This window comes from Rhodoferax sp. OV413, assembly GCF_900104385.1.
Taxonomy (GTDB): Bacteria; Pseudomonadota; Gammaproteobacteria; order Burkholderiales; family Burkholderiaceae_C; genus Rhodoferax_B.
On record NZ_FNJA01000002.1, the window covers coordinates 1 to 111779 of the forward strand.

Genomic DNA, 111779 nt, shown 5'->3' on the forward strand with positions numbered 1-111779 from the left:
GAAATGGCTCGTCACAAGGAACTCAGCGCCAATACCGGCATTGCGGTGTACTTCTGTGATCCCCACAGCCCTTGGCAACGGGGTACCAACGAGAACACGAATGGGCTGGTGCGCCAGTATCTGCCCAAGGGTATGGATCTGTCTGAAGTGACCCAGGAGCAACTCGATGCGATTGCCGATGAGATCAACAACCGCCCCCGTAAAACCTTGAATGCGCACTCGCCCATCGAGGCCTATCGCGATTTCTTGCTCAAACACCATCCACCGCACGCTACTATCCAATGACCCTTGTGTTGCACTTGGACTTGAATCCGCCCAGATCCAGATTGCGCAAGAAGCTATGAATAAAAGAGCAAGCATGCACCCCCTCAGCCCCACCGAGATCACCCAGTTGCCCACCACCTTGCCGGCCTGGCAATTCAGCGATGCGCGCGGCGGCCTGGTCCGGCGCGAGTTCGTGTTCGCCGACTTCGCCCAGGCTTTCGGCTTCATGGCCCAGCTGGCCCTGGTCGCGGAGAAACGCAACCACCACCCCGAATGGTCGAACGTCTACAACCGGGTCGCCATCACGCTGACCACCCACGACGTACCGGGCTTGTCGAACCAGGACATCGCGTTGGCACAGCAGGCCGATGCCCTCTACACCGCCTTGAACACCCTCAACACCTAGGCAGAACAGCATGCAAAACACCGCCCCCACTAGCAGCAAACACGGCCTCGCCGCCGGCGACGCCAGCCAACCCGAGCGCCCCGACTGGACCATAGACCAGGGCTGGGAGCGCTACAGCGCCGAAGAGCACGGCATCTGGAAAACCCTGTTCGAGCGCCAGAGCAAGCTGCTGCCCGGCCGCGCCTGTGATGCCTTCGTGCAGGGCATGGCCCAGCTGCCGATTGGTGCCGACCAGATCCCCGACTTCCGCCGGCTGTCCGACACCTTGATGCAGCGCACCGGCTGGCAGGTGGTGGCGGTGCCGGGCCTGGTGCCCGACGACGTGTTTTTTGAACATCTGGCGAACCGCCGCTTCCCGGCCGGCCAGTTCATCCGCCAGCGGCACCAGCTCGACTACCTGGAGGAGCCGGATGTGTTCCACGACGTGTTTGGCCACGTACCCATGCTGATGAACCCGGCGATTGCGGACTACATCCAAGCCTATGGCGTGGGCGGGCTGCGCGCGCAGAAGCTGGGCGTGTTGGACAAGCTGGCGCGGGTCTACTGGTACACGGTGGAGTTCGGCCTGGTGCAACAGAAAGACGGGCTGCGCATTTACGGCGCGGGCATCGCCTCGTCGGCCTCGGAGAGCGTGTTCGCGCTGGATGACCCGTCGCCGAATCGCCTGCGCTTCGACCTGGAACGGGTGATGCGCACCGAATACCGGATCGACGATTTCCAGGAAAGCTATTTCGTCATCAGCGACCTGGACGAGCTGCTGGCGCTGGCGCAGATCGACTTTGCCGCCAGCTACGCCCGGGTGCAAGGCCAGCCGGATTACACGCCCGGCACCGTGCTGCCCTGCGACCAGGTGTTCAGCCGCGGCACGGGCCGATACCACGACAGCAAACGCGTAGAAGCCGCGGCATAAGCGCCCAGTGCCAGCACGTGGTGCTGACCGGGCCGGATGGCAGCAACGGATTTGCGCGCAGAATGCTACTTAAACCATAGCTTCTCGCGCTTATTCTGTCTGCGCTGGAAGCCATTTTTATCTAAAAACAATGGAATCCCCATGGCCGACAAAGCTCCACCCCGCACCCCATCCACGCCGCGGTTCGGGCGTCTTCTGGTGGTCTGCGTGCTGGCGGTGCTGTTCTGCGGTTTGCTGGTCTGGCTGATGGGCGACCGGTTTGCGGAATGCTGCGACCTGTCGTGGCTGGACCGCTTGAGCCATTGACGCAGGCGAAGAGCCCGGGGTCAGGAGGGCATGAATCCGATGCCGCGGCTCTCGCGCACCTCGGGCTTGATGCGGTGCTCGGCCTCCAGCTGCTCCATGAACTCGTCGGCAGCCAGCGCGGCATCCAGTATCTCGGCCTGGCGCTTCACCGCGGCGAAGTCGCCGGGGCATAGCTGGTCGAGCCGGGCCAGCCGGGTTTTCAGCACGTCGGTCCAGCGGCTGGCATCGCCGCCCAGCGCTTCCACCAGGAACATGGTTTCGCGCTGCGTGCGCAGCAGCGGCTTGAACTGGATCTTGAAGGTAAAGCGGCGCAGCGCCGCCTGGTCGATGCGGTCCAGCAGATTGGTGGTGCAAACGAAGATGCCGCGGTAGCGCTCCATGCCTTGCAGCATCTCGTTGACCTCGGTGACCTCATAAGTGCGTTGGGCGCCGCGCCGGTCTTGCAGAAAGCTGTCGGCCTCGTCCAGCAGCAGCACGGCTTTCTCGGCCTCGGCCTCCTTGAACATGGCGGCCATCTTTTGCTCGGTCTCGCCCACGTATTTGCTCATCAGGTCGCTGGCCTGCTTGATGATCAGCGGCTTGGCCAGCGCCTGGGCAATGTGCTCGGCCAGCGCGGTTTTGCCGGTGCCGGGCGCGCCATAAAAGCACAGCGTGCCATGGCCACGCGCCTGCAGCGCCTGGACGATGCGCGGGATTTCAAACCGGCTCTCCACGTTCAGCATGTCCAGGCTGTAGGTGGTGGACGAGGGGCGCACCGCATGGTCGGCCGCGCCATTGCCCAAGGCCTTGTCGGCGTTCTTCAGTTGGCGGTCGATCAGGCCTTCGAGCGTCGCGTCGGCGGCCGGCGCCACCAGGCCGGCAAAGCGCACCGCGGTGCGGATCTGCGCGGGGGTCAGGCCTTTGCGTTCGGTGAGCTTGGCCACGAAGGCATCGGACACGGCCAGGCCTTCCAGCGTCTTGCGCACCAGGCCTTCGCGGGCACCGGGCGGAGGCGACTTCAACTCCAGGTGGTAGGCGAAGCGGCGGCGGAACGCCGGGTCGATCTGCTCGATGCGGTTGGTCACCCACAGCGTGGGCACGCTGTTCGATTCGAGGATCTGGTTCACCCAGGCCTTGCCGCTGACCGAGGCGCTGCCGGGCGCTGTCACCTGTTCGGCGCGGGCCATCAGCTGCGCGGCCTCGGAGCTGATCGGCGGGAACACGTCTTCCACCTCGTCGAACAGCAGCGCGGCCTGCACGCTGCCCTTGAGAAACACCTGGGCGATCTGCAGCGAGCGGTAGCGGTCCCGGCCGCTGAGCGAATTGCCGTCGCGGTCGGCGTATTCCACCTCGAACAGATCCAGCCCGGCGGCCTGGGCTACGACACGGGCCAGCTCGGTCTTGCCAGTACCGGGGGGGCCGTAGAGCAACACGTTGACGCCCGGCTCCTTGCGCGCCACGGCGTTGCGCAGCAGGCTGACCAGCACCTGGGCATCGTCCAGCACATAGGTGAAGTCGGTCAACGCCAGCGCGCTCTTGGTGGCCGGGCGGGTGAACACGGCCATTAGCTCGCTCTGGTCGCGGTATTCGCGCATCAGCACCGGTGGCAGCTTTTCGCTGACCTTCATCAGGTCGGCCAGGTCGGTGATGTTGTGCTCGGAGATCAGGTTTTCGACCAGGCCGATGCGCTCCAGCCGGGAGCCGGCGCGCAAGGCTTCGCCGACCTCGGCCGGGCTGACGCCGGCGACTTCGGCAATCGCCGCATAGGCCTCGGGTGCGTTGTTCACCTTGACCTCGACCAGGATGGTGCGCAGGTCGCGCTGGTAGCGGGCCAGGGTGCCGTAGAGCAGCAGCGCACGCTCGGCCTTGTTCAGCTGCAGCAGGCCGGACAACGCGTCGATGTTCTTCTCGACCAGGGTGGATTGTTTTTTGAGCGCGTGGGTCAGCCATTCGCCCGTGACGGCCAAGGCAGATAGCAGGTCTTTGGGCTGGTCCTTGGCGTATTCGTCCAGGTAAAAGAACAGCGTGCCTTCTTCGTACGGGCCGCGCCAGATGCCGTGGCGTTCCAGAAACTCGGTGGTGCCCAGGGCCGTGTGGCCGCGCCAGAATTCGTTGTCCTTGCAGCGCCGGGACAGGAATTCACGCAGGCGCAGAAGCACCGGCTGCGGCCACACCAGGTGCCTGCCGGCCATGGCCAGCAGGCTGTTCAGGTCGCGCCGTACATTGAACTTGGGGCCTTGACGGGCCACCAGGGTCAGCACAAAGTGCGAACACATCAGATCCAGCACCGGCGCAGCCTTCAGCCCCGGCGATGGGATCAGCGGTGCGTGGGCGGAATCGGAAACCAAGCGCTTCACCATGGAAAGGCTCCTAGCAACGAAATGCTTCGTTAGCGGACCATAACGCAGCGCATAGGGCATGGGAAGACTTTGCCATTGAAATTTGCCAGAACGCGAACAACTGCCGTTTGCCGATTTAGCACTTCTAGCATTTGCAAGTCCGCTTAGAATTGCGCCGACCCCAGACTAAGGAATATCTATGAGCACTCCCCACGCCGATGACCATGGCACGCCAGACCGCGCACCTGCCGATGCTGTCGAATCCATCGTGCCGATGATCCCTATCGTGCTGCCTATCGTGGGCGGTGTGCTGATTTTCCTGCTGGCCTTTATCGCCGTCTCCATGGCATAAGCCATGGCCTAAGGGCCGCCAGCGCTGACCCCGCATGGGTTGGTTGCTATAGTTTGTAGTGCGCCAGACCCCTTTGTAGGGCTGGCGCGGGGTGTTACGCAACGTAAGACCTGGTTTTCGTCTACCTCCCCCCTCGTGTGCGTTTTTGCAGCTACTGGTCCAGTTGCATTGGTTGCTATTGTTTTAATAGCTCTCTGCGCAATCGTTGTCTGCGCTCGTGGCCATTTTCATTGCCAATTTTGAGGTACTGCGGCGCCGTTCATTTTGCACATAAAGTCATGCAACGTTTGCATAGATTTTGCATGTAATCGCTTCGTAACTGGCTGCGGGCTCCCTAAAATCGAGGTCCCAGCCGACCTGTGGTGCTTGTCACCGCCCGCCGACTGAGTAGCAAAGCCGTTTTCTGAAAAGGCCGCTCTCAGCACATACCGCGTGGAGCCCTCTTTTGAAAAGACGATTTTCAACTTAGGAGCTCCCCCCATGAACGCACGCACCCTCGAGGGCCTGGCCCACGCCACCCCTGCCTACGTCAAACACACCCCGCTGGTCGCCTGGGTCGCGGACATGGCGGCGCTGACCCAGCCCGACGCCATTTACTGGTGCGACGGCAGCGAAGAAGAATACGCACGCCTGTGCCAACAGCTGGTGGATGCCGGCACCTTCAAGCGCCTGAACCCCGAGCTGCGCCCCAACTCCTTCCTGGCCTGCAGCGACCCCAGCGACGTGGCCCGCGTCGAAGACCGCACCTACATCTGCTCGGCGCAAAAAGAAAACGCCGGCCCCACCAACAACTGGATGGAACCCGCGGAAATGCGCGCCACGCTGAACCCGTTGTTCGCCGGTTGCATGCGCGGCCGCACCATGTATGTGGTGCCGTTTAGCATGGGCCCGCTGGGCAGCCCGATCGCCCACATCGGCGTGGAACTGTCTGACAGCCCCTATGTCGCCGTCAACATGCGCACCATGACCCGCATGGGCCGGGCCGTGATCGACCTGCTGGGTACCGACGGTGCTTTCGTGCCCTGCGTGCACACCGTGGGCGCGCCGCTTGCAGAAGGCCAGGCCGACGTGAAATGGCCGTGCAACAAGACCAAGTACATCGTGCATTTCCCGGAAACCCGCGAAATCTGGTCGTATGGCTCGGGCTACGGTGGCAATGCGCTGCTGGGCAAGAAGTGCTTTGCGCTGCGCATCGCATCCAACATGGGCCGCGACCAGGGCTGGCTGGCTGAGCACATGCTGATCCTGGGCGTGACCAACCCCGAAGGCAAGAAGTACCACGTGGCAGCCGCTTTCCCCAGCGCCTGTGGCAAGACCAATTTCTCCATGCTGGTGCCACCCGCCGGCTTCCACGGCTGGAAGGTCACCACCATCGGTGACGACATCGCCTGGATCAAGCCCGGCGCCGACGGCCGCCTGTACGCCATCAACCCCGAAGCCGGCTACTTCGGCGTGGCCCCTGGCACCAACTACCACACCAATCCCAACTGCATGGCCAGCCTGGACAAGAACGTGATCTTCACCAACGTCGCGCTGACCGACGACGGCGACGTGTGGTGGGAAGGCATGGAAAAAGACACCGGCAGCCTGCCCGCGCACCTGATCGACTGGCAAGGCAACGACTGGACGCCGGAAATCGCCAAAGCCACCGGCGCCAAGGCCGCGCACCCGAACTCGCGCTTCACCGTGGCCGCCACCAACAACCCCGCACTGGACGAAGCCTGGGACGATGCCGCCGGTGTGGCCATTGACGCCTTCATCTTCGGTGGCCGCCGCTCGACCACCGTGCCGCTGGTGACCGAAGCCCGCAACTGGACCGAAGGCGTCTACATGGCCGCCACCATGGGTTCGGAAACCACCGCCGCCGCCGCCGGCCAGATGGGCGTGGTGCGCCGCGACCCGTTCGCCATGCTGCCCTTCATGGGCTACAACATGAGCGACTACTTCCAGCACTGGCTGAACATGGGCGACAAGATTGCGGCATCGGGCGCCAAGCAACCTGCGATCTTCTGCACCAACTGGTTCCGCAAGGGCGCCGACGGCCAGTTCGTCTGGCCCGGTTACGGCGAAAACATGCGCGTGCTGAAGTGGATGATCGACCGCATCGAAGGCCAGGCCGCCGGCCAGGAAAACATCTTCGGCGTCAGCCCCACCTACGGCGAACTCAACTGGACCGGCCTGGACTTCACGCAAGCCCAGTTCGACACCGTGACCAGCATCGACAAAGCCGCCTGGCAACAGGAGCTGGTGCTGCACACCGAGCTGTTCACCCAGTTGGCCCACCACCTGCCGCAAGCCCTGGTCGACACCAAGGCCGCGATCGAAAAGCGTCTGAACGCCTAAGTTGAAGGCCTGAAACGACACAGCCCCGGCTATCTTGCGATAGCCGGGGCTGTGTGCTTTTAAAAGCTTGCCGGTTTAGCGGAAAGCGCTCATGCGGTAGTTGGCAGCATTCAGCGCCTTGGCATCCATGGCGTCAAAAGTGCGCAGCATCGCAGCGGCAATGCGGTTCGACTGGGGTGCCTTTTCAGCGGTTGCGGCGACTTCAGCCACTTCGCGGCGGCCCATGGCGACTTGCAGGTCGGCCATGATGCGCGGGTCGCTCAGGGCGGTAGCCCACAGGCGCTGGTCGGCACGGGCACGGGCCTGGCGCAGCGACCAGGCATCCAAGGCCGACACCACACGCACAGCCGTGCGGCGGGCGCTACCAGCAAACAAGGCAATGGCGGCGAAGCCGACAGCCCAGACAGCCACCCAAGCGGCCAGCAGATGGCCTTCAGCCCAGGTATCGACCAACTGGTCGGCTACGACCACCAGAGCCGACACCACAGCTGCCAGCAGCATGGTCGACAAACCCTTGGTGGAGTCAAAATTCTTGTACAGACTGCGTGCTGCGCCGACGACCGATTCAGCGCGGGCTACACCCGGGTGTACGGTGGGGAAGCTAGGTTGAATAAAACTGGTCATGGTAATTTCCTTTGTAACGAGCGTCCTGGACGGGATCGCCGTAGACGCAAACGAATATTAGGGTTAATACTAGTGCCGTTCTACTTTATCTTTGTGATGATCTTCATTCACAACAGTGATGTATCTCGGAAACTGGACCATGCCTATGGCGCGATGGTTGGTAAGCCCCAGCGCAACTGGTTGCCTCAATTTATTCAGTAAAAAATGGCATTTACGCATATTGCATCTGCACTAGCAGCTATATAAACAATAGCAATTTATGCATACACTTTTGGTGTTCCAAGGCGGTTCACAACCTATGGAAGTTAGCCGTCCAAATGCCAGCAGATGCAAATTTAGAGAGCTGTCTCTGTGTTTGAATAAAACAACAGGTTTCCATTGTTTCTTTGCCAAAGCTTGCGCGACCTGCCGTGAACCCACCCAACTTCCGCACCTTTGACCTGAACCTGCTGCGCGTATTTGACGAAGTCATGGCCGAGCGCAGCCTGACGCGGGCTGCGCACAACCTGTCGCTAACCCAGCCGGCGGTCAGCAACGCACTACGGCGCCTGCGCGAAAGCCTGGACGACGAGCTGGTGCGGCGCAATGGCCAAAGCATGGAACCCACGCCGCAGGCGCTGGCCCTGTGGCCCACGGTGCGCGAAGCCCTGCGCCAACTGCAGACGGCGCTGGCGCCCAGCACCTTCGAGCCGGCCGAAGCCGACGACAGCTTTGTGCTGGCCATGGCCGACGCCACCGCGGCCGAGCTGATGCCCGGCCTGGTGCGGCTGCTGGAAACCGAGGCCCCGGGGGTGTCGCTGCATGTGCTGCCGCTGGCCTCGCGCGACCCACGCAAGCTGCTGGAGGACGAGAGCCTGGATCTGGCGGTGGGTTTCTTCCCGGCGGTGCTGGCCGATCTGGCCGCCCGCGCGCAGGTGGGTAAGGGCATTCCGTATGCGCACCAGCGCCTGTACGACGGCCACTATGTGTGTGCGATGCGCAGCGGCCATCCACTGGCCCAAGGCACGCTGAGCCTCGACCAGTTCTGCGCGGCGCGCCATCTGCTGGTCAGCTTTGCGGGCCGCTCATTCGGGTTTATCGACGAGGCGCTGGCCTTGATCCAGCGCAAGCGCCGGGTGGTCTTGACCGTGAACCAGTTTTTTACCGCCGGCTATATCGCCTCGCAAACCGATCTGCTGACGGTGTTACCCCAGCATTTCGCCCGGGTAGCGGGTAGCGTCAATGGTCTGGTGCAGCAGGCGCTGCCGTTCGAGGTACCGGCCGTGCATGTGGATGCACTCTGGCACCGGCGCATGGAATCCAGCCCCGCACACCAATGGTTGCGCCAAGCGGTGGCGCGGGTGGCCGACCAGGCCTACGCGCCGCAGGCGCTTTAGCGCGCGCAGCTCAGCGAAGCCAGGGCCGCGGCACGCAGTTCGGCCGAGTGGTGGGGGTCGCGGCCGGCACGGGCGTAGGCGATTTCCATCAGGTCATGGGCAACGCTGGGGCTGTCCATGGCGGTTTGGGCCACGGAAGCAAAGCGCTGGGTAATGCGCGAAGTCGTGCGGAAAAGAAAGAACTGAACAAACAAGCTAAACATGGAAACATCACCGTATCAGCGGTGAAAAGTAGGGATGGGGTAAGAATAAGGGTTTTCCCTAGGATTTCAAGCCGTATTCCATGCAGGTATTGCATAACCTGCTGCAGCCCTCGATCCAGCCGTCGGCCGCGCCAGCGTAGACTGGGCGCCGCCATGAAGATCCAACTCCTTTCCGACCTGCACCTGGAAGTGCACCCGCAGTTTGTGCCCACCCCTGCCACCGGCGCCGACGTGCTGGTGCTGGCCGGCGACATCGGCTCCTACCAGGCCGGCTCGCAGCTGCTGGACCTGGAGGATGCCGATTTCGGCCTGGCCCGCTTTTCCCCGCTGCCGCAGTACGCGGGCTGGCCCACGCCCGTGCTGTTTGTGCCCGGCAACCACGAATACGACGGCCTGGACTTCGACACCGCCCATATCCGGCTGCGCGCCACCTGCGAGCGGCTCGGCCTGCAGTGGCTGGAGCGCGAAAGCCTGGTGCTGCAAGGCGTGCGCTTCCTGGGCACCACTCTGTGGAGCGACTTTGATGCGCTCGGCCCTGACCATACCGACACCGAGGCCACCTTGGGGCAGCAGCTGAAAGCCCGCGACAAGGCCTTTCGCGCGGCCAACTACTATTTGAAAAAGAACAGCGCCACCCGCCAGGGCGAACCCATGCTGGCCGACGCCATTCGCGAACAGGCGCTGGTTTGCCAGCAATGGCTGCGCAGCGCGCTGGCCGCGCCGTTTGACGGGCCGACCGTAGTGGTGACTCACTTTGCGCCCAGCCTGCACAGCGCCGACCCGCGCTATGGCCGCACCCCGGGCACGGCCGGCTTCTGCAATGCGTTGGACGCGCTGCTGCCGCAAGCCCGGCTGTGGCTGCACGGCCATCTGCATGCGCCCAGCGACTACGTGCACCACGGCTGCCGGGTGGTGGCGAATCCGCGCGGCTATGCGCGCAAGAACGAGCAGCACGCCTTTCTGCCCAGTTACTGCATAGAGCTATCGAATTAAGAGCAGCTTGCGCTTATCCAATATGCGCTAGCGGCCATTTAGACCCTCAAAGCAGGTGCCCAGCACCCAGTCGATGATCTGGCTGTCGCTGTGCTGGCCGCTGGCCTGCAGGAAGCCCAGCACCGGGTCGCAGGCGCGCGCATACAAGGTGTAGAGCACCGCAATCGCCGGGAACTGCGGGCTGATCTGGCCGGCCTTTTGCGCCGCCTGGATCCAGCCGCCCAACTGGTCGCTGACCTGCACCAGCGCTTCCAGATAGGCCTGGTTGCCCATCAGATTCGCCCGCAGGCTGGAGTTCTGGCTGGGCAGCGACGGCATTTCGCCGGCCAGCTGCACCTCCATGGCCCAGCGCACCATGGCTTTCAGCTTGGCCAGCGGCGTATCGGTAGGCGGCAGGGTCAGCAGGAACGCCTGGGTGCGGTGCAGCACACGCACCATGGCGGCGGCGGCCAGGTCTTCCTTGCTGGGGAAATGCTTGTACAGGCTGGCCTTGGCAATGCCCACGCCGGCCGCCACTTCGTCCACCGTCATCGCCTCGAAGCCCTTCTCGGCCAGCAGGCGGTTCACGGTTTGCACGATGGCCTCTTCCCGCGCCTGCAGCATCTGCTGCTTGAAAGAGACTTTGGGCGATTTGGGCGTGAGGGCGGGTTTCATGCCGCGATTTTAGCCCCACGCGTTCTTGGAACGATGTAGGTGGCTATTTCGCTACCGGGCGGTCACAAAACGCAGGCCAAGTCTTGGTGCACCTAGACCCTGCCCTCTAAATGCCATGGATATTATTTTATCCATTATGGACCATTAATTTTACAGTACCAAAATCGATAAAAACCCCATATATCGGTATTTATGTTTCGATATATATATCCTATGTACCAAACGGGTTGAGTTGTGTAAAGCAAGGTAATCAAGCTGGTTTTCACACGGCTTATTAATCCTGTAACTCATAGTTACGTGGCAGAATTTATTTACCCATTCAACTACCAAAAGGGATATTCATGAAAGTCAACAATTCGACTGCCGCCACCGGCAATACCGCATTGGCTGCTGCAACCACTGCCAAAAAATCGGCAGTGGGCGCATTTGAAAAAAATTCCAAAGATTTTGGTCCCATTGCCGCTTCGGCGATTGGATTGGGTAAGGCTGCAGTACAAAACAGCAGCACCCTCAGCAAAGTAGTCAATAGCGTTGAAAGCAGCGTCAAGGAAGCGGCGAATAACACCGTAGCCCTGGCCAATGAGAGCACCGAAGGGCTGAAGTCGGCTTACAACAAGGTGTCCAGCGGCGTCAGCTCGGCCGCCAGCGGCATCGGCAGCGCGGCCAGCGCGATTGCCGGCTACGCCGATGCAGGGCTGTCGGCCGGTGTGCAAGCGGTGAGCGCCCTGGCCTGAATCCGGCCTGTTCACAGCGCATAAAGCCATGGTTATTCTCCCGAAACTTTATCGCCTGCTGTGGATTGGCGCCTTGTGCGGAATACAAACGGCGTGCTCCATATTTACACCGGTTCCGTTGATGGAATTGGTCAAAGCCTCGGGTATTGCCGCCAGCACCGTGATTGCGGTCGGCCCCAGCAAAGCCACGGATACGGTCTACCATATCCACCCGACATTCAATAAATTGTGTATCGAGCTGAATCCGCATTCGCAGGCGGTAGAAATACTGCCGGCCTTGCAATCAGAATTACGCTTACACCAGATTGAAAGCCGAATCTACGAGGCGGGTACGGGGGGCAATAACTGTGAAATATGGCTGCATTATGTGGCCTATATTGAATGGGCGATTCCACCCTTCACCAATGAATATAAGACCTACCTCACCACCGCCAACCTGACCTTGCGCAACGCGGACGGCAAGGTGTTATCGCGCAGCAGCTACTCCCTGGACCCGGTGTACGGCATGGGCAAGTGGTCGTCGATGCGCAGCAAGATCGCCCCCGCTGTGACGGCCATCGTCACCGGTTTTGAGAATTGACTGGCGCCGCCGGTGCCCCCGCCACGCAGACAATCCGCAAAGGACTCCCATGCAACACGCTCTCCAACACACCCTGGCCCGCTGCCTGGTCGCGCTTCTGCTACCCGTGGCAGCGCTCATTTCGGGCTGCGCCAGCTCGGACAGCATCATCCCGCCGCCGGTGCGCGCCAATCCGCTGCCGCAGCCCATGGATGTAGAACCGGCCGTGACCGGCGCGATCTTCCGCAAGCACATGACCAGCGGCTCGCTGTTTTCCGACCGCCGCCGGCCGCACAAGATCGGTGACGCGCTAAAGATCGACATTGCCGAAAACCTCAGCGCCAGCAGCGAGCTGAGCACCGACACCAGCCGGGCCACCACGCTGGCCTCCAAAGGCCCGGGCTCCAACTCGAATTCGCTGGGCGGCATCCTCAAGGGCATCATGAACATCGATGCCAGCGCCTCGGGCAGCGATACCTACAAGGGTTCGGGCAATACCGAGAGCAGCAACAAGTTCTCGGGCCGCCTGGCCGCCGCGGTGATCAATGTGCAGTCCAACGGCTACCTGGTGGTGGCCGGCGAGCGCAGCATTGCGTTCAACAGCGGCATCAGCACCCTGCGCTTCTCGGGCGTGGTGAATCCGCTGGACATCACCAACGGCAACGTGGTGGCCTCCAGCGATGTGGTCGATGCACGGCTGGAGCTGGTGGGCCGCGGCGATGTATCGGACGCCGCATCGCGTTCCTGGATCCAGAAGATCCTGGCCAAAAGCTTGTCTTTTTGGTGATGTGCTGAGAGCCTAGACGATAGGTTCCAGCAGAGCGGCAGTCGCGGCCTCGGTCAAGGCCGCGCTCAAGGTGTCCAGCACCTCGGACTGCAGGTTCCAGCAGTGCCAGTAGAGCTGGATCGGCAGCGCCTGGCTGGGCGCCAGGTTCACCAGTTCACCTTGCGCGATCAGCCCGCGCACCAGCAGCTCGGGCAATACGCTGGCCCCCCAGCCGGCCCGCACCGCGCGCACCTGGCCTTCGGAGCTGGGCACAAACACCTGGCGCAAGGCCACGCGCTTCAGGCCGAACACCTGGTTGACGAACTCGCGCTGCATATCGTCCTTGCGGTTGAAGGCGACGAACGGCACATTGCGGAAGTTGTGCGCGGTCAGCCCGTGCGGCAGGTGCTGGCGCGCGTAGTCGGCCTGGGCCACGGCCACGTAGCGCATCGCCCCCAGCGGTACCACCTTGCAGCCGCGCAAGGCCTGCTTCAGCGTCGTCACACAGCCCATCACCTGGCCTTCGCGCAGCCATTCCTGGGTGAAATCCTGGTCGTCGGTAATGATCTCCAGTGGCAGGCCCTGGGCCACCACGGCCTGTAACGCACCCATCGCCCAGGTGGCGATGCTGTCGGCGTTGATGGCGATCGACACCCGTTCCTCGTCGCGCGCGCCGCCCATGGCGCTGGGCGCCAGCTCCTGCATGTCGCGCTCCAGGTCGGCGCGCAACAGGCGCAGCTGCTTGGTGTGCTTGATCAGCAGATGGCCGGCCGCCGTCGGCTTGAGCGGGCGGCTGCGCACCACCAGCACCGTGCCGGCCTGCGCCTCCAGCGAGCGCAGGCGCTGCGACACCGCCGACTGGGTGATGTTCAGCCGCTGGGCGGCCCGCTCGAAACCGCCCTCTTCTACGATGGCGGCCAGGCATTCGAGGGCGTCAGGATCAAGTGTGCTCATGCGCGGAATTTAACCGGTGTTGCGCAGCCCGCTAAAACCGTTGCTATAACGCGCCAGCGTCAGGCCATCCATGCTGATCTCGGTGGGCCGGTTGGACAACAGATCGGCCATGACCCGGCCGGTGCCGGCGGCCATGGTCCAGCCCAGCGTGCCGTGGCCGGTGGAGATTTGCAGGTTCGGATACGGTGTGCCGCCGAGCACCGGTGTGCCGTCGGGCGTCATCGGGCGCAAACCAGTCCAGAACTCGGCTCTGGAGGTGTCTCCACCCTTGGGGAACAGGTCGGTTACCACGTGGTTCAGGGTGGCGCGGCGCTCTTCGCGCAGCTGCAGGTTGTAGCCGCCCAGCTCGGCCGTGCCGCCGACGCGGATGCGGTCGCCCAGGCGCGTCACGGCGACCTTGTGGGTTTCGTCCATGACTGTGGATTCGGGTGCGCAGGCCGCGTCGGTGATCGGCACGGTGATCGAATAGCCCTTGACCGGGTACACCGGCAGGTTGAAGCCCAGCGGCTTGAGCAGAATCGGCGAATAGCTGCCCAGCGCCACCAGGTAGCTGTCTGCCTGCAGCAGGCCGGCGCTGGTGTGCACGCCGGTGATCTTGGCGCCGTCGGCCGCAATCCGGTCGATCTGCACGCCGTAGCGGAACTGCACGCCCAGGGCCTCGGCCATCTTGGCCAGCGCATTGGTGAACTTGAAGCAGTCGCCGGTTTCGTCGCCCGGCAGGCGCAGCGCGCCGACGAACTTTTCCTTCACTAGCTTCAGCGCCGGCTCGTATTGCAGGTAGGCCTCGCGGTCCAGCACCTGGAACGGCACGCCGTACTGCTGCAGGATCTCGATGTCCTTGGCCGTGCCGTCCAGCTGCTTCTGGGTGCGGAACAGCTGCAGCGTGCCCTGGCTGCGCTCGTCGTAGCTAATGCCGGTGTCGGCGCGCAGCTGTTTCAGGCAGTCGCGGCTGTACTCGGCCAGCCGCACCATGCGCGCCTTGTTGATCTGGTAGCGGGCCTCGGTGCAGTTGCGCAGCATCTGCGCACCCCAGCGCCACATGGCCGGGTCGAGCAGCGGGCGGATCACCAGCGGGCTGTGGTGCATCAGCATCCACTGGATCGCCTTCAGCGGCACACCCGGGCCGGCCCAGGGCGACGAGTAGCCGGGCGACACCTCGCCCGCATTGCCGTAGCTGGTCTCCAGCGCGGGGCCGGGTTGGCGGTCCACCACGGTTACCTGGTGGCCGGCTTTGGCCAGGTAGTACGCGGTACAGGTGCCAATCACCCCACTGCCCAGGATCAGAACTTTCATGCGGCGCTCGCTTTTGTGAAAAGTGGTAACAAGCCGCAATATAAGTTGGTCTAATTTTTTAAGCCATAGTCCATTAGAAGATCTAATTCTGAATTAGACCGGGTTTTCACCCATGTCGGCAAACAAGGCCAGCAGCCGCTGGCGCAGCCACACATTGCCGGGGTCGGTCTCGAAACGCCGGCTCCAGTACAGCGATACGGTGAAGTCGCGCACCGGCATATCGGGCTCGGCGATGGCATAGCCGCCAGCCGCCACAAAGCCACGCGCAATGTTCAGCGGCATCAGCACGGCCAGGTCGCTCTCGCGCACAATGGACGGCAGCGCCAGAAAATGCGCAGCCGTCAGCCGCACCTGGCCGTCGAGCTTGAGCAACTGCAGGATGCGCAGGGTTTGCGCATGCGAGCGCACGGCCACAAAGTCCAGCTGGCGCAAGTCCGCCAGCGCCAGGGTCTGGCCGGGCTGCTGTCGCGCCAGCAGCGGGTGGCCGGCGCGCAGCAGGATGCTGTAGCGGTCTTGCAGCACCTGGGCGCGCTGGGTGTTCTGGGTGTTGGCCACCGAGGGCAGGAAGCCGAGCGCGAAGTCGATGGCGCCGCTGTCCAGCGCCGGGGCGATCTGGTCGTGCGGCCAGGGGCTGGACTCCAGCCGCACACCCGGCGCGCGCTGGTGCAAGTCAGCCATCAGCGGCGGCAGAAAGCGCGCCTCGCCGATGTCGCTGAGGTGCAGGCGGAAGGTCTTGCCGGACGCCGCCGGGTCGAACTGGCTGGCCTCGCCCAGGGCCTGCTCCAGCGTGGCCAACGCTTGCTGCACCGCCACCGCCAGCCGCTCGGAACGCGGCGTGGGCGCGACACCGCCGGGGGCCCGCACAAACAACGCATCGCCCAGCAGCAGGCGCAGCCGCGTCAGCCCCTGGCTGGCCGCCGGCTGGGTCAGGCCCAGGCGCTCGGCCGCGCGGCTGACGTTGCGCGTGCTGTAGATGGCGTCGAAGACCCGCAGCAGGTTCAGGTCGATGTCGTTGATATGCATGAATCTAATACTTCTTAGTCAGATCATTGTATGGACGAATGATCGCCTGCAACCGAAGATCCAGGCCATCCCAGGAGACCTCTGCATGCACCCCACCCCACCCACCGTCACCGTGCGCGAAGCCGTGCTGGACCTGCTGCGCGCCTTTGGCATGACCACCATCTTCGGCAACCCCGGCTCCACCGAGCTGCCGCTGTTCCTGGATTTCCCCAGCGACTTCCGCTACATCCTGGGCCTGCAGGAATCGGTGGTGGTCGGCATGGCCGACGGCTACGCCCAGGCCACGCACAACGCCGCGTTTGTGAACCTGCACTCGGCCGCCGGCGTAGGCCACGCCATGGGGAATATCTTCACCGCGCACAAGAACCGCACGCCCATGGTCATTACCGCCGGCCAGCAGGCGCGCGCCATCCTGCCGTTCGACCCGTTTCTGTTCTCCAACCAGGCTACCGAGCTGCCCAAGCCCTACGTCAAATGGAGCGTGGAACCAGCCCGCGCCGAAGACGTGCCGCTGGCCATCGCCCGCGCCTACTACATCGCCATGCAGCAGCCGCAAGGCCCGGTGCTGGTGTCCATCCCGGCCGACGACTGGCAGCGCCAGTGTGAACCGGTGCTGCCGCGCGTGGTCAGCCAGGCCATGCGCCCTGACCCGCAGGTGCTGGGCCAGATCGGCGATGTGCTGGACCAGGCCCAGCGCCCGGCCATCGTGGTCGGCGCCGCGGTGGACCGCGACCAGGCCTGGGACGCGGTGCTGCAGCTGGCCGAGCGCCACAACGCCGCCGTCTGGGTGGCGCCCATGTCGGGCCGCTGCAGCTTCCCCGAAGACCATCGCTTGTTCGCCGGTTTCCTGCCCGCGATGCGCGAAAAAATTGTCGCCCTGCTGGGCGGCCACGACCTGGTGTTCGCCCTCGGCGCCCCCGCCTTCACCTACCACGTGGAAGGCGCAGGCCCGCACCTACCGGCCGGCGCCACGCTGGTGCAGCTGATCGACGATCCACAAATCGCCGCCTGGGCGCCCACCGGCACCTCGGCCGTCGGCAGCATCCGCCTGGGTGTGCAGGATTTGCTGGCCCGGCCCGTGCCGACCAGCCTGGCCCAGCGCGCCCTGCCCTCGCCGCGCCAGCCGCGCCCGCGCGCCGAGCCCAGCCCGCAGATGAGCGTCGCCTATGTGCTGCAAACCCTGGCCGGGCTGCGCGCGCCCGAGTCCATCGTGGTCGAGGAAGCCCCGAGTGCCCGCTCCGTCATGCACGGCTATTTGCCCATCACCCAGAGCGGCACCTTCTACACCATGTGCAGCGGCGGACTCGGCCATAGCATGCCGGCCGCCGTGGGCGTGGCCCTGGCCCAGCCGGAGAAAAAAGTGATTGCACTGATGGGCGACGGCTCCAGCCTGTATTCGATCCAGGCACTGTGGAGCGCGGCCCAGCTCAAGCTGCCCATCACCTTCATCATCTTGAAGAACCGCCGCTACGCCGCGCTGCAGGAATTCGCGCCGACCTTCGGCTTTAAACCCGGCGAGACCCTGCAGGGCACGGACCTGCCGGAGATCGACTTCACCGCGCTGGCCCGCGGCCAGGGCTGCGATGCAGTGACGGTAAGCGACCCCGCGCAGCTGGCCGGCGTGCTGCGCGAGGCTTTGGCCTCACCCCGGCCCATACTGGTGGAAGTGGACGTGGCCTGATCCATTGATTTATAAGAAAAAGGCCTGTAGCGCAGGATCTACCTGCGCAAGCAGCTACGGTATTCATAGCAAACAACCCTAGGAGACAACTATGCCCAGCATTTCCTTACTCATCAACGGCGAGTCCCGCGGCGCCAGCACCGGCGCAACCTTCGAGCGCCGCAACCCGCTGGACGGCAGCGTCGCCACCAGCGCGCCCGCCGCCTCGGTGCAGGACGCGATGGCCGCCGTCGAAGCGGCAGCAGCAGCCTTCCCCGCCTGGTCGGCTACCGGCCCAGGCCAACGCCGCGCGCTACTGACCAAGGCCGCTGCCGCACTCGAAGCCAAGGCCCCGGCCTTCATCGCCGCCATGGCCGCCGAGACCGGCGCCTCCGCCATGTGGGCCGGCTTCAACGTGCACCTGGCCGCCGGTACCCTGCTGGAAGCCGCATCGCTGACCACGCAGATCAGCGGCGAGGTGATTCCATCCGACGTGCCGGGCAGCCTGTCCATGGGCGTGCGCCAGGCCGCCGGCGTGGTGCTGGGCATGGCGCCGTGGAACGCGCCGGTGATCCTGGGCGTGCGCGCCGTCGCCGTGCCGCTGGCCTGCGGCAACACCGTGGTGCTGAAGGGCTCGGAACTCTGCCCCGCCACCCACGGCCTGATCATCGAAGCCCTGCAAGAGGCCGGCCTGCCGCCGGGCGTGGTGAACTTCATCACCAACGCGCCGGCCGATGCGGCGGCGGTGGTCGAAGCCATGGTGGCCCACCCGGCGGTGCGCCGCGTCAACTTCACCGGCTCCACCCATGTGGGCAAGATCATTGCCGGCGTCTGCGCCAAGTACCTGAAGCCGGTGGTGCTGGAGCTGGGCGGCAAGGCCCCGCTGCTGGTGCTGGACGATGCCGATCTGGACGCGGCCGTCAACGCTGCGGCCTTCGGCGCCTTCGCCAATTCGGGCCAGATCTGCATGTCGACCGAGCGCATCATCGTGGACGAAAAAATCGCCGATGCCTTCGTGGCCCAGCTCGCCACCAAGGCCGCCGGCCTGCCGCTAGGCGACCCGCGCAAAGGCCCAGTGGTACTCGGCTCGGTGGTCGACATGAGCACCGTGCAGCGCTGCAACGCGCTGATCGACGACGCGCTGGCCAAAGGTGCGAAGCTGCTGTGCGGCGGCAAGGCCGACAACACCTTGATGCCCGCGACGCTGCTCGACCATGTGACGCCGGCGATGAAGATCTACAGCGAGGAATCCTTTGGCCCGGTGAAAGCCATCGTCCGCGTCAGCGGCGTCGACGCCGCCGTGGCCTGCGCGAATGACAACGCCTACGGCCTGTCCAGCGCGGTGTTCGGTCGCGACATTGCGCGTGCGCTGCAGGTCGCCGGGCGCATCCAGTCCGGCATCTGCCACGTCAACGGCCCGACGGTGCACGACGAACCGCAGATGCCGTTCGGCGGCGTCAAGGGCAGCGGCATCGGCAGCTTTGGCGGCGCCGCCGGCATCGCGGCATTCACCGACCTGCGCTGGGTCACCGTGCAGACCACGCCGCGGCACTACCCGTTCTGAGCCCAGCCTCCGACACAAAGAGACAGACATGAAAATGAAACGCTTTTCCGCCCTGGCGCTGTGCGCCACCCTGCTCGCCGCCGTCAACTTCCACGCCACGGCGCAGCCTGCCGGCTACCCGGCGAAGCCCGTGCGCTGGGTGATCGCCACCGCCGCCGGCGGCGGCTCGGATGTGATGGCACGCATGATCGGCCTGCAAATGGCCTCGCAGATGGGCCAGTCGGTGGTCATTGACAACCGCCCCGGTGGCGCCTCGTTGATCGCGTCGGAAAACGTGGCGCGTTCGCCCGCCGACGGCTACACCGTGTACAGCGCCGACAACGGCACGCTGATCTTCAACACCGTGCTGTTCAAGAAGCTGCCCTACGACCCGCAGCGCGACTTCGCGCCCGTAGGCCTCACGGCGCGCTTCCCGCTGGTGCTGGCTACGCACCCCGCGTCGGGTTTCCAGACGGCCAAAGAAGCAGTGGAGGCGATCCGCAAAGCACCCGGCAAGTACAGCTATGCGTCGTCCGGCATGGGTAGCCCGCACCACCTGGCGATGGAGATGCTGAAGGAGCGCGCCGGCCTGGACATCAACCACGCGCCCTACAAGGGCGGCGCACCGGCGATGCAGGACGTGGTCAGCGGCCAGTTGCCGTTCATCGTGATCGACCTCGCCACGGCCAACCCGATGATCAAGGCCGGCCGGCTCAAGGTGCTGGCCGCGTTCTCGCGTCAGCGCATGGCCAGCCTGCCCGACACACCGACGCTGATCGAGCTCGGCTATACCGACATCGAGGCCGCGGCCTGGCAGGGCATGGTGGTGGCCTCCGCCACACCGCCCGAGGTGGTGGAACGGCTGGGCAAGGAGCTGCGCCAGGCCATCGAGACACCGGCCGTCAAGACCAAGATGATCGAGCTGGGCGTGGAGCCCACGCCGTCCGACGCGGCCGCGATGCGCCAGCACTGGAACAAGGAAGCCCAGTACTGGCCCAAGCTGATCCGCGAGCGCCAGATCACGCTGGACTGAAGCCCTGCATGACCACCACGGCACCACCCCCATGCAGTTGAACACGCACGACTACCGGCGCGCGGCGAAGCGCCAGCTGCCGCGCTTCGTCTTCGAATATATCGATGGCGGTGCGGAAGACGAAGGCTGCCTGCGGCGCAATGCCGACGACCTGGCGCAAGTGCAGCTGCTGCCCACCGTGCTGCGCGACACCAGTGCCATCGACACCTCGGTCCAGCTCTTCGGCCAGCGCTGGCAGGCGCCCTTCGCGGTGGCGCCCATCGGCCTGTGCGGCCTGGTGCGCCCCGGCGGTGACCAGATGATGGCGCAGGCCGCCGCAGCCGCGGGCGTGCCGCACATTTTGTCCACCGCATCGAATACGCGGCTGGAAGACCTGCACCCCGGCGGTGCCTCAGCGCTGCAGTGGCTCCAGCTCTACGTGATGTCGGAGCGCAGCATCGCCGAACAGATCGTGCGGCGCGCCAGGCAGGCCGGCTTTGGCGCCCTGGTGCTCACCGTGGACGTGCCCGTAAGCGGAACCCGCGAGCGCGATGCACGCAACCACTTCAAGCTGCCATTCAAACCCACCCCCGCCATTGCATGGGACATGCTGCGCCACCCAGCCTGGTTATGGCGGCTTGCGCATGGCGGAGCCCCCAGCTTTGTGAATATGTCGGAAGACAACACCCCCGGCTCGGCCCAGGTGCAGGCCGCGTTGCTGGCGCGCGAGATGGACCGTCGCCTCGACTGGGACAGCCTGCGCTGGCTACGCCGACTGTGGGACGGCCCGCTGCTGCTGAAAGGCCTGCTGCACCCGGCGGACGCCACCCGCGCGCTGGCCCACGGCGTGGATGCGGTCATCGTGTCCAACCACGGCGGCCGCCAGCTCGACCTGGCGCCTTCGGGCATTGCCGCGCTGCCGCGCATCGTCGATGCGGTCGGCGGCCGCATGCCGGTCCTGGTCGACGGCGGTTTTCGGCGCGGCGGCGACGTAGCAAAAGCGCTGGCGCTGGGCGCGCAGGCCGTGCTGCTGGGCCGCCCGCCGGTCTATGGCCTGGCCTGCGATGGGCAGCAAGGCGTTGCCGCTGTGTTGGCGCTGCTGCGCCAGGAGCTGGAACGCACCATGGTCCTGCTGGGCGCGGCCCGCGTGGGCGACATCGACCGCCACCATGTGATGGACCCCCACTAACTTTCATGTACTTGGGGGCAGAGCACCCCGATCAAACGGAGACAAACAAGATGACAAAATTTATAAAAAATTGGCCTCTGGCGCAGATTACACCAGCGCTAGCAGCTATCACTTTAGGAGTGGCCGCCTTGCTGCCACTGGCGGCGCTGGCCCAGGCCTGGCCGGCCAAGCCGATCAAGGTGGTCGTCAACTTCCCGCCCGGCGGCGCAGCCGACCAGATTGCCCGCGCCATCAGCGTGCCGCTGCAGGAGGCGCTGGGCCAGCCGGTGGTGGTGGACAACCGCGCGGGCGCGGGCGGCAACATCGGCGGCGAGGCCGTGGCCAAGGCCACGCCCGACGGCTACACCCTGCTGCTGACATCGGGCGGCCTGGTGTCGATCAACCCGTCCATCTACCCGAAGATGAGTTTCAACCCGGCCAAGGACATCGTGCCGGTGGCCGCCGCCGCGCGGGTGCTGGTGTTCCTGGAGGTCAAGCCCAGCCTGCCGGTGAAGGACGTGAAGGAGTTCATCGCCTACGCCAAGGCGAATCCCGGCAAGCTGACCTACGGCTCGCCCGGTAACGGCTCGTCGCCACACCTGGCGGGCGAGATGTTCAAGGACATGACGCAGAGCTTCTCGGTGCACGTGCCCTACCGCGGCGCAGCGCCCGCGATGCAGGATTTGCTGGGCGGCCAGGTGGACTTTATGTTCGACCCCGGCATCGGCCTGAACCAGGTGCGCGCGGGCAAGCTGAAACTGCTGGCCGTCGGCAGCCCGCACCGCTCACCGCTGTTCCCCGATGTGCCGACGCTGAACGAAGTTGGCCTGAAAGGCTTCGACGCCGACACCATCTTCGGCTTCTACGCCCCCGCCGGCCTGCCCGCGGAGATCCTGGCGCGGCTGAATACCGAGATCAACAAGATCCTGGCCACGCAGGCGGTGAAGGACCGGATTGCCGGGCTGGGTGGCGAGGTGGCGCCGATGACGCCCGCGGCCTTTGGGGCCAAGGCGCACGAGGACACGGCACGGTTTGGCAAGCTGATCAAGGATCGGCATATCCTGGGCGACTAAGCACGCAGCCGCCCAGCGCTCAGGCGGCCTCGCCTTCGGGGCCCAGCACGACCAGCTGGAAGGTATCGCGACCAGCGGCCTTGGCCGCATACAAGGCATGGTCGGCGGTGGACACCAGGCGGTGCGCGCTGTGGATCACCGTGGTTTTCGCCTGGTAGGCGATCCCCACGCTGGTGGTGACCTTGAGCTTCTGCGGCCCCAAGAACAGAGGTGACCGCACCTGTTCCACGATTTTTTGCGACACGCCACGGGACTCGGCTTCGCCATCCAGGTGCTCCAGCACGATCACAAATTCGTCTCCGCCCAACCGGGCCACCATATCGGTGGCGCGCACGCCCGCCACCAGACGATCGGCAAACTCCTTGAGCACCTTGTCGCCCGCGCCATGGCCCAGCGTGTCGTTGATGGATTTGAAGAAATCCACATCCAGGAACATCAGGGCAATGGCAGCCCCGGTGCGGGCTGCGCGGGCCAGCACTTCGGGCATTCTCTCGTTGAACTGGCGGCGGTTGGGCAGACCGGTCAACACGTCGACGCGGGCCATATCCTGCAGCGCCTGTTCGATTTCCTTGAACGCAGTGACATCGTTGCTGAGCGTGAAGATGCCGTGGACGATGCCATCGGTCCACACGTCCGGGATATAGGACACCCGCAGATGGCGGCGCTGGCCCTGCATCATGGACTCCACATCAAACTCGACCCGCTCGCCCTGCAAGGCCCGGTGCAGGTAGTCGCGGCGCTGCGCGTACAGCACCGGGCCCACCACTTCGGCTACCTGGCGGTTGATCGCCCAATCCAGGTTCACGCCCAGCCAGTCATGGAAGGTTTCGTTCAGGTAGCGGAAGCGCTCCTCGGTGTCGATGTAGGTAATGACAACCGGCAGATTGTCGGTAACCGCGCGCAGTTGGCGTTCGCTGGCCTGTAGACGCGCCCGCGCCTGGTGCTGCTCGGTACGGTCGCGCACCATGCCGAACACGCCCTTCACCACACCCTGCGCATCCCGATCGGGTACGTAATGCACGAACATATGGGTGGGCGAGTTAGGTAGCGAGCTCCTGAGTTCAAAAGAAACGTCCTTGCCGGCCAAGGCCTGGTCCAGGTGGGGTTTGACCTGCTTGAAGGCGGTTGGGCCAAACACCTCGGTCACCGTCTTGCCTACGGTGCCGCCTTCGCCCAGAGAAAACCAAGCCTGGTATTTGTCGTTGGTGAAGGTGTAGCGGTAATCGGTGTCGATGTGCGAGATCAGAATCGGCAGGTTGTTGGCGATCAGGCGCAGGCGTTGCTCGCTGTACTCCAGCGCTTGTTCGATCTTCTTGCGTTCCGAGATGTCGTAGTTGGTGCCCAGCACCCGCACGGCCTTGCCTTGCGCATCATCGATCACCATCGCCCTGGCATTGACGTGGCGTACTTCGCCATCGTCTTGCAGCACGCGAAAATCAAAGTCCATGGACGCGTGAGCGGCTATCGCCCAATCGAACGCGCGGGTGCAGGCGTCCAGATCGGCGGGGTGCAGTTTGCGCGACCAATCCTCCAAAGTGCCACCGAAAGTCGCGCGGTTACCTCCAAAAATGCTGAACATGGTGTCGCTCCACTCCAGCCGTCCGGTGGCAAGGTCGAGCTCCCATATTCCGATGCCATTCGCACTGGTTGCCAAGGACAGACGCTCCTGGTTCACGCGCAATGCGGCGGACAAGGCATTTTTTTCCGTCACATCCTGGATCACGGCCAATGAATGGGCCGGTTGCCCCTCGGAATTCCGCTGCAGCACCGCGGACAGCAGAACATCGATGACGCTGCCGTCCTTGCGTACCATCTGGTAGGGGATGTCATCGCAGCGGCCGGACTGCAGAAAATGCGGGATGACCACCGAGCGCGCGTACTCCCGTGACGCTGGCGTCAAAAAATCGGCGGATGAGACGCCCACCACCTCTTCCCGCGCATAGCCCAGGTTGGCCAGCCAAGCGTCGCTGACAAACAGGATGCGGCCTTGCGGATCTATGGAATGCAGCATGGCCGGGGTGGCTTCGTACAAAGCCCGGAAGTTGTTCTGGCTGGCCAGCAGCGCGCGTTCCGTGCGCTTGCGGTCGGTAATGTCGCGGCCCACCGAATGCAGCGCAATGACCTTGCCGTTCGCATCGCCCATCGCGCGGTTCGTCCAGGCGACCCAGCACTCGTTGCCCGCAACAGAGTACATGCGGTTTTCGCCGTGTGCGGTACCGGGTTCGCGGCACAGGGCCTTGAGATGGGAGGCAACGGCATCCCGGTCGTTGGCCTCCACATACTCCAGCAAGTTGTGCCCCTGCATGGATGCAGGGGTCAATCCAAAATGCTTGGCATAGGCCTGGTTGACGAAGGTCAGCTCCCCCGTGGGCAGAGCCAGCGAGACCAGGTCGCTTTGGTCTTCCACAATCGCGTGGTAGATGGCGGCCTGGGTGCTGGCTTCCTGCGCTTGCTGGACAGCCAAGGCATTGAGGCGGTCTCGCTCCAACGCGCCCTGGCGCATATCCAGCGCCTGTGCCGCCACCAACGCCAGATCGGTCAAGGCGGCGCGCTGGTAGTCGGTCAGCACGCGCGCCTGCCGGTCAATCACACACAGGGTCCCAATGCTTTCACCGCCGGGCATCACGATGGGCGCCCCGGCATAAAAACGGATGTGGGGTTGACCGGTCACCAGGGGGTTGGTGCTGAAGCGGGGGTCCTGCATCGCATCGGGCACCTCCATCAACTCGGGGCGCAGGATGGCATGGGCACAGAAAGCCACTTCACGGGGCGTCTGCGTGGTCCCTTGCAGACCGATGTTGGACTTGAACCACTGCCGATCGGAATCCACCAAACTCAGCAGCGCAATCGGCATACCGCAGACCGATGACGCCATGCGCGCGATGGCATCGAATATCGGCTCCGCTTCGGTATCCAGAACCTGTAGCGACCGCAGCCGGCGCAACCTCTCGTCTTCGTCCAGGGGGATAGGCGCAGCGTAAGTCATCTGTTCGATCATGTTCTGAGAACTGAACCAAATGCGCCGAATCTTAGAGCACTGGGAACAGCCTCCCGTTTACTCAACGCGGCGAGATCAACAAGATTGTGGACACGCAAGCAGTGAAGGACCGGATCGCCGGGTTGGGTGGTGAAGTGGCGCCGATGGCGCCCGCGAGGTTTGGGGGGAATGCGCATGGGGATGCGGCGTGGGTTGGGAAGTTGATCAAGGAATAGCGGAATTGGGGGATTGAGGTCAGGTTATCGCTACTTTTAATGAAGCAATCTATCCAAATGAGGTCTACTTAAATATCGATCATTGCAGTTAAAGTCGTCGCGTCATATCGCAGCCCTTTGCGATATGCATCACTTTATGCCCCGAGGAGAACCACATAGCATGCAAGAAAGAATGGAGGAAGATCGAATCCGAACCCTCAATCGGGATGAGCATGTGAGGTTCTCAAGTCGTGAACGCGAGCTAAACGAATATCGGGAGCTGCTGGAAATGCAGCAGCGGGAATTCGATTCCTACCGCAAGCGCGCTCAGGAAGAACAGCTCGCACGAGAGACAGAGTTCCAGAAGGAACAACAAGACCGCGAGAAGATGTTCGCTCAACGTGAAAAACAACTCACGATGCGACACCGCGATTTCGAAGAACGTCTGATGCAACGCCAAGTGGAGGTTGAACATCTGCGTGATCGTTTGCAAACCGAGGTAGCAGAGCGTGAGCTGAAGGTTCAGCAAACACTCGTCGAACTCGCGCTCGAAAAAGAGCGATACAACGAGGAAAGCAGGAGGAAGATCGAGCGCACATCGAAAGATTACGTTGCTGATGCACTTGAGACGCTAGATGTAAAAGAAGCTCAGTTCCACACAACGTCGAAGATATGGAGTGGGGTCGGGGCTGCATCACTTGCATTAGCCATTGCTTTTTTCGCATATCTCACGTTGTCTACAGCAATTTCAATTCCCAGCCCAATAACTTGGGAGTTCTTAGCGTTCGCTGTCTTCAAAGGTTTAGTTGCGGTAGCTCTGCTTGCGGGTCTTTCCAAGTATGCATTTCTTCTCGGAAATTCATACATGCAAGAGGCGTTGAAGAATGCCGATCGCCGGCATGCAATCAACTTTGGCAAGTTTTACTTGGAATCGTACGGGGCGGCTGCCGAATGGTCTCAAGTTAAGGAGGCCTTCGAGCACTGGAACATCACAGGTACAAATGCATTCAAAAGAGCCGAAGAATCTGTGCCAGATATCGGTACGCTCGAAAAGGCTATCGCGCTGTTGGAGCGTGCTGGCAAAGCATTGCCAAAACTGAAAGGCGACGGCAGTGGCATCTAACCTCTGCAGAACCAGATGAACATCACTCCCACCCCCCTCTCCGCCGCGCTCGCAGGCCTGTTCTCGGCCCTCCTACTGCCCGTCCTCTGGTCCCACTTCGGTGGTTCAGGCTCGGCGGACAGCATCGGCTTGGTCGTAGGTTTCCTGCTCGTCGTCGCGCTGCCCGCACACGCCTTTGTGCTGGGCTTTGGCCGCAGCCAGGTGACCAACCCCAGAACCCTGGACACGGCCTTGCTCAAGCGCATAGCTGCCTGGCTGGTGGCGGTGGCGGCAACCGTGGCGGTGGCAGAGTTCTTGAAGGCGCAGTGAGTTCAGCCCGCCGCTAGCGTCAGGCGGTCTTCCCGCTAGGCAGGCTGTTCACCGACAGCCGGTGCGCGAGCTGCTGTTCGCGGAACGTCTGGGTAACGAAATCCACGAAGGCGCGGGTCTTGGCGGGCAGCAGTTTCTGGCTGGCGAAGTACAGCGAGATGGGGCCGACATCGCAATACCAATCGGGTAGCAGCCGCACCAGCGCACCGCTTTGCAGATGCGGCAGCGCGTGCGGTATAGACACCAGGCCGACGCCCAGGCCCAGCAGCGCCGCGGGGCAGATCGCGTCCGGCCCGTTGACCAGCAGCGCGGGCTTGTGGCCGATCACCATTTCGACGCCGGCGCTGTTGCGCATCACATGGGTACGCAAGCGGCCGCTCAGGGGCGAGCGCATCACGATGCTGGCCAGGTCGGCCAAGCCGGCCGGGTCGGTGGGCCGGGGCTTGCCTTGCAGAAAAGCCGGCGAGGCCACGGTAATGCAGTGCATGCGCGCCAGTTCGCGTGCCACCATGCCGGGCGGCAGGTCGAAGCCCCCGCCAAAGGCCACATCGAAACCGCCGGCGATCAGGTCCAGCGGGCGGTTGTCGAAAGACCAGTCGGGCGTCACCGCCGGGTAGCGGGCGAGGAAGGCCGGCATCAACGGCAGCAGGTAGTCCATGCCGAAGCCGGGCGCGGAGTTCAGCTTGAGCACCCCGGCCGGCTGGCCGGCGTTCACCGTGACGTCGGCAATCGCGCCCTGGATGCTGTCCAGGCCGCCCTGCACCGACTGCAGGAAGCGCTCGCCGGCTTCGCTCAGCGTCAGGCCGCGCGTGCTGCGCTGGAACAGGCGCACGCCCAGGTTGCGCTCCAGCTGGGCGACGTTGCGGCTCACCGCCGCTGGCGTCAGCGCCAGCCGGCGCGCGGCCGACGAGAAGCTGCCAGTCTCGGCGCTGCGCACAAACGACTCCAGATTGGCCAGGGTTTCCATCGCTTACCTTCAACAAATGCTTGAAACTGATTCTGCCTGATTGCAACTAGCGCTAGAAGCCGCCCTTGCCTAAAGTTCGGTCCATCAACACAACGCAGTCTCTGCACCGAAAGGAAACACCATGACCATCTCCATCATCGGCGCCGGCGCCATCGGCTCGGCCATCGCCCGTCATCTGGCCCGCAACGGCATCGCGGCCAGCATCGCCAACAGCCGCGACCCGCAATCGCTCAAGGCGCTGACCGACGAACTGGGGCCGCACATCCAAGCCGTGACCGTGCAAGAAGCCGCCCAGGCCGACCTGGTGTTCCTGGCGGTCAATTGGGACCGGGTGTCCGCCGCGCTGAAGGACCTGGGCCCGTGGAACGGCCGCATCCTGGTGGATGCCAACAACGCTGTGCAAGTGCCCTCGTACCAGCCGGTCGACCTGGGCGGCCGCGCTTCCAGCGAAGCGGTAGCGCAGTGGGCGCCGGGTGCCCGTGTGGTCAAGGCCTTCAACCACCTGATCGCCGCCGCGCTGGGTGCAGACCCGAAAGTCGATGGCGGCCGCCGCGTGCTGTTTCTGTCCGGCCCCGATGCCGATGCGAAGCAGACCGTCAGCGATCTGATCACGCGTCTGGGCTATGCACCCGTGGACCTGGGTGGTGTGGAACAAGGCCGGCTGGTGCAGTTCCCCGGCGGCCCGCTGGCGCTGCTGGATCTGGTAAAGCTGGGCTGATTGCCGGGCGCTTGCACAGGCTGGGGCGCCAGCCTGACTACACTGCCCCCGATGCGCCAGCCCCCTCCTTCGCACCCCGCGCGAGACCTTCTTACGTCCTACTTCTGGAGCGGCGATGCCCTGCGCAGCCGCAGCGTGGGGGGTGTTGTGCTGTCCGGCAGGGTGGACGTACCCGCGCCCCCTGCCAGGCTGGTGGCAGATTGGGACAAGGATATAGCGGAGCGCCTGGGCCTGGAGCCCGGAGACGTGGAGGCCCTGCCTTTGCCGCGCGCGCGTACCCGCTGGCCGGACTACAAACTCTGTGTGCAGGCGGTGGCCGACTGGACGCGCGGGTTGGGTCTGCAAGAGGTGCTGGCATCCTCAGACGTCGCTCTGATGGCCTGCCGCGGCGCGCGCTACCACCATGACGGCGCGCAATACGGCAGCGCAGCGTTTTGCAATCTGTTTTTGAGCGAAGACCGGGGGTTGGACCTGCACTTTCCCGCTACCGGCCTGCGCATGCCTTTGGCCAGGGGGACGGTGGTGGTGTTCGATACCGGCCAGCCGCATGCCGTGATTGAACGCCGCAGCGCCGGCTTCGATGCGGCCGACTTCCCACCTGACCGGGATTGCAGCCTGGTCTTTCTGACCTGGGAGCTGCCTATCGAGAATGCCGACGTAGCACGCGCGCTGGGGGTCGCATTTGACATCGATCCTGCAACCGCGGCGCAACTGGATGAAGAACAGGTCTGGCGGAATGGCGCACCGGCCAGCGTGTGCCCGGATTCCGGCCGGTGGCGCCAGACGGGCTAACGCCAGCCCGCGCGCCCCGGTTTTAATCGACGCTGACCTTGGCAGCGCTGACCAGCTTGGCGAAGCGCTCGGTGTCGTCCTTGATCTGGCGCGCCATCTGCTCGGAGCTGTTGCCCACGGGCTCGGCGCCGATATCGTCCATCTTCTTGCGGAAGTCGGGGCTGTGGATGATCTTCACCATCTCGGTGTTCAGGCGCAGCACCACGTCCTTGGGCGTGGCGGCCGGCACCAGCACGCCGAACCAGGTGCCCAGGTCAAACCCTTTCAAACCGGCTTCGTCCAGCGTGGGCACGTCGGGCAAGGCGCTGGAGCGCTTGGCGGTGGTCACAGCCAGCGCGCGCAGCTTGCCGCCCTTGATGTGCTGCAGCACCGGGGTGATGGTGTCGAAGGACATGGTGATCTGGCCGCCCAGCAGGTCGGTGGTCAGCGGGCCGCTGCCCTTGTAGGGCACGTGCAGCAGCTGCACGCCGGCCATGCCTTCGACCTGCGCGCCGATCAGGTGCTGCACCGTGCCGTTGCCGTTCGAGCCGAAGGTCAGCTTGCCGGGCTCGGCCTTGGCCAGGGCCAGCAGCTCCTTCACCGATTTGGCCGGTAGCTGCGGGTTGACGGTCAGCACATTCGGCACCAGGGCGACGGTGGTGATGGGGGCGAAGTCTTTCTGGAAGTCGTAGGGCAGCTTTTTGTAGACGCTGGTGGCGATGGTGTGGTGCACCGCACCCATCAGCAGGATGTGGCCGTCCGCCTTGGACTTGGCCACGTAGTCGGCGCCCAGCGTGGCGCCGGCGCCGGGCTTGTTTTCCACGATCACCGGCTGGCCCAGGCTTTTGGACAGCTCCTGGCCCAGGGCGCGGGCCAGCACGTCGGTGGTGCCGCCGGCTGGGAAGGGCACGACCAGGCTGATCGGCCGACTAGGGTAGTTCTGGGCCAGGGCACTGAGGCTGTGCAAAGCAACGGCAGCGGCGATCCAACGGATTCTTGTAGGCATTTTTGTCTCCTCGGGTGGATCGGCGGCTAGGCTTGCAAGAAGGCGCAGACGGCTTGCGTCACCTGGGCCGTGGTGGCCTGGCCACCCAGGTCGCGGGTGTGCAGCGCCGGGTCGGCGGTGACCTTCTCGATGGCGGCCATCAGACGCTTGGCAGCGGCCGGCTCGCCCAGGTGTTCGAGCAGCATCACGCAGCTCCAGAAGGTGCCGACCGGGTTCGCCAGGCCCTTGCCCATGATGTCGAAGGCCGAGCCGTGGATGGGCTCGAACATGCTGGGGTAGCGGCGCTCGGGGTCGATGTTGCCGGTGGGCGCAATGCCCAGGCTGCCGGCCAGCGCAGCGGCCAGGTCGCTGAGGATGTCGGCATGCAGATTGGTGGCGACGATGGTGTCCAGCGTGGCCGGGCGGTTCACCATGCGGGCGGTAGCGGCGTCGACCAGTTCCTTGTCCCAGGTGACGTCGGGGAACTCGGCGGCGATCTGCACCGCGATCTCGTCCCACATCACCATGGCGTGGCGTTGGGCGTTGCTCTTGGTGACCACGGTCAGCAGCTTGCGGGGCCGGCTCTGGGCCAGCTTGAAGGCGTAGCGCAGGATGCGTTCGACGCCGACGCGGGTCATGATGGACACATCGGTGGCGGCCTCAATCGGGTGGCCCTGGTGCACACGGCCGCCCACGCCCGAGTATTCGCCTTCGGAGTTCTCGCGCACGATGACCCAGTCCAGGTCTTTCGGGCCGCAGCGCTTGAGCGGGCCGTCGATGCCGGGCAGGATGCGCGTGGGCCGCACATTGGCGTACTGGTCGAAGCCCTGGCAGATCTTCAGGCGCAGGCCCCACAGGGTGATGTGGTCGGGGATGTGCGGGTCGCCGGCCGAGCCGAACAGGATCGCGTCCTTGTCGCGCAGCGCGTCCAGGCCGTCGGCGGGCATCATCACGCCGTACTGGCGGTAGTAGTCGCCGCCCCAGTCGAAGCTTTCGAACGCGAACTGGAAGCTGTTGCCGGCGGCGGCCAGGGCCTGCAGCACGGTCTGGCCGGCGGGCACGACTTCTTTGCCGATGCCGTCGCCGGGAATGCTGGCGATTTTGTAAGTCTTCATGGGGAGTCTCCTAAGGGGTTGCGGTGGTGCTGATTCTTCCGGCCCTACAGGGAAAAATTCACTGCTAAAGTGAAAGTATCTTTAACTCTGGGTTAACGCTGCCATGGCCAACGCCACCGACCTGCAGTTCTTCTCGACCCTGGCCGGCAAGGCCAGCCTGAGCGCGGCGGCGCGCGAAATGGGCATCAGCACGGCGGCGGTCAGCAAGCACCTGGCGCAGATGGAGACGCGCCTGGGCGTGGCGCTGGTGACGCGCAGCACCCGGCGCATGGGCCTGACGCCCGAGGGGGAAACCTATCTGGGCCACGCGCGCCGCATCCTGGCCGACATGGACGACCTGGACCAGCTGATAGGCACGGCCCGCGTCGCACCCAAGGGCTTGCTGCGCGTCAACGCCACGCTGGGCTTTGGCCGGCGCCAGGTGGCGCCGGTGATCTCGCGCTTTGTGCGCGCCTATCCCGAGGTCGAGGTGCAGCTGCAGCTGTCGGTGCATCCGCCGCCACTGACCGACGACAGCTTCGACGTCTGCATACGCTTCGGCGCGCCGCCGGATGCGCGGGTGATTGCCCGGCGCCTGGCCGCCAACCAGCGCGTGCTGTGCGCCGCCCCGGCCTACCTGGCCCAGCACGGCACGCCCAAGACGCCGCACGAGCTGGCCCGGCACAACTGCATAGGCATCCGCCAGGGCGACGAGGCCTACGGCGTGTGGCGCATCTTCAGCGGCCGCGGTAGCAAGCAGAAGACCGAGACCCTGAAGGCCCGCGGCAACCTCAGCACCAACGACGGCGAGATCGCGGTGCAATGGGCGCTGGACGGCCACGGCATCGTGCTGCGCGCCGTATGGGACGTGGCGCACCACCTGGACAGCGGCCGCCTGGTGCAGGTGCTGGCCCACTGCCAGACGCCCGAGGCCGACATCTACGCGGTGATCCCCAAGCAGCACCAGATGTCGGTGCGGGTGCGCAGCTTTGTGGACTTTCTTAGCGCGGCGCTTACGCAGGAAGTTGCGCGCAACCCCTAGCCCGCGCCATCAGAGCCCGTGCGCGGCCCGCAGGCATTCCTGCAGCACCCGCGTGGCCCGTGACGGCTCGGGCGTGCGGCGGGTGATGCCCAGAAACTGGCAGGCGTAATGGAACAGCGCGGGCTGCACCGCGCGCATCTGGCCTTTTTGCACAAAGCCCTCGGCATAGTGGTCGGGCAGGAAACCCAGGTAGTGGCCGCTCAGGATCAGCGTGGCGATGGATTCCTGGTCGAAGCCCGTGGCCTTGCGTGGCAGGCGCTCGCGCTGGCTGATTTCCATGTTCGGCGAGTGCTGGCCCAGCCCGGCAAACGGGTAGCGGCGCAGATCGTCCCAGCCCATGGCCTGCATGTCCTGCCCGAACAGCACATGCTGCGCGCCGCAATACAGCAGCATGGTTTCGCCAAACAGCGCGTCGTAGGCCAGGCTGTCGGCGTTGCGGTGGCCAGGGATGATGCCCAGCTGGAACTGGCCGTCCAGCACCCCGCGCTCGATGGCGTGGATGGTGGCCACGTGCAGGCACAGGCGCACATCCGGCGCCTGCTGCGCAAACTGGGCAATCGCCGCATGGATGCGGGCCTGCGGGTTGCTGGCGGTCTTGTCGAATACGGCCAGGTGCAGCTCGCCGCCCATGCGCTGGTGCAGCGCATCCACGCTGGCGCGGAAGGCGTCGGCCCCGGCCAGCAGGCGCAGGGTCTCGGTGTAGATCTGCTGGCCTTCGGGGGTCAAGGCAAAGCCGCTGCGGCCGCGGCGGCACAAGGTCAGGCCGAGCCGGGTTTCCAGGTCTTTGACGTGGCGGCTGACGGTGGAGGTGCCGATGTTCAACTCCAGCTCGGCGGCAGCCATGCCGCCGCACTCGACCACGCTTTTGAATACCCGCAGCAGGCGGATGTCCATATCGGTCAGCTGACCGAGCACAGCTTTGTTCTTTACTTGCATATTCTGCTAACTACAGAGTGGTATTTAACTCTTTATGAGAGTAACAGGGGCGGCAAGAATGCGGAATTCTTTTTCTACTTGGAGCGCGCCATGGACATGACCGATAGCCAGCAACTCAGCCCCCGCCCCCGTACCGACGCCGCCTGGCTGGACGCGCACTGGATGCCTTACTCGGGCAACCGCAACTTCAAGGCCGACCCGCGCATCATCACCGGCGCCAAGGGCAGCTACTACACCGATATCGACGGCCGCCAGATCCTGGACGGACTCTCCGGCCTGTGGTGTTGCGGCCTGGGCCATGGCCGCGCCGATATCACGGCAGCCGCCACCCGCCAGCTGGCCACGCTGGACTATTCGCCGGCCTTCCAGTTTGCGCACCCGCTATCGTTCGAGCTGGCCAACAAGCTCAAAGAATTGACGCCCGACGGCCTGGACCACGTGTTCTTCACCGGCTCCGGCTCGGAAGCCGCCGACACCTCGCTGAAGATGGCGCGCGCCTACTGGCGCACCAAGGGCCAAGCCAGCAAGACCCGCCTGATTGGCCGCGAAAAGGGCTACCACGGCGTGAACTTCGGCGGCATCTCGGTAGGCGGCATAGGCGCGAATCGCAAGATGTTTGGCGAAGCCCTGCAGGCCGACCATCTGCCGCACACCCAGCTGAAGAGCAACGCCTTCTCGCGCGGCATGCCGAAGACCGGCGCCGAGCTGGCCGACGGGCTGCTGGACCTGATTGCGCTGCACGACGCGTCAAACATCGCCGCCGTCATCGTCGAACCCATGTCGGGCTCGGCCGGCGTGGTGGTGCCGCCGGTGGGCTACTTGCAACGCCTGCGCGAAATCTGCACCGCGCACAACATCCTGCTGATTTTTGACGAAGTGATCACCGGCTTTGGCCGCATGGGCGCGATGACCGGTGCCGAAGCCTTTGGCGTCACGCCCGACATCATGAACGTGGCCAAGCAGATCACCAACGGCGCCCAGCCCATGGGGGCGGTGCTGGTCAAGAAGGACATCTACGACACCTTCATGGCAGCCGGCGGCCCCGACTACATGCTGGAGTTTGCCCACGGCTACACCTACTCGGCCCACCCCGTGGCCTGCGCGGTCGGCCTGGCCACGCTGGACATCCTGGTGCAAGAAAACATGGTGCAGCGCGTGCAAGCCATTGCCCCGCATTTCGAGAACGCAGTGCACAGCCTGAAGGGCGCCAAGCATGTGACCGACATCCGCAACTACGGCCTGGCCGCCGGCATCACCATCGCCGCCGTGCCCGGCGAGCCGGCGCGCCGCCCGTATGAGATCGCCATGGCGATGTGGAAGAAGGGCTTTTACGTGCGCTACGGCGGCGACACCATCCAGATGGCACCGCCCTTCGTCATCACCCCGGCCGAGATCGACAGCATGGTGAACGCGCTGGGCGAGACGCTGAACGCGCAAGCCTAGCCCAATCAGCACCCGCCAGCAGCTATCGAAAACATAGCTGCTGGCGCTGGTGTTCTGTACGCTAGAAGCCTAAGAGGCTAAGAATCGGGGTCAAGGGGTCACCACCAGCTCCTTCACCCGCTCCTGCCGCACCACATACAGCCCGCAGCCAATCACGATGGCGCCGCCCAGCAAGGTATTGCTGTCGGGGAAGCTGTTCCACAGCAGCGCGTCCAGCGCGATACCCCAGGCCAGCGAGGTGTACTCGAACGGCGCCACCACCGAAGCCTGGCCGTGGCGAAACGCGTGGGTGATCGCCAACTGACCAACAAATCCGCTGACCGCAATCACCCCTAACACCGGCGCGTGTGCGGCCTGCACTGGCACCCAATGCGGCCAGGCCAGCGCGCCCGCGCCAAAGGCCAGGCCGCTGGTGCCCCAGAACACCAGGCTGGCGGCCGAATCGGTGCGGCTGGCGATGCGCCCGGTCAGCGCCGACACGGCGTAGCACAGGGCCGACACCAAAATCGCCAGCGCACCCAGCGACAAGAACATGCCCTGGTCGGGCCGCAGCGCCACCACCACGCCGCACAGGCCGCCGCCCAGCGCCAGCCAGTGGCTGGGCCGCACCTTTTCCTTCAGCACCGGAATCGACAGCACGGTGATCAGCAGCGGAGCGATGAAGAAGATGGTGTAGGCCTCGGCCAGGCCCAGGGTCTGCAGCCCGTAGACAAACGAGCTCAGCATGGTCACGCCGATCACCATGCGCAACGCATGCAGCGGCCAGCGCACCCTGAACACATTGCCCAGCTCCTTGCGCCACAGCACGTACATCAGCACCAGCGGCAGCGCCACACCGCCTCGCATCGCCGCCACCTGCAGCGGGGGGTAGCTGGCGGTGAGCGATTTCATGGCCGCATCCATCATCGAAAAAGCCCCCACGGCGATCACCATGGCGATGATGCCGCGCAGGTTTTCCGAAGCTGTCGGTCTGAGAGCGGTAGCAGCAGGCACGTAGATGTCTCCGTAAGCAAGCCCGCACGGCGATGGGGCTCTTGGTTTATGCTGGCAGTTTTGCGTACTACGCAAGCGCCACTGCATTGAAAGTGGCGCCAACACAGGGCACACGGGTATGTCTATCTGGAAGAAACCGATCTCGGTCGAAGCACTCAGCACCATGGCACTGGGCACGGCGATAGCCCACCTGGGGATCGAATTTCTGGAAGTAGGCGACGACTTTATCAGCGCCCGCGTTCCCGTGGATACACGCACCTGTCAACCCTACGGACTGCTGCACGGCGGCGTCAGCGTGGTGCTGGCCGAGACCCTGGGTTCCTGCGGCGCGATGTACGCCTCGCCCGAAGGCCACAAGGCCGTGGGCCTGGACATTAACGCCAACCACCTGCGCGGCGTGACCAGCGGCTGGGTCACCGGCACGGCCCGGCCGGTGCACATAGGGCGCACTACCCAGGTCTGGCAAATCGACCTGGTGGACGACGCCGGCAAGATGGTCTGCGCATCCCGCATCACCATGGCGATTCTGAGCTAAGCCCGGCGTGCCGCTTCGTTCGTTTTAGTGTTTTAGGCCGCTGGCGCTTATTCCATCTGCGCTAGCCGCTATTGAAAATATAGCTACTCGCTGCTGCGCGCCAAACGCTCGCTTTTCCAGTACACGTCGTCCCCACCGTCCATCCGGTTCAGCACCCGGGCCAACACGAACAGCAAATCGCTCAAGCGGTTCAGGTACTGCCGGGGCGTGTCCTTCAGGCTTTCCAGCTGCTCCAGCGCGACCACGGTACGCTCGGCTCGGCGCGCTACGGTGCGGCAGACGTGGGCTTGCGAGGCGGCGCGGCTGCCGGCGGGCAGGATGAATTCGGCCAGCCGCGGCAGCGCAGCGTTGTGCTCGGCCAGCGCCTGGTCCAAAGCCAATACCGCCTCGGGTTTCAGCAACTCGAAGCCGGGAATCGACAGCTCGCCGCCCAAGTTGAACAGCTGGTGCTGCACCTCCACCAGCAGCGTGCGCACGCCCTCGGGCAGCGGCTCGCACAGCAGCAGGCCGATGTGGCTGTTCAACTCGTCCACGTCGCCCATGGCCTGCACGCGCAGGCTGTCCTTGCGGACCCGGGTGTTGTCGCCCAGGCCGGTGGTGCCGTCGTCGCCGGTGCGGGTGGCAATTTGCGTCAGGCGATTGGCCATGGCGGCCTCCTTGTGTGAATAGAGCGAGAATTGTGCGGTATCCACGCCCTCTACCGGAGTCTGCCCATGAACGCCCCCACCGCCCCCCAGCACCTGCTGCCAACCATCGCCATCCGCACCATGCCCGCTGCCCTGGTCGAGGCGCTGCAGGCCCGCTTTGGCGCGCAGTTCTCGGTAGCGATGGCGGTGCGCGAGCACCATGGCCGCGATGAATCCTCGTTCTCGGTGCCACCGCCGGCCGCCGTGGTGTTTGCCGAGAGCACGGCCGACGTGGCCGACGCGCTGAAGCTGGCCAGCGAATACGCGGTGCCGGTGATTCCCTTCGGCGTCGGCTCCTCACTGGAAGGCCATTTGCTGGCGGTGCAAGGCGGCATCAGCCTGGACGTGAGCCGCATGAACGCCATCCTCAGCGTGAATGCCGACGACCTGACGGTCACCGTGCAGCCCGGCGTGACACGCAAACAGCTGAACGAAGCTATCAAGGACACCGGCCTGTTCTTCCCCATCGACCCCGGCGCCGACGCGTCGATTGGCGGCATGTGCGCGACCCGCGCCAGCGGCACCAACGCCGTGCGCTACGGCACCATGCGCGAGAACGTGCTGGCGCTGGAAGTCGTGACCGCCAGCGGCGAAGTCATCCACACCGGCACCCGGGCCAAGAAGTCCAGCGCCGGCTACGACCTGACACGGCTGATGGTCGGCAGCGAAGGCACCTTGGGCGTGATCACCGCCGCCACCGTCAAGGTCTATCCGCTGCCCGAGGCCATCTCGGCCGCCATCTGCTCGTTCCCCAGCATCGAGGCCGCGGTGCGCTCCACCATCCAGGTGATCCAGCTGGGCGTGCCGATTGCGCGCGTCGAGCTGATCGACGCGAACACCGTGCGCATGGTCAACAGCTACGCCAAGCTGGGCCTGCGCGAGGAACCGCTGCTGCTGATGGAGTTCCACGGCTCGCCCACCGGCGTGAAGGAACAGGCCGAGCTGGTGCAGGAAATCGCCACCGACCACGGCGGCCAGGCCTTTGAATGGGCCAGCACCCCCGAGGAGCGCACGCGCTTGTGGACGGCCCGGCACAACGCCTATTTCGCCGCCGTGCAGTCGCGCCCGGGCTGCAAGGTGATCTCCACCGACACCTGCGTGCCGATCTCGCGCCTGGCGGATTGCCTGCTCGATTCGGTCACCGAGGCCGACGCCTCCGGCATCCCCTACTTCCTGGTCGGCCATGTGGGCGACGGCAACTTCCACTTCGGCTACCTGATCGACCCCGATAACGCTGAAGAACGCGAGAAGGCCGAACAGCTGAACCACGCCCTGGTCAGCCGCGCGCTGGCGCTGGAAGGCACTTGCACCGGCGAACACGGCGTAGGCCTGCACAAGATGGACTTTCTGGTCGCCGAGACCGGCGCCGGCGCGGTGGCCATAATGCGCGCCATCAAGCAGGCGCTGGACCCGCAGAACATCCTGAACCCGGGCAAGATTTTCAAGATTTAAACGTTTGAGGGCTCTGGCGCATATTCCACCTGCGCGGGTTGCTCTCAAATTAGGAGCAAATTCAACCTAGGGCAGACTGGCACTGCACAGGCCTTGCCCGGGCGCCAGCGCCCATTTCTCCAGCCAGATCCCCAGCTGCTGCGCACCGGCGTCGCCGGCCGCAACGTGGCGGGTGCACAGCGGCGCGCTGCGGCCGGCCGCGCGTTCGGCAAAGCGCAGGTAGGCGGCGGCCGGCACCTGGGCATCGGCGTCGCCCCAGAGCTGCAGGATGGGCCATTCCAGGTCGATCAAGGGCCGGGCGGTATGCCAGCGCCACAGGTCGCGCCAGTAGCGCAGGCTGCGGCCCTGGACCTCGCTGCTGTCGGGCGCATCTGAACGCTGGGCCTCATCCAACGCCTGCCAGGCCGCCAGCTGGCCGCTGCGCTGGGCTTGCAGCACACCGGCTTCCAGCGGGTCCAGCCCCGAGCCTTGCAGCAACACCAGGCCGGCCAGGCGCTGCACCTCGGCGGCCAGGCCGGGCAGCAGGTTGATGCCTTCGGCCACCCCCACCAGCAGCTGCGGTACGGGGGCGCTGCCGGCCTGGGCCAGCGCGTCGGCACGCAGGGCCGCGCGGGCGCTCTCCTGCCAGCGCGACAGGCTGTCACGCTGGGTGAAGCCGGGCGTGCAGCTGCCAGGTCCGGCCTGCGGGTCGACACCGGGCTTGTGCAGCACCAGCAGTTGGGCATGCGGCAGACTGGCCAGGCTACGCGCCAGCGGCGGCGCCAGGCCCATGCAGCCGTCGCCGGCGAGCACGATCACCCGGTAGCGCAATGGTTGCGAGGGCTCGCGCTGCAGTACCGGCACCGGATTGGCCGGCGACAGGCCGGGTAGCGTGGAAGATGAAAAAAGGGGCTGCGCCTGCGCGCAGCCCCCGATACAGGCCAGCACCGCCAGCGCGGTGCGTGAGGCTTGCAACCAGCCCATGGACGTGGGAGTTACTTCGCCAGTTCCTGGATGGTCGCAGCGTCCAGACGGCCGGTCTGGCTGATGCGGCGGTCCTTCTGGAAGGCGTTCAGCGCGGCCACGGTCTTGCGGCCCATGGAGCCGTCGGCCACACCGGCGTCGTAGCCGAGCTTGTTCAGGCGTTCTTGTGCCGACTTGAGCGACATGCTGGCTGCAGCAGCACCGGGTGCCGAGGTCTGCGAAGGTGCGGCACCGCCGTCCACGCCCAGCTTGCCGCCGCCGCCCAGACCCTGGCCTTGTACGGTTTGGGCGCGATAGTTGCGCACGGCGCGGACCATGCCGTTGTAGGCGTCCATGAAGGCCGCAGCAATCACCTTGCCCTGGGGCGTGCTGTTGTAGGCGCCCGCGGCACCGCCGCCCGAGCCGCCAAACAAGGCGCCCATGCCACCCCAATCGGTCTTGGAGGCGCTGCCTTCGGAGGCCGCGACCTGCACGCTGGAGCGGTTGTCGATCATGGTCAGCATGACGCTGGCTTCGCGCGTGGCGGTAGAGCCGGCCACTGCACCCAGCACCCGGCCGGCATTGCCGAACAGGCCGCCGATGGAGGCTGCTGCGCCGCCGGTGTTCTGGTTGAAGATGACTTCGGGCGACAGGCCGTAGTCGGACGACACCACTTGGCCCTTGCCGAAGTTGCTGCCCTGGCGCATTTCGCCAGAGTTCATCAGCGCGCGCTCGCGGCTCATGGCGTTCATGCCGGCAGCGCTACGCTCCACCACGATGAAGCAGTTGGACTGCTGGATCATCAGGCGCAGCAGGTTGGCGGTAGGCGGCAAACGGTATTCGTTGCGCAGGATGGTGTACCAGCCGGCTTGTTCGTTTTCGATCAGCGACACCGTGCCCAGGGCCGACGGGCATTTTTCGAGCTGCGAATTTTCATTCGCGCTGGTGGCTCCACCCGCGCTGCCGGTGGCTACGGTCTTGGCTTCGGAGCTGCCCATTTTCATGTCGGTGGTTTCGCAACCAGCCAGGAGGGCGACTACGCAAGCCGCTACGAGTGAAGTTTTTAGGATGTGCATGGTAATTTTTGAAACCAAATGAGTGCAAGAGTTTACAAAAATATAAACCGAATACAACGCATCCGCGGCAGAAATCTACTGCTTATGGAGTAAGCGGCATGCGGTACAGCCACACCGGTCGGCCGTCCGGGGCCTCCAGCCGGCCGGTGGCCAGCACACCCGGCACCTCGAACTCCAGACTCACCAGCCAGCTGCCCGGCGCCATCTGCGCCCGGGCTTTGGCCAGCGCGCGCGGCATGCTTTCGGGCCGCTGGAACAGGTAGACCAGCGCATAGGGGCTCCAGTCCGCGCGCCAGATGTCGCCCTGGCATACCCGAGCCCAGGGGCAACGCAGCGCGCAGGCAGCACGCAGGGGCCAGCTCCATTCGAGTCCGTGCAGCTCGGCCTGCGGGTAGGCCTGGCGCAGCGCCTGCAGGCCATGGCCCAGCCCACAGCCTGCGTCCAGCACCCGCGCGCCCTGCGCCAGGGGCACGACGGCGGCCAGGCCCTGCAAGGCCTGGGCGGGGGTCGGGAACAGGGGCGCATCACGCCAGGCGTTCAAGGGGTAGACCAGTAAGAACAAGGCCAGCGGCAGCAGCCAGGCCCAGGCCGGCAGCGCCAGCGTGCCAGACAAGGCCAGCGACAGCGGAAAGCCCGCGGCGATCAGCCCGCGCCGCCACCAGGTCGCGCCCCACAGGCTGCAGGCCGCGCCGCAGGCGGTCGCCAGCAGCAAGGCCGCAATGCCCGGCAGGCCGAGCTGCAACAGCAGCACAAACACCGCCCAGGCGCCGCCCCAGGCCAGCAGCGCCGGTAGCGGCCACGGCAGAGGCCATGGCATGCGCGGCATGGGCTTAGCGGGCGGCGCCGCGGCTGAGTTTGTCGATCAGGCCGTTGAGCTCGTCGAGCGAGCCGAACTGCACCGTCAGCTCGCCCATTTCCTCGATCTTGCCGTGGCGCTTGACGCGCTTCTTGATGCTGATTTCTACGTCCGCCATCAGCAGGTCGGAGAGCTCTTCTTCGACCCGTTTCAGGTCGCGCGACTTCTCTTTTTGCAGCTTGGGCGAAGGGGTCAGCGAGAACTCGGCGCTGAGCTTCTTGACCAGGCCCTCGGCCTCACGCACCGACATCTTCTTGGCGGCGATCTGGCTGGCGGCTGTGATCTGCGAAGCCTTGTCCAGCGCCAGCAGGGCCCGCGCATGGCCCATGTCCAGGTCGCCGGCCATCAGCATGGTTTGCACCGGTTCGGCCAGGTTCAGCAGGCGCAGCAGGTTGCTGGCGGCGCTGCGCGAGCGGCCCACGGCCTGGGCGGCCAGCTCGTGGGTCAGGCCGAATTCCTTTACCAGGCGCTGCAGGCCCTGGGCTTCTTCCAGCGGGTTCAGGTCTTCGCGCTGGATGTTTTCGATCAGCGCCATGGCGGCGGCGGACTCGTCCGGCACATCGCGCACCAGCACCGGCACCCGGTCCAGACCGGCCAGGCGGGCCGCACGGAAACGCCGTTCGCCGGCGATGATTTCGTACTTGCCGGCGTTGTCGCCGCTGGTCAGGCGCCGCACCAGGATTGGCTGCATGATGCCCTGGACCTTGATGCTCTCGGCCAGCTCGTACAGCGCGCCCTCATCCATGCGGGTGCGCGGCTGGTATTGGCCGGCCACCAGCTCGGTCAGCAGCAGCTCGGTGGGCAGGCCAGGCTCTTGCGGTACAGGGTCTTGTACCTTGGGGCCGAGCAAGGCGTCCAGGCCCATGCCCAGGCCTTTGCGTTTAGGGGTTGCCATATCTATGTGCTTTCTATTTTTGATTCAGTAACAGCGCCCTGCCCTGCGGCCAGTCGCCGAGGCCGGATTCGGCATTGATGTGGCCGCGCTCGCCGATGTTGTGCAAGGCCGCACCCCAGTGGTTGGCCAGCTTCGCAGCTGCCTCGAAGCTGCAATACGGGTCGTCGGTGGACGCCACCAGGGCTGCCGAGAACGGCAGGGCCTGCAGCACCGGCTGGGCCCAGCGGTGCAGCTGGGGCGGGTAGTCGGGCTGGGCCGTGTCGGGCGGTGCCACCAGCAAGGCGCCCTGCACTTTGCCGAGGCTGCCCGACACCGCGGCCCAGGCCGCCACCAGGTGGCAGCCCAGGCTGTGCGCCGCCAGCAGAACCGAGCCATCCTGCTGTTGCACCACCTCTTCGAGGCGGGTGATCCAGTCGCCCCGCAGCGGCTGCATCCAGTCGTGCTGCTCAACCCGCAGGTCGCCAAACTGGGTTTCCCACAAAGTTTGCCAATGGCTGGGGCCGGAGTTTTGCCAGCCGGGGAGCAACAATACGCGTACAGATGTCATTTGCTATTGATTTAGTAGCTACTTGCGCAGGTAGTACATGCGCCAACGGCCTATTTGTTACATGGATTTGATGCGCAAGACCATTTCTTCGGCGAAATCAACGTAGGCCACGCTGCCCTTGGCGGAAGGGTCGAACACCACGCCCGGCAGGCCGTAGCTGGGCGCTTCGGCCAGGCGCACATTGCGCGGGATCACAGTGTTGAACACCTTGTCGGCAAAGTGCGCCTTCAGCTGGTCGCTGACCTGCTGCTGCAAGGTGATGCGCGGGTCGAACATCACGCGCAGCAGGCCGATGATCTGCAGGTCCTTGTTCAGGTTGGCATGCACCTGCTTGATGGTGTTGACCAGATCGGTCAGGCCTTCGAGCGCAAAGTATTCGCACTGCATGGGCACGATCACACCGTTGGCGGCGCACAGGCCGTTCAGGGTCAGCATCGACAGGCTGGGCGGGCAGTCGATCAGCACAAAGTCGTAGTCCTGCGCCACGGCCTCGATGGCGGCACGCAGACGCTTTTCGCGCCGCTCCATCGCCACCAGCTCCACCTCGGCACCGCTGAGTTCGCGGCTGGAGCCGAGCACGTCGTAGCCGCATTTTTCCGACTTGACCCGCGCCTCGGCGATGCTGGCCGACTCCAGCAGCACGTCGTACACCGTCAGCTCCAGGGTCCGCTTGTCCACACCCGAACCCATGGTGGCATTGCCTTGCGGGTCCAGGTCAATCATCAGCACCCGCTGCCCGACCTTGGCCAGGCCCGCCGCCAGATTCACCGTGGTGGTGGTCTTGCCGACACCGCCCTTTTGGTTCGCTACACAGAATACTTTGGCCATGGATGCTTTCGACACAGATTATTTAGACAGAGCCAGCTTGACGCCAAAGCCAATCAGAAACACACCCGCCAGCTTGTTCAGCGCACGGGACACGACCGGGTTCGCACGCATGCGCTCGGCCAGAAAATGGGTCAACAGCGTGGCGATCAGGCCATACACAAATGTCAGCGCGGCAATCGTCAAGGCCATCACCGCAAAGGTCAGCAGGCCCCGGTGCTGCACAGGGTCGACGAACAGCGGGAAGAAAGCCATGTAGAAGACGATGGCCTTGGGGTTCAGCAGGGTGATCATCAAGGCCTGGCGCAGGAAGTGGGACGGCTTGATGTTCAGAATCGGCGCGTCGCCGGCCTTGGCCAGCAGCATCTTGAAACCCAGATAGGCCAGGTAGGCCGCACCCACCCACTGCACCGCCGCGAAGGCCACCGGGTAGCTGGCCAGCAAGGCCGCCACGCCAGCCACCGCGGTCCACATCAGCACCTGGTCACCGAGGATCACGCCCAGCGTCGCGGCCAGGCCGCCGCGGATTCCGCCCTTACTGGTGGAGGTGATCAAGGCCAGATTACCGGGCCCGGGGATCATCAAGAAAACGATGATGGCAGCGACAAATGCGCCGTAATTTGCAATGCCAAACATGGAAAACTCCTCGCGTGTGAGGAGCCGAGTTTACGCGACGGCGTTTTTAATCTTCATCCAGATGATGCAGCGTTCGGCATCCAGGCCGGGCACAGTTAACTGTTCCACGTGAAACACTGCCACTGTGGTGGGCAAAACTGCCAGTTCGGCGTCCGGGTGCTTGCCCTTCATGGCCAGCCAGACACCCTGCTCTGCCAGGCTGGACACCGACCAGGTCGTGAAGTCCAGCAGCGAAGCGAAAGCCCGTGAGCTCACCACCTCGAACTTTTCCTTCAGGTTTTCCACCCGCGCATGCACACCGCGCAGATTGCGCAGCTTCAGCTCCAGCGCCACCTGCTGCACAAACGCGGCTTTCTTGCCCACCGTGTCGACGCAGCTCACATGCAGGTCTGGGCAGCAGATGGCGAACACCACGCCGGGCAGGCCGCCGCCCGAGCCCACGTCCAGCAAGCGGGCACCCGGCGCCAAAGTCGCCAGATGCTTTTGCAACGGCGGCACCGCGGCCAGGCTGTCGATCAGATGGTGGGTCAGCGCTTCGTCCGGGTCGCGCACTGCCGTTAGGTTGTAGACCTTGTTCCACTTCAGGATCAGGTCCAGATAACGCAGCAGGGTTTGCAGTTGCTCGGCCGACAAGGCAAGGCCGAGTTGTTCGGCAGCCTGGGTCAGGGTTTGCAGACGGTCGCTCACAGAACAGCCTCTTCTACCGTCGGACGGTCTTTCCAGCCCATTTTCTTCAAGTGCACCAGCAGCAGCGAGATCGCCGCCGGCGTCACGCCGGTCATGCGCGAAGCCAGGCCCAGGGTTTCCGGGCGGTGTTTATGCAAGGTCTGGCGTACCTCGAAACTCAGCGCGGTGACGGCCAGGTAGTCCAGGTCGGCCGGAATCTTCAGATGCTCGTAGTGCGCAGCGCGGTCGATCTCGGACTTCTGGCGCTCAATGTAGCCCGAGTATTTGGCGTTGATGTCCACCTGCTCCAGCACCGCGGCAACGAAATCGGTCTCGGCTGTTTCACGTGGAACAGCGGCAGAAAATTCTTCTACCGCAAACTTGCCATCGGCCAAGGTCATCAGCTGGCCATAGCTCACGTCGGGCCGGCGCAGCAATTCGGCCAGGCTGTATTCGTGTTCGATGGCCTTGCCCAAGACGCGTTCGGATTCGGCCGCCGCCAGGTTCTTCGGGCTGACCCAGAGGCCACGCAGGCGCTCTGTTTCACGTGAAACAGCATCGCGCTTGCGGTTGAACGACTCCCAGCGCGCATCGTCCACCAGGCCCATGTTGCGGCCGGCTTCCGTGAGGCGCATGTCGGCGTTGTCCTCGCGCAGCTGCAGGCGGAACTCGGCGCGGCTGGTGAACATGCGGTAGGGCTCGGTCACGCCCTTGGTGATCAGGTCGTCGACAAGTACGCCCAGGTAAGCCTGGTCGCGGCCCGGCAGCCAGGATGCTTCGCCCCGACATTGCAGCGCAGCGTTGATGCCGGCGAACAGGCCTTGTGCCGCAGCTTCTTCGTAGCCAGTGGTGCCGTTGATCTGACCGGCGAAAAACAGGCCGCCAATAGCCCGGGTTTCAAAGCTGCTTTTCAGTGCGCGCGGGTCGAAGTAGTCGTATTCAATCGCGTAGCCGGGGCGCAGGATGTGGGCGTTTTCCAGCCCGACCATGGAGCGCACCAGGTCGTACTGCACGTCGAACGGCAAGCTGGTGGAGATGCCGTTGGGGTAGACCTCGTGGGTGGTCAGGCCTTCAGGCTCCAGGAAAATCTGGTGACTCTCTTTGTCTGCAAAGCGGTTGATCTTGTCTTCCACACTCGGGCAGTAGCGCGGGCCTACGCCCTCGATCTTGCCGGTGAACATCGGGCTGCGGTCGAAGCCGGAGCGGATGATCTCGTGGGTGCGCGCATTCGTATGCGTAATCCAGCACGGCATTTGCGCCGGGTGCATGGAGCGCTTGCCCATGAAGCTGAACACCGGAATCTGGTCGCCGACGCCGCCCGGCATGCCGTCGCCGGGCTGTTCGGCCAGTTTGCTGTAATCAATGCTACGGCCGTCGATACGCGGTGGCGTGCCGGTTTTCAGGCGGGCTTGCGGCAGCTTCAGTTCCTTGAGCCGTGCGCTCAGGCTGACCGCCGGCGGATCACCGGCGCGGCCGGCGGCGTAGTTGTTCAGGCCGACGTGGATCTTGCCGTCCAGGAAGGTGCCGGCCGTCAGCACCACGGTGCGGCTGCGGAACTGGATGCCGACCTGGGTGACGGCGCCGACCACGCGATCGCCTTCTATCATCAGGTCGTCCACCGCCTGCTGGAACAACCACAGGTTGGGCTGGTTCTCCAGCATGCGGCGGATCGCGGCTTTGTACAACACCCGGTCGGCCTGGGCACGGGTGGCACGCACGGCCGGGCCCTTGCTGGAATTGAGAATGCGGAACTGGATGCCGCCCTCGTCGGTGGCCAAGGCCATCGCGCCGCCGAGTGCGTCCACCTCTTTCACCAGATGGCCCTTGCCGATGCCGCCAATCGACGGGTTGCAGCTCATCTGGCCCAGGGTCTCGATGTTGTGCGTCAGCAGCAGAGTTTTGCTGCCCATGCGCGCAGCGGCCAGCGCGGCCTCGGTGCCGGCATGGCCACCGCCAACCACGATCACATCAAATTCCTGGGGGTACAACATACACATTCCTATCGGTTCAAGCGCCCAGTTCTCCATGCACGGGCGCGTCGGCGCAGAGTGCCCCGGATGGGGCGGCGTACAGACTAGAAGCTGGGGGGTTGTATATTTTAGTGGGCCGGGCCGTTTCTGGCCCCCGGCGTCCGATTCCCCATTCCCCTTCCGGTCCCATGCACATCCTCGCCCTGTCCGGCAGCCTGCGCGCTGCCTCCATCAACAGCGCCCTGCTGCGCGCCGCCGCCCGCCTGGCTGAACCGGATGTGCAGGTTCACGTCAGCCATTGTGTGGGCCAACTGCCGCTGTTCAACCCCGATCTGGACCCGGCCCAGCAGCCTACCGTCTGCGCCCTGTACGCCGAGGTGCAAGCCGCCGATGCGCTGCTGCTCGCCAGCCCGGAATACGCCCACGGCATCAGCGGCGCGATGAAGAATGCGCTGGACTGGCTGGTCAGCTTCGAACCCTTTGTGGCCAAGCCGGTGGCCGTGCTAAATGCCTCGCCACGCGCCCACCTGGCCGATGCCGCGCTGCGCGAGATACTGAAAACCATGTCGGCCGAGATTGTCGAAGCGGCGTCCATCAGCATTCCTTTACTGGGCGCGCAGCTCAGCGAAGACGGCATGCTGGCCGATCCAGCCGTTTCGCAGGCCATCCGGGGCGCCCTGGATGCCCTGCAGCAAGCCGTCCCATCCCACCCTTCCCTGCAAGATCCCGCATTCCCGCTGGACTGATACCACTTCCCTCTTCTACCGTGCTCACTCTCAAACTATTGCTGGTTCCTACATTTCTGCTGCTGGTCACGCTGGCCGGTAAACGCTGGGGGCCGGCGATTGCCGGCTGGCTGGCCGGGCTACCGGTGGTCGCCGGCCCCATCCTGTTCTTCCTGGCCATAGAACATGGCATCCCGTTCACCGCCCGCGCGGCCACCGCGGCGCTGTCGGCGGTACTGGCATCGGTGGCCTTCAGCCTGGCCTATGCGCATGCGGCGCAACGCCTGCCCTGGCAAGCGTCCATGGCCCTGGGTTTAGTGGGTTGGACCGCAACCGCGCTGTGCCTGTCGGCCTATCCGTTGACGCAGGCCATGGCCCTGCTGGCGGCATTGCTCGCCCTGCTGACGGCACCGCGCTGCTTTCCGCGCAGCACAGCCCCCGTACGCGCCCGTCCGCTCGGTGCGGTGGAACTGGGCCTGCGCATGCTGGCCGGTGCTTTTTTGACCGTGGCCGTCACGCTGAGCGCCGCCTACGTAGGCCCGGGCTGGAGCGGTTTGCTGGCGGTGTTTCCGGTCCTGGGTACGGTCCTGGCGGTGTTTTCGCACCGCAGCCAGGGGCCGGCCTTTACCGCCACCTTGCTGAAGGCGATGGTCACGGGGCAGTATGCGGCCGTGGCGTTCTGCTTTACGCTGTCTGTCGCCTTGCCGCGCCTGCCCATGGCGTGGGCATTCGGCACCGCGGTGATGGCCGCCATCACAGTGCAGATCTCCTCCAAACGCGCGCTTATGCGCCAACCCTGACCTACCACCCCATGACTATCGAAATCCCCAAAGACGCGCGCAAAGAAGCCATTGCCTCCATCGAGCGCTACTTCCAGGAAAACATGGAAGAGAAAATCGGCAACATCGCGGCTGGCGCTTTGCTCGGCTTCTTCCTCGAAGAAATCGGCCCGCTGGTCTACAACCAGGGCGTGGCCGATGTGCAGGAGCGGCTGCAGGCACGCATCATGGAAGTCGACATCGAAGTCCATGAAGACCCGTTCACCTACTGGCGCAAGTACGAACGGGCGGGCAAAGGCCGGGCCAAATAATCCCCGCAGACTTCAAGGTAATTTGCTATTTATTTAATAGCTGTCTGCGCAGCTTCTATCTGCGCTAGCGCCTTGTTTTGTATAAATTTTTCACCCCTTTCCACGGTCGGCTCGCCGCGCCAGCGACAATCCGGCCGATACCGCTGCATGGTGCGGCGGCCCTCTAGTAAAGACCCAGCTCCATGGCCTCTAGCCTGCTCGCCCTGATCGACGACATCGCCTCCATCCTGGACGACGTGACCCTGCTCACCAAGGTGGCGGCCAAGAAGACCAGCGGCGTGCTGGGCGACGACCTGGCGCTGAACGCCCAGCAGGTCAGCGGCGTGAAGGCCGAGCGCGAGCTGCCGGTGGTCTGGGCGGTGTGCAAGGGCTCGCTGCGCAACAAGCTGATCCTGGTGCCGGCCGCATTGGCCATCAGCGCCTACGCACCCTGGGCGGTGACGCCGCTGTTGATGGTCGGCGGCGCCTTTCTGTGCTTCGAGGGCTTCGAGAAACTGGCGCACAAATACCTGCACAGCCCGGACCAGGACGCCGCGGAGCACGCGGCCCGGGTAGCAGCCGTGGCCAACCCGGCAGTAGACCTGGTGGCGCTGGAAAAAGACAAGATCAAAGGCGCGGTGCGCACCGACTTCATCCTGTCGGCCGAGATCATTGCCATCACCCTGGGCACGGTACAGGACAGCGGCTTCAGCACCCAACTCACCGTGCTCAGCAGCATCGCGCTGATCATGACGGTCGGCGTCTACGGCCTGGTGGCGGGCATCGTCAAGCTGGACGACGCCGGCCTGTACCTGAGCCAGCAGGCCAGCGCCTTCCAGCGCAGCCTGGGCCGCGGCATTCTGGTGTTTGCGCCGTGGATGATGAAGACCTTGTCCGTCGTCGGCACGGCTGCCATGTTCCTGGTCGGCGGCGGCATCCTGACGCACGGCTGGCCGGCCCTGCATCATCTGGTGGAAGCGCTCACGCAAAAGGCCGCGGACGTGGCCGGCATCGGCCCGCTGCTGCACACCCTGGCGCCGCTGCTGCTGGACGGCATCACCGGCGTGCTGGCGGGCGCCGCGGTGCTGGCCGTGGTGAGCTTGGTCAAGCGGGTGCTGCCCGCCAAGGCGGCTGCCTGAGCACTATGCATTTCATAGCGGCTGGCGCTGGTTCTATCTGCGTCAGCGGCCTTTTTCTTCTGAATTAAACCGGGTTTTGTCACACAACTGTCACCGTACTGCAAGAGACTTGTCGCTTTGCTCACAGGCACTTGCTGCATCATGGACATCAGCTACGGCTCCGACAAGAACGGCCTTTTGTGCGGCTACCGGTTTGAAAACGGCGCGCCCGGCCAGCCCGTCGACCTGGCCGAAGCCACCGCCTGGCTGCGCAACGGCCAGGCCAAGGCCGCGGGAGATTTTGTCTGGCTGCACTTCAACCTCAGCGACGCGGCGGCCGAGGCCTGCATCCGCAAGCACCTGGACGTGGTGCCCGAGTTCTTCGAAGCCCTGCACGAAGGCTCACGCTCCACCCGCATCGAGGACGCGCACGACACGCTGATCGCGGTGGTCAACGACGTGGCCTACGAGTTCGCCTTCGACCCGGCCGAGATCGCCAGCCTGTGGCTCAACGTCGGCCCGCACATGGCCATCAGCGCGCGCTCGCACCCGCTGCGCTCCATCGACCGGATGCGCGCCGCGGTAAAGACCGGCAAGCCCCTGCCCTCTTCCGTGGCCTTTTTGAACACCTTGCTGCAAGAACAAGGCGACGTGCTGGTGCGCATCGTGCGCGACGCCACGGTGCAGGTGGACGTGATCGAAGACAAGTTCCTGGTCGGCCGGCTGCAGAACCGGCGCGCCGACCTGGGCAAGCTGCGCCGCGTGCTGGTGCGGCTGCAGCGCCTGCTGGCGCCCGAGCCGGGGGCGCTGTTCCGCCTGCTGCGGCTGCCGCCACCCTGGATCAGCGAACACGACCTGGAAGAGCTGCGCCAGGCCACGGAAGAGTTCTCGCTGACCATCCGCGACATGTCGGAGCTGAAGGAGCGCATCAAGCTGCTGCAGGAAGAAATCGCCGCCCAGGTCAGCGAGCAGACCAACCGCAGCGTCTTCACCCTGACCATGGTGACCGTGCTGGCCCTGCCGATCAACATCGTCGCCGGTTTGCTGGGCATGAACGTGGGCGGCATCCCGCTGGCCGAGTACCCGCATGGCTTCATGGCCATCGTCTCGATGGTGGCGGTATTTACCGCACTGGCCGCCTGGTACCTGTACCGGCGCAAAGACTGAAACTCTATTTTTGATAGCGGCTGGCGCTTATGCCACCTGCGCTGGCTAGGTATTTGACACCAGGTTTTTGCGGTAGACGGCCAGGCCGAAATCGTAGGCACCGTTGCTGTTGCTGTTGCTGTTGCCGTTGCTGGTCTGGCTGCTGGTGCTGCCCAGCCCCAGCGACGCCAGCATCGCCTGCTGGGTTTTCAGGATGCTCGACTGCTGGGTCAGCGACGACAGCGCCAACCCCAGCGAGCCCTCGGCCCCCAGCGCCTGGGTGGTCACCGCATACACCTGCTGGCCCAGCGTGGCTAGGCTGGCCAGCGCGGCGGTCGGGTCGGCCTTGTAGCTGGTGTCGAAGGTATTCCGGTCCAGCGCCAGCTTGCCGTCCAGGCCCAGGCTGAAACCCAGGTTCTTCAGCGCATCGGTCATGGGCACATTGGTGCTCAGCGCGGCCACCAAGTCCTTTCCGGCGCGGCTGGCGTTCTGGGTGGCGGCCGTGGCCTTGGCAGCTACGACCGCGCTGTTGAAGGCCGAGGCCACATTGCGCACCGCGGTCTGCAACGCCGCAGCCGTGGAGCTGCCGGCCGTGGCCGCACCGTCCAGCGCGCGCGCCGCCACCTGGGTGTCGTACAGCGCGGATTTGAGCTTGCCAAACGAAGATAGCTGCGCGGTGGTGGTGTCGACCTGCGCCTGGATGCGCTTTTCAGCGCGCTGAAAGCCCGGCTGCGCCGACAGGCCGGCATTGGCCGCACTACTCGACGTAACGCGGCTGCGGCTGCCCAGGTACAGGGCCACCGATTGGGCTTTGACGAAGTCGTTGATGTTCATGATGTTGCCGCAAGGCGGCACTTCGGTGAAACCAAGTCCAGTCTAGTCCTAAAGCCCCGCCGTGGATAGACGGCAAATCGGGTGGCAGGTTTCACGTGAAACCACCCGCCACCGCCTCAGGGACGGCGAAAGGCCATTTTCTGCGTCGCCCAGTAGCCGGAATCCAGCGGATTCAAGCGCACCTCGCCGCCACTCGACGGCGCATGCACAAACCGGCCCTCGCCCACGTAGATGCCCGCATGGGTGCCACGGCCGAATACCACCAGGTCGCCAGAGCGCAGCTCCTCACGCGGCACGGCCTGGCCGGCGCTCTGCAACTGGGCCACGGTGCGCGGCAGCTTCAAGCCGGCGCGGTTTTGGTACACGTAGCCGATCAGGCCGCTGCAGTCAAAACCCGCATCCGGCGTATTACCGCCATAGCGGTACGGCGTGCCGACCAGGCTCAGCGCGTAGATGGTGATGTCGGTCGCCTGTTCGGGCGACAGGCGTGACGGCACGGTACTGATCGCAGACGGTTCGGGCGCTCTGGGCGCAGTGGAACAACCGCCCAGCAGCAAAGCGGCAGCGGCCGAGAAAACACAAAAGCTTTTTTGGATATGCATACCGGCCTGACTGTAATGGCCGGTAGGAACCCCCACGCTGCGGATCAGTTCCACTTCCAGACCACCCAGGCCGTCAGTGCTGCGCCCACCAGCCACAGCAACCAGGTTTGCGCCACGGCGTAGGGGTAGAGCATCAAGCCCAGGCCCGCAAATGTCAGGTCGCGCCGGGAGGCCTTACGACCCTGCCGGAACGCAGCAAAACCCACCAGACCAAAAATGATGGCACCCAGGATGTAGGCCGGGCTGGGCAAGGTCAGGCCCATGGATTGCAGCGCATTCAGATCGTTCATGCGGCATGGTAAACCGCTGGTGTTAAGCCTGGATCTGCACCGGCGCCCCGCTGCGCGCACTGGCGTACAGCGCGTCCAGTATCTCCATCACCACCAGACCTTGCTCTCCACCGGCGGGGTGTGGTTGGCCAGTCAGAATCGCCTCGGCATAGTCGAACATGGCCGACGGGGCCAGCTTGGTCGGCGGGCACAGGTGCATATCCACCGGCGCGCCATTCACTTCGGTAAACACATGGGCGTCGAAGGTGTAGCCGCCATTGAGGTTCTTTTGCAGCAAACCGGCCTGGGTGCCGAGCAGCCGGGTCTCCATCAGCTCCTCCTCCTGGATATTCGCGGCCCAGGAGGCCTCCAGCACCAGCGTGGCGCCGTTTTCGAAGCGGATGAAGCCAGCAGCCAGGTCTTCCACGTCAAAGGTCTTGCCGGCCTTCTCCGCCAAGGGGCTGGCGATGGCGTTGTAGCTGCTGCCCATCACCCAGGTCGGTTGCGGGTAGCCCATCAGCCACAGCGCCAGGTCCAGGCGGTGCACGCCCAGGTCGATCAGCGGCCCGCCGCCGGCCAGCGCCTTGGTGCCAAACCAGCCGCCAAAACCCGGCATACCGCGGCGGCGGTGCCAGACGCTGCGGCCGAAATAGAAGTCGCCAAACAGGCCCGCATCGACCTGGGTTTTCAAGGCCCGGGATGCGGCGCTGAAGCGGTACGAGAAGTTGATCATCAGCCGCTTGCCCGCATCCTTGGCGGCTTCCAGCATCTCGCGGCCTTCGTCCGCGTCCATAGCCATGGGCTTTTCGCACAGCACATGGCAGCCGGCAGCCAGGGCCGCCAGGGTCAGCTGTTTGTGGAATTTGTTCGGAGTGCAAACGCTGACCACATCCAGTTGCTCCGCAGCCAGCATGGCCTCGGCGCTGGCGTAGCGGCCGGCAACCGCAAACTCATCGCCCACCAGCTCCAGGCGCGCCGCGTCGGGATCGGCCAGGGCCACCACTTCCACCTGCGGATGCTCTTGCCAGCCCTGGATGTGGGCCCGGCCCATGCCCAGGCCGATCACGCCTACGCGCAGTTTTTTCGCTTCGCTCATACCAGGTCCGCCTGGGTTTGGGTAATGCCGACATTGGCAAAACCGGGCTTGAGGCTGATCGGTTCCAAGGGCGCGGCGTTCGGGCACACGTCGACGATTTGCACCCGCGGTGCGGCCCACTGCACAGCATTGGCAATCACCCGCTGCACATTCTTGTCGTGGTAGGTCGGGTAGGCCTCGTGGCCGGGGCGGAAGTAGAAGATGCGGCCATGGCCGCGCTCCCAGCAGCAGCCAGAGCGGAACACCTCGCCGCCCTCGAACCAGGAGATGAACACAGTGCTGTCGGGCTGCGGAATGTCGAAGCGCTCGCCGTACATTTCTTCGTTCGGCAGCTCGAAATATTCGCCCAGGCCAGCGGCGATGGGGTGCGAAGGCTCGACCACCCAGAGACGCTCTTTCTCGTGCGCTTCGCGCCATTTGAGCGAGCAATTGGTGCCCATCATGCGGCGGAAAATTTTGGAGAAATGGCCGGAGTGCAGCACGATCAGGCCCATGCCTTCGAGCACGCGCTTCTGCACGCGGTCGACGATCGCGTCATCCACCAGGTTGTGCACCTTGTGGCCCCACCAGACCAGCACGTCGCAGTTGGCCAGGCGCTCTTCGCTCAGGCCGTGCTCCAGCTCGTCCAGCGTGGCGGTGCCCACGTCCAGCGGCAAGGCGCCGGGGTTCAGGCCCGGCGTGGTTTGCAAGGCCTGGGCGATGGTGGTGTGCAAGCCCTCGGGGTAGATGGCTGCGACCATGGCGTTTTCGCGTTCATGGCGGTATTCGTTCCAGACAATGACAGAAATCCGGGTTTTCACTGAGAGTCTCCTTGGGGGTCGGATATAGGCTTGCTAGCCCTGATGGATCGAAACTTTAAGCCGCAGACCGCGGTGTACCAAGCGCAATATCTGCCAAAAATCCGCAATCAATAGCAAAAAACATGGATGTCCGATTACAAGCTAGCTCCTGCCTGCAAGCCACCCCCTCGGCACCTGCCGGCGGCCCGAATGCCATGGCCATGCGTGGGCATCTGGCGGACTTTTTGCAACGCGCTATGGCCGGCAGCCTGGTCGTGCACCTGCCCAGCGGGGCGCCGGTAGCGCGTGGCGAAGGCCACTTCCACGTCGGCCCCGAGCTGTTTCTGCAGACCAGCGGTTGGACCGACTTCCGCTTCCCGCACGGCACGCAAACCCTGGGTCCGGGCGAGGCCTTGCTGATGCCGCCCCAGCTGCTGCACTGTGAAAGCGTGCGCGCCGCGCCAGGGCAAAACTTTGCCAACCTGGTGGTCTATGCCGAAGCCCATGCGCTGACCTGCCACCTGGCCTATGAACAAAACGTTGGCCAGCCCGGCATACAGCACCTGGAAATGCGCCAACACCCGCAGGCCCGGCATATCCACGACTGGCTGGCCGATGCGGCCCGGCTCGGCCAGAGCGACGCACCGGCCTGGGCCACCACCCAGATCACGCAGGTGCGCGCCCTGCTGGCCGCCGCCACCGCCGGCGTGTTGCAAGCCCTGGCCGCTACCGACCCGCAGGCCGCGCCCGAATCCGGCTGGGTGACCAAGCTGCGGGTGCTGGTGCAGAACCAGCTCGGCGACCAGGACCTGAGCGTGCGCGGCCTGGCCAGCCAATGCGGCTGCACCGCCGACTACCTGTCGCACCTGTTCCGCCAGCAAACCCAGGAAGCGCTGGTGGCCTACATCAACCGCATGCGCATGGCCCGCGCCGCCCGGCTGTTGACCGAGAGCGCGCTGGCAGTCAAAGAAGTCGCCTGGGCCTGCGGCTTTGCCAACGCCAGCTATTTCATCCACACCTTCCGCGCCCAGCATGGGCAAACACCCAAGGCCTACCGCGAAGCCCGGGCTGTGGTGAAATCTGTGCCATGAAAACCCTCATCTTCGCGGGTAGCACCCGCCAACAGTCGTACAACCGCCAACTGGCCCACGCCGCGGCACAGCTGGCGACCGCCGCCGGGGCCCGGGTCAGCCATATCGAACTGGCCGACTTCGACATCCCCATGTACAACGCCGACCTGGAAGCCAAGGGCACGCCGCCCGATGTGCTGCGCCTGAAACAGCTGATGTTCGAGCACCCAGCCTGGATCATCTGCGCGCCCGAGTACAACGGCAGCTATACCGCGCTGCTGAAGAACACCATCGACTGGGCCTCCAGCCCGGTGAAATCCGACCCGGTATGGAAGGACGGCTTTCGCCCGTTCAGCGGCAAGGTGGTCGGCCTGCTGAGTGCCTCGCCCGGCGGCCTGGGCGGCCTGCGCTCGCTCAGCCATCTCACGCCCTTGATGATGAACCTGCAATGCTGGGTGGCGCCCAAGCAATTCGCCCTGGCCCGCGCCTTCGAAGCCTTTGCCGAAGATGGCAGCCTGAAACAGGACGCGCACCGCGCCGGCGTGCAGGCCGTGGTTGACCAGGTGCTCTGGGCGGCGCAGAAACTACATGCCTGATGGGCCGCTGGCGCTTATTCCACCAGCGCCGGCAGCTCTTAAATAAATAGCAAAATTATGGAATGCCGTTCCGGCTGCGGCGCCTGCTGCATCGCGCCCAGCATCAGTTCACCCATCCCCGGCATGCCGGTGGTGAATGGCGTCAGCAAACCCGCGGGTGTGCGCTGCGTGCAGCTGGATGCGGCCAACCTGTGCCGCATTTTTGGCCAGCCCGAACGCCCAGCGGTCTGCGGCCAGCTGCAGCCGGCTCTGGACATGTGCGGCAGCCATAACGAGCACGCGATGCACTACCTGACCCAGCTGGAAATCGCTACGAGACCTAGCACAGCGCCGGCTTAGGCGCATCTAACAAGGCTTTTTATTTGGGTTTACCCTGCATTTTTTGACAGGAAACCCGCATGACTTCTTTGTTTGACCCGGTACAAGCCGGCAGCCTGCAACTGGCTAACCGCATCGTGATGGCCCCGCTGACGCGCAACCGCTCGCCCAACGCCATCCCTACCCCCTTGGTGGCCGAGTACTACGCGCAGCGCGCCAGCGCCGGCCTGCTGATCACCGAAGCCACCGCCATCAGCCCGCAAGGCCAAGGCTATGCCGACGTGCCCGGCCTGTACGGCACCGAGCAGCTAGACGGCTGGAAGCGCGTCACCAGTGCAGTGCACGCAGCCGGCGGCAAGATCGTGGTGCAGATGTGGCATGTGGGCCGCATCTCGCATGTAGACCTGCAGCCCGACGGCCAGGCACCGGTCGCGCCCTCGGCCATCACCGCCAAAAGCAAAACTTATCTGATCAAGGACGGCCAAGGCCAGTTCGCCGAAACCTCGTACCCGCGGGCCCTGCTGGCCGAGGAGCTGCCCGGCATCGTGGAAAGCTACCGCCACGCGGCCCGCAACGCCATCGAGGCCGGTTTTGACGGCGTGGAAGTACACGCGGCCAACGGCTATCTGCTCGACCAGTTCCTCAAGCTTGGCGCCAACCACCGCACCGACGACTTTGGCGGCAGCATAGAAAACCGCGCCCGTCTGCTGCTGGAAGTGATGCGCGCCGTGGCCGGCGAGATCGGCGGCGGCCGCACCGCCCTGCGCATCTCGCCCGTAACCCCGGCCAACGACATCCACGACCCCGATCCGCAGCCGCTGTTCGAGTACGTGGTGCGCTCCCTGGCGCCGCTGGGCCTGGCCTATGTGCATGTGGTGGAAGGAGCAACCGGCGGCCCGCGGGTGCTGGAAGACCGGCCGTTTGACTACCCTGCCCTGAAAGCCGCCTACCGCGACGCGGGCGGCCAGGCAGCCTGGATGGTCAACAACGGCCTGACCAAGGCCCTGGCCGAGCAGGCCGTGCGCCATGGCGACGATCTGGTGGCCTTTGGCAAGCCTTTCATCAGTAACCCGGACCTGGTGCGCCGTCTGCGCGAAGACGCGCCCCTGAACCCGCCTGACCAAGCCACCTTCTATGGCGGCGGTGCCAAAGGCTATACCGACTACCCGGCCCTGGCCGCATAACCGGGCTGGACCAACCCCGATGGCACTTTACGCAAAATTTGCAATAAAGCAGCCAAATCGGGGTTTTGCGCAGTCATAAGCTGCGCTGACAGCTATTAAAAGTATAGCAATAAGCCACTGAACCGGAGTTTTACACATCCCTTTCTGGTTGGCGGACTTTTTGCATTGGCTATTCTTCTAATGTAGTTATTAATACATAGTAGTAGTAGTAAGCATCGCGCCCGTCTGTGGGTAAGCCCGTTTTATGCTTTGCAATCAAGGGCTTACATTGTGTTGTGGCCTGTGTGTGACCTTGACTTTCTGGTGTCACGCAAATATGAACAACTTTGCGGCGCGTGCATCTCCTGTGGATAACTACCCGGTTGTTCCGAAACTATCCACAGCTTTTTAAACATAGGACAGATATGGCTACGGCTCTCAAGATTGATTTTGTTTCGGACGTTTCCTGCCCCTGGTGCGTGGTCGGCCTGAAGTCGCTGGAACAAGCCCTGGCGCGGGTCGCCGACGACAGCATCCAGGCTGAGCTGCATTTCCAACCCTTCGAGCTGAACCCGCAGATGGCCGCCGAAGGCGAGGACACCACCGAGCACCTGGCGCGCAAATACGGCTCCACCCCCGAACAGGCGGCACGCAACCGCGAAGCCATCCGCCAGCGCGGCGCAGAAGTGGGTTTCACCTTCAATATGGACAAGCGAGACCGCATCTACAACACCTTCGATGCGCACCGCCTGCTGCACTGGGCGGAACTCGAAGGCCAGCAGCATGCGCTGAAGCAGGCCTTGTTCGACGCCTACTTCACCCAGGGCCAGAACCCGAGCTCCCACACCTTGCTGGTGCAGGTTGCCCAACAAGTGGGCCTGGACCCGGCACGCGCGCAGGCGATCCTGGAATCCGGCGAATTTGCCGACGAGGTGCGCGAGCGCGAGCAGTTCTACACCAGCCACGGCATCCATTCGGTGCCGGCGGTCATCATCAACGACCGGCATCTGATCTCCGGCGGCCAGCCGCCCGAGGTGTTCGAGCAAGCTTTAAGGCAAATAGCTGCCGCCGAATAGGCGGAATCGACCCGGCGCACCAAGCCAGCGCTGGCAAATGCGCTGGCTTTTTACTTTGTGCACATTGACGGTGCATTTTTGTACGCAATCTACGGTTTGCATTGGATGCAGAGCTGGCACGGCCTATGCATAGGCCATGGCCATGCAAGCCACCATCCCCACCTCTTCGCCCTCGGCCATCGAAATCGTCGCGCTGACCAAGCGCTATGGATCGGGTAAGCCGGCAGTCGACAGCATCAACCTGCGTATCGCCAGTGGCAGCTACTGCTGTCTGCTGGGGCCGTCGGGTTGCGGCAAGAGCACCACCTTGCGCATGGTGGCGGGGCATGAATCGGTGAGCAGCGGCGACATCCTGCTGGAAAACCGCAACATCACCGACCTGCCGGCGGCCGAGCGCGGCACGGCCATGATGTTCCAGAGCTTTGCGCTGTTCCCGCACCTGTCTGCACTCGACAACGTGGCCTTCAGCCTGAAGATGAAGGGCATGGACAAGGCCGAGCGCCACGCCAAGGCCAAGGATTTGCTGGAGCGCGTGGCCATGGGCCATTTGGCCGACCGCACGCCGGGCGAGCTGTCCGGCGGCCAGCAGCAGCGCGTAGCTTTGGCCCGGGCTTTGATTACCCAGCCCAAGGTGCTGTTGCTGGACGAACCTTTGTCGGCGCTAGACCCCTTCCTGCGCATCCAGATGCGCGCCGAGCTGCGCCGCTGGCAGAAAGAGCTGGGCCTGACCTTTATCCACGTGACCCATTCGCAGGAAGAGGCCATGGCCCTGGCCGACACCATGGTGGTGATGAACCACGGCCTGATCGAACAGGTCGGCAGCCCGCACGAAATCTACAACCGCCCCGCCAGCGAATTCGTGGCGCGCTTCATGGGCGGCCACAACGTGCTGGATACCGCGGCCGGCAAGATTGGTGTGCGCACGGACCACATGCAGATCATCCCCGCCGAGGCCGCCCTGCCCGATGGCGCGCACAACATCCGTGCGGTGGTCAGCGATGTGGAATACCAGGGCACCTACGTGCTGCTGGGCCTGCAAAAACCCGGTGTGGCGCAAACCGCCAGCAGCACCGCCGAATTTTCCGTCATGGTGTCCGAGGCGCAGTTTGCGGCCCGGCCCTACCAGGTGTCTGAGGCCGTGCAGCTGGCCTGGGCCGCCGAAGCGGCACATCCGCTCGGTCCGGTTTCCGTTCCCGTCGCTGCTTAAAAAATTTTCCCCTACCGCAACCCCCTAGGAGTTTTCACCATGTCTGACGCACTTCCTGAATCCACCAACGCCTTGCAGGCGACGATGCAGCGCCGCTCGCTGCTCAAAGGCACGGCCGGCATTCTGGCCACCGGCATCTTCCCGGCAGTGCACTCGGCCGAACCCATCGTGTTGCGCTACCTGGGCACTGCGGTGAACCAGGACAAAGCGATTGCCGAAAAATTCAAGGCCGATACCGGCATCACCATCCAGTACGTGGCCGTGACCACCGACGACGTGACCAAGCGCGCCGTCACCGCACCGAACAGCTTCGACCTGATCGACACCGAATACTTCTCGCTGAAGAAGATCGTGCCCACCGGCAACCTGAAGGGCATCGACGTCAAGCGCATCAAGAACGCCGACAAGATCACCACCTTGTTCACCACTGGCATGGTCAACGGCAAGCCCGTGGGCGACCAGGGCACGGCGCCCAAGAAAGTGATCTTCCTGGAAGGCGAAAAGTCGAAGAAATTCTCGGCCACGCCGACCCAGTTCATGTCCCTGATCCCCACCGTGTACAACGCCGACACGCTGGGCATCCGCCCCGACCTGATCAAGCGCCCGATCAGCTCCTGGGCCGAGCTGCTGAACCCCGAATTCAAGGGCAAGGCCGCGATCCTGAACATTCCGTCCATCGGAATCATGGACGCGGCCATGGTGGTCGAAGCCATGGGCATCTACAAGTACCCCGACAAGGGCAATATGACCAAGAAGGAAATTGATCTGACCATCAAGACCCTGATTGAAGCCAAGAAGCAAGGCCAGTTCCGCGCGCTGTGGAAGGACTTCAACGAGTCGGTCAATCTGATGGCCTCCGGCGAAGTGGTGATCCAGTCGATGTGGTCGCCCGCCGTCACCGCCGTGCGCACCAAGGGCATTGCCTGCAACTTCCAGCCGCTGAAAGAAGGCTACCGCGCCTGGGCTGCCGGCTTCGGCCTGCCCGCCACCCTGAAGGGCAAGACCCTGGACGGCGCCTACGAGTTCATCAACTGGTTCCTCGACGGCTGGGCCGGCGCCTACCTGAACCGCCAAGGCTATTACAGCGCCGTGCTGGAAACCGCCAAGGCCAAGATGGAGCCCTACGAATGGGCGTACTGGATGGAAGGCAAGTCCGCCACCCAGGACATCAAGAGCCCGAACGGCGACCTGCTGGCCAAGGTCGGCCAGATCCGCGACGGCGGCAGCTACGAGTCCCGCATGGGCGGCATCGCCTGCTGGAACGCGCTGATGGACGAGAACAACTACATGGTCCAGAAGTGGAATGAATTCGTCGCAGCATAAATAGGCTCACCCCCAGGCTTGCCCACTGCGTGTGGCAGCGCCAACCCCCTTGCAGGGGGCGATACCAGCGGCACGGCAAAGCCGGTTCCGCGGTATCCCACGAGGGGGCGTTGCTGCGCTCGCCTCGTTTGGGGGCATTCCTTTCACTTCCCTGGTGATGTGAAAGGAATGCCGGAAATTTAAATGAAATCGGGTTCTAGCGCATATTTCACCTGCGCTGGCAGCTACGATTTTGATAGTAACGTGGACACATACCCATGAGCACACCTAGCGCCCCACTCCCTTCGCCGACGCCCGCGCCGGGCCGCAGCCTGTCTGCCTGGTGGCAGGCTACGCCGTTGACGGCGGTGTTTGCGGTGTTCTTTCTGGTGCCGCTGGCGCTGATCATCATGGTCAGCTTCTGGGACTTCAACGAGTACGAGCTGCTGCCCGGCTTCACCTTCAAGAACTACATCTCCATCTTCGACGGCTGCGGCAATACCGTCGAGATGTGCACCACGCTGAAGACCTATTTGTCGACCTTCAAGTTCTGCCTGATGGTCTGGCTGATTACCCTGGTGCTGGGCTTTGCGGTGTCGTACTTTCTGGCCTTCCACATCCGCTCGTCGGGCATGCAGACGCTGCTGTTTGTGCTGTGCACGATTCCGTTCTGGACCTCGAACGTGATCCGCATGATCTCCTGGGTGCCGCTGCTGGGCCGCAATGGGCTGGTGAACCAGGGGCTGGTGGGCGCGGGCATCGTGGACCAGCCGATAGAGTGGCTGCTGTTCTCCGACTTCTCGGTGACCCTGGCCTTTGTGCACCTCTACACCATGTTCATGATCGTGCCCATCTTCAACTCGATGATGCGCATAGACCGCAGCCTGCTGGAAGCCGCCAACGACAGTGGCGCCACCGGCTGGCAAACCCTGTGGAACGTGGTGGTGCCGCTGTGCCGCACTGGCATCATCATCGGCTCGATCTTCGTCATCACCATCGTGATGGGCGACTTCGTCACCGTCGGCGTGATGGGCGGCCAGCAGATCGCGTCCATCGGCAAGATCATTCAGGTGCAGACCTCGTACCTGCAGTTCCCACTGGCCGCCGCCAACGCGGTGATCCTGCTGGCCATCGTCTTGATGATCATCTGGGCGCTAACCCGCTTGGTCGACATCCGCAAGGAGCTCTAAAAATGTCTGAAAAACGCGCTCCCGGCTTCCTGCCCCTGGCCATCGTCTTCGCCCTGTTCGTGCTGTTCATGTACGGGCCGATGCTCGTCATCTTCATCCTCAGCTTCCAAGGCCCAGAAGGCGGCCTGACCTTTCCGCTGCGCGGGGTCTCGTTGCACTGGTTCTACAAGCTCGCCGAAGGCCTGGGCGTGGTGGACATTGGCGCGGCACTGCGCCGATCGCTGGCCCTGGGCCTGGCGGTGATGGCCTGCACCGTGGTGTTCTCGGTGCTCGCTGGCCTGGCCTTCCGCAAGAAGCTGGCGGGCGGCAATACGCTGTTTTTCATCGTCATCGCCAGCCTGATCATGCCGTCCATCATCGTCTCGCTGGGCATAGGACTGGAGTTCCGTTTGCTCGATGGCGGCATCAAATGGGCGCTTGAATTCCTGGGCATGCAAGACACCTTGGACGGCTACGGCACCGCGCTCGGTCTGTTCACCTCGGCCCTGGGAGCGCACCTGACCTGGACCCTGCCCTTCGGCCTGCTGATCATGTTTGCCATCTTCAACCGCTTCAACCCGGCCTATGAAGAAGCCGCGCGCGACCTGGGTGCCACGCCCTGGCAGAGCTTCCGGCATGTGGTGTTGCCGTTGATCGCGCCCTCGGTGGTCGGCATCGGCATGTTCGGCTTCACGCTCAGCTGGGACGAAATCGCCCGCACCTCGCAGGCGATTGGCGACGTCAACACCTTGCCGCTAGAGCTGCAAGGCCTGACCACCACCGTCACCACGCCGTCGATCTACGCGGTCGGCACGGTGACCACCGTGGTGTCCTTCATCGTGATGGGCATTACCTTGCTACTCGTAAAATTCTTGGGACGCAAACAAAAAGGCCGTTCATAGTGTCCACCGCTCCCGTTCCCGCGCTCAGCGATACCGAGATTTACGAGCGCATCGTCTCCGCCATCCTGGACCACCGGCTGCAGCCCGGCACCAAGCTGGTCGAAGACAAGCTGGGCGCGGCCTTTGGCGTATCGCGCACCCGCATCCGGCCGGTGCTGGTGCGCCTGGCGAATGAGCAAATCGTGACCATGACGCCGAACCGCGGCGCCTGGGTGGCCCAGCCCACCGCGCAGGAAGCCCGTGAAGTCTTTGAAGCCCGCCGCCTGGTCGAACCACCGCTGTTGGAGCGTTTCATGGCCGTGGCCACGGCAGAAGACATCGCCGCCCTGGCCCGCTTTATTACCGAAGAAGAAGGCGCGCGGGCCAGCGGCGACACGCGGCATGCGATCCGCATGTCGGGCGACTTCCACCTGGCGATTGCCGAGCGCGCCGGCCAGCAAACCCTGGGCCGCATTCTGCGCGAGCTGGTATCGCGTACCTCGCTGATCCTGATGACCTGGGGCCCGGTAGCCTTGTCGGCCTCCAGCGCCCGGGCCGGCGCCTGCGGCTGCCTGGAACACCGCGCGGTGCTGGACGCGATCCGCCTGCGCGACGTGGAAGCCGCCACCCGGCTGATGCGCGAGCACCTGAGCCACCTCGAAGCCCAGCTGCAGTTCGAACCCGCTGCCGCCACCAGCCCGGACCTGGTCGAACTGTTCGGCCAGGTCGCTTAAAAAATGTGGCACACCCCCAGGCTTGCCCACTGCGTGTGGCAGCGCCAACCCCCTTGCAGGGGGCCATACCAGCAGCCCGGCGGAGCCGGTTCTGCGGTATGTTGCGCTCAACTCAGCTTGTCTATTTGCATAGTGCGGCATCCAACATCGTTTGACTTTTAGCCGTCGTTTTATGCGCCACTTATTGGTCATCAACCCCAACACCAGCGACAGCGTAACCGCGCTGTTGCGCACCCACATGCTGCAGGCCAGCGCGCCCGATGTGGCGGTGCACACCACCACCGCCCGCTTTGGCGCACGCTACATTTCCAGCGAGGCCAGCTACGCCATCGCTGCCCATGCCACGCTGGACGCCTGGGCCGCCTGGCAGGCCGAAGGCGGCCCCGCGCCCGACGCAGTGCTGATCGGCTGCTTTGGCGACCCCGGCCTGTTGGCGCTGCGCGAATGCAGCCCGGCGCCCGTGACCGGCCTGGCCGAAGCCGCATTTTTCGAAGCCGCCCAGCATGGTCGGTTTGCCGTGGTTACTGGCGGCGCGGCCTGGAAGCCCATGCTGCAGCGCCTGGCGCAGAGCCTGGGCTATGCCGACAGCTTGGTGCATATCCACACCGTGGAAGCCACCGGCGCCGAGCTGGCCGCCGACCCGGTGGCGGCCCTGGCCCTGCTGGCCACTGCCTGCCGCACGGTGGCCGAGCAGTACGACGTGCAAGCCGTGATCCTCGGCGGTGCCGGCCTGGCCGGCATGGCTGCGCAGCTGCAAAGCCAGGTGCCTGTGCCGGTGATCGACAGCGTGCTGGCCGGCATCCGCCAGGCCCAGGCGGCCCCGGCAGCGGGCGCCGGCCCGGCCGCGTTGGACGGCGCCTGGACCGGCCTGTCGCCCGAGCTGATGGCGTTGGCGACCCGCTAAAGCGTCCCGGGGCGCGCTTGCCGATACCATGGGCGTATCGCACACCTCTGCGCTTACGGCGCCGCTTCCATGACCTCTTCCTCTCCCCTGCCGCCGGTTTCTTCCGGCACCCCCGCCGCGCAGCCGCAGCCCTGGTCACAGCTGGAGAACAAAACCTTCTTCCTGCTGCTGGCGGGCGTGACTCTGGCGTTTGGCTGGATTCTGTGGCCGTTCTACGGCGCGGTCTTCTGGGGCGTGGTGATGGCCATCTTGTTTGCGCCGCTGTTCCGCTGGCTGCTGAAGCCGCTGAAGCAACGCCGCACACTGGCCGCGCTGTGCACGCTGCTGGTAATCCTGGTCATCGTGATTTTGCCGATGTCCTTGATCGCCGCCATGCTGGTCAAGGAGGGCAACGGCCTATACCTGCGCATGCAGTCGGGCGAGCTGAACTTCGGCGCCTACTTCGGCAAGATCGTGGCGGCCCTGCCCCACTGGGTGTCCAACCTGCTGGACCGCTTCGGCCTGGGCAATCTGGGCGATCTGCAGGAAAAGCTCAGCAGCGTACTGGCCGAGGCCAGCCAGACCCTGGCCACCCAGGCATTCAGCATCGGGCAGAACACCCTGGACTTCGTGGTCAGCTTTTTCATCATGCTGTACCTGATGTTCTTTCTGCTGCGGGACGGCGCCAGCCTGCTGCGCCGCATGCGCGACGCGATTCCGCTGGACAGCGAAACCAAGCGCCAGCTGTTCGGCAAATTCACTACCGTGGTCCGTGCCACCGTCAAGGGCAATGTGCTGGTAGCCGTGGTGCAGGGCCTGCTGGGCGGCCTGGCGTTCTGGTTCCTGGGCATCCACGCGGCCGTGCTGTGGGCGGTGCTGATGGCCTTTCTGTCGCTACTGCCGGCCGTGGGCGCGGGCCTGATCTGGCTGCCGGTGGCGATCTACTTTCTGGTCACTGGCGCGGTATGGCAGGGTGTAGCCCTGGTCGCCTACGGCGTGCTGGTGATCGGCCTGGTCGACAACGTGCTGCGCCCGGTGCTGGTCGGCAAGGACATCAAGATGCCCGACTACCTGGTGCTGATTTCCACACTGGGCGGCATGGCGATTTTTGGCCTGAACGGCTTTGTCATCGGCCCGGTGATCGCCGCCATGTTCATGGCCGTGTGGGACATTTTTGCCGGCAAGCTGGCGGTCACGGCAGCCGCCAAATCTGCCCTGCCGCCACGGCAGCCTTAGTATCTTTTTATAGCGCTCTGCGCAGGTACTACCTGCGCTAGAGCCCTATTTGGCTTAAAACGGCGATTCGGCCAGGTTCACCGCTTGCAGCGGCTGCGCCGGCGCGGCATCGGGCGTGGTGCCGGCCTCGCTGAGCGCCATTTCGCCGCCCAGGGCCAGCAGCAGGTCGGGGATCATCTGGCGCATTTCGCCGGTGGAGATGGCGGCATCGGCGTCGAAGCCGTCTTCCTTCTCTTGCGAGGTGCCGTCGAACACGCCGTCCAAAAAGGTGACCTTCTTGATCTGCAGGCCTTCGGTCAGCATGAAGGACACGCGGTCGTCCCAGGTCATGGCCAGCTTGGTCGGCAGCTTGCCGTCGGCCACGTGCTGGCGCACTTCGTCGATGTCCAGCGCATGGCGCGCGTACTTGACCACCGATTTGGATTCGTCGGCGGCCTTGAGCTCGCATTCGCGGTCGATCGTGAAGCCAGCCGGCGGCTCCTGGGTGGTCAGCCAGTTGGCCATGGCGGTAGCGGGCGAAATCGCGGTGTTGATCTGCAGCACGCCAAAGCCATCGATGGCCTTGACCAGGGCAGTAATCACTTCGTCGGCCCGGCCCTGGCTGCCGGCGTCGATCACCAGCACCTGGGCGGCCGGGTCTATCCACACCAGCACCGCGCCGCGCTTGGTGAAGGCCATGGGCAGCAGCGACAGCTTCACGTCTTCGCTGATTTCCTTGCGCTCTTTCTTGCCGGGCTTGCGGCCGGTGGTGGCCTCGATCTGCGCCAGGCGTTCTTCGGCCTTGCGCTTGATGACCGAGCTGGGCACGGCCTTGCTTTCGAACATCAGTTTCAGGATCAGCTGGCCGCCGATAGATTCCAGCAGCGGGCCGTTGGCCACATTGCGCGGCTCGGTCCAGCCCATGGACATTTCCTGGCTGGCGCCGCACTCGGCAAAGCGCTCTTTGTCCAGCGCGGCTTCGATTTTGACCAGGTCGGCGGTCCAGCCCGGAGCGATGCGGTAGACCATCACATTTTTGAACACAGGGATCCTTTTTCGCGTTATCTCAAGATGGGCTTATTGTCGCCGCTGGGGGGAACGGCCAACTTTACAAATGCTTATTGGCGGGTTATGGAGGGGATACACCTGGCGTCCACACTTGCTTTCAACCTGCAGCCAATCTCGGTTACAGGCGAGTTACTCTCGATTTATAGCAAGGAGATTCTTATGGCATCCGTACGTACATCCATCCAAGGTTTGGTCGTTGCTGGCCTGCTGGCCGGCCTGGGCCAGGCGGCCATGGCCCAAAGCCCGGCGGCTCCCCCGCCACCACCCGCAGAGCGCATGGCCAAGCACGACCCGGCCAAGATGCAGGCGCATATGCTCAAGCGTCAGGCTGAGCTGAAGGCAAAGCTCAAGATCACCGCCGCCCAGGAAGCCGCCTGGACCACCTTCACCGCCAGCATGCAGCCGCCGGCGCACGGCCCGCGGCCCGACCGCGCCGAATTCAGCAAGCTCAGCACCCCGGAACGCATCGACAAGATGCGTGCCCAGCGCGCCGAGCGCGATGCCGAAATGGACAAACGTGGTGACGCTACCAAGGCCTTTTACGCCGTGCTGAGCCCCGAGCAGCAAAAGGTGTTTGACGCGAATGCCATGCCACACGGTGGTCCTGGTGGTCCTGGCGGCCACGGCGGACCGGAAGACCGCCCCCACAAGGGTTAATGCAGGTTTGAAACCTAGGCGCTGGCCAGCATCTTGGCCAGCGCGCCGCTCTGGACCAGGCGCTCCAGATCGGTAAAACCGCCCACCAGCGTGCCCCGCACGAACACCATGGGAAAGGTGGGCCAGCCGGTCCACATCTTCAGCGCTCCACGCGGCCGCCACTGGCTCAGATAGCTGCCGTACTCCAGGTAGTGGTGGGCGATACCCGCCGCCTCCAGCGCCTTGCAGGCCTTTTTAGGCCATGGGTTGATGCCCATCCCCACCACCACCACCGCATGGGCTGCCACCGCAGCCTGCACCTCTTGCACGATGGCCTGCTGTTGGGTGGCGACTTTTTCGCGGATAGCCGGGTGGATACGGGCTTCTTCCAGGATGGAACGGGGCATGGGCAGTCCTTGCAACAAACTTCCAGCATAGCCCAGACCATGGACCGCTTCTAAAGCTAACAAGCCTGTGGATAGTTCTGGCATAAGCCATGGCTTATCCACAGGATGGCGGCTTGGGCCAAAGTTGTTCATATTTGCGGTACACCACGGAAGCACGGCCGCACACAGTGCTTGACCTTGGCTAAGTGCCTGGCAGGGTTCAAGAAAACCGGCTTATCCACAGTAGAGGGCCAGGCTTACTACTACTACTATTTATTAATAGAAGTATTAGAAGAAGAGTTAATAAAACTTCCGTGCAGAAGCCAACGCCATGGGGCACATCCATACTTTCAGGGAGATTGCTACAGAAAATGTAGCTGCTCGCGCAGGTAATACCTGCGCCAGAGGCCGATTTCGTTTGAATTTGGAGGCGGCTGTCAGCCGCTGATAGCCGCCGGCAGTGACAAAAACTGCACCAGCTGCTCGGCTGGAATGGGCCGACCGAACAGATAGCCCTGGTAGGCCGCACAGCCGTGCTGGGCCAGGAAGGCCCGCTGCTCGTCGTTTTCCACACCTTCGGCAATCACGTTCAGGCCCAGGCTCTGGCCCAGGCCGATGATGGTGCGGGCGATGACCGCGTCGTTCGGGTCGGTCAGCACGTCGCGTACGAAGGATTGGTCGATCTTCAGCTGGTCCAGCGGCAGGCGCTTGAGGTAGGACAGCGACGAATAGCCGGTGCCGAAGTCGTCCAGCGAGAAGCTGACACCAAAGGCCTGCAGCGCCTCCATCTTGTGGATGATCAGCTCGATATCGTCGGCTAGCAGGCTTTCGGTCAGCTCCAATTTGAGCTGGCTGGGCTTGGCGCCGGTCAAGGCCAGGGTTTCCTTGATCTGCTGCACAAAGCCCGGGTGCTTGAACTGGCGCACGCTGACGTTGACCGCCATGGTCAGGTGCTGGGTGGCGCTGTGGTCTTGCCAGGTGGCCAGCAGCGAACAGGCCTGCAGCAGCACCTGGCGGCCGAGTTCCAGGATCAGCCCGGTTTCCTCGGCCAGCGGGATGAAGGCCGCGGGCGAGACCATGCCGCGCTGTGGATGTTTCCAGCGGGCCAGGGCTTCGACGCCGGTCAGCGCGGTCTGGGCGTTGTGCTGGGTCTGGTAGACCAGGAACAGCTCGTCCTGCTCCAGCGCTAGCCGCAGATCGGCCTCCAGAGCCGCCTTGTCGGTCACCGCGGCCTGCAGCTGGGGGTCGAAGAAGCCCACGGTATTGCGCCCCGCAGCCTTGGCCTGGTACATGGCGATGTCGGCCTGCTTGAGCAGCTCGCCCACGGTGTTGAGGCCGCCGCCGAACGGCGCGATGCCAATGCTGGAGGTGCTCTGGTGCTCGTGGCCCTCGAGCTTGTACGGGCTGCCCAGCGCGGCCAGTATTTTCTCGCCCACGCGCTTGGCCTGTTCGGCCACGCTGTGCGGGTTGTCGCCCAGCTCTTCCAGCATCACCACGAACTCGTCGCCACCGAGCCGGGCCACGGTGTCCATGCTGCGCACGGCGTGGCTCAGGCGCTGGGCCACTTGCTGCAGCAGCATGTCGCCCTTGTCGTGGCCCAGGGTGTCGTTCAGGGTTTTGAAATGGTCGAGGTCGATGAACAGCAGCGCCCCGCCCTGGCCGCTGCGGGCGCTGGTGGCCAGCGCATGCTGCAGCCGGTCCAGCAGCAGCTGGCGGTTCGGCAGCTGGGTCAATGGGTCGTAGAAAGCCAGCTTCTGGATTTCTCGCTCGGCGGCCTTGCGTTGGGTGATGTCGGTGCTCAGGGCCAGGATGGAATGCGGCTGCTGCTCGGCGTCGGTGATCAGCGTCCAGCGGACCTCGACTTCGACCTGGCGGTTGTCCTTGCGGTAGATGGACAGCTCGCCGCGCCATTCGCCGGTTTCCAGCACCGATTGCAGGGCCTGGGCCACGGCGGGCGGATTGCGGTACACATGCTCGAGCATGGAGCGGCCAATCACTTCCTCGGCAGTCCAGCCGTACAGCTGCTCGGCGCTTTTGTTCATGTACAGCACCCGCTGGTCCATACCGCGCACCACGATCGCGTCCTGGGCCTTGTCCAGCAGGGTCGCCTGCTGGTGGATGCGGGCGTCGGATGCACGCTTGCTCTCCTGGGCGCGCAAGTGGTCGATGCCGAAGGCAATGTCGCCCGCCAGCCGCTGCAGCAAGGGTATTTCGTCCGAGCCTATGTCGACCGTGTCGTTGGCGTACAGGTAGAACAGGCCGAAGGCGCGCTCGCTGTTGCGCAGCGGCAGGCTGGCCACGCCGCGCAGGTTGTCGACCCAGGGTTCCTTCAGCCAGCTCTGGAAGATGGCTTCGGCGCGGATGTCCGGCACGATCACCATTTCGCCCGAGCGCAGGGCCCGCCCGGCCGGCCCCTGGCCGTAGGGCGAATCGGCCGACCAGGACATGGGCCAGAGGGTGAAATGCTCGGCAATCGCGCCCGCGTGGGCGACGATCAGGATGTTTTTTTCGGCGTCGTCCTGCGCAAAGCCGACCCAGGCCATGCGGTAGCCGCCGATGTCTACGGCGATCTGGCAGATCTCGTGCAGCAGGGTCAGCTCGGAGGTGGCGCGCACCAGGGCTTCGTTGCAGGCCGTGACCATGGAATGGGCCCGGCTCAGGCGCGCCAGGTCTTTTTCGGTGCGCAGGTGCTGGGTGACGTCGTGGGCCTGCACCAGGCGGGCACGCTGGCCGTTGAACAGCAGGCTGTCGGTGGATATTTCTACATCGATCTCGCGGCCGTCCTTGGTGCGGTGGCGGCTGGGCTGGGCGTGCAGGGCTTCGTCGCTTGCAGTGATGTCGGCCTGCACCTGCTGCAGGTCCATGCCCAGGAATTCGGCCTGCGTATAGCCGTAGCGGGCGACTGCGGCCTGGTTGACCGCCAGGATGCGGTGGCTATGCCAGTCGGTGACCCAGATGGGCAGCGGGTTGCTGTCGAACAGCGTGCGGTACTGTTGCTCGGACACCCGCAGAGCCTGCAGCTGCGCGGCCTCGGAGGGCGGCGGCTGCGGAGTATTAGGGCTAGCGCTGGGCGACGTCTCTGCCATATTCCGTTTCTACTTCCGTCTGGGCTGTCTGAGGGTAGGAGCGAGCCCGCATGTTCTCACGGAAAAGCCGGCATTGCTGCAGGCTACGGGCTAGACGGTAGCCAAGGTGTCCATGAACGGCGCCAGCTGCTCGGCCGGCATGGGGCGGCCAAACAGGTAGCCCTGGTAGGCCTGGCAGCCGTGGCGGGCCAGGAAGTCGCGCTGCTCGGCGGTTTCCACCCCTTCGGCGATCACGTTCAGGCCCAGGCTCTGGGCCAGGCCGATGATGGTGCGGGCGATCACCGCGTCGTTCGGGTCGGTCAGCACGTCGCGCACGAAAGACTGGTCGATCTTCAGTTGGTCCAGCGGCAGGCGCTTGAGGTAGGACAGCGACGAATAACCGGTGCCGAAGTCGTCGAGCGAAAAGCCCACGCCGTGGATTTGTAGGGCTTCCATCTTGCGGATGATTTGCTCGATATCGTCGGCCAGCAGGCTTTCGGTCAGCTCCAGCTTGAGCTGCAGCGGGCTGGCGCCGGTCTGGGCCAGGGTGTCCACCACCTGCTGCACGAAGTCCGGGTGCTTGAACTGGCGCGAACTGACGTTGACGGCCATGGTCAGGTGCTGGGTCTCTGCCGATTCGCCCCAGCGGGCCAGCTGGGTGCAGGCCTGCACCAGCACCTGGTGGCCAAGCTCCAGGATCAGGCCGGTTTCTTCGGCCAGCGGAATGAAGGCGGCCGGCGACACCAGGCCGCGCTGCGGATGGCGCCAGCGCACCAAGGCCTCTACGCCGGTCATGCGGCCCTGCGCGTTGTGCTGGGTCTGGTAGTGCAGGAACAGCTCGCCCAGAGCTACAGCCAGGCGCAGATCGGCCTCTAGCGCGGCGCGGGCGGTGACCTCGGCCTGCAGCTGCGGATCGAAGAAGCCCAGGGTATTGCGCCCTGCGCCCTTGGCCTGGTACATGGCGATGTCGGCCTGCTTGAGCAGCTCGCTCACGGTCTCGGGCTGGCGGCAGAACGGCGCGATGCCGATGCTGGAGGTGCTGAGGTGTTCCTTGCCGTCCAGCTGGTAGGGCGCGCTCAGCGCCGCCAATATTTTTTCGCCGATGTTCTTGGCGCAGGTGCCGGCGGCCTGCGGGTTCGGGCCCAGGTCTTCCAGCATCACGACGAACTCGTCGCCGCCGAGCCGGGCTACGGTGTCGGCGCCGCGCACGCAGGCGCTGAGGCGCAGAGCCACCTGTTGCAGCAGCAGATCGCCCTTGTCGTGGCCCAGGGTGTCGTTCAAGGTTTTGAAGTTGTCCAGGTCGATGAACAGCAGCGCCCCGCCCTGGCCGCTGCGCGCGCTGCTGGCCAGCGCATGCTGTAGCCGGTCCATCAGCAACTGGCGGTTCGGCAGCTGGGTCAAAGGGTCGTAGAAGGCCAGCTTTTGCACTTCGCGTTCAGCGGCCTTGCGCTGGGTGATGTCGGTGTTCACCGCCATGATGGAATATGGCTGGTTGTCGGCGTCGCGCACCAGGGTCCAGCGGGCCTCGACCACCATGCTGTTGCCGTCCTGGCGGTTCTGGGTGATCTCGCCATTCCATTCGCCATGCGCCAGCACGGCCTGGGTGGCAGCGGCGTAGGCCGCGGGGTTGTCGGTGTACACGTCGTCGACCATGGAGCGGCCCAGCACTTCGGCCGCGCTCCAGCCGTACAGGCGCTCGGCGCTTTTGTTCCAGAACAGCACGCGGTGGTCGATGCTGCGCACCACGATGGCGTCCTGGGCCTTGTCCAGCAGCGAGGCCTGGTGGTGGATGTGGGCGTCGGCCACGCGCTGGGCCGCCTGGGCCCGCAAATGGTCTATGCCAAAAGCAATGTCGTTGGCCAGTTGTTGCAGCAAGGCGACTTCGTCGGAGCCGATCTCCAGGGTTTCGTTGGCCGCCAGGTAAAACAGGCCGAAGCAGCGGCTGGCATTGCGCAGTGGCAGGCAGGCGACGCTGCGCTGGCCTTGGATCGGGTTCAGCGCCAGAAAGCGCTCGAACGCCGGGTCGGTGCGGATGTCGGGCACGATGACCGCTTCGCCGGAGCGCACCGCCCGCCCGGCCGGGCCCTGGCCATAGGGCGAGTCGACCGACCAGGACAGGGGCCAGGCCTTGGCGATCAGGGGCATGGCGCCGGCCGACGCGACCTGCAGGATGGATTGGCCCGCATCGTCCTGCGCAAAGCCGACCCAGGCCAGGCGGTAGCCGCCGATCTCCACCGTCATGCGGCAGATATCGTCGAGCAAGGCCGGTTCGCTGGTGGCGCGTATCAAAGCCTCGTTGCAGGCGCTCAGCATGCGCTGGGCCCGGCTCAGGCGGGCCAGGTCGCGCTCGGCGCGCAGCCGCTGGGTGACATCGTGGACCATCACCAGGCGCGCGGTTTCGCCGTTGAACTGGATGCTGCGGGTTGACATTTCCACATCGATCACGCTGCCGTCTTTGGTCAGGTGGCGGCGCGGCAGGGCGCGCAGGTTGTCGTCTTGCGCGGCGGCCTCGGCCAGCGGGTCGGGGCTGTCCGGCTGCACCGCGCAGCTGGTCAGCGCCAGAAATTCGTCCTGGGTGTAGCCGTAGTGGGCGATGGCGGCGGCGTTGACTGCCAGGATGCGCCGGCTGTGCTGCTCGCGCACCCACATCGGCTGGGGGTTGTTGTCAAACAGCTGGCGGTATTGCTGCTCGGAAGCCTGAAGCTGCAGCAAACGCTGTACCTGCGCGGCCAGGCTGGCCAGCGCGGCGGTCTGGGCCGGGTCGAGCTGGCGGGGCTGCGCGTCCATCACCCACAGCACGGCGACGCAGCCCTGGCCGGCGTCGTAGACCGGCGCAGCCGCGCAGAAGCGGATGCTGTCGCCGTCCAGCGGACCCAGAATTTGGGCCTGCGGCGAGGTGGTGATTTGCGCGCTCAGCGCCTGCAGCATGCCCAGGTTCAACGCGTCTGTGCCCACCTGCGCGGCAAGGCGGTGCTGACCGCCTTCTACCAGCGTCAAGGCCGCCAGCGGGCTGCGGCAAAGCTGCGCCGCCAGCTGGGTCAGCTGCTCAAAAGGGGGGACTGTGCGGGCGTCGTTGGTGGGCATGAGAGTGGCTGCAGCCGCCCATTGCAGAGGGGGCCGTCGCTAAGGGGTATCCAGTGGTGCAGGCGAAAGTCTGCATCGGATCGTAAGCGAAAGTAAAGTTGCCGCGCGCTCCCACCCTTTTCGGCCGCTGGTGCGGCCCCGCATTCGGCTCCACTCAGACTGGTGTCAGCCCTCTATCGATTCGTGGCTGTCGGCGCTGCCCAGGCGCCAGTAGCCGGCGGCCTTGATCCACTGCGAGGGCTGGCCGCGCTCTACCAGCAGGCTGCGCGCCGCCTTGGCGGCGGTTGATTCGCAGGCCACCCAGGCGAAGACGTCGCCGGCGGGCAGCGCCAGCGTCTGCAGTTTTTCGAGCAGCTGGCTGCCGTGGGTGCGGCCCTGGCGGTGGGCCCAGACCACGGTCAGATCGGCGGCGGTGGTGAACTGCAGCTCGTCGTCCGGCCCGTCCACCTCGGCCAGCACCACCACTGGAGCGCCGGCGGGCAGCTCCAGCAGGCGCCGGCTGATGGCGGGCAGCGCGGTGTCGTCGCCGACCAGCAGGTGGCCGTCAAAGTCCACCGGGATCAGCAGCGAGCCGCGCGGGCCGGCCACGCCTATGCGCTGGCCTACCTGGGCCTGCAGTGCCCAGGCGGTGGCCGGGCCGGCGTCGTGCAGCGCGAAGTCGATGTCCAGCGTCAGCGCCTGGGCGTCATAGTTCAGCGGCGTGTAGTCGCGCATGGTCGGGCGTGGGCCGTCTTCGCTGGGGCGCACCAGTTCACCGGTGGCCGGGTCGGGAAAAATCAGTTTCACGTGGTCGCCGAAGCCGGGGCTGTGGAAGCCCTGCAGGTCGGCCCCGCCCAGCGTGATGCGCAGCATGTGGGCGCTGGTTTTCTGGATGCGCACGACGTCGAGCACGCGAAAACGCAGCTCGTGGCGTACGCGTTGCATCGCGCGGTCGGGGGTGGTGGCGGAGGTTGTCGTCATAGGTCAGATCCGTTCAATACTTTGGGTGGTTTGGTCCAGCAATTGGGCAAATGCATGGGCTTGTTCATCGCTGAGTGGGGAGGCCAGCCGCATGCGTACGGCCATTTTGAAATTCTCGATCGCGCGGACCACCTGCGGTGGGCGGCCCGGGCTGCCTGCGCCGGCGTCTTGCATGCGCGCCAGCATGGCGTCGGCCGCGGCGCGGTTGTCGGCCAGAAAAGCCTGGCCGGTGTCGGTGATGGTGTAGAGCTTGCGCCCGCCGCCGCTCTCGTCCATGGTGGTGTAGCCCAGCTCTTCCAGCAGAGTCAATGTGGGGTAGATCACACCCGGGCTGGGGCTGTAGCTGCCGCCCAGGCGGTCGCCGATTTCCTTGATCAACTCGTAGCCGTGGCGTGGTTTGTCGGCAATCAGCTGCAGCAGCACCAGGCGCAGGCCGCCATGGCCAAACACCCGCCCGCCGCCACCGCTGCCGTGGCGACCACCGCCGCGGCCGCCGCGTTCCATGCCTTCTTCAAAATGTCGCATAGTCTTCTCGATATCATTTAGATGTCATTACGATATATCTAAATTAAATCGAAAGTAAGTCTAAAACAAAATAACCCTGCAGCGTCCTGGGGACATTGCAGGGTTATTTACTTGGAAAATACTATGCTTTTTGTAGCTGCTTACGCCAGTGGAATATGCGCTAGAGGCCGATTTGGCTTGAAAAATCAGGCTGCAATCGAGCGGTGTTGGGCCAGCAGCTTGCCAACCGTGGCCTTGCTGCAGCGCTGCAAGTCCATCAGCAGCGCGCTGTGCGGTGCCGCCACGCCCCAGCGCTGGCGCAGGTCGTGCTGGATCTGGCCCAGCAGATGGGCAGCCATTTCGGCATCGGCCAGGGCTCGGTGGGCCTGGCCGGTGCGTGGCAGGCGGTGGTAGTCGACCAGCGAGCCCAGTTTGTGGTTCGGTGCCTGCGGGTACAGGCGGCGCGCCAACAACAGGGTGCACACAAACGGCTGGGCCGCGGGCAGGGCTATGCGTGCCAGCTCGGCCTGCCAGAACTTGCGGTCGAAGGCGGCGTTGTGCGCTACCAGAGGCGTGTCGCCGACAAAGCGGCTGGCCTCGCCCATCACCTGGGCGGCAGTCGGTGCGTCGGCCAACATGGCGTTGGTGATGCCGGTCAGCTGGGTGATGAAGCTGGGGATGCGCACGCCGGCGTTCATCAGGCTCTGGTAGCGGTCCACCACCCTGCCCTGCTCCAGCATCACGATGGCGACCTCGGTGGCGCGGTCGCCCTGGCCAGGCGAGATGCCGGTGGTTTCGAAGTCGATGACGGCTAATCGGGTCATGCGTCCTACCCTGGCAACACCGCCCACAGCGGCACGGCTTCCACGCCATCGGCCATGCGGTACCGGTGCTGGCCCGGATACACCACGTAGAGCGCGTCCAGCTTCAGGTCGCGCTGGGCGATGCGCATCGACAGGGTGACTTTGGGCGCGTCGGCGCGCTGGAATTCCACGCCGATGCGCTGCGTACCTTTCAGCATCAGCAGATCCAGCCGGGCGCCCGCGTGGGTGGCCCAGTACCAGGCGCTGTCGGGCCGGGCGATGCGCAGCACCTGCTCCAGTGCAAAACCTTCCCAGCTGGCGCCGCATATGGGGTGCGCCAGCAGCTGCGGCAGGCTGTGCACGCCCATCAGCGCGTGCAACAGGCCGGAGTCGCGCAGGTACAGCTTGGGGGCTTTGACCTGGCGCTTGCCCAGGTCCTCGTACCAGGGCGCGAGCTGGCGCACCATGAAGGTCTGCGTCAGGTGGTCCAGGTAGCGGCGCACCGTGGTTTCGCTGATGCCCAGTGAGCGCGCCAGCGGTGCGGAGTTCCAGGTCTGGCCATGGGTATGGGCCAGCATCTGCCAGAAGCGCAGCATTTGCGGCGCGGGCACGTTCATGCCCAGCTGCGGCAGGTCGCTGTACAAAAAGCGCTGCATGGCGGCATCGCGCCAGGTGGCGCTCACGCTGTCGGAGGCTTCCAGGAAAGCATCGGGAAAACCACCGCGCAGCCAGAGCCGGTTGGCGGCATCGCTGTCGGCGCCCACCTCGTCGAGGTTGAAGCCGGTGACTTCCAGCGTGACCGCGCGGCCCAGCAGCGACTCGGTCTTGTGCATGGCGCTGGGGCTGGCGCTGCCCAGCAGCAGGTACTGGCCTTTGCGGTGGATGTGGCTGGGCCGGTCTATCAGTACGCGCAGCACTTCGTTCAGCTCGGGCATGTGCTGCACCTCGTCGATCACCACCAGGCCATCCAGATGCTCCAGCGCGGCCATGGGTTCAGCCAGGCGGCGGCGCGAAGCCGCATTTTCCAGGTCGAAGTAGTTCGGCGATTCGGTCGAAATGAAGTCCCGCGCCAAGGTGGTTTTGCCCACCTGCCGGGGCCCCACCAGCTCCACCGCACGGAAGGATTTGAGCAGCTGGCGTAGGCGGTTTTGGAGGTCGGAACGGTTAACCATGGGCGCGCGATTGTAGATTCAGTTTTTGCGCAATCTGAATCTGGCATACAGGATATTCAAGTAAATGTTTGCATACTGCTTGAAAATCGAATTGATCATATTGGAATTTCTAGGTATTTGAATTCCCGGCTTTCTGTAGATGACCGTGGTTTTCATGGCCACTGGTACCGTCCACAACCGTTTGCGCTGCGCCCGCAAGCGCATGGCGGACAGCCGTTGCAGGTCTAGGCCCTGCCGGCCTCTGACCTCTGGATCGTGCGCGACGACCACCAATGTGCAAAGACCGGCATTCCGGGCCTGGCGGCGGTGCACTGAGGGCCTTCAAAGCGACTCCGGGTTTTTACTGACCCCAAAACTAGAGCTCCTACAATATATTTGCTTTGCAAACAAACAAATCAAAGGCGCGTCCAATTGGCTTGTCTGTAGCACCTCTAAAACCTCAAAAACAGGAGACAACGCAATGAATTGGCGTGTAATGAAAACGGCTGCCGCAGCAGCCTTGGCACTGGGCTGCGCTACCGCCGGTGCGCAGACAGTCGAAGTGATGCACTGGTGGACTTCGGGCGGCGAAGGTGCGGCCGTGGGCGTGCTGAAGAAGGATCTGGAGACGCGCGGCGTCAAATGGGTGGACATGGCGGTAGCTGGCGGCGGTGGCGAAGCCGCCATGACCGCCCTGCGCGCCCGTGCCGTGGCCGGCAACCCACCCACTGCCGCCCAACTGCTGGGCATGGCGGTGACCGACTGGGGCAACGAAGGCTTTCTGGGCGACCTGAACGATGTGGCTACCAAAGAAGGCTGGGACAAGGTCGTGCCGCCCGCGCTGCAGCGCTTTGCCAAGTTCGACGGCAAATGGGTGGCCGTGCCGGTGAACATCCACCGCCCGCACTGGCTGTGGATGAACGCCAAGATCTTCAACGACAACGGCCTGAAGCCGCCAACCACCTGGGACGAATTCAATGCCGTGGCCGACAAGCTCAAGGCCAAGGGCATCACCCCGGTGGCCATGGGCGGCCAGCCCTGGCAGGAAGCCACGGCCTGGGAAGGCATCGTGCTCGGTATGGGCGGACCTGACTTCTACCGCAAAGCCGTGATCGAGGCCGACCCGGCCTCGCTGAAATCGGCCACCATGGTCAAGGTCTTCGACCAGATGCGCAAGATCCGCGGCTATGTGGACCGCAACTTTGCGGGCCGCGACTGGAACCTGGCGACCTCCATGGTCATCAAGGGCGAAGCCGGCATGCAGCTGATGGGCGACTGGGCCAAGGGCGAGGTGATCAGCGCCAAGCTCACGCCAGGCAAGGAAATCCTGTGCGCGGTAGCGCCCGGCACCCAGGGCTCTTATCTGTTCAACACCGACTTCTTCGCCATGTTCAAGGTGGGCGCAGACCGCCGGCCGGCCCAACTGACCATGGCCTCGGCGGTGATGAATCCGTCGTTCCAGGAGGCATTTAATCTGGCCAAGGGCTCGATTCCGGCGCGCAGCGATGTCTCCGGCGACAAGTTCGATGAATGCGGCAAGAAGTCCATCGCCGATCTGAAGACCGCCACCGCCGCCAGCCATGTGTACGGCTCGTTGGCGCACGGCCATGCCCAGCCGGCCGCCATCCAGCGCGCCTATCTGGACGTGATCACCAAGCACTTCAACTCCGACATGGGCTCCAAGGCGGCGACCGAGGCCCTGGCCCAGGCCGTGCTGGCCGCCAAGTAACTGGTAACGCTCCGCCAAGCCAGCCTGCGGGCCGGCTTGGTGGCCCATACCACCCACATCCCACGCCATGCCAATCGTTTCACGGTGGTTCAACCACCATATGTCCAAGCTGGCGCTCGCGCCCAGCCTGATCCTCATCACCGTGGGTGTGTACGGCTTCATCGCCTTCACCACCGTGCTGTCGTTCACCGGCTCGAAGATGCTGCCCAGCCTGTCGAGCTTTGTCGGTCTGCTGCAGTACCAGCGGCTGTGGGCCACGCCGCGCTGGTCGGTGGCGGTGGAAAACTTCGCCGTCTTCAGCCTTTTGTACATCGGCCTGACCACCGTGATCGGGCTGGGCCTGGCCATTCTGCTGGACCAGAAAGTCCGCGCCGAAGGCCTGCTGCGCTCCATTTACCTGTACCCGATGTCGATCTCCTTCATCGTCACCGGTGTGGCCTGGCAATGGCTGATGGCGCCGGACCTGGGGTTGGAGAAAGCCTTCCACACCTGGGGCTGGACCTCGTTCCGCTTTGACTGGATCAAGGACGACCAGATGGCTATCTACTGCGTTGTGATCGCCGGCGTCTGGCAGGCGGCGGGTTTCGTCATGGCCTTGTTCCTGGCCGCCTTGCGCGGCATCAACAGTGAAATCATTTCTGCGGCGCGCATCGACGGGGCGGGCGGCTTCCAGATCTACCGCCATGTGGTGATTCCCGCGCTGCGCCCGGCCATGCTGACGGCACTGGTGCTGCAGGCCCACCTGGCCATCAAGTCCTACGACCTGGTGATTGCCCTGACACGCGGCGGCCCCGGCTATTCCACCGAGCTGCCCTCCACCTTCATGTACGGCTTCACCTTTACCCGCAACGAAATGGCGCTGGGTTCGGCCAGCGCGGTGGTGATGCTGTGCACGCTGGCGGCCGTCATCGTCCCCTATCTCTATTCCGAGCTCAAAAATGAACAGCGCCACTGAGTCCCGCAGGGCCATTGCCCTGTCGTCGGTCGAGAGCCGGCCGTTCTTCTTCACCGCCCGTCTGGGCCGCATCGCGCTGTATGCGGTACTCGTGCTGGCAGCGCTGGCCTTTCTGGTGCCGCTGCTGGCCATGGTGTTCACCTCGCTGAAAAGCATGCCCGAAATCACCGGCCTGCCGCCCTACCAGAGCAGCACCATCCTCAGCCCGCCGCAGTCGCCCTCGCTGGATGCCTGGGGCCTGGCCTGGTCCAGCGCCTGTATCGCGGTCAGCTGCGAAGGGCTGAAGGGCTACTTCTGGAACTCGCTGGTGCTGTGCTTCTTCAGCGTGCTGATCTCGGTCAGCCTGGGCGCCATCAACGGCTATGCGCTGACCAAGTGGCGCTTCAAGCACGACAACCTGGTGTTCGCGCTGTTCCTGTTCAGTTGCTTCGTGCCGTTCCAGATCGTGCTGATCCCGGTGGCGCGGATACTGGGCCTGGTGGGACTGTCGGGCACCATGACCGGCCTGGTGGCAGTGCATGTGCTGTACGGCATTGCGTTCACCACTTTGTTCTTCCGCAACTTCTACGTGGCGATACCGGACGAGCTGGTCAAGGCCGCGCGCATCGACGGCGCGGGCTTCTGGGCGATCTTCTTCTTTGTGATTGTGCCGATCTCGGGGCCGATCGCTGTGGTGTCGGTGATCTGGCAGTTCACTTCGATCTGGAACGACTTTCTGTTCGGCGCCTCGTTCTCCGGCCCCGATTCGCGCCCGCTGATGGTCGCCCTGAACAACCTCGTCAACACCAGCACCGGCACCAAGGCCTACAACGTGGACATGGCCGCCGCCATGATCGCCGCGCTGCCGACCATGCTGGTCTACATCGCCGCTGGCAAATTTTTCGTGCGCGGCCTGATGGCCGGTGCGGTGAAAGGATAAATACCCATGACCTCCCTGAAGATAGACAACCTTACCAAGCAGTTCGGCAACGTCAACATCCTGTCCAGCATCAATATTTCCATTGATGACGGCGACTTTCTGGTGCTGGTCGGGCCGTCCGGCTGCGGCAAGTCCACCCTGCTCAACATCGTGGCGGGCCTGGAGCCGCTGAGCGGCGGCAGCATCACCGTCGATGGCCGTTCGATCCAAAACCTGGAGCCCAAGGAGCGGGATATCGCCATGGTGTTCCAGTCGTACGCGCTGTACCCGTCGATGACGGTCGAGAAGAACATGGCCTTCCCTCTGCGCATGCGCGGCAAGTCGCCGCAGGAACAGACCGCCAAGGTGGCGGAAGTGGCTGAGCTGCTGCAGATCGGCCACCTGCTGAACCGCAAGCCCCAGCAGCTGTCCGGTGGCCAGCGCCAGCGTGTGGCCATGGGCCGGGCCCTGGTGCGCGACCCGAAGATTTTTTTGTTCGATGAACCCTTGTCGAACCTGGACGCCAAGCTGCGCGTAGACATGCGCACCGAGATCAAGCGCCTGCACCAGCGCGTCAAGAAGACCACCATCTACGTGACCCACGACCAGGTGGAAGCCATGACCATGGCCACCCGGATTGCGGTGATGAAGGACGGCAAGGTCCAGCAGTTCGGCACGCCGTCGGACATCTACGACCAGCCGGCCAATACCTTCGTCGCCACCTTCATGGGTTCTCCGTCGATGAATCTGCTGCCGGCCACGGCCCAGCCCAGCGGCGGCGCGCTGCAGCTGCAGATCGATGGCACGGATATCGTGGTGCCGTTGCCGGCCAAGTCCGGCACGGCGGCCCCGGTGCAGGCCGGCCAGAGCCTGTTGTTTGGCCTGCGGCCCGAATGGTTCTTGCGCAGCGATAGCCTGCCGGACAGCCACTTCGGCCTGCGCGCTGCCGTAGATGTGCTGGAGCCTACCGGCCCCGACCTGTATGCCGCGCTGCGCATTGGCCCGCACGAAGTAATGGCCCGTCTCTCGGCCGATGCGCCGGTGGCCGTGGGTGCCGCCGTGGACTTCGGCGTCGACCTGGGCAAAGCCCTGGTTTTTGACCGTGACAGCGGCGTGCGCGTGCACTGAAGCAACGACTACCTTTTCATCCAACCTCTGCCCTCCCATTTATGCCCAAAAAAGAAGACCACCGCCTGCGCATCGGCGTCCTCGGCTGCGGCCCTATCGCCCAAGCCGCCCATTTCGAAAGCTGCACCAAGGCCCGTAATGCCGACCTGTACGCCATCTGCGACGTGGCCGACGACCTGCGCGAACGCATGGCCTGGACCCACAAGCCCGAGAAGAGCTATGGCGACTATGACGCCATGCTGGCCGACCCCGACCTGGACGCCGTCATCATCGCCACCAACGATGCCTTCCACGTGCCGGCATCGCTGAAGGCGCTGGCCGCGGGCAAGCATGTGCTTTCCGAAAAACCCCTGGGCGTCAGCGTCGAAGAAGTCGTGGCGCTGAAGCAGGCGGTGCAGCAAAGCGGCAAGTTCTTGCAGGTCGGCCACATGAAGCGCTTCGACGCGGGCCTGCAGGCGGCCAAGGATTTCATCGACAAGGACATGGGCCAGATGCTGGCCCTCAAAGCCTGGTACTGCGACAACACCCACCGCTATGCGATGACTGATGCGGTACAGCCGCTGATGGTGACCAGCGCCGCGCGCAAAAAGCCGGCCGTAGACCCCAAGGCCGATATGCGCCGCTACCTGATGCTGGCCCACGGCTGCCATCTGATCGACACCGCGCGCTACCTGGGCGGCGAGATCGTGTCCGTGCAGGCGCGCCTGTCCGAGCGCTTCGGTGCCCGCTGCTGGTTTGTGGACACCGAATTCTCCAATGGCACGCTGGGCCACCTGGACCTGACGGTGGCCGTGCGCATGGACTGGCACGAGGGCTTCCAGATCTATGGCGAGAACGGCAGCGTGCTGGCCAAGACCTACAACCCCTGGTACTACAAGAGCAGCGACGTGGAGATCTTCCACGAGAAAGACGCCACCACCCGCCGCCCGCTGGGCGCGGACGGCCACTTCTACCGCCGCCAGGTCGAAGCTTTTGCCGATGTGGTCCTGCACAACGCGCCTATGACCGGCGCGAATGTGGACGACGGCATTGCCTCGGTACGCGCCATGGTGGCCATCGCCCGCAGCGCCGAAAGTGGCAAACCCGTGGCCCTGGCCGATGTGGAAGGTGGCCTGTAATGCGCCTGGGCATCTTCTCCAAAACCTTTGACGGCAAAACGCCGGACAGTGTGCTGCAGGCCGTGGCCCAAGCCGGCTTTAGCGCGGCGCAGTACAACATGGCTTGCTCGGGCCTGGCGGCCATGCCCGAGCACATCACGCCTGACACCGCGCAGGCCGTGGCCCATGCGGCGAGTGACAGCGGCATTGAAATCACCGCCGTATCCGGCACCTACAACATGGTGCACCCCGACCTGCGTGTGCGCGAAGCCGGCCACGCGCGGCTGGAAGCATTGGCCCAGGCCTGCGCCGGCATGGGCACCCAGCTGATCACGCTGTGCACCGGCACCCGCGATGCGGAAGACCAGTGGCGTGAACACCCCGACAACACCACGCCCGCAGCCTGGCGCGACCTGCTGCAGTCCATGGAAACTGCGATTGCGATTGCCGACAAATACCAGGTCTACCTGGGCATAGAGCCCGAGCTGGCCAACGTGGTGAATTCGGCCCAGCGCGCGCGCCAGCTGATCGACGAACTGGGCAGCCTGCGCCTGCGCATCGTGCTGGACCCGGCCAATCTGTTCGAGGTAGCCACACTGCAAGAGCAACGCAACACGGTCGCCCAGTCTATCGACCTGCTGGCCGACCGCATCGCCATGGGCCACGCCAAAGACCGCCACGCCGATGGCCGCTTTGCTACTGCGGGCCAGGGCGTGCTGGACTACCCGCACTACCTGGCGCAGCTCAAAGCCGCGGGCTTTGACGGGCCTTTGATCACCCATGGTCTGGCAGCCGCTGAAGCCCCGGGCGTGGCACGCTTTCTGCGCAGCAACTGCGACGCGGTGGGCATACAGGTGCAGCCATGAAATTCGACCGCCTGGAACGGCGCAGGCTGCAGCGCTCCGGCCTGCCGCTGGCCTTTTTCGATGCGCAACAGGGCAGGATACCGGTGGTGTTCCAACACGGCCTGTGCGGCAGTGCGCAGCAGACCGCCGAAGCCTTCCCCGACGACGCCGAGCTGCGCTTGCTGAGCTTGGAATGCCGCGGCCACGGCCAATCGCCCACCGGCCCGGTGGAAGCGCTGTCGATCGCTCAGTTCAGCGACGATGTGATTGCGCTGATCGAATCAGAAAAGCTGGAGCGGGTTGTGCTGGGCGGCATCTCCATGGGTGCGGCCATCGCGCTGCGCATTGCGGTGAAGCGGCCCGAACTGGTGGGCGCGCTGGTGCTCGTGCGCCCCGCTTGGGTCACCGAATCGGCGCCCGCCAATATGCAGCCCAATGCCGAGGTGGGTACGCTGCTGGCCCAGTTCAGCCCTGAGCGCGCCCGGGAATGCTTTGAGCAAAGTGCCACGGCCAAAAAATTGGCGGCCAGCGCCCCGGACAACCTGGCCACGCTGCGCGGCTTCTTCAACCGCCAACCGCAAGCCGACACCTCCGCGCTGCTGCGGCGCATATCTGCCGACGGCCCGGGCGTAGGCCCGGACGATGTGCGCGCCATCCGCGTGCCAGCCCTGGTGCTCGGCCACGAGGGCGACGCCATCCACCCGCTGGCGCATGCGCGCAGCCTGGCACAGCTGCTGCCTCGGGCACAACTGGGCACCATCACCCCCAAATCCGTCAGCCGCGAGGCTTACGTCCACGACCTGCACGCCGCGCTGCGGCAATTCATCCAAAGTCTTCCATCATGAGCACCACCGTAAGCACACATCTTCCTACCTGGTTCACCCAGCTGCCCACCGACCGCCTGATCGCCGAGTTCTCCGTCTGGTCGGCCGACCTGCTGCGCATAGGGCACGACCTGGACCGCATCCAGCCCTATGCCGACCTGTTGCACATCGACGTGGCCGATGGGCATTTCGCACCCGCGTTCCTGTTCTTCCCTGATCTGCTGGCCCGCGTCTGCGCTGCCAGCCCGGTGCCAGCCCACGTGCACCTGATGGTGTCGGACGAGATACTGGCTGCGCAGATCGACCAGTTTGCCGATGCGGGCGCCAAGGTCATCACCGTCCATGCCGAATGCGCCAGCGTGGCTACCGGCGCGCTGGACCACATCAAGCGCCGTGGCCTGCTGGCCGGGCTGGTGCTGAAGGTGGAAACACCGGTCGCCGTGCTGGCGCCCTACCTGAAAGACATCCATTTCCTGACTCTGCTGGGCACGTCCATAGGCGTCAAGGGCAAAGGCCTGCATGACGACGCGCTGGACCGGCTGCAGGAGGCCCGCGCCCTGGTGCGCGATGCCCAGCTGGACCACCGCATCATCGTGGTGGCCGACGGCGGCATCCGCCATGAAACCGTACCCAAGCTGCGCGCGGCGGGTGCCGAGGCCGTAGTGCTGGGTTCGCTGGCCTTTGGCGACGCCGATCTGGCCGCCCGCATGGAATGGCTGGCCGCGCAATGAAGCCTATGGGCGGAAATGGATGGGCGGTCGGCGTAGACCTGGGGGGCACCCAGGTACGTGCCGCATTGGTGGATGCCAGCGGCCAGGTGCTGGCCCGTGCGGCAGCCCGTACCGATGCCGTTGGCGGGCCAGGCGCAGTGCTGCAGCAGATACAGCAACTGGTTGCGGAGACTACGCAGGGCATTGCGCCCAGTGTATTGGGCGGGGTGGGGGTCAGCGCGCCCGGCCCGCTGGATGGCGAGGCCGGTGTGATTCTGGGCATACCCACCTTGAGCGGCTGGGTCAATGTGCCCATCGTCGCCTGGCTGCAGGAGGCCCTGGCCCTGCCCGTCAGGCTGGAGAACGACGGGGTGGCGGCGGCCATCGGCGAATGGCGCTTCGGCGCCGGCCGGGGCCTGAGCGACTTTGTGTACGTCACGGTCAGCACGGGTATCGGCGGCGGCGTGATTGCCGATGGCCGGGTGCTGCGCGGCCGGGGCCGGCTGGCCGGGCACATAGGCCATATGACCATAGACCCGCAGGCAGAAGTCTGCAGCTGCGGTAACCCGGGCTGCTGGGAAGCCCTGGCCTCCGGTACGGCATTGGGGCAGTATGCGCGCCAGCAGGCTGCGCTGGCACCTACCAGCCACTTGGCGGCCTTTGGTGCGGCGCTGGATGCCAAGCAGGTGGTGGCCTCTGCCCGCGCCGGCGATGCGCTGGCCCTGGAGCTGCTGGAACGCGAAGCGCGCCTGCTGGGCATTGGCATCGTGAACCTATTGCATTTGTACAGCCCGGAGCTGGTGGTGGTCGGTGGCGGTGTTTCGCAGGGGTTTGACCTGCTGCACCCTGGCATCGCCCAGCACGTGGCGCGCCGGGCCTTGCCACCGTTTCGCGGCACACCGGTAGTCGCCGCGCAGCTGGGGCAGAACTCGGGCCTGGTGGGGGCCGCGTCCTTGATCCTGCTGCCGGGATAGGCGGGTGGAGGCGGCTGCATAATTTGGCGGTCCATCCACTGCAGAAATCCACCACCCGCCCATGTCCATGCCCAGTGCCGTCAGGCATATCAACGAAGCCCGCATCCTGGATTCCCTGTACCGCAATGGCGCGACCACCCGTGCCGACCTGGCGCGCGAACTTGGCTTGATGCGCTCGACGGTGGGCAACCTGATTGCGAACCTGGGTGAGCAAGGGCTGGTACTGGAACGCGAAGTTTCCGGCTCCACGCCGGGCGCGCGCGCGGGTCGCCCGGGGCAGCTGGTGCAGCTGAATCCGGCACATTCGACCTTTGTGGGGGTGGATATGGGGGTGGGCCATTTGTCCGTGGCGGCGGTCGACCTCATGGGCCACTGCTTCATGAGCCAGTCGGTTCCTTTTGAGTCCCCCTTTGGCGACGTAGACCATGCGGTGGATGCGGCCGCCCAGATGGTGCAAGCCTTTATCCGGAAAATTCCGCCAGCCCAGCCTTTGCGCGGTATCTGCGTGGTGGTGCCGGGTCTGATCGACAGGTCCGGCATCGTCTTGCGGGCACCGGTGCTGGGCTGGAACGCGGTTCCCATCCAGGCATTGCTGAGTGCAAAACTGCAATGGAACGGCGTATTTACCTCGGAAAACGACGCCAATGCATTTGCCGCTGCGGAGCTGTACAGCCGAACGCCGTCGGCCAGCAGCGAGGCCTTGTTCGTCTACCTGGACGCCGGGATTGGTGGCGGCCTGGTTGCGCAGGGCAAACTGCTGCGCGGCCAACGGGGTTACGCCGGCGAAATCGGGCACATCCACCTGGGCGAAGAGGGGTTTGACCCCGCAACCGCGGTGCAGGGCTCTTTTGAAAGCTATGTGGGCCGCAACGCCGTGATGGCCCGCTTCAAGCACCATGGTGGCGTGGGCGCCAGTCTGGCGGATCTTGTGGCGGCGCTGGAAGCGCAAGTTCCAGCGGCGCTGCGCACGATCACGGAGTGGGCGTGGTGGCTGGGCCGTGGCATGGCTTCCTTGATCAGTGTTTTCGACCCCGGGCGCATCGTGCTCGGCGGGCCGGTGGCGGTGCTGTACCTGCAGGTGCAAACCGAGGTGCTGGACTCGATCGCCAAGCACCTGGTGCAGCCGTTCAGCCTGCCCAGTATCGAGGTGTCCAGTCTGGGGCCGGATGCCTGCGCCATCGGGGCCGCCATGACCTTGCACCACGACCTGCTCTCCATCGACGAGCAGCTAGTCTACGGATCCAGCAAGTAGCCCTGGCAGGGCCCGCACTTCAACGCCGCCGAAGAATCTGCGTCCGCGGCAGTGAAAACGCTATTTGCTGTCAGGGGCCGACCGTGAATCGGCCACATCGGTGGTGGGATCTTCGTAAGCTTGGATCGGGTTTGTTCCTTCCTTCTCCAGGGGTTCTCATGCGTCTCAAGATTTTCACAGCCCTCACCTCTGCGCGGTGCCTAGGATGCTGAGCGGTATTGCGGCACCGGTGGCCGATCTGCTGCCCGACTTGGTGGCGCTGCGGCGCGACCTGCATACCCATCCTGAGCTGGCCTTCGCCGAATGCCGTACTGCCGGCATCGTGGCGCAAAGCCTGCGCCTGCTTGGCCTGGAGGTGCACGAAGGCCTGGGCGGCACCGGCGTGGTCGGCACTTTGCGCTGCGGCGAGGGTGGCCGCAGCGTAGGCCTGCGCGCCGACATGGATGCGCTGCCTATGGCCGAGCTGGGCCGTACCGCCTATGCGAGCCGCACGCCAGGCGTGCACCATGGCTGCGGCCACGACGGCCACACCAGCATGCTGATCGGCGCGGCGCGGCAGCTGGCCCGTACGAAGCGGTTTGTCGGCACAGTGCACTTCATCTTCCAGCCGGCCGAAGAAGGCAAGGGCGGTGCGCGCGCGATGGTCAACGACGGCCTGTTCGAGCGCTTCCCCTGCGACAGCGTCTACGCGCTGCACAACTGGCCCGACCTGCCGCTGGGCCAGGCGCAGACCCGGCCCGGGCCCATCATGGCGGCGGCCGACCGCTTCGACATCGTGCTGCGCGGCCGCGGTGGCCATGCCGCCCAGCCGCAGCACACGCCGGACGCCATCCTCGCGGCCAGCCTGCTGGTGACACAGCTCAACACCATCGTCTCACGCCGCATCGATCCCGGCGAATCGGCCGTGCTGTCAGTCACGCGCATCGAGGGCGGCCACAGCCACAACGTGCTGCCGGCCGAGGTGGCCATCACCGGCACCGTGCGTAGTTTCGACCCCGCCACGCAGGACCGCATCGAAGCCGCGCTGCGCGCCTGCGTCGACGGCGTGGCGCTGGCCAACGGCGTACAGGCTGAGCTGAACTACCTGCGCTACTACCCCGCAACCATTAACACCGCAGCCGAAGCCGCGCTGGCGCTCGACGCGGCCACGGCGATAGGCCTGCAGGCGGCTGTGGCGCCGCGCGCGGCCTTTACCTCGGAAGACTTCGCCTTCATGCTGCAGCGCAACCCGGGCGCCTACCTGTGGCTGGGCCAGGGCCGTGCCAACCCCGGGCCCGACGGCGAGCGTGCACTGCACCACCCCTGCTACGACTTCAACGATGACGCGCTGCCGCTGGGCGTGCGCTGGTTCTGCGAGGTGGCGGAGCGTGCGCTGGCGGCGTGAGACAGGGCGCCAATATTTTTGAATGAAATCGGCCTCTGGCGCTTATTCAATAAGCGCAGAGTGCTATGTTTTTAGTAGTTTTTCTGGATCGAGGCCTGCTGCATCGACTACGTGTCAGGCTGGCCCAAGAACCCGACGTTCGCTGCGTTCAAGTCGCCCGGGTCGTGTTGATCAGCTTCCCCGAACCACACCCATCAAAAATGCCGGCCCCCGTCTGGATTGACAAAGAAACTGCTTGGGTTCCGCTGCGATATGGCATCTCCTGAAAGGGGGATAAACCTAGACTCATTCCATCTCAACGCAGCGGGCCAACCCATGGAATTCAAACCAAAATTCATCAGCTTCGATTGCTACGGCACACTCATCAACTTCGAGATGGGTCCGACGGCAAAAGTCCTGTTCAAGGACCGTGTGCCGGCCGACCGGATGCCGGCGTTCCTGGACAGTTTCCGGGCCTATCGCCTCGACGAGGTACTGGGCGACTGGAAGCCCTTTTTCGATGTGGTGGAGAACTCCATCCAGCGTGCCTGCAAGGCGCATGGCATCGCATGCCTGGCATCGGATGCGGTCGCTCTGTACGACGCAGTGCCCACCTGGCAGCCACACCCGAACGTGGTCGAGGTGCTGGAGGCGATCGCGCCGCATGTGCCGCTGGTGATTCTGTCGAACTCGATGGTCGACCTCATCCCCCACAGCGTCGCGCACCTCAAGGCCCCTTTCCACGCTGTCTACACCGCCGAGGAAGCGCGCACTTACAAGCCGCGCATGCAGGCCTTTGAATACATGTTCGACCAGCTCGGCTGCGGGCCCGATCAGATGATGCATGTCTCGTCGAGCTTCCGGTATGACCTGATGACGGCGTCAGACCTGGGCTTTATGGCCAAGGCTTTCATCGACCGTGGCCACGAGCCCACCTCGGGCGAATACGGCGTGAACCGCTTGAGCGACGTGCGCCAGCTTCCTGCACTGCTAGGACTCTGATGCCCGGCCTGAAATCCCGGCCCGGGGTCCAGGGGGTGATGCATGCTGGGCGCCCCACCGATGCCGCGGCGCTGAGCACGGCAGCGCCCGACCTGGCGCCGGACGAGGTGCAGGCGCTGGTGGCACGCCTCTACGGCATCGACGGCAGCGTGCACCCGCTGGCCGGCGAGCGCGACCAGAATTGCGCCGTGGAGACCGCCGACGGCACGCGCTACGTGTTCAAGATCAGCAATCCTTCCGAACCCGAGCCGCTGGTTGATTTCCAGATCGCTGCCCTGGAGCACATCGCCCGCACATCGCCCAGCCAGCCCGTGCCCCGCGTGGTGCGCACGCTGGACGGCGACACGCGCAATACCGTGGTGCTGCCCGACGGCGCCCGCACCACGGTGCGCCTGCTCACCTACCTGGACGGTATCCAGATCCGGGAAACGCCGCGCACCGTTGCGCAGCGCGTGGCGATGGGCAAGGGACTGGCCGAACTGAACCTGGCACTGCAAGGTTTTACGCACCCTGCGGCCACGCACGACCTGCTATGGAATGTGTCGGCCGCACACAGGCTGTCTGTCCAACTCCATAGCCTGGTCGAAGGACCACGCCGTGCATTGGCCCAGTCGTTCATGGCGCGCTTCACTGAGCATGTGCTGCCCCGCCTCGCGTCGTTGCGGGCGCAGGTGATCCACAACGACTACCACCTCTACAACGTGCTGGTCGCGCCGGACGACTCGGCGCGCATCACCGGCATCATCGACTTCGGCGACATGCTGCATGCGCCGCTGGTCGGCGAGGTGGCGACGGCTGCCGCCTTCCACATGGCCGGCAACGCCGACCCCTTTGAGGGGCCCGCGCAATTCGTTAGTGCCTACCAGGCCGTCCTGCCACTGACCGAGCTCGAGCAGGACATCGTCGCCGACCTCATGGTCACGCGCCACCTCGTCACGGCCTTGATCTCGGAGTGGCGCGCCCTGCGCTACCCCGAAAACCGCGCCTACATCATGCGCCACAACCCCGCGGCCTGGGAGGCGCTGGCACAGCTGGCAGATATCCCCCGCCACGCGGCGCGCGACCGCTTATTGACGCCCACACGAAACGGAGCTTCCCTATGAAAACCACCGCCGACTTCAATATGGTCAACGCCTACATCCCCGGCCGCGCCAACGTCGGGCCCGCCACCGAGGCGATGATCGCGCGGCGCAATGCGCTGCTCGGCCCGGCCTACCGGCTGATGTACGAACACCCGCTGCATATCGTGCGCGGCGATGGCGTGTGGCTGATGGACCCGCAAGGTCGCCGCTACCTTGACGTCTACAACAACGTCACCTCGCTCGGCCACTGCCACCCCGCAGTGACCGAGGCGATCTGCCGCCAGGTGCAGACGCTCGCGACCAATACGCGCTACCTCCACGACACTATCCTGGAGCTGGCCGAGCGCCTGCTCGCCAGCGTGCCCGGAACGGACCTGGCCCACCTGATGCTGACCTGCACCGGCAGCGAGGCCAACGACCTGGCTTATCGCATTGCCAAGGTGCGCACGGGCGGCACGGGCATCATCGTCACCGACACGGCCTACCACGGCATCACCGATGCCGTGTCGCAGTTCTCGCCATCGCTGGGAGCGACCGTTGACCTCGGCCCGCATGTGCGCCTGGTGCCGGCGCCGCGCCTGTACCACGCCGAAGGCGCCGACCTTGGCGAGCGCTTCACGCGCGACGTCGAGGCGGCCATCGCCGACCTGCAGCGGCATGGCATCAAGCCGGCGGCCTTGATCGTCGATTCGCTCTTCACCAGCGACGGCATCCTGCCCGGGCCCACAGGCTTCCTTCAGGGCGCGGTCGAGGCGATCAAACGTGCTGGCGGCCTGTTCATTGCCGACGAGGTGCAGCCCGGCTTCGGCCGCACAGGGGAGCATCTTTGGGGCTTTCAGCGCCATGATCTCGTTCCCGACATCGTCACCATGGGCAAGCCTATGGGCAATGGCCAGCCCATCGCCGGTCTGTTGGCGACCGCCGACGCCCTGGCGGAGTTCGGCAAGCACTCCCGCTACTTCAACACCTTCGCTGGCAACACGGTCTCGTGCGCAGCCGCCCTGGCGGTGCTGGAGACCATAGCGCGGGACCGGCTGGTGCCGCATGCCGCCCAGGTCGGCAAGCTGCTGCGCGATGGCATCGCCGGGCTCGCCGTGAAGCACGAGGCCATCGGTGATGTGCGCGGAGCGGGGCTGTTCGTCGGTGTCGAGCTCGTGTCGGACCGGACGACACGGGCGCCAGACCGTAGCCTCACCAGCCAGGTGGTCAACCTGATGCGCGACAAAGGTGTGCTGCTCAGCGCCTGCGCCCAGGGGCACAACGTGCTCAAGATACGTCCGCCGCTGGTGCTGTCGGCAGAGCAGGCCGGCATTGTCATCGAAGCGTTGGACGCATCGCTCACCGAGGCTTTGCGCAAGTCGCCGGGATCGACCTGATCGATCAGACAGTACGATCACCCCCATGAGAACAGTTTCTCTAGACCGGTTCGACTTCAAGATACTCGTGCATCTCCAGCGTGAGGGGCGCTGCTCGAACGTCGACCTGGCCGATTCAGTGGGCCTCAGCCCCAGCCCGTGTCTGCTGCGCACCAAGCGGCTGCAGGAGATCGGGCTGATCCGTGGCTACGGCGCCGATATCGCGCTGGAAAAGCTGGGCGATCACGTCATCGTGTTCTCGGAGATCACCCTCAGCAGCCACCGACCGCATGATTTCCGCAGATTCGAGGAAGGCGCCGGCAAGCACGAGGAGATCGTCGAGTGCTACAACGTCAGCGGCGGCTACGACTACCTGCTGAAGATCGTGGCGCCCGGCGTCGGTTATTTTCAGGCGCTGATGGAACAGATGCTGGAAGACAATATCGGCATCGAGCGCTTCGCCAGCCGGATTGTGTTGCGCCAGCCGCTGGACCGCCGCGAGTATCCGCTGGGCATCATCGCGACCCAGAAACGGTGGGAGTGAGATGCGCCAATCCGCCAGCTATGGCGGTTGTGCGCGTTCAGCGGACACGGGCGCAACCGGTACGACAATGGGTTATGAATCAAATAAGGCTCTTGCGCATATTCAATAAGCGCATGCAGCTATATATTTAGTAGCAATTGTGCGCCAAGGCACATGGCAGTCAAGCTGGCCCCGAGTTGCTGGTTCGACCGAGGTTTCATCCCTGTGGCAGCCGCGCCGCTAGGTCATGCGGCCTTTTGCGCATCCTGCTGCGCTGCGAACCGCCCAATCCAGTATGGCTCCAGCGGAATCGAGGTGCTGCCCGTGGCCATTAGTTCGGCCATGGTCTCGCCCACGCCGGGGCTGATGGCGAAGCCCTCGCCGTTGAAGCCGAAGGCGTAGTGCAGGCCGGGCAACTTGGCGCTCGGCCCCATCACGGGTTGCCAGTCGGCGGTGTAGCCCTCGATGCCGCTCCACACGCGAATCAGCTGCACGTGTTCGAAAGCGGGTACGAAGCGGCGCAGTTCGCGCAACTGGCGCAGCACGTTGTCGGGTTTCACATAGGCGCGGATGAGGTCGGCATGGGCAGGCCCCTTGAGCCCGCCGCCGAAGACGATGTTGCCGCGCGCAATCTGGCGGAAGTACAGGCCTTCGGTTTCTATGGGCGACGACAGGCCGATGGATGGCCCGAGTGCATAGGGCAGCGGCTCTGTGACACCCATCTGCGGGCCGCGGGCCTCCATAGGCACGCGCTCGCCAAACTGTTCGGCCATGCGGTTAGACCAGGCGCCGCAGGCCACCAGCATCTGCGGCGCGCGAAAGCGCCGGCCATCGGCCGTGTGGGCGACGAAGCCATTGCCGTCGCGTTCGACCTGCAGCACCTCGGCATGCTCGACGATGTTGGCGCCAGCCCGTTGTGCGGCGCGCGCAAAGGCGGGGCCGGCCAGGCGCGGGTTGGCGTGGCCGTCGTGGGGCGACAGCGAACCGCCGACCACGCCGGGTGCGAAGATGCCCCAGCGCTTCTGCAGCTGCGCCGCGCTGAACAGCTCCAGGTCCAGGCCCAGCGGCTTGACGTCGCGCGCGTGCTTCTCGATCACCGCGGCCTGCTTCTCGGTGTAGCAGACGCGCAGATGGCCGTAGGGCACGAATTCCACGTCTTCCCCGAGCAGCTCCTTGATCCGGCCCCAGACGGCGCGTGCCCGGTTGGCCAGCGGCATCTGGTGCAGCTCACGGCCTTGCCGGCGCACGTTGCCGAAGTTGGTGCCACTGGCTTGCCGGCCGACGAGTTCGCGCTCCAGCAGCGTGACAGACTTGCCATGCTGGCGCAGGAAGAGCGCGGTGCTCGTGCCCATCAGGCCGCCGCCCAGCACCAGCACGTCGGTATCGAATGTTGCTGCGCTCATTCCACCGCCTCCAGCGTGTCCATCATCAGCGGCTTCACAGGCGCCTGCGAACGCAGCCGGCCTACCTGCTCTATCGGTATCGCGCAGGCCTGGGCCACGATCTCGGCCGCGGCATGGCCGCAAAAGCGCCCTTGGCAGCGGCCCATGCCGACGCGGCTGAAGGCCTTGGCGCGGTTGACTTCCTGGCTGCCGAGTTCGTTCACGCAGCGGCGCAGTTCGCCCACGGTGACGGCTTCGCAGCGGCAGACCACCGCCTCGTCTGGCAGGGTCGCGGCCTGTGCGTGCGGCCAGGGGAAGGCGCGGGCCAGGCCTACGCGGAAGCGGTCCATCTGCGCCAGGGTGCGGCGCAGCGTGGCCGACTCGTTTTCATACAGGGCGCGACCCTGGGCATGCGCGAGATCGTTCAACGCGGCCAGCGCAGCCAGGCGACCGGCGGCTTCGGCCCCATCGGCGCCGAGGATGCGCGCGCCATCACCTGCAAGGTAGACCGTCGGCGTGCTGCTGCGGCCGTCGGCATCGATGCGCGGCAGCCATTGGCGGCTTACGGGTTCAAAGTCGAATTCGCAGCGGGCCAGGTCGGCCAGCTGGGTTTCAGCGCGCAGGTGCCAGCCCAGGCCCACCGCGTCGCATTCGAAACGCTGCGTGCGGCCTTGCGCATCACGCACCTGCACAGCCTGCACGCCCAGGCGCTCGTCGCCTTCGATCAGCAGCGGCGCCACGCCTTGCAGCACCGGCACGCCGGCACGGCGTAGCCCGCGTATCAGGCCGAGCCCGCGCAGCGCCAGGGTGGGCCGCGCGAGCAGGCCGGTGATGGCGCCCCAGGACTTGGCCGCGGGCGCGGTATCCAGCACTGCCGCCACCTGGGCGCCGGCCTGCTGGTATTGCGAGGCCACCAGGTAGAGCAGCGGGCCGCTGCCCATGAAGACCACGCGCTGGCCGATGGCGCAGGCCTGGGCTTTCAAGGCGATTTGCGACGCGCCCAGGCTGTAGCAGCCGGCACGGTGCCAGCCGGCCACCGGCATCAGCCGGTCGGTGGCGCCGGCGCAGACCAGCAAGGCATCGAAACCCAATGTCTCGGCCTGGCCGGCATGCACCAGGTGCAGGGTTTTTTCGGTGAGGTTCCAGGCCAGGGTGTCGCCGCGGTAGTCGATGTGCGGGCGCAGTGCGTCGAAGTCCTGGTGCAGAGCCTGGGCCTTGCCGGCTTCGCTGCCGTAGAGCTTGGCGTAGGAGCGCTTGAAGCCCTCGGGCTGGCGCCGGTAGATCTGGCCACCGTCGCGCCGGCCTTCGTCCACCACGGTGGGCCGCAGGCCGGCCTGCACCAGGGCTTGGGCGGCGCGTACACCGGCCGGGCCGGTGCCTACCACCACGATGCGCGGCGCGGTGCTCACGCAGCCTCCTGGGCCGTCTGCCGTGCCAGTGACTGCTGCAGGTCGGGCGTGGCCGGCCAATGTTGCAGCGGCGGCCGGGTCAGTACGGCCATGCCGGGCTCGGCCGGCGTGCTGCAGGCGCGCAGGCGCTGGCCTTGCGGTGTCCACACCCAGCAGTCCTGGCAAGCGCCCATCAGGCAGAAGCCGGCACGCGGGCCGTCACCGAATTCGCTGTCGCGCACCCGGCGGCCGTGGCTGAGCAAGGCCACGAGCAGCGTGTCGCCCTCCAAGGCGATGGCGGGTTCGCCGTCGATCAGCAGCGACAGCGGCGGTCGGTCGGTCTCCGCGAGCCGCACGAAACGAACGGATTGGCGAGGACGTGAAGAGGTGTCTGGCATGCGGTCAGGCGCGTGGTTCAGCGCTGGTGGGGAAACAGTTTTTCGACGGGGCAATGCGCCTTGATGAACGGCGACTTGATGACGATGTAGCTGAAGTACTTGGCGATGCCGATGTTGCGTTCCAGCAGCTCTTCGACAACTTCCTGGTAGTGGTTCACGCCGCGTGTCAGAAAGCGCAGCAGGTAGTCGTAGCCGCCGCTGACCAGATGACATTCGAGCACCTCGTCGACCTCGCGGATCGCGGCTTCGAAGCGGGTGAAATCCTCGCGGCGGTGGTCGGACAGCGTGACCTCGGTGAACACGGTCAGCGTATCGCCGAGCTTCTCTAGTCGCAGGTGGGCGCCGTAGCCGGCGATGTAGCCGGACTGCTCCAGCCGTTTCACGCGGATCAGGCAGGGGCTGGGCGACAGGCCTACGGCATCGGCCAGGTCCACATTGGTCATGCGCCCATTTTTTTGCAACTGGGCCAGGATGCGCAGGTCCAGCCGGTCTATCTTGAAAGCTTCGTTCATGCGAGATCCTGGGTATGGAAAACTCCGATTCTGCTACGGGCGCGGCGGCTGGTTCAGCCCGCCAGCGCCGCCCGCACGTCGGGTGCGGCCAGCACATCGTCCAGGGTTTTCTTCAGCCGCGCGAACATTTGCGCGTATTCGTCTTCGCTGAAGATCAGCGCGGGTGCAAAGCCCAGGATGTGGTCGCCGAAGGAGCGGAAGATCAGGCCGTTCTGGTAGCCGGCATTGAAGATGCGGTCGGGCAGGCCGAGCGCGGGGTCGAAGCCGGTTTTGGTGGCTTTGTTGCTGACCAGTTCCAGCGCGCCCAGCAGGCCGCGGTGGCGTGCGTCGCCCACCAGAGGGTGGTTGCGCAGGCCATCCAGCCCAGCCGCGAAGTGCGCTGCGCCCCGTTGGCCATTGGCCAGAATGCCGCCTTCTTCGTAGAGCCGCAGCACCTCCAAAGCGACGGCGGCACCGACGGGGTGGGCCGAGTAAGTGGCGCCGTGGCCGATGGAGGCGCCAGCGGGCGCGCCATCGGCGATGCCGGCGTAGATTTTTTCGCTCATCATGGTCGCGCCCATGGGCACGTAGCCGGAGGTCAGGCCCTTGGCCATGGTCATCAGGTCGGGTTCGACGCCTTCGGCTTCGCAGGCGAACATCGGGCCGGTACGGCCAAAGCCGGTGATGACTTCGTCCACGACGAACAGGATGTCGAGCTCGCGGGCCGCCTCGCGCATGGCCTTGAGCCAGCCTTTGGGTGGCACGATCACGCCGCCCGAGCCCTGGATCGGTTCGCAGAAGAAGGCGGCCACCGTGTCTGCACCGAGTTCGGCGACCTTGGCGCGCAAGGATGCGACTGACGCGGCGATCAGCGCCTGTGGGTCCGTACCCTCGGCATGGCGATACGGGTTGGGAGAGGGGATGTAGTGCTGGGTTGGCAGCGGCAGATCGAAGCCGCGGTGGAACACGGGCAGGGCGGTCAGCCCGGCGCCGGTAGACGACGAGCCGTGGTAGCCGCGCTCCAGTGCAATGAAGTGTTTCTTCGCGGGTTTGCCGATGGCGTTGTAGTACTGGACGATGAAGCGCACGGCTGCATCCACGGCCTCGGAGCCGCCGAGCGTGAGGTACACACGGGTCAGCGAGGCCGGCGTGATCTGCACCAGCTTTTCGGCCAGGCGGATCGCCGGCTCGCTGCTGAAATGGAAGTAACCGGTGGCGTAGGGCAGCTGGCGCATCTGCTCGGCTGCAGCTTGTACTACGCTCTCCTGGCCGTAGCCTACGTTCACGCACCACAGGCCCGCAAAACTGTCGAGTAGACGATTGCCTTGGCTGTCGGTGAGCCAGGCGCCACTGCCGGATTGCAGCACGGTCGGGCCGCGCTGCTCGTGCGTGCGCCATGGCGACACAGGGTGGATCAAATGCGCGCGGTCCATGGCACTGAGAGAGGCCAGGTCTGGCAGGTCGGAGAGTAGATTCATGGCGGGTTTCGTTGGGGTACAACGAGGGTGCGTTTCAATGCCTTTAGCTTAGGTGGGGTGCCAAATCCTGTGGTACTGGATTAGGGGGCTTGCGTGGTGCAGCCTGCGGTTGTTACTGCTTTTGGCAGCAGATCCTGCGGCGTTGCATACGCGACCATGCCGCTGATCAGCGTATGAGGTCCTGCAAGCGGTAGTAGGCACCGACAAACGGCAAAAACCATGGCTTGCCAAAATGCCCGGGAATGGCCGGCCAATCGAAATCCCGCCACGGGTTCAGGTCCGTGCGGCCATCCAGCACCTCGGCCATGATTGCGCCCATATAGGTTGACATATGGGTTCCATGGCCGCTGTAACCCATGGAGTAAAACAGCCCATTGCGCTCGCCGGCATGCGGCAAGCGGTCGCGTGTCATATCGACCATGCCGCCCCAGCAGTAGTCAATGCGGGTATTGCTCAGCTCAGGGAAGACCTCGACCAGCGATCTCTGCAGGATGACGCCACTTTTCATATCCGATGTAGGGCTGGATGCGGCGAAGCGCGCGCGACCGCCGAACAGCAGGCGGTTGTCGGGCGTGACGCGGAAGTAATTGACGAAGTTTTTCGTGTCGGTGGTCATTCGGCGGCGAGGCGTCAGTCGATCCAGCATTTCGACAGACAAGGGCTCTGTGACGATGATGAATGCGCCCACGGGCACTATGCGCCGGCGGAACCAGGCCAGCGGCCCCACCGCGGATGTGCCGGTCGCCAGCAGCACCTGCTTGGCACGAACTCCACCGGTCGGCGTTTGCACCTGGTGCACGGCGCCCGTCTGGCGCTTGAGGCCTATGACGGGCGCGTTCTCGTAAATACGTACGCCACGCCTTGCTGCAGCCACGGCAAGGCCTTGACCGTAACGCCCCACATGCATGCCCGCGCTCTTGCCAAAGACCAGGCCGCCGAAATAGCGGTCCGATCCGATCTCGTCGCGCAGCTCGGCCCGCGTGACCATGTGGGTGTCGGGATCGCACTCCTTCGCCATCAGAGCTTGCGACCGGGCCAGCTTGTCGTAATGCTCCGGCTTGGCCGCGAGCTTGAGCTTGCCGACCCGCTTGAAATCGCAGGCTATGCCTTCTTCCGCGATCAGCGATTCCACTTTGCTGACGCCGGCGTCGAAAGCGCGATAAAGCATGTTGGCCCGCTCCCGTCCCAGTGTGGTCGACAAGGCGTAGTAATCCTGGGCGAAGCCGTTATTGCACATGCCACCATTGCGCCCGGATGCCGCGTTGCCGACAAGCCCGGCGTCGAACACAGCTACGCTCGCGCCTTTTTTGGCTAATGCGATGGCCGCGGACAAGCCGGTAAAGCCAGCGCCGACGACCGCCACATCGACTTCGCCACTAGGCGCCTCCGTGTGTCCGCCGGTAAATTTGGGCGCGGTATCCAGCCAGTAGGGCATCAGTTTCATAGAGAAATCTCCATCATGTGAAGGGGGCATGCGTCAGCCAAACGATTGGTTGGAAAGAGCGAACAGGCGAGCTGCGGCCTCGGCGGAGCGGGCGGGAGTTTGAATGCCGCGCACCATGGCGGCTACGTGGCCAACGCAGGGTAGGCCTAGTTCAGACAGCCACCCCGAAAGGCCGCTTTCTTCGGTCACGTCGATTCGAACAAACCGGCCGTGATAAAGGCCCGCGAGTGCTGCAATGAGGGCCATTGCATCAGATGCATCGCATGAACCTTTGGCAATCACCGGGCCGATCACCACACCATGCCCGAACTCGCGCGCGCAAGCGTAAGCCGACACATTGGCGCCTCGATCTAGGACCATGGTCATTCCGGTCTCGAAGAGGGCGTTCAGCAATGCAGTCCGGTCCATTCCCGTAGCGGCCCCATCCAGCAGTCGTACCTGCTCCTCGTCGCTGGCCGTCATGGCACGAACGCCAACCCTGCTGTGGGCTAGATGGGGTTCCTGGGTCAGCATTGCCTGATGCTGGTAAATCTGCCCGCGGGCGACGAACCCGAGCTGCGTATAGAGCGGCAGCCCCTCTTGGGTGGAATTGAGGAAAACCGTTCGTTCGCCTGCTGCCTGCAGCAGCTCACCCATCAATGCACGCCCCAGGCCCCGCCCCTGCATTTCAGGGACAACAATTATCATGCCCACCGAAGCGTGGGTCTCGCCATACGGCCACCATAGCGCCGTGGCGACCAGGCGACCATCAACTTCTGTGGCGAAGCCGGCACCGAGATCGAAGGCGAAGCGCCAGTCCGCTTCCCGGTATGGCCATCCCAATGCAGATGACAGTTTCACCGCCTGCGGCAAATGATCGACGCGTAGCGGGGCCAGGCGGGGCATCGGTTTGGAAATATTTTGCATACGACGGTGCCTTTGATCCGACCTGCCTCGGCAGATGGCATGTTTTTAGAAGTCCGCGACCTTGCCCCACGCGGATGACTGGAATCGGTCCGGGTGGTAGGGGCGGGCATCCACAATCGGTGTAGCGCCACTGACGATGTCAGCGATCAGATGGCCGGCGCCCGGGCCGATACCGAATCCGTGGCCGCTGAATCCGGCCGCGAGAACCAGGCCGGGCACGCTGGCCGTCTCGCCAATGCCTGGTACACCGTCAGGGGTGCTGTCGACATAGCCGGCCCAGGCGGCAGTGACCTCGCGGTCTTTCAGCGCCGGGATCAGGTCCAACGCGCGTTGGTAAGTCAGGCGCACGACCGCCTTATCAACCGCTGGATCGAGGGTGCGCATCCGCTCCATCGGCGTTGGCTGGTCCAGCCGCCACCGGGACATTCCTTCATGGCCCGACCGCATGCCTTCCAGTCCGCCTGGTGCAAGGTTGCGCCAGCGGCGCTGGAACATGGGCAGAAACTGAGCGGAGAAGCGCAGCAGTTGCGGCGTGGGATCCACCCGCCCGCGACCGCTGATGGCCACCGTGTAGCCGCCATTGCTGCGCCGGGTCATGGATACGGCGGTGGTATGGAGTGCGGGCGGCAGCTCGCTGGCCCCCGGCGATACCGACAGTACTGTTTGCCGGATGGCAGCTTGCGGGAACCGGATGCCGTACTGGCGGCAGAAAGAGGAAGCCCAGGCGCCCCCTGCCAGCACGGCGATCTTGGTGCGTATCGTGCCCTTCTCCGTGACAACGCCTGACAGCCGGCCGCCCTCCATCTCGATACCGCGCGCTGCGCAGCCCTGGTGCACGCTGCCCCCGAGCTTCATCACCGCCCGTGCGACCGCAGGGGCCGCGCGGGAAGGGTCTGCCGTGCCGTCGGTGGGCGAGAAGACGCCCCCTTTCCATGGCTTGCCGGTCACGCGTCCGCGCTGGGCCGCCTCTTCGGCTGTCAGCATCTGCGTTTTGACGCCGACGGTGCGGGCGAATTCGCCCCAGCGCGCCCAGCCCGCAAGCTCAGCCTCGTTATTGCTGAGATAGAGCAGGCCGCAGCGACTGAATCCTGTGTCTTCGCCCGATTCGGCGGTGAACTGTTCCCACAGGTCCAGGCTCTTTGAGGCCATCGGTAACTCTCGGGCATCGCGGTTCTGCTGGCGGCACCAACCCCAGTTGCGGCTCGACTGTTCCGCACCGATGCGCCCCTTCTCGAGCAAGGCAACCTTCAGGCCGCGTTTGCTCAGGTAGTAGGCGGTGAAGCACCCGATGATGCCGCCGCCGATGATGACCACGTCGGCGTGTGTCGGCAGGTCTGGGCTGGTTTCTATGGGTGTTAAAGGTGCAGGCATTGTCGGAATGTCCGGTCAGGGTGGATGAAGATTAAAAAACGCGGTGGGCTCTCACCAGCCACTAAACCTTGGCCATTCGGCTTCCACCGTGCTGTCCGCGCCGCGCACGACGTGGTAGCGGTGGTGCTGGGCCCCGGTGGCGCAGGCATGGTTGGGCAGAATCCGCACACGGTCGCCGATGGCCAGATCGGGCAGCGTGCCGCTGGAGCCGGGTCGTACGGTGATGATGCCGTGCTCCTGGTTGGCATCGGCGACGATCAGGTCTGGGTAAGGCTTGCCGGTGATGTCGCAGACCACGCCATAGCCCTGGTTTACTGCCTGTTTGGACGTGCCGCGATCCTGCGACATCGCCATCCAGCCGGCGTCGACCAGTATCCAACCCTTGTCGCGCTGGTGGCCGATCACCGTGGCCATGACGGACAGTGCAATGTCGTCGATGCGGCAGACACCGATGCCCGCCATCACCAGGTCGAAGAACACGAACACTCCTGCGCGTACTTCGGTGACACCCGCCAGGTCCGTGGCGCTGTGTGCGGTCGGGGTCGAGCCCATGCTCACGACGGGACAAGGCAAGCCCGCCTCGCGCAGGATGGTGGCTGCCGCAACGACTGCGCGCCGCTCGTCCTCGGCGCATTGCCGCAGGGCCTCTGCGCCGCGTGCGGCATAACTGCCGCCGGCGTGGGTCAGCACGCCACGCAGTGAAGCGCCCTGCTCCAACGCGCGGCCGATACCCAGCAGGGCCGCCTTGTCGGTGGGCAGCACGCCCGAGCGGTGGCCGTCACAGTCGATCTCGATCAGCGCCGGAATGGCTGTGCCGGCTTCGCGGGACGCCGCTGCCACTGCTTCAGCCTGCTCCACCGTGTCCAGCACGACTGCTAGATCGACACCTTCGGCACGCAGCGCAAGCACCTGTGCAATCTTGGTCGGCGCAATGCCGACGGCATAAATCATGTCCCGGACCCCGGCAGCGGCGAACAGCGCCGCCTCCTTGAGCGTAGAGACGGTGGCCGGACCGCGCGGTGAGTCCATCACCCGGCGTGCCACCTCGACTGACTTGCCGGTCTTCAAGTGCGGCCGCAGCGCTACGCCCAGGTCGCCCAGCCGTGTACGCAGCCGCGCGACATTGCGTTCCATGCGCGCAGCATCCAGCACGAGGCAGGGGGTCTCCAGCCCGTGCAAGCTGGTTGCTACCGCTTCCGCTTTCACGCATTCGTTCGTTGTTGCCTGGTTCATGTCGATTCTTTCGATGGTTGATAAGGCAATTTTGTTTACCATCGGATAAGTTTGCAATTTACGATTCGTGAATTTATAGATAAGCTTGGACTTAATGATTACGTCTGAAGACCTTGCTTTTTTTACCGTGCTGGCAGACTCCGCTTCGCTGGCCGAAGCAGCGCGCAAGCTCAATGTCACGCCGCCCGCCGTGTCCCAGCGGCTGCAGGCTTTGGAGCTGCGGGCCGGAGTCCGGTTGCTCGACCGCACGGGCCGCCGGTCCAGCCTGACGGACGAAGGAGCGCTTGTCGCGGCGCATGGACGGGTGGTGGCTGACACGATAGAAGCGCTCGCCGAAGCCTTGGGCGACCGAACCAGCAAGGTCAGCGGCCATCTGCGTGTCGCTGCTCCGCATGGATTTGGCAGACTTCACGTGGCATCGGTGGTGGAGGCCTTCGCGTGCATGCATGAAGGCGTGAGCATCTCGCTGGAACTCTCCGACCACCCCAGTGCGCAGCTGATCGAAAGCTGCGATGTGGTGGTCCATATTGGGCCGGCGGGCCCGCCGAACCAAATAATGACCACACTGGCGCCGAACCGGCGCATTCTTTGCGCCAGCCCGGCTTATCTGGAACGTGCTGAGCCTGTTGCCGAGCCCGGCGACCTCGCCCGACACCGCTGCCTGGTGGTGCGGGAGAACAACGAAGACGTCACGCTCTGGCGCTTCAGTGCAGCCAGGCGGGGTGCCGTGACGGTACGTATCAACCCGGTGATGTCGAGCAACGACGGCGCGGTTGTCCGCGACTGGGCTTTGTCTGGTATGGGTATTGCCATCCGTTCGGAATGGAACGTCGCCGATGACATCGCGCAAGGCCGTTTGTGCGCTGTTCTGCCGGAATGGGAAGCGCCTGCCGCCGATGTTGTGGCCATGCTGGGCTCGCGGCATGGCCGCAGCGCGAGGACTACCGCCTTCCTCACGATGCTGCGGCAAGCGCTCAACCCGGCGCCTTGGCGGCGCCATCAGTAGCCAATGATGGCCTTGGTCTCGAGGTATTCCTCCAGACCATGGACGCCATATTCGCGGCCATTGCCCGAGCGCTTGTAGCCGCCGAACGGCGCGTGGCCGTTCCATGCCGGATAGTTGATATGCACCTGCCCAGCGCGGATGCGGCCCGCAACGCGTCGTGCACGCTCCGGGTCGCTCGACTGCAGGTGTGCACCTAGACCGTAAACCGTGTCGTTGGCGAGGGCGATGGCTTCCGCCTCGTCCTGGTAAGGCATGATCACCAGCACCGGGCCGAAAATTTCCTCTTGTGCCACCCGCATGGAGGGCGTCACGTTGGAGAACACCGTTGGCCGCACGAAGAAGCCGTGCTCCAACCCGGCTGGCCGGCCCAGCCCGCCGCAGAGCAACTTGGCCCCTTCGTCGATGCCGGCCGCTATCATGGTCTGTACCCGGGCGAATTGCGCGGCATTGGCGATTGGGCCCATGGTGGTCTTTTCATCGCGTGGATCGCCTACCTGGATACTGGCCACAGCCGCCAGCGCCAAGGCTTCCACTTCGGCCAGGCGCGACACCGGCACCAGCATTCGCGTCGGAGCGCTGCACGACTGGCCTACGTTGCGCATGCCCGCCAGCACCCCTTTGGCGACGCCGTTTGCAAAGTCCGCATCGTCGAGGAAAACATTCGGCGATTTACCGCCCAGCTCTTGCACCACACGTTTGACCGTCACGGCGGCGGCTTGCGCCACCAGCACGCCCGCGCGGGTCGAGCCGGTGATGGAGACCATGTCGACCTCCGGGTGCGACGCCAGCGCCGCGCCAACGACCTCTCCGGTGCCGCCGACGAGGTTGAACACACCGGCAGGTACGCCGGCGTCGTGCATCACCTGTGCAAAGAGCTGCGCGCTATAAGGCGAAAGCTCGCTGGGCTTGAGGACCACGGTGCACCCGGCCGCGATCGCTGGCGCGACCTTGGCGGTGATCTGGTACAGCGGCCAATTCCATGGGGTAATGAGTGCACAGACACCGATGGGTTCTTTCGCCGTCGCGGTGCCACCGTCGCGTGAAAGAAAGGCATAGCGCCGCAACACTTCCATCTGCACGCGAACGTGCTCGATGCCATAAGGCACATGGGCAGCGCGGGCGAAACCGATCGCGGCGCCCATTTCGTTGACGATGGCCTGCGCGAACAGCTCCGAGCGTTCCTCGAGCAGCGCCAGGATGCGGCCTAGCAGGGCAATCCGATCCTCCACCGTGCTGCGCGAAAAAGTCTCGAAGGCGCGTCGGGCAGCGGCTACGGCGAGATTGACATCGGCCGACGAACCGGCTGCGATATGCCCGGTGATGTGTTCGAAGAATGGATCAACGACGGGAATCTGCTGAGCGCCGGACCGGTCTTGCCACTGGCCGTCAATGTAGAGCCGAGAGTCGTTCTGGGGGTGGTGGTGTGCTGCCATGGTCTAGGCCATGACCCACACTTTGCGTACCGTTTCAATGGTGCGCCAGGTTCCGATGTAGCCAGGCTTCATGATGAAACAGTCGCCCGCCTTGTAGGTCACCGGCGCTTGTCCAGCCTCAGTAATCTCTACCACGCCAGACAGGATCAGGCAGAACTCCCAGGTCTCTCCCTTGATGGAGTGGTTGAGCCCGACCGTCGACTCGAACACGCCGGCACGCACCTGGCCATCCTTGGCGCTGTCCACATCCCAGTTGCGGCAGACGATGTCGCCTTCGATCACACGGTCTGCTGGTGGCCGGTATTCGCGTGGTTCGCCGAGCTGGTCGAGGTTGAAAGAGACGAGAAGTTTTGACATGGAAGAGGCCTTATCCAAAGTTGCTTGCTTGATGCCTCTATGCTAGGGCGGGCGTTGCTGCGTGGGTGCCGAAGCAGGTGCCGCCAACGGCGGGAAATTGGCGATTCACAGCCTCTTGCAGCGCAATCTGCCGGCATGGTTGGCAGGCATTCTGTGGAGTCTCTTAGTAACCTCGGACGCGGTCCACGAGCCCGACCATAGGCTCGCCGCTTTCGAAGTTGCGCAGGTTGTCCAGCACCACGCGCGCCGCGCTTAGTGGATGCGTCATGCTCGCAATGTGCGGCGTCAGCGCGATATGCGCATGCGACCAAAAAGGATGGCCGGCCGGCAGCGGTTCGGGGTCGGTGACGTCAAGGATGGCGTCACCGATCTGACCTGCATCGAGGGCTGCCAGCAGGTCGGTATCGACCAATTGGGGGCCACGTCCGACATGTACGAGGCCGGCCCCTCTGGGCAACTGCCCAAAGAGCTTCGCATTGAGAAATCCGCGTGTTGCCTCGGTTAGTGGCAGCAAACAAATAAGGATCTCGGTGCTTGCCAAGAAGTCAGCCAAGCCTTCGTTGCCTGAGTGGCACCGCACACCTTCGATGTGGTGCTGTGAACGGCTCCAGCCCGCGCAGTCAAAACCCATGGCCTTCAACTGCATCAGCACGGCTTGTCCGAGTGAGCCCAGGCCGAGTACCCCTACGCGGCGGTCAGCCGCAAGCTTGGCCTGCCGCGGTTGCCATTCGGCGCGGTGCTGCTGGCGACGGTACTGCGGCATGTCTCGGTGCAGGTCAAGCACGGCGTGGGTTACGTATTCCACCATGCCGCTGACGATGCCTGGCTCTACCATGCGGACCACGGGCAGGTTCGCCGGCAGCGCATTGAAGTCAAATTGGTCTACGCCCGCGCCCGAGGAGAACAGCACCTGCAGCTTGGGAAAGCGGCTGGCGATGTCGTCGGGAGGCACCCAGGCCGCTAGGAAGCGTACGCGTTCCGGGTCGCCGACGTCAGGCCATATGCGAAAGTCTATGTGGGGGGCTTGCTCACGGAAAACCTCCGCCCATAGTCGGCCGCGCACTGGGTCCGACTTGTAGACAAAACAGAACTCATGCATCGCTCCGCCCTCAACCAATAGCCTGTGTGGTGATGGCAAAAAGTGCAGGGCCGCTGTCGGGATAGGCCAGTGGTTTGCCCCGCACCATGGTTGTCGGCGCATCGACCTCCGCCAGGCCGATAGTGGCCAACCAGTCGCCCAGGCCCGCAGTTGCATCCACGTCGATACGCGTGAAGTGGCCGGCGTTCTGTCCGGCCAGGTGGGCGATCAGTGCCTTGGCCCCTTCAACGTCGGGTGCGACCACCGGCCCGATGACGTGGCCGCGGCCGAAGCGGCGCAGCATGGCGAAACCGCGCGGCGTTTGTTCATGGTCCAGCACTACGCAGGCTTCCGCGCTGGCCAGGAGAGTTTCGATCAATGCAGGGCGAGGCATTCCACGTGCTGCCGCATCCAGCGACTGCAAGGCGGCCAGCTCGTTCAGGCCCGCAGGCCGCATGCGCCAGCCGGGCGGTTGCGCGATCAGGGGAGTGGGGGTGGCAATGCCTTGGTGCTGCCGCACGCCGCCCGTCACTTCGAAGCCCAGATTTTCATACAGCGGGCGACCCGCCTCGGTGGCCTGCAGCAGCACGGTGTGATCATCCAGGCCCTCGAGCAAGGCATCCATGAGTTGGCGGCCAATGCCGCGGCCCTGGTGTGCCGGGCTCACAATAATCAAGCCCACGGACGCGTGCTGCTTGCCCCAGCGCCAGCGCAGCCCGGTACCTACGATCTGGCCAGCTTGCTCCGCCACCGTGCCTTCGGCATGTGCAAATACCTGCGCCCAGTCGGTCGGTCGGTGCGGCCAGCGAAGTTCGGCTGACAAGGCGTGGGCTTGTTCGATGTCGTCGGCAGTCATCGCTCTGAAAACCACACGGTCCTGGGAGATGTCGGAAGGGGAGGAAGAAGGCATTCGGGAAATCTCTCTTGCGAACATATGAATAGAGCTAATGTTGGCCCACATTGCCCCACTGCGCCAGCCCAAAAATGCGGGTTGCAATAACTCGCAAGCATCTCCTGTCAAGGTGCCCGGCTTTGCAATTCGCTGCCGCCGCGGCTCCGGATACGCACACAAATGCTGCGGCTTGTTGCCTAGTATCCGGTCTTGCTTGGCAGTCTTTCACCAGACTGGCATCTCTTGTCATATACCCACCCGACAACTATCGCCATGTCCCCACTCGACCGGCTCTGTATCCATTCGTCTTCTGGTCATGCCATTGGGGTCGATGCTGGTGGTTTACAGGGGAGCGCCCCCACAACGCAGAAGAACATTTTTGGCGCTTTACTGGCGCAATATTTCCTTGTGGACGAAGACCGTCAGGGCCAAATCGCTGAGATTCCGTTGCGCTTCAAAAGCGTGCTGATCGACTTCGCCGCCGAACACTTAGGTGCACGCCGCACGCATGCGGTGCGAACCGCACGCTATGCCGCGGCTCCCACTTCAAACCGCAGCTTGGGGCTAAAACGGCGCCGATTTCCATACAACCCTTGCGAGGCTACGTGATTCAATTAGTTCACATCAAGACGTCGCAGAAATAGGTTAGGAAGCGGCCCGCTCCCGGTCGGCAACCGGCACATCAAGGATCAGAGACCATGGCTTTTCGTCCCAAGTACATCACCTTCGATTGCTACGGCACGCTCACGCGTTTTCGTATGGCCGAGATGTCCCGTGTCATTTTTGCGGACCGCATTCCAGCCGATCGGATGGAGCAGTTCATTGCAGACTTCACAAGCTATCGATTTGACGAAGTGCTGGGCGACTGGAAGCCTTACGAAACGGTGCTGAAGAACGCTGTGCGCCGCCTTTGCAAGGTCTGGAAGATCCAATACCTGGACAGCGATGCACAGCAGTACTACGACGCCGTGCCCACCTGGGGCCCGCATGAAGACGTGGCCGCCGGCCTATCTAAGATCGCGCATGAAATCCCGCTGGTGATTATTTCCAATGCAGCCGATGCACAGATCCAGAAAAACGTCGCCATGCTGGGTGCGCCGTTTCACCGTGTCTACACCGCTGAGCAAGCACAGGCTTACAAGCCGCGTCTGCGCGCCTTCGAGTTCATGCTCGACTCGCTGGGCTGCAACCCTGAAGACGTGCTGCATGTCTCCTCCAGTCTGCGCTACGACCTGATGTCGGCTGCCGACATAGGCATCGTCAACAAGGTCTTTGTGAACCGTGGCCACGGCCCCGGCAATCCAGCCTACGGCTACACCGAGATACAGGACATTGGCGGTCTGCCGGGCGTCGTTGGTCTTTGATCTCGCAAGCATTTTCATACTGACGCCCACGCCATGAAGCTCGATTCCTACTGGACCGATTCGGCCCCTGCTTTCCGACCCGCTGCACGTGAACTGCCGGCGCAGGTGGATGTGGCCGTGGTGGGCGCCGGCTTCACCGGACTGTCTGCGGGTTTGGCGCTGGCCCGTCAAGGTGCCAGGGTGGTCGTACTGGAGGCGGGGGAGCGTGTGGCGGCCGAGGCCTCGGGGCGCAACGGCGGCCATGTCAACAACGGTCTGGCGATGGACTACGCCGAGGTTGCCGCCAAGGTCGGCGTGGCGCAGGCCCGGGCCTGGTACCACGCTTACGACGATGCAGTGGACACGGTGGCCCGCATCGTTACCAACGAAGCCATCGACTGCGACTTCATGCGCCACGGCAAGCTCAAGATGGCCACACGGCCGCAGCAGATGGCCGCGTTGCAACGCAGTGCGCAGCGGCTGATCGACGATGGCGTCGACAGCGACGTGGAAATCCTGGACGCAGCCCGCGTCGCCAACGAAGTGCAGAGCGAACGCTTTCACGGCGGCCTGCTCTACAAACGCAGCGCACAGATGCACATGGGCCGCTTTGCAGCGGGCCTGGCTGGTGCGGCAGAACGTGCGGGTGCACAAATCCATACCGCGACCGCTGTGCAGCGGCTGTCCCGCATCGGCAAGGGCCACGCCCACACACTGCAGATTGCGCGCGGCCCAATCACGGCCAAACAAGTGCTGCTGGCCACCGGTGCTTCGCGCCATGGCGGTTATGGCAGCTTTGGCTGGCTACGCCGGCGCATTGTGCCCATTGGCAGCTTCATCGTCGTCACCGAGCCGCTGGGCGAAGCGCGCGCACGTGCCATGCTGACTGAGCGCCGCACCTACACCACGGTGGCGAACATCCACCACTACTTTCGACTCACGGCCGACTACCGGCTGGTCTTTGGCGGGCGCGCGCGTTTTGCCATTTCCAGCCCGCAATCGGACGCGGCCAGCGGTGAAATTCTGCGCGCAGGCCTGGCAGAAACCTTCCCGCAGCTCGGCAAGGTGCGCTTGGACTACTGCTGGGGCGGTCTTGTCGATATGACCCAGGACCGTTTGCCGCATGCGGGCGAGCGTGATGGCCTCTACTACGCCACCGGCTACAGCGGCCACGGAACCCAAATGTCCGTGCACATGGGTGAGCGTATGGCCGAGGTGATGGCTGGCAACACTGCAGCCAATCCCTGGCAGGGCCGGAGTTGGCCTGCCATACCTGGGCATTTCGGTGCCCCATGGTTCCTGCCAGCGGTAGGTATGTACTACCGCCTCAAGGACAAACTGGCCTGACGCCAGCGTTTTCAGTTTCCCTTCAACCTTCCCCCACCACCAACAGGTCTACCAGGAGTACACCACCATGAGCGACAGCAGCAACAAGTTCGACAGCCTTGTCCATCCCGCAGACAGCGTCCGCGTCATGGAGTCATTGCGTCGCGGCGCCTCGCGCCGCGACGTGCTCGCCATGCTCATGGCGGGCGGCATGCAGGCGACGCTGGCAGGCGGCGCAGCCACCTTCGCGATGTCGGCCCATGCGCAGACACCGCGCAAGGGCGGGCGTATCCGTGTTTCTGGTCAACAGACTGCAGCCACCGACACGCTGGATCCGGCCAAACAGTCCAACCAGGCCGACTACTGCCGCAGCACCATGCTCTTCAATGGCCTGACGGTGCTCGACGCCAGCCT

111 protein-coding genes (1 of these 111 running past the window's edge) are annotated in these 111779 nt (G+C 64.6%); 62 read left to right on the plus strand and 49 right to left on the minus strand.

Features of this window, described 5'->3' with window-relative positions; all coding sequences use genetic code 11:
* The 4 genes from BLT66_RS07410 to BLT66_RS26740 form a co-directional block, all read left to right on the plus strand.
* The coding region (locus tag BLT66_RS07410) for an IS30 family transposase (RefSeq protein ID WP_143029161.1) at positions 1 to 285 on the plus strand (285 nt) is incomplete at its 5' end.
* Positions 286 to 358: 73 nt separating this feature from the next.
* The gene (locus BLT66_RS07415; RefSeq protein WP_092757060.1) at positions 359 to 670 is read left to right on the plus strand and encodes a 4a-hydroxytetrahydrobiopterin dehydratase; all 312 of its coding nucleotides are present in this window, start codon (positions 359 to 361) and stop codon (positions 668 to 670) included.
* A gap of 10 nt (positions 671 to 680) precedes the next feature.
* On the plus strand, positions 681 to 1580 hold the full coding sequence (gene phhA, locus BLT66_RS07420; RefSeq protein ID WP_092757061.1) for a phenylalanine 4-monooxygenase: 900 nt from the start codon (positions 681 to 683) through the stop codon (positions 1578 to 1580).
* Positions 1581 to 1721: 141 nt separating this feature from the next.
* A complete protein-coding gene (locus BLT66_RS26740; protein ID WP_176955005.1) occupies positions 1722 to 1886 on the plus strand; it encodes a hypothetical protein in 165 nt (54 codons plus the stop codon).
* A 20-nt stretch (positions 1887 to 1906) separates the two neighbouring features.
* On the opposite strand, the gene BLT66_RS07425 is transcribed toward BLT66_RS26740, so the two are convergent.
* The gene (locus BLT66_RS07425) at positions 1907 to 4225 is read right to left on the minus strand and encodes an ATP-binding protein (RefSeq protein WP_092757062.1); all 2319 of its coding nucleotides are present in this window, start codon (positions 4223 to 4225) and stop codon (positions 1907 to 1909) included.
* A 178-nt stretch (positions 4226 to 4403) separates the two neighbouring features.
* Between BLT66_RS07425 and BLT66_RS26745 the strand changes: the two genes are divergently transcribed.
* On the plus strand, positions 4404 to 4556 hold the full coding sequence (locus BLT66_RS26745; protein WP_176955006.1) for a hypothetical protein: 153 nt from the start codon (positions 4404 to 4406) through the stop codon (positions 4554 to 4556).
* A 480-nt stretch (positions 4557 to 5036) separates the two neighbouring features.
* Positions 5037 to 6899, plus strand: a complete 1863-nt coding sequence (locus BLT66_RS07430; protein ID WP_092757063.1) for a phosphoenolpyruvate carboxykinase (GTP) — start codon at positions 5037 to 5039, stop codon at positions 6897 to 6899.
* A gap of 75 nt (positions 6900 to 6974) precedes the next feature.
* Here the strand turns inward: BLT66_RS07430 and BLT66_RS07435 are convergent, their stop codons facing one another.
* The gene (locus BLT66_RS07435; RefSeq protein ID WP_092757064.1) at positions 6975 to 7523 is read right to left on the minus strand and encodes a hypothetical protein; all 549 of its coding nucleotides are present in this window, start codon (positions 7521 to 7523) and stop codon (positions 6975 to 6977) included.
* A 410-nt stretch (positions 7524 to 7933) separates the two neighbouring features.
* Here BLT66_RS07435 and BLT66_RS07440 point away from each other — a divergent pair, with 410 nt between their 5' ends.
* Entirely contained in the window at positions 7934 to 8899 is a 966-nt protein-coding gene (locus tag BLT66_RS07440; protein WP_092757065.1) for a LysR family transcriptional regulator, read from the plus strand.
* On the opposite strand, the gene BLT66_RS07445 is transcribed toward BLT66_RS07440, so the two are convergent.
* Positions 8896 to 9102, minus strand: coding sequence for a hypothetical protein (locus BLT66_RS07445; RefSeq protein ID WP_143029162.1), 207 nt, complete (start codon positions 9100 to 9102; stop codon positions 8896 to 8898). The genes BLT66_RS07440 and BLT66_RS07445 overlap by 4 nt on opposite strands.
* A 153-nt stretch (positions 9103 to 9255) precedes the next feature.
* Between BLT66_RS07445 and BLT66_RS07450 the strand changes: the two genes are divergently transcribed.
* Complete coding sequence (locus BLT66_RS07450) at positions 9256 to 10095, plus strand: metallophosphoesterase (protein WP_092757067.1); 840 nt, start codon at positions 9256 to 9258, stop codon at positions 10093 to 10095.
* 27 nt (positions 10096 to 10122) lie between these two features.
* Here the strand turns inward: BLT66_RS07450 and BLT66_RS07455 are convergent, their stop codons facing one another.
* Positions 10123 to 10749 (minus strand): TetR/AcrR family transcriptional regulator, encoded by a 627-nt coding sequence (locus BLT66_RS07455; protein WP_255406823.1) that lies wholly within the window; start codon positions 10747 to 10749, stop codon positions 10123 to 10125.
* 341 nt (positions 10750 to 11090) lie between these two features.
* Between BLT66_RS07455 and BLT66_RS07460 the strand changes: the two genes are divergently transcribed.
* From BLT66_RS07460 to BLT66_RS07470, 3 genes are read left to right on the plus strand one after another with little or no spacing between them, the layout of a single operon-like run.
* Complete coding sequence (locus BLT66_RS07460; protein WP_092757068.1) at positions 11091 to 11483, plus strand: hypothetical protein; 393 nt, start codon at positions 11091 to 11093, stop codon at positions 11481 to 11483.
* 28 nt (positions 11484 to 11511) lie between these two features.
* Entirely contained in the window at positions 11512 to 12063 is a 552-nt protein-coding gene (locus BLT66_RS07465) for a cell division protein FtsI (protein WP_143029163.1), read from the plus strand.
* A 49-nt stretch (positions 12064 to 12112) separates the two neighbouring features.
* Complete coding sequence (locus BLT66_RS07470; RefSeq protein WP_255406824.1) at positions 12113 to 12829, plus strand: flagellar basal body L-ring protein FlgH; 717 nt, start codon at positions 12113 to 12115, stop codon at positions 12827 to 12829.
* Positions 12830 to 12841: 12 nt separating this feature from the next.
* Here BLT66_RS07470 and BLT66_RS07475 read toward each other — a convergent pair whose 3' ends face one another.
* The 3 genes from BLT66_RS07475 to BLT66_RS07485 form a co-directional block, all read right to left on the minus strand.
* The gene (locus BLT66_RS07475; protein WP_092757070.1) at positions 12842 to 13762 is read right to left on the minus strand and encodes a LysR family transcriptional regulator ArgP; all 921 of its coding nucleotides are present in this window, start codon (positions 13760 to 13762) and stop codon (positions 12842 to 12844) included.
* A 9-nt stretch (positions 13763 to 13771) separates the two neighbouring features.
* Positions 13772 to 15055, minus strand: a complete 1284-nt coding sequence (locus BLT66_RS07480) for a D-amino acid dehydrogenase (RefSeq protein WP_092757071.1) — start codon at positions 15053 to 15055, stop codon at positions 13772 to 13774.
* A gap of 93 nt (positions 15056 to 15148) precedes the next feature.
* Positions 15149 to 16078, minus strand: a complete 930-nt coding sequence (locus BLT66_RS07485) for a LysR family transcriptional regulator (protein ID WP_176955007.1) — start codon at positions 16076 to 16078, stop codon at positions 15149 to 15151.
* Between the two features lie 85 nt (positions 16079 to 16163).
* On the opposite strand from BLT66_RS07485, the gene mdlC reads away from it, so the two are divergent.
* The 5 genes from mdlC to BLT66_RS07510 all read left to right on the plus strand — a co-directional run bounded on the left by mdlC (position 16164) and on the right by BLT66_RS07510 (position 22534).
* A complete protein-coding gene (gene mdlC, locus BLT66_RS07490; protein ID WP_092757073.1) occupies positions 16164 to 17759 on the plus strand; it encodes a benzoylformate decarboxylase in 1596 nt (531 codons plus the stop codon).
* Between the two features lie 91 nt (positions 17760 to 17850).
* Positions 17851 to 19302, plus strand: coding sequence for an aldehyde dehydrogenase family protein (locus BLT66_RS07495; RefSeq protein ID WP_092757074.1), 1452 nt, complete (start codon positions 17851 to 17853; stop codon positions 19300 to 19302).
* Positions 19303 to 19330: 28 nt separating this feature from the next.
* Positions 19331 to 20314 (plus strand): Bug family tripartite tricarboxylate transporter substrate binding protein, encoded by a 984-nt coding sequence (locus BLT66_RS07500; RefSeq protein WP_255406825.1) that lies wholly within the window; start codon positions 19331 to 19333, stop codon positions 20312 to 20314.
* 31 nt (positions 20315 to 20345) lie between these two features.
* Positions 20346 to 21482, plus strand: a complete 1137-nt coding sequence (locus tag BLT66_RS07505) for an alpha-hydroxy acid oxidase (protein WP_092757076.1) — start codon at positions 20346 to 20348, stop codon at positions 21480 to 21482.
* Positions 21483 to 21532: 50 nt separating this feature from the next.
* The gene (locus tag BLT66_RS07510) at positions 21533 to 22534 is read left to right on the plus strand and encodes a Bug family tripartite tricarboxylate transporter substrate binding protein (RefSeq protein WP_092757077.1); all 1002 of its coding nucleotides are present in this window, start codon (positions 21533 to 21535) and stop codon (positions 22532 to 22534) included.
* Between the two features lie 19 nt (positions 22535 to 22553).
* Here the strand turns inward: BLT66_RS07510 and BLT66_RS07515 are convergent, their stop codons facing one another.
* A complete protein-coding gene (locus tag BLT66_RS07515; protein WP_176955008.1) occupies positions 22554 to 25520 on the minus strand; it encodes a PAS domain S-box protein in 2967 nt (988 codons plus the stop codon).
* Positions 25521 to 25907: 387 nt separating this feature from the next.
* On the opposite strand from BLT66_RS07515, the gene BLT66_RS07525 reads away from it, so the two are divergent.
* Entirely contained in the window at positions 25908 to 26849 is a 942-nt protein-coding gene (locus tag BLT66_RS07525; RefSeq protein WP_143029164.1) for a hypothetical protein, read from the plus strand.
* A 15-nt stretch (positions 26850 to 26864) separates the two neighbouring features.
* The gene (locus BLT66_RS07530; RefSeq protein ID WP_092757081.1) at positions 26865 to 27158 is read left to right on the plus strand and encodes a hypothetical protein; all 294 of its coding nucleotides are present in this window, start codon (positions 26865 to 26867) and stop codon (positions 27156 to 27158) included.
* A 19-nt stretch (positions 27159 to 27177) separates the two neighbouring features.
* On the opposite strand, the gene BLT66_RS07535 is transcribed toward BLT66_RS07530, so the two are convergent.
* On the minus strand, positions 27178 to 28125 hold the full coding sequence (locus BLT66_RS07535) for a LysR family transcriptional regulator (RefSeq protein ID WP_092757082.1): 948 nt from the start codon (positions 28123 to 28125) through the stop codon (positions 27178 to 27180).
* Between the two features lie 121 nt (positions 28126 to 28246).
* Between BLT66_RS07535 and BLT66_RS07540 the strand changes: the two genes are divergently transcribed.
* Both BLT66_RS07540 and BLT66_RS07545 read left to right on the plus strand, forming a co-directional pair.
* Positions 28247 to 28843 carry an NADPH-dependent F420 reductase gene (locus BLT66_RS07540; RefSeq protein WP_092757083.1) on the plus strand — a complete coding sequence of 199 codons (597 nt, stop codon included), beginning with the start codon at positions 28247 to 28249 and terminating at the stop codon, positions 28841 to 28843.
* A gap of 51 nt (positions 28844 to 28894) precedes the next feature.
* Entirely contained in the window at positions 28895 to 29635 is a 741-nt protein-coding gene (locus BLT66_RS07545) for a hypothetical protein (protein ID WP_092757084.1), read from the plus strand.
* Positions 29636 to 29657: 22 nt separating this feature from the next.
* Here BLT66_RS07545 and BLT66_RS07550 read toward each other — a convergent pair whose 3' ends face one another.
* Together BLT66_RS07550 and BLT66_RS07555 are read right to left on the minus strand one after the other, a co-directional pair.
* On the minus strand, positions 29658 to 30620 hold the full coding sequence (locus BLT66_RS07550; RefSeq protein ID WP_092757085.1) for a Bug family tripartite tricarboxylate transporter substrate binding protein: 963 nt from the start codon (positions 30618 to 30620) through the stop codon (positions 29658 to 29660).
* Positions 30621 to 30646: 26 nt separating this feature from the next.
* A complete protein-coding gene (locus BLT66_RS07555) occupies positions 30647 to 31714 on the minus strand; it encodes a tartrate dehydrogenase (RefSeq protein WP_092757086.1) in 1068 nt (355 codons plus the stop codon).
* A 103-nt stretch (positions 31715 to 31817) separates the two neighbouring features.
* Here BLT66_RS07555 and BLT66_RS07560 point away from each other — a divergent pair, with 103 nt between their 5' ends.
* On the plus strand, positions 31818 to 32735 hold the full coding sequence (locus BLT66_RS07560; protein ID WP_092757087.1) for a LysR family transcriptional regulator: 918 nt from the start codon (positions 31818 to 31820) through the stop codon (positions 32733 to 32735).
* A 9-nt stretch (positions 32736 to 32744) separates the two neighbouring features.
* Here BLT66_RS07560 and BLT66_RS07565 read toward each other — a convergent pair whose 3' ends face one another.
* Complete coding sequence (locus BLT66_RS07565) at positions 32745 to 33671, minus strand: LysR family transcriptional regulator (RefSeq protein WP_092757088.1); 927 nt, start codon at positions 33669 to 33671, stop codon at positions 32745 to 32747.
* A 90-nt stretch (positions 33672 to 33761) separates the two neighbouring features.
* On the opposite strand from BLT66_RS07565, the gene BLT66_RS07570 reads away from it, so the two are divergent.
* Complete coding sequence (locus BLT66_RS07570; protein ID WP_369821585.1) at positions 33762 to 35114, plus strand: omega-aminotransferase AptA; 1353 nt, start codon at positions 33762 to 33764, stop codon at positions 35112 to 35114.
* A 90-nt stretch (positions 35115 to 35204) separates the two neighbouring features.
* Here BLT66_RS07570 and BLT66_RS07575 read toward each other — a convergent pair whose 3' ends face one another.
* Positions 35205 to 36107, minus strand: coding sequence for a DMT family transporter (locus tag BLT66_RS07575; RefSeq protein ID WP_255406826.1), 903 nt, complete (start codon positions 36105 to 36107; stop codon positions 35205 to 35207).
* 118 nt (positions 36108 to 36225) lie between these two features.
* On the opposite strand from BLT66_RS07575, the gene BLT66_RS07580 reads away from it, so the two are divergent.
* The gene (locus tag BLT66_RS07580; RefSeq protein ID WP_092757090.1) at positions 36226 to 36642 is read left to right on the plus strand and encodes a hotdog fold thioesterase; all 417 of its coding nucleotides are present in this window, start codon (positions 36226 to 36228) and stop codon (positions 36640 to 36642) included.
* A gap of 83 nt (positions 36643 to 36725) precedes the next feature.
* Here the strand turns inward: BLT66_RS07580 and BLT66_RS07585 are convergent, their stop codons facing one another.
* Entirely contained in the window at positions 36726 to 37289 is a 564-nt protein-coding gene (locus BLT66_RS07585) for a cob(I)yrinic acid a,c-diamide adenosyltransferase (protein WP_092757091.1), read from the minus strand.
* A gap of 66 nt (positions 37290 to 37355) precedes the next feature.
* Between BLT66_RS07585 and BLT66_RS07590 the strand changes: the two genes are divergently transcribed.
* Positions 37356 to 38780, plus strand: a complete 1425-nt coding sequence (locus tag BLT66_RS07590) for an FAD-binding oxidoreductase (protein ID WP_092757092.1) — start codon at positions 37356 to 37358, stop codon at positions 38778 to 38780.
* 66 nt (positions 38781 to 38846) lie between these two features.
* Here BLT66_RS07590 and BLT66_RS07595 read toward each other — a convergent pair whose 3' ends face one another.
* From BLT66_RS07595 to mnmG, 9 genes are all read right to left on the minus strand, one after another.
* Positions 38847 to 39743, minus strand: coding sequence for a hypothetical protein (locus BLT66_RS07595; protein ID WP_092757093.1), 897 nt, complete (start codon positions 39741 to 39743; stop codon positions 38847 to 38849).
* 11 nt (positions 39744 to 39754) lie between these two features.
* A complete protein-coding gene (locus tag BLT66_RS07600; protein WP_092757094.1) occupies positions 39755 to 40798 on the minus strand; it encodes a peptidoglycan-binding protein in 1044 nt (347 codons plus the stop codon).
* Between the two features lie 82 nt (positions 40799 to 40880).
* Positions 40881 to 41615 carry a class I SAM-dependent methyltransferase gene (locus BLT66_RS07605; RefSeq protein ID WP_092757826.1) on the minus strand — a complete coding sequence of 245 codons (735 nt, stop codon included), beginning with the start codon at positions 41613 to 41615 and terminating at the stop codon, positions 40881 to 40883.
* 13 nt (positions 41616 to 41628) lie between these two features.
* Positions 41629 to 42549, minus strand: a complete 921-nt coding sequence (locus BLT66_RS07610) for a ParB/RepB/Spo0J family partition protein (protein WP_092757095.1) — start codon at positions 42547 to 42549, stop codon at positions 41629 to 41631.
* Positions 42550 to 42562: 13 nt separating this feature from the next.
* Complete coding sequence (locus BLT66_RS07615; protein ID WP_092757096.1) at positions 42563 to 43096, minus strand: RBBP9/YdeN family alpha/beta hydrolase; 534 nt, start codon at positions 43094 to 43096, stop codon at positions 42563 to 42565.
* Between the two features lie 57 nt (positions 43097 to 43153).
* A complete protein-coding gene (locus BLT66_RS07620; protein ID WP_092757097.1) occupies positions 43154 to 43924 on the minus strand; it encodes a ParA family protein in 771 nt (256 codons plus the stop codon).
* A gap of 18 nt (positions 43925 to 43942) precedes the next feature.
* Positions 43943 to 44557, minus strand: coding sequence for a LysE family transporter (locus BLT66_RS07625; RefSeq protein WP_092757098.1), 615 nt, complete (start codon positions 44555 to 44557; stop codon positions 43943 to 43945).
* A 30-nt stretch (positions 44558 to 44587) separates the two neighbouring features.
* The gene (rsmG, locus tag BLT66_RS07630; protein ID WP_092757099.1) at positions 44588 to 45244 is read right to left on the minus strand and encodes a 16S rRNA (guanine(527)-N(7))-methyltransferase RsmG; all 657 of its coding nucleotides are present in this window, start codon (positions 45242 to 45244) and stop codon (positions 44588 to 44590) included.
* Positions 45241 to 47214 (minus strand): tRNA uridine-5-carboxymethylaminomethyl(34) synthesis enzyme MnmG, encoded by a 1974-nt coding sequence (gene mnmG / locus BLT66_RS07635; RefSeq protein ID WP_092757100.1) that lies wholly within the window; start codon positions 47212 to 47214, stop codon positions 45241 to 45243. Before mnmG ends, rsmG begins: the two co-directional genes overlap by 4 nt.
* Positions 47215 to 47381: 167 nt before the next feature.
* Between mnmG and BLT66_RS07640 the strand changes: the two genes are divergently transcribed.
* From BLT66_RS07640 to BLT66_RS07660, 5 genes are all read left to right on the plus strand, one after another.
* The gene (locus BLT66_RS07640; protein ID WP_092757101.1) at positions 47382 to 47939 is read left to right on the plus strand and encodes an NADPH-dependent FMN reductase; all 558 of its coding nucleotides are present in this window, start codon (positions 47382 to 47384) and stop codon (positions 47937 to 47939) included.
* 20 nt (positions 47940 to 47959) lie between these two features.
* Positions 47960 to 48718: a hypothetical protein gene (locus BLT66_RS07645; RefSeq protein ID WP_092757102.1), complete on the plus strand. Its 759-nt coding sequence runs from the start codon at positions 47960 to 47962 to the stop codon at positions 48716 to 48718.
* Between the two features lie 11 nt (positions 48719 to 48729).
* Positions 48730 to 49008, plus strand: a complete 279-nt coding sequence (locus BLT66_RS07650; RefSeq protein ID WP_092757103.1) for a DUF2164 domain-containing protein — start codon at positions 48730 to 48732, stop codon at positions 49006 to 49008.
* 182 nt (positions 49009 to 49190) lie between these two features.
* A complete protein-coding gene (locus BLT66_RS07655; RefSeq protein WP_092757104.1) occupies positions 49191 to 50126 on the plus strand; it encodes a DUF808 domain-containing protein in 936 nt (311 codons plus the stop codon).
* 141 nt (positions 50127 to 50267) lie between these two features.
* A complete protein-coding gene (locus BLT66_RS07660) occupies positions 50268 to 51272 on the plus strand; it encodes a transporter (protein WP_092757105.1) in 1005 nt (334 codons plus the stop codon).
* Positions 51273 to 51317: 45 nt separating this feature from the next.
* On the opposite strand, the gene BLT66_RS07665 is transcribed toward BLT66_RS07660, so the two are convergent.
* From BLT66_RS07665 to BLT66_RS07685, 5 genes are all read right to left on the minus strand, one after another.
* Complete coding sequence (locus BLT66_RS07665) at positions 51318 to 52085, minus strand: hypothetical protein (protein WP_092757106.1); 768 nt, start codon at positions 52083 to 52085, stop codon at positions 51318 to 51320.
* 116 nt (positions 52086 to 52201) lie between these two features.
* Positions 52202 to 52687, minus strand: a complete 486-nt coding sequence (locus BLT66_RS07670; RefSeq protein ID WP_092757107.1) for a C40 family peptidase — start codon at positions 52685 to 52687, stop codon at positions 52202 to 52204.
* A gap of 44 nt (positions 52688 to 52731) precedes the next feature.
* Positions 52732 to 52977 carry a hypothetical protein gene (locus BLT66_RS07675; protein ID WP_092757108.1) on the minus strand — a complete coding sequence of 82 codons (246 nt, stop codon included), beginning with the start codon at positions 52975 to 52977 and terminating at the stop codon, positions 52732 to 52734.
* A gap of 22 nt (positions 52978 to 52999) precedes the next feature.
* A complete protein-coding gene (locus BLT66_RS07680; RefSeq protein WP_092757109.1) occupies positions 53000 to 54052 on the minus strand; it encodes a Gfo/Idh/MocA family protein in 1053 nt (350 codons plus the stop codon).
* Positions 54049 to 54852, minus strand: coding sequence for a ThuA domain-containing protein (locus tag BLT66_RS07685; RefSeq protein ID WP_092757110.1), 804 nt, complete (start codon positions 54850 to 54852; stop codon positions 54049 to 54051). The genes BLT66_RS07680 and BLT66_RS07685 overlap by 4 nt, the downstream gene beginning before the upstream one ends.
* Positions 54853 to 54974: 122 nt before the next feature.
* Here BLT66_RS07685 and BLT66_RS07690 point away from each other — a divergent pair, with 122 nt between their 5' ends.
* The 12 genes from BLT66_RS07690 (at position 54975) to BLT66_RS07745 (ending at position 66466) form a co-directional block, all read left to right on the plus strand.
* Complete coding sequence (locus BLT66_RS07690) at positions 54975 to 55922, plus strand: helix-turn-helix transcriptional regulator (protein WP_218922583.1); 948 nt, start codon at positions 54975 to 54977, stop codon at positions 55920 to 55922.
* The gene (locus BLT66_RS07695) at positions 55919 to 56497 is read left to right on the plus strand and encodes an NADPH-dependent FMN reductase (RefSeq protein ID WP_092757111.1); all 579 of its coding nucleotides are present in this window, start codon (positions 55919 to 55921) and stop codon (positions 56495 to 56497) included. The genes BLT66_RS07690 and BLT66_RS07695 overlap by 4 nt, the downstream gene beginning before the upstream one ends.
* A 57-nt stretch (positions 56498 to 56554) precedes the next feature.
* Complete coding sequence (locus BLT66_RS07700) at positions 56555 to 56836, plus strand: YkgJ family cysteine cluster protein (protein WP_092757112.1); 282 nt, start codon at positions 56555 to 56557, stop codon at positions 56834 to 56836.
* 59 nt (positions 56837 to 56895) lie between these two features.
* Positions 56896 to 57999 carry an alkene reductase gene (locus BLT66_RS07705; protein ID WP_092757113.1) on the plus strand — a complete coding sequence of 368 codons (1104 nt, stop codon included), beginning with the start codon at positions 56896 to 56898 and terminating at the stop codon, positions 57997 to 57999.
* 404 nt (positions 58000 to 58403) lie between these two features.
* Positions 58404 to 59054: a DsbA family oxidoreductase gene (locus tag BLT66_RS07710; RefSeq protein ID WP_092757114.1), complete on the plus strand. Its 651-nt coding sequence runs from the start codon at positions 58404 to 58406 to the stop codon at positions 59052 to 59054.
* 142 nt (positions 59055 to 59196) lie between these two features.
* Positions 59197 to 60261, plus strand: coding sequence for an ABC transporter ATP-binding protein (locus tag BLT66_RS07715; protein ID WP_092757828.1), 1065 nt, complete (start codon positions 59197 to 59199; stop codon positions 60259 to 60261).
* Between the two features lie 39 nt (positions 60262 to 60300).
* Positions 60301 to 61584, plus strand: coding sequence for an ABC transporter substrate-binding protein (locus tag BLT66_RS07720; RefSeq protein ID WP_092757115.1), 1284 nt, complete (start codon positions 60301 to 60303; stop codon positions 61582 to 61584).
* Positions 61585 to 61841: 257 nt separating this feature from the next.
* Complete coding sequence (locus BLT66_RS07725; RefSeq protein WP_092757116.1) at positions 61842 to 62753, plus strand: ABC transporter permease; 912 nt, start codon at positions 61842 to 61844, stop codon at positions 62751 to 62753.
* A gap of 2 nt (positions 62754 to 62755) precedes the next feature.
* Positions 62756 to 63634 (plus strand): ABC transporter permease, encoded by an 879-nt coding sequence (locus tag BLT66_RS07730; protein ID WP_092757117.1) that lies wholly within the window; start codon positions 62756 to 62758, stop codon positions 63632 to 63634.
* On the plus strand, positions 63631 to 64347 hold the full coding sequence (locus BLT66_RS07735; protein ID WP_369821594.1) for a GntR family transcriptional regulator: 717 nt from the start codon (positions 63631 to 63633) through the stop codon (positions 64345 to 64347). Before BLT66_RS07730 ends, BLT66_RS07735 begins: the two co-directional genes overlap by 4 nt.
* Positions 64348 to 64519: 172 nt before the next feature.
* Positions 64520 to 65251, plus strand: coding sequence for an aspartate/glutamate racemase family protein (locus tag BLT66_RS07740; protein ID WP_092757119.1), 732 nt, complete (start codon positions 64520 to 64522; stop codon positions 65249 to 65251).
* A 69-nt stretch (positions 65252 to 65320) separates the two neighbouring features.
* Positions 65321 to 66466, plus strand: coding sequence for an AI-2E family transporter (locus BLT66_RS07745; protein ID WP_092757120.1), 1146 nt, complete (start codon positions 65321 to 65323; stop codon positions 66464 to 66466).
* A gap of 54 nt (positions 66467 to 66520) precedes the next feature.
* Here the strand turns inward: BLT66_RS07745 and BLT66_RS07750 are convergent, their stop codons facing one another.
* Positions 66521 to 67489, minus strand: a complete 969-nt coding sequence (locus BLT66_RS07750) for a recombination-associated protein RdgC (RefSeq protein WP_092757121.1) — start codon at positions 67487 to 67489, stop codon at positions 66521 to 66523.
* Positions 67490 to 67672: 183 nt separating this feature from the next.
* Here BLT66_RS07750 and BLT66_RS07755 point away from each other — a divergent pair, with 183 nt between their 5' ends.
* The gene (locus BLT66_RS07755; RefSeq protein WP_092757122.1) at positions 67673 to 68170 is read left to right on the plus strand and encodes a Spy/CpxP family protein refolding chaperone; all 498 of its coding nucleotides are present in this window, start codon (positions 67673 to 67675) and stop codon (positions 68168 to 68170) included.
* 14 nt (positions 68171 to 68184) lie between these two features.
* On the opposite strand, the gene BLT66_RS07760 is transcribed toward BLT66_RS07755, so the two are convergent.
* The 7 genes from BLT66_RS07760 to BLT66_RS07785 form a co-directional block, all read right to left on the minus strand.
* Positions 68185 to 68556 (minus strand): glutaredoxin, encoded by a 372-nt coding sequence (locus BLT66_RS07760; RefSeq protein WP_092757123.1) that lies wholly within the window; start codon positions 68554 to 68556, stop codon positions 68185 to 68187.
* A 416-nt stretch (positions 68557 to 68972) separates the two neighbouring features.
* On the minus strand, positions 68973 to 71621 hold the full coding sequence (locus BLT66_RS07765) for a sensor domain-containing protein (protein ID WP_092757124.1): 2649 nt from the start codon (positions 71619 to 71621) through the stop codon (positions 68973 to 68975).
* 90 nt (positions 71622 to 71711) lie between these two features.
* Positions 71712 to 74684: a sensor domain-containing protein gene (locus tag BLT66_RS07770; RefSeq protein WP_143029165.1), complete on the minus strand. Its 2973-nt coding sequence runs from the start codon at positions 74682 to 74684 to the stop codon at positions 71712 to 71714.
* Positions 74685 to 74849: 165 nt separating this feature from the next.
* The gene (locus tag BLT66_RS26750) at positions 74850 to 75644 is read right to left on the minus strand and encodes a siderophore-interacting protein (RefSeq protein ID WP_176955009.1); all 795 of its coding nucleotides are present in this window, start codon (positions 75642 to 75644) and stop codon (positions 74850 to 74852) included.
* Between the two features lie 3 nt (positions 75645 to 75647).
* The gene (locus BLT66_RS26755) at positions 75648 to 76169 is read right to left on the minus strand and encodes a PadR family transcriptional regulator (protein ID WP_176955010.1); all 522 of its coding nucleotides are present in this window, start codon (positions 76167 to 76169) and stop codon (positions 75648 to 75650) included.
* A 185-nt stretch (positions 76170 to 76354) separates the two neighbouring features.
* Complete coding sequence (locus BLT66_RS07780; protein ID WP_092757125.1) at positions 76355 to 76972, minus strand: 3'-5' exonuclease; 618 nt, start codon at positions 76970 to 76972, stop codon at positions 76355 to 76357.
* Positions 76973 to 76977: 5 nt separating this feature from the next.
* Positions 76978 to 78123 (minus strand): ATP-binding protein, encoded by a 1146-nt coding sequence (locus BLT66_RS07785; protein WP_092757126.1) that lies wholly within the window; start codon positions 78121 to 78123, stop codon positions 76978 to 76980.
* 460 nt (positions 78124 to 78583) lie between these two features.
* Between BLT66_RS07785 and BLT66_RS07795 the strand changes: the two genes are divergently transcribed.
* The 15 genes from BLT66_RS07795 (at position 78584) to BLT66_RS07865 (ending at position 93860) form a co-directional block, all read left to right on the plus strand.
* On the plus strand, positions 78584 to 79831 hold the full coding sequence (locus tag BLT66_RS07795; RefSeq protein ID WP_092757128.1) for an ABC transporter substrate-binding protein: 1248 nt from the start codon (positions 78584 to 78586) through the stop codon (positions 79829 to 79831).
* 67 nt (positions 79832 to 79898) lie between these two features.
* A complete protein-coding gene (locus BLT66_RS07800) occupies positions 79899 to 80786 on the plus strand; it encodes a carbohydrate ABC transporter permease (protein ID WP_255406828.1) in 888 nt (295 codons plus the stop codon).
* Entirely contained in the window at positions 80770 to 81705 is a 936-nt protein-coding gene (locus BLT66_RS07805; protein ID WP_092757130.1) for a carbohydrate ABC transporter permease, read from the plus strand. The genes BLT66_RS07800 and BLT66_RS07805 overlap by 17 nt, the downstream gene beginning before the upstream one ends.
* Positions 81706 to 81711: 6 nt before the next feature.
* Positions 81712 to 82812, plus strand: coding sequence for an ABC transporter ATP-binding protein (locus tag BLT66_RS07810; RefSeq protein WP_092757131.1), 1101 nt, complete (start codon positions 81712 to 81714; stop codon positions 82810 to 82812).
* Between the two features lie 41 nt (positions 82813 to 82853).
* The gene (locus BLT66_RS07815; RefSeq protein WP_092757132.1) at positions 82854 to 83930 is read left to right on the plus strand and encodes a Gfo/Idh/MocA family protein; all 1077 of its coding nucleotides are present in this window, start codon (positions 82854 to 82856) and stop codon (positions 83928 to 83930) included.
* On the plus strand, positions 83930 to 84775 hold the full coding sequence (locus tag BLT66_RS07820; RefSeq protein WP_092757133.1) for a sugar phosphate isomerase/epimerase family protein: 846 nt from the start codon (positions 83930 to 83932) through the stop codon (positions 84773 to 84775). Before BLT66_RS07815 ends, BLT66_RS07820 begins: the two co-directional genes overlap by 1 nt.
* The gene (locus BLT66_RS07825; protein ID WP_092757134.1) at positions 84772 to 85599 is read left to right on the plus strand and encodes an alpha/beta fold hydrolase; all 828 of its coding nucleotides are present in this window, start codon (positions 84772 to 84774) and stop codon (positions 85597 to 85599) included. Before BLT66_RS07820 ends, BLT66_RS07825 begins: the two co-directional genes overlap by 4 nt.
* Positions 85596 to 86309 (plus strand): ribulose-phosphate 3-epimerase, encoded by a 714-nt coding sequence (locus BLT66_RS07830; protein WP_092757135.1) that lies wholly within the window; start codon positions 85596 to 85598, stop codon positions 86307 to 86309. The genes BLT66_RS07825 and BLT66_RS07830 overlap by 4 nt, the downstream gene beginning before the upstream one ends.
* Before the next feature lie 5 nt (positions 86310 to 86314).
* Positions 86315 to 87262, plus strand: coding sequence for an ROK family protein (locus BLT66_RS07835; protein ID WP_092757830.1), 948 nt, complete (start codon positions 86315 to 86317; stop codon positions 87260 to 87262).
* A gap of 61 nt (positions 87263 to 87323) precedes the next feature.
* The gene (locus BLT66_RS07840; RefSeq protein WP_092757136.1) at positions 87324 to 88514 is read left to right on the plus strand and encodes an ROK family transcriptional regulator; all 1191 of its coding nucleotides are present in this window, start codon (positions 87324 to 87326) and stop codon (positions 88512 to 88514) included.
* A 205-nt stretch (positions 88515 to 88719) separates the two neighbouring features.
* A complete protein-coding gene (locus BLT66_RS07845; RefSeq protein WP_092757137.1) occupies positions 88720 to 89898 on the plus strand; it encodes an amidohydrolase in 1179 nt (392 codons plus the stop codon).
* A 315-nt stretch (positions 89899 to 90213) separates the two neighbouring features.
* Positions 90214 to 90879, plus strand: a complete 666-nt coding sequence (locus BLT66_RS07850) for a haloacid dehalogenase type II (protein ID WP_092757138.1) — start codon at positions 90214 to 90216, stop codon at positions 90877 to 90879.
* Positions 90879 to 91982, plus strand: a complete 1104-nt coding sequence (locus BLT66_RS07855; RefSeq protein ID WP_092757139.1) for a phosphotransferase — start codon at positions 90879 to 90881, stop codon at positions 91980 to 91982. The genes BLT66_RS07850 and BLT66_RS07855 overlap by 1 nt, the downstream gene beginning before the upstream one ends.
* A complete protein-coding gene (locus tag BLT66_RS07860; protein WP_092757140.1) occupies positions 91979 to 93337 on the plus strand; it encodes an aspartate aminotransferase family protein in 1359 nt (452 codons plus the stop codon). The genes BLT66_RS07855 and BLT66_RS07860 overlap by 4 nt, the downstream gene beginning before the upstream one ends.
* Positions 93338 to 93362: 25 nt before the next feature.
* Positions 93363 to 93860 (plus strand): Lrp/AsnC family transcriptional regulator, encoded by a 498-nt coding sequence (locus BLT66_RS07865; RefSeq protein ID WP_092757141.1) that lies wholly within the window; start codon positions 93363 to 93365, stop codon positions 93858 to 93860.
* Positions 93861 to 94084: 224 nt separating this feature from the next.
* Here BLT66_RS07865 and BLT66_RS07870 read toward each other — a convergent pair whose 3' ends face one another.
* From BLT66_RS07870 to BLT66_RS07910, 9 genes are all read right to left on the minus strand, one after another.
* A complete protein-coding gene (locus tag BLT66_RS07870) occupies positions 94085 to 95242 on the minus strand; it encodes an NAD(P)/FAD-dependent oxidoreductase (protein WP_092757142.1) in 1158 nt (385 codons plus the stop codon).
* Positions 95239 to 96630: an FAD/NAD(P)-dependent oxidoreductase gene (locus BLT66_RS07875; protein WP_092757143.1), complete on the minus strand. Its 1392-nt coding sequence runs from the start codon at positions 96628 to 96630 to the stop codon at positions 95239 to 95241. The genes BLT66_RS07870 and BLT66_RS07875 overlap by 4 nt, the downstream gene beginning before the upstream one ends.
* Entirely contained in the window at positions 96627 to 97007 is a 381-nt protein-coding gene (locus tag BLT66_RS07880; protein WP_092757144.1) for a (2Fe-2S)-binding protein, read from the minus strand. The genes BLT66_RS07875 and BLT66_RS07880 overlap by 4 nt, the downstream gene beginning before the upstream one ends.
* 17 nt (positions 97008 to 97024) lie before the next feature.
* The gene (locus BLT66_RS07885; protein WP_092757145.1) at positions 97025 to 97519 is read right to left on the minus strand and encodes an Lrp/AsnC family transcriptional regulator; all 495 of its coding nucleotides are present in this window, start codon (positions 97517 to 97519) and stop codon (positions 97025 to 97027) included.
* 53 nt (positions 97520 to 97572) lie between these two features.
* Positions 97573 to 98976 (minus strand): aspartate aminotransferase family protein, encoded by a 1404-nt coding sequence (locus tag BLT66_RS07890; protein WP_092757146.1) that lies wholly within the window; start codon positions 98974 to 98976, stop codon positions 97573 to 97575.
* Positions 98977 to 99142: 166 nt separating this feature from the next.
* Positions 99143 to 100420, minus strand: coding sequence for an NAD(P)/FAD-dependent oxidoreductase (locus BLT66_RS07895; RefSeq protein WP_092757147.1), 1278 nt, complete (start codon positions 100418 to 100420; stop codon positions 99143 to 99145).
* Between the two features lie 33 nt (positions 100421 to 100453).
* The gene (locus BLT66_RS07900) at positions 100454 to 101326 is read right to left on the minus strand and encodes a GNAT family N-acetyltransferase (RefSeq protein ID WP_092757148.1); all 873 of its coding nucleotides are present in this window, start codon (positions 101324 to 101326) and stop codon (positions 100454 to 100456) included.
* A 45-nt stretch (positions 101327 to 101371) separates the two neighbouring features.
* Entirely contained in the window at positions 101372 to 102697 is a 1326-nt protein-coding gene (locus tag BLT66_RS07905) for an NAD(P)/FAD-dependent oxidoreductase (protein ID WP_092757149.1), read from the minus strand.
* 51 nt (positions 102698 to 102748) lie between these two features.
* Complete coding sequence (locus BLT66_RS07910) at positions 102749 to 103930, minus strand: DSD1 family PLP-dependent enzyme (RefSeq protein ID WP_092757831.1); 1182 nt, start codon at positions 103928 to 103930, stop codon at positions 102749 to 102751.
* A 94-nt stretch (positions 103931 to 104024) separates the two neighbouring features.
* On the opposite strand from BLT66_RS07910, the gene BLT66_RS07915 reads away from it, so the two are divergent.
* Positions 104025 to 104936, plus strand: a complete 912-nt coding sequence (locus BLT66_RS07915; RefSeq protein ID WP_092757150.1) for a LysR family transcriptional regulator — start codon at positions 104025 to 104027, stop codon at positions 104934 to 104936.
* Here the strand turns inward: BLT66_RS07915 and BLT66_RS07920 are convergent.
* The 4 genes from BLT66_RS07920 to BLT66_RS07935 all read right to left on the minus strand — a co-directional run bounded on the left by BLT66_RS07920 (position 104930) and on the right by BLT66_RS07935 (position 108714).
* Positions 104930 to 106369: an aldehyde dehydrogenase family protein gene (locus BLT66_RS07920; protein ID WP_092757151.1), complete on the minus strand. Its 1440-nt coding sequence runs from the start codon at positions 106367 to 106369 to the stop codon at positions 104930 to 104932. The two genes, BLT66_RS07915 and BLT66_RS07920, sit on opposite strands and share 7 nt — an antisense overlap.
* A gap of 3 nt (positions 106370 to 106372) precedes the next feature.
* On the minus strand, positions 106373 to 106726 hold the full coding sequence (locus tag BLT66_RS07925) for a cupin domain-containing protein (protein ID WP_092757152.1): 354 nt from the start codon (positions 106724 to 106726) through the stop codon (positions 106373 to 106375).
* A gap of 163 nt (positions 106727 to 106889) precedes the next feature.
* Positions 106890 to 107825: a 2-hydroxyacid dehydrogenase gene (locus tag BLT66_RS07930; RefSeq protein WP_092757153.1), complete on the minus strand. Its 936-nt coding sequence runs from the start codon at positions 107823 to 107825 to the stop codon at positions 106890 to 106892.
* Between the two features lie 10 nt (positions 107826 to 107835).
* Positions 107836 to 108714 (minus strand): GNAT family N-acetyltransferase, encoded by an 879-nt coding sequence (locus BLT66_RS07935; RefSeq protein WP_092757154.1) that lies wholly within the window; start codon positions 108712 to 108714, stop codon positions 107836 to 107838.
* A 255-nt stretch (positions 108715 to 108969) separates the two neighbouring features.
* Between BLT66_RS07935 and BLT66_RS26410 the strand changes: the two genes are divergently transcribed.
* From BLT66_RS26410 to BLT66_RS07950, 4 genes are all read left to right on the plus strand, one after another.
* Positions 108970 to 109305 carry a hypothetical protein gene (locus BLT66_RS26410; RefSeq protein ID WP_143029166.1) on the plus strand — a complete coding sequence of 112 codons (336 nt, stop codon included), beginning with the start codon at positions 108970 to 108972 and terminating at the stop codon, positions 109303 to 109305.
* Between the two features lie 89 nt (positions 109306 to 109394).
* On the plus strand, positions 109395 to 110060 hold the full coding sequence (locus BLT66_RS07940) for a haloacid dehalogenase type II (protein ID WP_092757155.1): 666 nt from the start codon (positions 109395 to 109397) through the stop codon (positions 110058 to 110060).
* Between the two features lie 33 nt (positions 110061 to 110093).
* The gene (locus tag BLT66_RS07945; RefSeq protein WP_092757156.1) at positions 110094 to 111386 is read left to right on the plus strand and encodes an NAD(P)/FAD-dependent oxidoreductase; all 1293 of its coding nucleotides are present in this window, start codon (positions 110094 to 110096) and stop codon (positions 111384 to 111386) included.
* Positions 111387 to 111453: 67 nt separating this feature from the next.
* Positions 111454 to 111779 carry the beginning of an ABC transporter substrate-binding protein gene (locus tag BLT66_RS07950; protein WP_092757157.1) on the plus strand. The gene runs 1294 nt beyond the window's last position, so 326 of the gene's 1620 nt are visible here — the first part of the coding sequence; its start codon is at positions 111454 to 111456; its stop codon lies off the right edge, out of view.

Coding starts and splice junctions, on each gene's coding strand:
- BLT66_RS07550 (WP_092757085.1), bottom strand. CDS start 30,620: ATGCCTACAAGAATCCGTTGGATCGCCGCTGCCGTTGCTTTGCACAGC.
- BLT66_RS07615 (WP_092757096.1), bottom strand. CDS start 43,096: ATGACATCTGTACGCGTATTGTTGCTCCCCGGCTGGCAAAACTCCGGC.
- BLT66_RS07785 (WP_092757126.1), bottom strand. CDS start 78,123: ATGGTTAACCGTTCCGACCTCCAAAACCGCCTACGCCAGCTGCTCAAA.
- BLT66_RS07935 (WP_092757154.1), bottom strand. CDS start 108,714: ATGCCTTCTTCCTCCCCTTCCGACATCTCCCAGGACCGTGTGGTTTTC.
- BLT66_RS07670 (WP_092757107.1), bottom strand. CDS start 52,687: ATGCATATCCAAAAAAGCTTTTGTGTTTTCTCGGCCGCTGCCGCTTTG.
- BLT66_RS26410 (WP_143029166.1), top strand. CDS start 108,970: ATGTCCCCACTCGACCGGCTCTGTATCCATTCGTCTTCTGGTCATGCC.
- BLT66_RS07545 (WP_092757084.1), top strand. CDS start 28,895: ATGCGCCAGCCCCCTCCTTCGCACCCCGCGCGAGACCTTCTTACGTCC.
- BLT66_RS07435 (WP_092757064.1), bottom strand. CDS start 7,523: ATGACCAGTTTTATTCAACCTAGCTTCCCCACCGTACACCCGGGTGTA.
- mnmG (WP_092757100.1), bottom strand. CDS start 47,214: ATGTTGTACCCCCAGGAATTTGATGTGATCGTGGTTGGCGGTGGCCAT.
- BLT66_RS07515 (WP_176955008.1), bottom strand. CDS start 25,520: ATGACTTACGCTGCGCCTATCCCCCTGGACGAAGACGAGAGGTTGCGC.
- BLT66_RS07745 (WP_092757120.1), top strand. CDS start 65,321: ATGACCTCTTCCTCTCCCCTGCCGCCGGTTTCTTCCGGCACCCCCGCC.
- BLT66_RS07610 (WP_092757095.1), bottom strand. CDS start 42,549: ATGGCAACCCCTAAACGCAAAGGCCTGGGCATGGGCCTGGACGCCTTG.
- BLT66_RS07510 (WP_092757077.1), top strand. CDS start 21,533: ATGACAAAATTTATAAAAAATTGGCCTCTGGCGCAGATTACACCAGCG.
- BLT66_RS07460 (WP_092757068.1), top strand. CDS start 11,091: ATGAAAGTCAACAATTCGACTGCCGCCACCGGCAATACCGCATTGGCT.
- BLT66_RS07945 (WP_092757156.1), top strand. CDS start 110,094: ATGAAGCTCGATTCCTACTGGACCGATTCGGCCCCTGCTTTCCGACCC.
- BLT66_RS07690 (WP_218922583.1), top strand. CDS start 54,975: ATGGATGTCCGATTACAAGCTAGCTCCTGCCTGCAAGCCACCCCCTCG.
- BLT66_RS07760 (WP_092757123.1), bottom strand. CDS start 68,556: ATGCCCCGTTCCATCCTGGAAGAAGCCCGTATCCACCCGGCTATCCGC.
- BLT66_RS07700 (WP_092757112.1), top strand. CDS start 56,555: ATGGAATGCCGTTCCGGCTGCGGCGCCTGCTGCATCGCGCCCAGCATC.
- BLT66_RS07890 (WP_092757146.1), bottom strand. CDS start 98,976: ATGAATCTACTCTCCGACCTGCCAGACCTGGCCTCTCTCAGTGCCATG.
- BLT66_RS07655 (WP_092757104.1), top strand. CDS start 49,191: ATGGCCTCTAGCCTGCTCGCCCTGATCGACGACATCGCCTCCATCCTG.
- BLT66_RS07825 (WP_092757134.1), top strand. CDS start 84,772: ATGAAATTCGACCGCCTGGAACGGCGCAGGCTGCAGCGCTCCGGCCTG.
- BLT66_RS07650 (WP_092757103.1), top strand. CDS start 48,730: ATGACTATCGAAATCCCCAAAGACGCGCGCAAAGAAGCCATTGCCTCC.
- BLT66_RS07415 (WP_092757060.1), top strand. CDS start 359: ATGCACCCCCTCAGCCCCACCGAGATCACCCAGTTGCCCACCACCTTG.
- BLT66_RS07835 (WP_092757830.1), top strand. CDS start 86,315: ATGGGCGGAAATGGATGGGCGGTCGGCGTAGACCTGGGGGGCACCCAG.
- BLT66_RS07865 (WP_092757141.1), top strand. CDS start 93,363: ATGAGAACAGTTTCTCTAGACCGGTTCGACTTCAAGATACTCGTGCAT.
- BLT66_RS07845 (WP_092757137.1), top strand. CDS start 88,720: ATGCTGAGCGGTATTGCGGCACCGGTGGCCGATCTGCTGCCCGACTTG.
- BLT66_RS07800 (WP_255406828.1), top strand. CDS start 79,899: ATGCCAATCGTTTCACGGTGGTTCAACCACCATATGTCCAAGCTGGCG.
- BLT66_RS07580 (WP_092757090.1), top strand. CDS start 36,226: ATGTCTATCTGGAAGAAACCGATCTCGGTCGAAGCACTCAGCACCATG.
- BLT66_RS26755 (WP_176955010.1), bottom strand. CDS start 76,169: ATGCGACATTTTGAAGAAGGCATGGAACGCGGCGGCCGCGGCGGTGGT.
- BLT66_RS07830 (WP_092757135.1), top strand. CDS start 85,596: ATGAGCACCACCGTAAGCACACATCTTCCTACCTGGTTCACCCAGCTG.
- BLT66_RS07820 (WP_092757133.1), top strand. CDS start 83,930: ATGCGCCTGGGCATCTTCTCCAAAACCTTTGACGGCAAAACGCCGGAC.
- BLT66_RS26745 (WP_176955006.1), top strand. CDS start 4,404: ATGAGCACTCCCCACGCCGATGACCATGGCACGCCAGACCGCGCACCT.
- BLT66_RS07465 (WP_143029163.1), top strand. CDS start 11,512: ATGGTTATTCTCCCGAAACTTTATCGCCTGCTGTGGATTGGCGCCTTG.
- BLT66_RS07885 (WP_092757145.1), bottom strand. CDS start 97,519: ATGAACGAAGCTTTCAAGATAGACCGGCTGGACCTGCGCATCCTGGCC.
- BLT66_RS07495 (WP_092757074.1), top strand. CDS start 17,851: ATGCCCAGCATTTCCTTACTCATCAACGGCGAGTCCCGCGGCGCCAGC.
- BLT66_RS07560 (WP_092757087.1), top strand. CDS start 31,818: ATGGCCAACGCCACCGACCTGCAGTTCTTCTCGACCCTGGCCGGCAAG.
- BLT66_RS07445 (WP_143029162.1), bottom strand. CDS start 9,102: ATGTTTAGCTTGTTTGTTCAGTTCTTTCTTTTCCGCACGACTTCGCGC.
- BLT66_RS07485 (WP_176955007.1), bottom strand. CDS start 16,078: ATGCATATCAACGACATCGACCTGAACCTGCTGCGGGTCTTCGACGCC.
- BLT66_RS07805 (WP_092757130.1), top strand. CDS start 80,770: ATGAACAGCGCCACTGAGTCCCGCAGGGCCATTGCCCTGTCGTCGGTC.
- BLT66_RS07880 (WP_092757144.1), bottom strand. CDS start 97,007: ATGCCAGACACCTCTTCACGTCCTCGCCAATCCGTTCGTTTCGTGCGG.
- BLT66_RS07595 (WP_092757093.1), bottom strand. CDS start 39,743: ATGGGCTGGTTGCAAGCCTCACGCACCGCGCTGGCGGTGCTGGCCTGT.
- BLT66_RS07600 (WP_092757094.1), bottom strand. CDS start 40,798: ATGCACATCCTAAAAACTTCACTCGTAGCGGCTTGCGTAGTCGCCCTC.
- BLT66_RS07710 (WP_092757114.1), top strand. CDS start 58,404: ATGGCTACGGCTCTCAAGATTGATTTTGTTTCGGACGTTTCCTGCCCC.
- BLT66_RS07770 (WP_143029165.1), bottom strand. CDS start 74,684: ATGCCCACCAACGACGCCCGCACAGTCCCCCCTTTTGAGCAGCTGACC.
- BLT66_RS07525 (WP_143029164.1), top strand. CDS start 25,908: ATGCAAGAAAGAATGGAGGAAGATCGAATCCGAACCCTCAATCGGGAT.
- BLT66_RS07570 (WP_369821585.1), top strand. CDS start 33,762: ATGGACATGACCGATAGCCAGCAACTCAGCCCCCGCCCCCGTACCGAC.
- BLT66_RS07900 (WP_092757148.1), bottom strand. CDS start 101,326: ATGCAAAATATTTCCAAACCGATGCCCCGCCTGGCCCCGCTACGCGTC.
- BLT66_RS07540 (WP_092757083.1), top strand. CDS start 28,247: ATGACCATCTCCATCATCGGCGCCGGCGCCATCGGCTCGGCCATCGCC.
- BLT66_RS07535 (WP_092757082.1), bottom strand. CDS start 28,125: ATGGAAACCCTGGCCAATCTGGAGTCGTTTGTGCGCAGCGCCGAGACT.
- BLT66_RS07910 (WP_092757831.1), bottom strand. CDS start 103,930: ATGAACCAGGCAACAACGAACGAATGCGTGAAAGCGGAAGCGGTAGCA.
- BLT66_RS07500 (WP_255406825.1), top strand. CDS start 19,331: ATGAAAATGAAACGCTTTTCCGCCCTGGCGCTGTGCGCCACCCTGCTC.
- BLT66_RS07660 (WP_092757105.1), top strand. CDS start 50,268: ATGGACATCAGCTACGGCTCCGACAAGAACGGCCTTTTGTGCGGCTAC.
- BLT66_RS07755 (WP_092757122.1), top strand. CDS start 67,673: ATGGCATCCGTACGTACATCCATCCAAGGTTTGGTCGTTGCTGGCCTG.
- BLT66_RS07795 (WP_092757128.1), top strand. CDS start 78,584: ATGAATTGGCGTGTAATGAAAACGGCTGCCGCAGCAGCCTTGGCACTG.
- BLT66_RS07840 (WP_092757136.1), top strand. CDS start 87,324: ATGTCCATGCCCAGTGCCGTCAGGCATATCAACGAAGCCCGCATCCTG.
- BLT66_RS07860 (WP_092757140.1), top strand. CDS start 91,979: ATGAAAACCACCGCCGACTTCAATATGGTCAACGCCTACATCCCCGGC.
- BLT66_RS07565 (WP_092757088.1), bottom strand. CDS start 33,671: ATGCAAGTAAAGAACAAAGCTGTGCTCGGTCAGCTGACCGATATGGAC.
- BLT66_RS07625 (WP_092757098.1), bottom strand. CDS start 44,557: ATGTTTGGCATTGCAAATTACGGCGCATTTGTCGCTGCCATCATCGTT.
- BLT66_RS07725 (WP_092757116.1), top strand. CDS start 61,842: ATGAGCACACCTAGCGCCCCACTCCCTTCGCCGACGCCCGCGCCGGGC.
- BLT66_RS07930 (WP_092757153.1), bottom strand. CDS start 107,825: ATGCATGAGTTCTGTTTTGTCTACAAGTCGGACCCAGTGCGCGGCCGA.
- BLT66_RS07765 (WP_092757124.1), bottom strand. CDS start 71,621: ATGGCAGAGACGTCGCCCAGCGCTAGCCCTAATACTCCGCAGCCGCCG.
- BLT66_RS07605 (WP_092757826.1), bottom strand. CDS start 41,615: ATGCCATGGCCTCTGCCGTGGCCGCTACCGGCGCTGCTGGCCTGGGGC.
- BLT66_RS07870 (WP_092757142.1), bottom strand. CDS start 95,242: ATGAGCGCAGCAACATTCGATACCGACGTGCTGGTGCTGGGCGGCGGC.
- BLT66_RS07705 (WP_092757113.1), top strand. CDS start 56,896: ATGACTTCTTTGTTTGACCCGGTACAAGCCGGCAGCCTGCAACTGGCT.
- BLT66_RS07430 (WP_092757063.1), top strand. CDS start 5,037: ATGAACGCACGCACCCTCGAGGGCCTGGCCCACGCCACCCCTGCCTAC.
- BLT66_RS07585 (WP_092757091.1), bottom strand. CDS start 37,289: ATGGCCAATCGCCTGACGCAAATTGCCACCCGCACCGGCGACGACGGC.
- BLT66_RS07475 (WP_092757070.1), bottom strand. CDS start 13,762: ATGAGCACACTTGATCCTGACGCCCTCGAATGCCTGGCCGCCATCGTA.
- BLT66_RS07470 (WP_255406824.1), top strand. CDS start 12,113: ATGCAACACGCTCTCCAACACACCCTGGCCCGCTGCCTGGTCGCGCTT.
- BLT66_RS07920 (WP_092757151.1), bottom strand. CDS start 106,369: ATGGCAGCACACCACCACCCCCAGAACGACTCTCGGCTCTACATTGAC.
- BLT66_RS07715 (WP_092757828.1), top strand. CDS start 59,197: ATGCAAGCCACCATCCCCACCTCTTCGCCCTCGGCCATCGAAATCGTC.
- BLT66_RS07780 (WP_092757125.1), bottom strand. CDS start 76,972: ATGACCCGATTAGCCGTCATCGACTTCGAAACCACCGGCATCTCGCCT.
- BLT66_RS07895 (WP_092757147.1), bottom strand. CDS start 100,420: ATGAAACTGATGCCCTACTGGCTGGATACCGCGCCCAAATTTACCGGC.
- BLT66_RS07480 (WP_092757071.1), bottom strand. CDS start 15,055: ATGAAAGTTCTGATCCTGGGCAGTGGGGTGATTGGCACCTGTACCGCG.
- BLT66_RS07665 (WP_092757106.1), bottom strand. CDS start 52,085: ATGAACATCAACGACTTCGTCAAAGCCCAATCGGTGGCCCTGTACCTG.
- BLT66_RS07680 (WP_092757109.1), bottom strand. CDS start 54,052: ATGAGCGAAGCGAAAAAACTGCGCGTAGGCGTGATCGGCCTGGGCATG.
- BLT66_RS07455 (WP_255406823.1), bottom strand. CDS start 10,749: ATGAAACCCGCCCTCACGCCCAAATCGCCCAAAGTCTCTTTCAAGCAG.
- BLT66_RS07850 (WP_092757138.1), top strand. CDS start 90,214: ATGGAATTCAAACCAAAATTCATCAGCTTCGATTGCTACGGCACACTC.
- BLT66_RS07855 (WP_092757139.1), top strand. CDS start 90,879: ATGCCCGGCCTGAAATCCCGGCCCGGGGTCCAGGGGGTGATGCATGCT.
- BLT66_RS07815 (WP_092757132.1), top strand. CDS start 82,854: ATGCCCAAAAAAGAAGACCACCGCCTGCGCATCGGCGTCCTCGGCTGC.
- BLT66_RS07905 (WP_092757149.1), bottom strand. CDS start 102,697: ATGCCTGCACCTTTAACACCCATAGAAACCAGCCCAGACCTGCCGACA.
- BLT66_RS07505 (WP_092757076.1), top strand. CDS start 20,346: ATGCAGTTGAACACGCACGACTACCGGCGCGCGGCGAAGCGCCAGCTG.
- BLT66_RS26740 (WP_176955005.1), top strand. CDS start 1,722: ATGGCCGACAAAGCTCCACCCCGCACCCCATCCACGCCGCGGTTCGGG.
- BLT66_RS07530 (WP_092757081.1), top strand. CDS start 26,865: ATGAACATCACTCCCACCCCCCTCTCCGCCGCGCTCGCAGGCCTGTTC.
- BLT66_RS26750 (WP_176955009.1), bottom strand. CDS start 75,644: ATGACGACAACCTCCGCCACCACCCCCGACCGCGCGATGCAACGCGTA.
- BLT66_RS07620 (WP_092757097.1), bottom strand. CDS start 43,924: ATGGCCAAAGTATTCTGTGTAGCGAACCAAAAGGGCGGTGTCGGCAAG.
- mdlC (WP_092757073.1), top strand. CDS start 16,164: ATGCACCCCACCCCACCCACCGTCACCGTGCGCGAAGCCGTGCTGGAC.
- BLT66_RS07915 (WP_092757150.1), top strand. CDS start 104,025: ATGATTACGTCTGAAGACCTTGCTTTTTTTACCGTGCTGGCAGACTCC.
- BLT66_RS07555 (WP_092757086.1), bottom strand. CDS start 31,714: ATGAAGACTTACAAAATCGCCAGCATTCCCGGCGACGGCATCGGCAAA.
- BLT66_RS07720 (WP_092757115.1), top strand. CDS start 60,301: ATGTCTGACGCACTTCCTGAATCCACCAACGCCTTGCAGGCGACGATG.
- BLT66_RS07590 (WP_092757092.1), top strand. CDS start 37,356: ATGAACGCCCCCACCGCCCCCCAGCACCTGCTGCCAACCATCGCCATC.
- BLT66_RS07425 (WP_092757062.1), bottom strand. CDS start 4,225: ATGGTGAAGCGCTTGGTTTCCGATTCCGCCCACGCACCGCTGATCCCA.
- BLT66_RS07695 (WP_092757111.1), top strand. CDS start 55,919: ATGAAAACCCTCATCTTCGCGGGTAGCACCCGCCAACAGTCGTACAAC.
- BLT66_RS07940 (WP_092757155.1), top strand. CDS start 109,395: ATGGCTTTTCGTCCCAAGTACATCACCTTCGATTGCTACGGCACGCTC.
- BLT66_RS07450 (WP_092757067.1), top strand. CDS start 9,256: ATGAAGATCCAACTCCTTTCCGACCTGCACCTGGAAGTGCACCCGCAG.
- BLT66_RS07740 (WP_092757119.1), top strand. CDS start 64,520: ATGCGCCACTTATTGGTCATCAACCCCAACACCAGCGACAGCGTAACC.
- phhA (WP_092757061.1), top strand. CDS start 681: ATGCAAAACACCGCCCCCACTAGCAGCAAACACGGCCTCGCCGCCGGC.
- BLT66_RS07925 (WP_092757152.1), bottom strand. CDS start 106,726: ATGTCAAAACTTCTCGTCTCTTTCAACCTCGACCAGCTCGGCGAACCA.
- BLT66_RS07810 (WP_092757131.1), top strand. CDS start 81,712: ATGACCTCCCTGAAGATAGACAACCTTACCAAGCAGTTCGGCAACGTC.
- BLT66_RS07640 (WP_092757101.1), top strand. CDS start 47,382: ATGCACATCCTCGCCCTGTCCGGCAGCCTGCGCGCTGCCTCCATCAAC.
- BLT66_RS07675 (WP_092757108.1), bottom strand. CDS start 52,977: ATGAACGATCTGAATGCGCTGCAATCCATGGGCCTGACCTTGCCCAGC.
- BLT66_RS07730 (WP_092757117.1), top strand. CDS start 62,756: ATGTCTGAAAAACGCGCTCCCGGCTTCCTGCCCCTGGCCATCGTCTTC.